At 34.3% G+C, this 115,343-nt stretch carries 92 protein-coding genes and 1 tRNA gene (2 of these 93 only partly in view); 49 read left to right on the forward strand and 44 right to left on the reverse strand.

Translation table 11 applies throughout. The features are described from left to right. The 3 genes from ACYQ5R_RS05660 to ACYQ5R_RS05670 form a co-directional block, all read left to right on the forward strand. Positions 1-1,314 carry the end of a TonB-dependent receptor gene (locus ACYQ5R_RS05660; protein WP_460189948.1) on the forward strand. The gene continues 1,503 nt to the left of window position 1, outside the view, so 1,314 of the gene's 2,817 nt are visible here — the last part of the coding sequence; its start codon lies off the left edge, out of view; its stop codon occupies positions 1,312-1,314. Positions 1,315-1,495: 181 nt separating this feature from the next. Beyond that, positions 1,496-3,004 carry a F0F1 ATP synthase subunit beta gene (gene atpD, locus ACYQ5R_RS05665; protein WP_460189949.1) on the forward strand — a complete coding sequence of 503 codons (1,509 nt, stop codon included), beginning with the start codon at positions 1,496-1,498 and terminating at the stop codon, positions 3,002-3,004. Positions 3,005-3,045: 41 nt separating this feature from the next. Beyond that, positions 3,046-3,324, forward strand: coding sequence for a hypothetical protein (locus tag ACYQ5R_RS05670; protein ID WP_460189950.1), 279 nt, complete (start codon positions 3,046-3,048; stop codon positions 3,322-3,324). A 278-nt stretch (positions 3,325-3,602) separates the two neighbouring features. Here the strand turns inward: ACYQ5R_RS05670 and ACYQ5R_RS05675 are convergent, their stop codons facing one another. Next, on the reverse strand, positions 3,603-4,445 hold the full coding sequence (locus ACYQ5R_RS05675; RefSeq protein WP_460189951.1) for an OmpA/MotB family protein: 843 nt from the start codon (positions 4,443-4,445) through the stop codon (positions 3,603-3,605). Positions 4,446-4,568: 123 nt separating this feature from the next. Here ACYQ5R_RS05675 and ACYQ5R_RS05680 point away from each other — a divergent pair, with 123 nt between their 5' ends. Beyond that, a complete protein-coding gene (locus ACYQ5R_RS05680) occupies positions 4,569-5,570 on the forward strand; it encodes an FAD:protein FMN transferase (protein WP_460189952.1) in 1,002 nt (333 codons plus the stop codon). A 1-nt stretch (position 5,571) separates the two neighbouring features. On the opposite strand, the gene ACYQ5R_RS05685 is transcribed toward ACYQ5R_RS05680, so the two are convergent. From ACYQ5R_RS05685 to gpmI, 6 genes are all read right to left on the reverse strand, one after another. Further along, the gene (locus ACYQ5R_RS05685; RefSeq protein ID WP_460189953.1) at positions 5,572-5,781 is read right to left on the reverse strand and encodes a hypothetical protein; all 210 of its coding nucleotides are present in this window, start codon (positions 5,779-5,781) and stop codon (positions 5,572-5,574) included. A gap of 306 nt (positions 5,782-6,087) precedes the next feature. Continuing rightward, complete coding sequence (locus ACYQ5R_RS05690; protein WP_460189954.1) at positions 6,088-6,456, reverse strand: DUF423 domain-containing protein; 369 nt, start codon at positions 6,454-6,456, stop codon at positions 6,088-6,090. A 7-nt stretch (positions 6,457-6,463) separates the two neighbouring features. Then, complete coding sequence (locus ACYQ5R_RS05695) at positions 6,464-7,228, reverse strand: class I SAM-dependent methyltransferase (RefSeq protein WP_460189955.1); 765 nt, start codon at positions 7,226-7,228, stop codon at positions 6,464-6,466. 4 nt (positions 7,229-7,232) lie between these two features. Beyond that, the gene (locus ACYQ5R_RS05700) at positions 7,233-7,544 is read right to left on the reverse strand and encodes a cupin domain-containing protein (RefSeq protein WP_460189956.1); all 312 of its coding nucleotides are present in this window, start codon (positions 7,542-7,544) and stop codon (positions 7,233-7,235) included. Continuing rightward, a complete protein-coding gene (gene map, locus ACYQ5R_RS05705) occupies positions 7,545-8,354 on the reverse strand; it encodes a type I methionyl aminopeptidase (RefSeq protein ID WP_460189957.1) in 810 nt (269 codons plus the stop codon). Between the two features lie 3 nt (positions 8,355-8,357). Further along, entirely contained in the window at positions 8,358-9,875 is a 1,518-nt protein-coding gene (gpmI, locus tag ACYQ5R_RS05710; protein ID WP_460189958.1) for a 2,3-bisphosphoglycerate-independent phosphoglycerate mutase, read from the reverse strand. Between the two features lie 254 nt (positions 9,876-10,129). On the opposite strand from gpmI, the gene ACYQ5R_RS05715 reads away from it, so the two are divergent. After that, positions 10,130-10,582: an ankyrin repeat domain-containing protein gene (locus tag ACYQ5R_RS05715; protein ID WP_460189959.1), complete on the forward strand. Its 453-nt coding sequence runs from the start codon at positions 10,130-10,132 to the stop codon at positions 10,580-10,582. A 159-nt stretch (positions 10,583-10,741) separates the two neighbouring features. Next, positions 10,742-11,017: a rhodanese-like domain-containing protein gene (locus ACYQ5R_RS05720; protein WP_460189960.1), complete on the forward strand. Its 276-nt coding sequence runs from the start codon at positions 10,742-10,744 to the stop codon at positions 11,015-11,017. Positions 11,018-11,072: 55 nt separating this feature from the next. Here ACYQ5R_RS05720 and ACYQ5R_RS05725 read toward each other — a convergent pair whose 3' ends face one another. Both ACYQ5R_RS05725 and alaS read right to left on the reverse strand, forming a co-directional pair. After that, positions 11,073-12,014, reverse strand: coding sequence for a GSCFA domain-containing protein (locus ACYQ5R_RS05725; protein WP_460189961.1), 942 nt, complete (start codon positions 12,012-12,014; stop codon positions 11,073-11,075). Positions 12,015-12,180: 166 nt separating this feature from the next. Further along, positions 12,181-14,793: an alanine--tRNA ligase gene (alaS, locus tag ACYQ5R_RS05730; RefSeq protein ID WP_460189962.1), complete on the reverse strand. Its 2,613-nt coding sequence runs from the start codon at positions 14,791-14,793 to the stop codon at positions 12,181-12,183. A 135-nt stretch (positions 14,794-14,928) separates the two neighbouring features. Between alaS and ACYQ5R_RS05735 the strand changes: the two genes are divergently transcribed. The 3 genes from ACYQ5R_RS05735 (at position 14,929) to ACYQ5R_RS05745 (ending at position 17,267) form a co-directional block, all read left to right on the forward strand. Then, complete coding sequence (locus ACYQ5R_RS05735) at positions 14,929-15,900, forward strand: M23 family metallopeptidase (protein WP_460189963.1); 972 nt, start codon at positions 14,929-14,931, stop codon at positions 15,898-15,900. Positions 15,901-15,999: 99 nt separating this feature from the next. Continuing rightward, on the forward strand, positions 16,000-16,335 hold the full coding sequence (locus ACYQ5R_RS05740) for a MerR family transcriptional regulator (RefSeq protein ID WP_460189964.1): 336 nt from the start codon (positions 16,000-16,002) through the stop codon (positions 16,333-16,335). Next, positions 16,335-17,267: an MBL fold metallo-hydrolase gene (locus ACYQ5R_RS05745; RefSeq protein WP_460189965.1), complete on the forward strand. Its 933-nt coding sequence runs from the start codon at positions 16,335-16,337 to the stop codon at positions 17,265-17,267. The genes ACYQ5R_RS05740 and ACYQ5R_RS05745 overlap by 1 nt, the downstream gene beginning before the upstream one ends. On the opposite strand, the gene der is transcribed toward ACYQ5R_RS05745, so the two are convergent. From der to ACYQ5R_RS05760, 3 genes are all read right to left on the reverse strand, one after another. After that, a complete protein-coding gene (der, locus tag ACYQ5R_RS05750; RefSeq protein ID WP_460189966.1) occupies positions 17,268-18,578 on the reverse strand; it encodes a ribosome biogenesis GTPase Der in 1,311 nt (436 codons plus the stop codon). It abuts the gene before it with no gap. 292 nt (positions 18,579-18,870) lie between these two features. Beyond that, on the reverse strand, positions 18,871-19,572 hold the full coding sequence (locus ACYQ5R_RS05755; protein WP_460189967.1) for a LytR/AlgR family response regulator transcription factor: 702 nt from the start codon (positions 19,570-19,572) through the stop codon (positions 18,871-18,873). A gap of 4 nt (positions 19,573-19,576) precedes the next feature. Next, positions 19,577-20,590 (reverse strand): sensor histidine kinase, encoded by a 1,014-nt coding sequence (locus ACYQ5R_RS05760; protein WP_460189968.1) that lies wholly within the window; start codon positions 20,588-20,590, stop codon positions 19,577-19,579. Between the two features lie 183 nt (positions 20,591-20,773). On the opposite strand from ACYQ5R_RS05760, the gene ACYQ5R_RS05765 reads away from it, so the two are divergent. After that, on the forward strand, positions 20,774-23,143 hold the full coding sequence (locus ACYQ5R_RS05765; RefSeq protein ID WP_460189969.1) for a TonB-dependent receptor: 2,370 nt from the start codon (positions 20,774-20,776) through the stop codon (positions 23,141-23,143). Position 23,144: 1 nt separating this feature from the next. Here the strand turns inward: ACYQ5R_RS05765 and era are convergent, their stop codons facing one another. Beyond that, positions 23,145-24,026, reverse strand: a complete 882-nt coding sequence (gene era / locus ACYQ5R_RS05770; RefSeq protein WP_460189970.1) for a GTPase Era — start codon at positions 24,024-24,026, stop codon at positions 23,145-23,147. Positions 24,027-24,112: 86 nt separating this feature from the next. Between era and ACYQ5R_RS05775 the strand changes: the two genes are divergently transcribed. Both ACYQ5R_RS05775 and ACYQ5R_RS05780 read left to right on the forward strand, forming a co-directional pair. Then, positions 24,113-24,185, forward strand: a tRNA-Met gene (locus tag ACYQ5R_RS05775). 181 nt (positions 24,186-24,366) lie between these two features. Next, positions 24,367-25,428 (forward strand): serine hydrolase domain-containing protein, encoded by a 1,062-nt coding sequence (locus ACYQ5R_RS05780; RefSeq protein ID WP_460189971.1) that lies wholly within the window; start codon positions 24,367-24,369, stop codon positions 25,426-25,428. Between the two features lie 16 nt (positions 25,429-25,444). On the opposite strand, the gene ACYQ5R_RS05785 is transcribed toward ACYQ5R_RS05780, so the two are convergent. Further along, positions 25,445-26,122 (reverse strand): TetR/AcrR family transcriptional regulator, encoded by a 678-nt coding sequence (locus ACYQ5R_RS05785; protein ID WP_460189972.1) that lies wholly within the window; start codon positions 26,120-26,122, stop codon positions 25,445-25,447. A 140-nt stretch (positions 26,123-26,262) separates the two neighbouring features. Here ACYQ5R_RS05785 and ACYQ5R_RS05790 point away from each other — a divergent pair, with 140 nt between their 5' ends. Further along, on the forward strand, positions 26,263-27,882 hold the full coding sequence (locus ACYQ5R_RS05790; RefSeq protein WP_460189973.1) for a SulP family inorganic anion transporter: 1,620 nt from the start codon (positions 26,263-26,265) through the stop codon (positions 27,880-27,882). A 225-nt stretch (positions 27,883-28,107) separates the two neighbouring features. On the opposite strand, the gene ACYQ5R_RS05795 is transcribed toward ACYQ5R_RS05790, so the two are convergent. After that, on the reverse strand, positions 28,108-29,094 hold the full coding sequence (locus tag ACYQ5R_RS05795; RefSeq protein WP_460189974.1) for a DUF6624 domain-containing protein: 987 nt from the start codon (positions 29,092-29,094) through the stop codon (positions 28,108-28,110). Positions 29,095-29,244: 150 nt separating this feature from the next. Between ACYQ5R_RS05795 and ACYQ5R_RS05800 the strand changes: the two genes are divergently transcribed. Further along, positions 29,245-30,267, forward strand: a complete 1,023-nt coding sequence (locus ACYQ5R_RS05800; protein WP_460189975.1) for a PfkB family carbohydrate kinase — start codon at positions 29,245-29,247, stop codon at positions 30,265-30,267. Here ACYQ5R_RS05800 and ACYQ5R_RS05805 read toward each other — a convergent pair whose 3' ends face one another. Further along, a complete protein-coding gene (locus tag ACYQ5R_RS05805) occupies positions 30,268-31,482 on the reverse strand; it encodes a class I SAM-dependent rRNA methyltransferase (protein WP_460189976.1) in 1,215 nt (404 codons plus the stop codon). A gap of 501 nt (positions 31,483-31,983) precedes the next feature. On the opposite strand from ACYQ5R_RS05805, the gene ACYQ5R_RS05810 reads away from it, so the two are divergent. The 4 genes from ACYQ5R_RS05810 to ACYQ5R_RS05825 all read left to right on the forward strand — a co-directional run bounded on the left by ACYQ5R_RS05810 (position 31,984) and on the right by ACYQ5R_RS05825 (position 36,437). Next, a complete protein-coding gene (locus tag ACYQ5R_RS05810; RefSeq protein ID WP_460189977.1) occupies positions 31,984-33,426 on the forward strand; it encodes a pyridoxal phosphate-dependent decarboxylase family protein in 1,443 nt (480 codons plus the stop codon). A gap of 251 nt (positions 33,427-33,677) precedes the next feature. Continuing rightward, on the forward strand, positions 33,678-33,854 hold the full coding sequence (locus ACYQ5R_RS05815) for a hypothetical protein (protein WP_460189978.1): 177 nt from the start codon (positions 33,678-33,680) through the stop codon (positions 33,852-33,854). Between the two features lie 125 nt (positions 33,855-33,979). Beyond that, positions 33,980-34,432, forward strand: coding sequence for a protein-disulfide reductase DsbD domain-containing protein (locus tag ACYQ5R_RS05820; protein WP_460189979.1), 453 nt, complete (start codon positions 33,980-33,982; stop codon positions 34,430-34,432). Positions 34,433-34,448: 16 nt separating this feature from the next. Next, a complete protein-coding gene (locus ACYQ5R_RS05825) occupies positions 34,449-36,437 on the forward strand; it encodes a protein-disulfide reductase DsbD family protein (protein WP_460189980.1) in 1,989 nt (662 codons plus the stop codon). Between the two features lie 56 nt (positions 36,438-36,493). On the opposite strand, the gene ACYQ5R_RS05830 is transcribed toward ACYQ5R_RS05825, so the two are convergent. From ACYQ5R_RS05830 to ACYQ5R_RS05850, 5 genes are all read right to left on the reverse strand, one after another. Continuing rightward, a complete protein-coding gene (locus ACYQ5R_RS05830; RefSeq protein WP_460189981.1) occupies positions 36,494-37,171 on the reverse strand; it encodes a T9SS type A sorting domain-containing protein in 678 nt (225 codons plus the stop codon). A 14-nt stretch (positions 37,172-37,185) separates the two neighbouring features. Then, the gene (locus tag ACYQ5R_RS05835) at positions 37,186-40,014 is read right to left on the reverse strand and encodes an alpha-amylase family glycosyl hydrolase (protein WP_460189982.1); all 2,829 of its coding nucleotides are present in this window, start codon (positions 40,012-40,014) and stop codon (positions 37,186-37,188) included. A gap of 62 nt (positions 40,015-40,076) precedes the next feature. Beyond that, positions 40,077-41,396 carry a SusE domain-containing protein gene (locus tag ACYQ5R_RS05840; protein ID WP_460189983.1) on the reverse strand — a complete coding sequence of 440 codons (1,320 nt, stop codon included), beginning with the start codon at positions 41,394-41,396 and terminating at the stop codon, positions 40,077-40,079. A gap of 15 nt (positions 41,397-41,411) precedes the next feature. Next, positions 41,412-43,298 (reverse strand): RagB/SusD family nutrient uptake outer membrane protein, encoded by a 1,887-nt coding sequence (locus ACYQ5R_RS05845; RefSeq protein WP_460189984.1) that lies wholly within the window; start codon positions 43,296-43,298, stop codon positions 41,412-41,414. A 5-nt stretch (positions 43,299-43,303) separates the two neighbouring features. Next, positions 43,304-46,252 (reverse strand): SusC/RagA family TonB-linked outer membrane protein, encoded by a 2,949-nt coding sequence (locus tag ACYQ5R_RS05850; protein ID WP_460189985.1) that lies wholly within the window; start codon positions 46,250-46,252, stop codon positions 43,304-43,306. Positions 46,253-46,566: 314 nt separating this feature from the next. On the opposite strand from ACYQ5R_RS05850, the gene ACYQ5R_RS05855 reads away from it, so the two are divergent. The 9 genes from ACYQ5R_RS05855 to ACYQ5R_RS05895 all read left to right on the forward strand — a co-directional run bounded on the left by ACYQ5R_RS05855 (position 46,567) and on the right by ACYQ5R_RS05895 (position 60,873). Continuing rightward, positions 46,567-47,586: a LacI family DNA-binding transcriptional regulator gene (locus ACYQ5R_RS05855; protein WP_460189986.1), complete on the forward strand. Its 1,020-nt coding sequence runs from the start codon at positions 46,567-46,569 to the stop codon at positions 47,584-47,586. Positions 47,587-47,722: 136 nt separating this feature from the next. Continuing rightward, positions 47,723-49,099: an MFS transporter gene (locus ACYQ5R_RS05860; RefSeq protein WP_460189987.1), complete on the forward strand. Its 1,377-nt coding sequence runs from the start codon at positions 47,723-47,725 to the stop codon at positions 49,097-49,099. Then, positions 49,092-49,751 carry a beta-phosphoglucomutase gene (gene pgmB, locus ACYQ5R_RS05865; RefSeq protein WP_460189988.1) on the forward strand — a complete coding sequence of 220 codons (660 nt, stop codon included), beginning with the start codon at positions 49,092-49,094 and terminating at the stop codon, positions 49,749-49,751. Before ACYQ5R_RS05860 ends, pgmB begins: the two co-directional genes overlap by 8 nt. 2 nt (positions 49,752-49,753) lie before the next feature. Continuing rightward, a complete protein-coding gene (locus ACYQ5R_RS05870) occupies positions 49,754-52,057 on the forward strand; it encodes a glycoside hydrolase family 65 protein (RefSeq protein ID WP_460189989.1) in 2,304 nt (767 codons plus the stop codon). 49 nt (positions 52,058-52,106) lie between these two features. Continuing rightward, on the forward strand, positions 52,107-53,996 hold the full coding sequence (locus ACYQ5R_RS05875) for a glycoside hydrolase family 13 protein (protein WP_460189990.1): 1,890 nt from the start codon (positions 52,107-52,109) through the stop codon (positions 53,994-53,996). Positions 53,997-54,002: 6 nt separating this feature from the next. After that, complete coding sequence (locus tag ACYQ5R_RS05880) at positions 54,003-54,944, forward strand: alpha/beta hydrolase (RefSeq protein ID WP_460189991.1); 942 nt, start codon at positions 54,003-54,005, stop codon at positions 54,942-54,944. Beyond that, the gene (locus ACYQ5R_RS05885; protein WP_460189992.1) at positions 54,945-57,329 is read left to right on the forward strand and encodes a TIM-barrel domain-containing protein; all 2,385 of its coding nucleotides are present in this window, start codon (positions 54,945-54,947) and stop codon (positions 57,327-57,329) included. Between the two features lie 42 nt (positions 57,330-57,371). Next, positions 57,372-58,994 (forward strand): alpha-amylase family glycosyl hydrolase, encoded by a 1,623-nt coding sequence (locus ACYQ5R_RS05890; protein WP_460190499.1) that lies wholly within the window; start codon positions 57,372-57,374, stop codon positions 58,992-58,994. 13 nt (positions 58,995-59,007) lie between these two features. Beyond that, entirely contained in the window at positions 59,008-60,873 is a 1,866-nt protein-coding gene (locus tag ACYQ5R_RS05895; RefSeq protein ID WP_460189993.1) for an alpha-amylase family glycosyl hydrolase, read from the forward strand. A gap of 43 nt (positions 60,874-60,916) precedes the next feature. Here ACYQ5R_RS05895 and ACYQ5R_RS05900 read toward each other — a convergent pair whose 3' ends face one another. Both ACYQ5R_RS05900 and hutH read right to left on the reverse strand, forming a co-directional pair. After that, the gene (locus tag ACYQ5R_RS05900) at positions 60,917-62,923 is read right to left on the reverse strand and encodes a urocanate hydratase (RefSeq protein ID WP_460189994.1); all 2,007 of its coding nucleotides are present in this window, start codon (positions 62,921-62,923) and stop codon (positions 60,917-60,919) included. Between the two features lie 11 nt (positions 62,924-62,934). After that, positions 62,935-64,479, reverse strand: a complete 1,545-nt coding sequence (gene hutH / locus ACYQ5R_RS05905) for a histidine ammonia-lyase (protein ID WP_460189995.1) — start codon at positions 64,477-64,479, stop codon at positions 62,935-62,937. A 94-nt stretch (positions 64,480-64,573) separates the two neighbouring features. Between hutH and ACYQ5R_RS05910 the strand changes: the two genes are divergently transcribed. The 4 genes from ACYQ5R_RS05910 (at position 64,574) to ACYQ5R_RS05925 (ending at position 72,488) form a co-directional block, all read left to right on the forward strand. Continuing rightward, a complete protein-coding gene (locus ACYQ5R_RS05910) occupies positions 64,574-65,449 on the forward strand; it encodes a LysR family transcriptional regulator (RefSeq protein WP_460189996.1) in 876 nt (291 codons plus the stop codon). Positions 65,450-65,584: 135 nt separating this feature from the next. Beyond that, positions 65,585-66,460, forward strand: a complete 876-nt coding sequence (locus ACYQ5R_RS05915; RefSeq protein WP_460189997.1) for a hydroxypyruvate isomerase family protein — start codon at positions 65,585-65,587, stop codon at positions 66,458-66,460. A gap of 389 nt (positions 66,461-66,849) precedes the next feature. Next, positions 66,850-71,439 carry a T9SS type B sorting domain-containing protein gene (locus tag ACYQ5R_RS05920; protein WP_460189998.1) on the forward strand — a complete coding sequence of 1,530 codons (4,590 nt, stop codon included), beginning with the start codon at positions 66,850-66,852 and terminating at the stop codon, positions 71,437-71,439. Between the two features lie 77 nt (positions 71,440-71,516). Next, positions 71,517-72,488, forward strand: a complete 972-nt coding sequence (locus tag ACYQ5R_RS05925) for a PorP/SprF family type IX secretion system membrane protein (RefSeq protein WP_460189999.1) — start codon at positions 71,517-71,519, stop codon at positions 72,486-72,488. A gap of 68 nt (positions 72,489-72,556) precedes the next feature. On the opposite strand, the gene ACYQ5R_RS05930 is transcribed toward ACYQ5R_RS05925, so the two are convergent. Continuing rightward, entirely contained in the window at positions 72,557-73,735 is a 1,179-nt protein-coding gene (locus ACYQ5R_RS05930; protein ID WP_460190000.1) for a vWA domain-containing protein, read from the reverse strand. Between the two features lie 237 nt (positions 73,736-73,972). On the opposite strand from ACYQ5R_RS05930, the gene ACYQ5R_RS05935 reads away from it, so the two are divergent. The 3 genes from ACYQ5R_RS05935 to ACYQ5R_RS05945 are packed head-to-tail and all read left to right on the forward strand — an operon-like array spanning position 73,973 to position 77,488. After that, positions 73,973-76,165 carry a tetratricopeptide repeat-containing sensor histidine kinase gene (locus tag ACYQ5R_RS05935; RefSeq protein ID WP_460190001.1) on the forward strand — a complete coding sequence of 731 codons (2,193 nt, stop codon included), beginning with the start codon at positions 73,973-73,975 and terminating at the stop codon, positions 76,163-76,165. A gap of 10 nt (positions 76,166-76,175) precedes the next feature. Then, entirely contained in the window at positions 76,176-76,751 is a 576-nt protein-coding gene (locus tag ACYQ5R_RS05940) for a hypothetical protein (RefSeq protein ID WP_460190002.1), read from the forward strand. A 2-nt stretch (positions 76,752-76,753) separates the two neighbouring features. Further along, positions 76,754-77,488, forward strand: a complete 735-nt coding sequence (locus ACYQ5R_RS05945; protein ID WP_460190003.1) for a LytR/AlgR family response regulator transcription factor — start codon at positions 76,754-76,756, stop codon at positions 77,486-77,488. On the opposite strand, the gene murI is transcribed toward ACYQ5R_RS05945, so the two are convergent. The 8 genes from murI to ACYQ5R_RS05985 all read right to left on the reverse strand — a co-directional run bounded on the left by murI (position 77,485) and on the right by ACYQ5R_RS05985 (position 85,472). After that, a complete protein-coding gene (gene murI / locus ACYQ5R_RS05950) occupies positions 77,485-78,270 on the reverse strand; it encodes a glutamate racemase (protein ID WP_460190004.1) in 786 nt (261 codons plus the stop codon). The genes ACYQ5R_RS05945 and murI overlap by 4 nt on opposite strands. A 68-nt stretch (positions 78,271-78,338) precedes the next feature. Beyond that, complete coding sequence (locus ACYQ5R_RS05955; RefSeq protein WP_460190005.1) at positions 78,339-78,845, reverse strand: OmpH/Skp family outer membrane protein; 507 nt, start codon at positions 78,843-78,845, stop codon at positions 78,339-78,341. 16 nt (positions 78,846-78,861) lie between these two features. Then, positions 78,862-79,698, reverse strand: a complete 837-nt coding sequence (locus tag ACYQ5R_RS05960; protein ID WP_460190006.1) for an OmpH/Skp family outer membrane protein — start codon at positions 79,696-79,698, stop codon at positions 78,862-78,864. Between the two features lie 68 nt (positions 79,699-79,766). Further along, a complete protein-coding gene (gene bamA, locus ACYQ5R_RS05965; RefSeq protein ID WP_460190007.1) occupies positions 79,767-82,328 on the reverse strand; it encodes an outer membrane protein assembly factor BamA in 2,562 nt (853 codons plus the stop codon). After that, positions 82,325-83,077, reverse strand: coding sequence for an isoprenyl transferase (locus ACYQ5R_RS05970; protein WP_460190008.1), 753 nt, complete (start codon positions 83,075-83,077; stop codon positions 82,325-82,327). The genes bamA and ACYQ5R_RS05970 overlap by 4 nt, the downstream gene beginning before the upstream one ends. 11 nt (positions 83,078-83,088) lie before the next feature. Beyond that, positions 83,089-83,763 carry a type IX secretion system protein PorG gene (gene porG / locus ACYQ5R_RS05975; protein ID WP_460190009.1) on the reverse strand — a complete coding sequence of 225 codons (675 nt, stop codon included), beginning with the start codon at positions 83,761-83,763 and terminating at the stop codon, positions 83,089-83,091. 153 nt (positions 83,764-83,916) lie between these two features. Continuing rightward, positions 83,917-84,804 (reverse strand): NAD kinase, encoded by an 888-nt coding sequence (locus tag ACYQ5R_RS05980; protein ID WP_460190010.1) that lies wholly within the window; start codon positions 84,802-84,804, stop codon positions 83,917-83,919. A 2-nt stretch (positions 84,805-84,806) separates the two neighbouring features. Beyond that, on the reverse strand, positions 84,807-85,472 hold the full coding sequence (locus ACYQ5R_RS05985; protein ID WP_460190011.1) for a CBS domain-containing protein: 666 nt from the start codon (positions 85,470-85,472) through the stop codon (positions 84,807-84,809). A 109-nt stretch (positions 85,473-85,581) separates the two neighbouring features. On the opposite strand from ACYQ5R_RS05985, the gene ACYQ5R_RS05990 reads away from it, so the two are divergent. From ACYQ5R_RS05990 to tig, 4 genes are all read left to right on the forward strand, one after another. Beyond that, positions 85,582-86,298 (forward strand): pyridoxine 5'-phosphate synthase, encoded by a 717-nt coding sequence (locus tag ACYQ5R_RS05990; RefSeq protein WP_460190012.1) that lies wholly within the window; start codon positions 85,582-85,584, stop codon positions 86,296-86,298. Continuing rightward, complete coding sequence (locus ACYQ5R_RS05995; protein ID WP_460190013.1) at positions 86,298-87,065, forward strand: alpha/beta fold hydrolase; 768 nt, start codon at positions 86,298-86,300, stop codon at positions 87,063-87,065. The genes ACYQ5R_RS05990 and ACYQ5R_RS05995 overlap by 1 nt, the downstream gene beginning before the upstream one ends. A 46-nt stretch (positions 87,066-87,111) precedes the next feature. Next, positions 87,112-87,459, forward strand: coding sequence for a phage holin family protein (locus ACYQ5R_RS06000; protein ID WP_460190014.1), 348 nt, complete (start codon positions 87,112-87,114; stop codon positions 87,457-87,459). A 116-nt stretch (positions 87,460-87,575) separates the two neighbouring features. After that, entirely contained in the window at positions 87,576-88,898 is a 1,323-nt protein-coding gene (gene tig, locus ACYQ5R_RS06005) for a trigger factor (RefSeq protein ID WP_460190015.1), read from the forward strand. Positions 88,899-88,950: 52 nt separating this feature from the next. On the opposite strand, the gene ACYQ5R_RS06010 is transcribed toward tig, so the two are convergent. Next, positions 88,951-89,439, reverse strand: coding sequence for a hypothetical protein (locus ACYQ5R_RS06010; protein ID WP_460190016.1), 489 nt, complete (start codon positions 89,437-89,439; stop codon positions 88,951-88,953). Between the two features lie 131 nt (positions 89,440-89,570). Between ACYQ5R_RS06010 and clpP the strand changes: the two genes are divergently transcribed. From clpP to dnaG, 3 genes are all read left to right on the forward strand, one after another. Next, positions 89,571-90,233: an ATP-dependent Clp endopeptidase proteolytic subunit ClpP gene (gene clpP, locus ACYQ5R_RS06015; RefSeq protein ID WP_460190017.1), complete on the forward strand. Its 663-nt coding sequence runs from the start codon at positions 89,571-89,573 to the stop codon at positions 90,231-90,233. A gap of 25 nt (positions 90,234-90,258) precedes the next feature. After that, complete coding sequence (gene clpX / locus ACYQ5R_RS06020; protein WP_460190018.1) at positions 90,259-91,500, forward strand: ATP-dependent Clp protease ATP-binding subunit ClpX; 1,242 nt, start codon at positions 90,259-90,261, stop codon at positions 91,498-91,500. A gap of 87 nt (positions 91,501-91,587) precedes the next feature. Further along, positions 91,588-93,531 carry a DNA primase gene (gene dnaG, locus ACYQ5R_RS06025; protein WP_460190019.1) on the forward strand — a complete coding sequence of 648 codons (1,944 nt, stop codon included), beginning with the start codon at positions 91,588-91,590 and terminating at the stop codon, positions 93,529-93,531. Positions 93,532-93,947: 416 nt separating this feature from the next. Here dnaG and nadE read toward each other — a convergent pair whose 3' ends face one another. After that, positions 93,948-94,739, reverse strand: coding sequence for an NAD(+) synthase (gene nadE / locus ACYQ5R_RS06030; RefSeq protein ID WP_460190020.1), 792 nt, complete (start codon positions 94,737-94,739; stop codon positions 93,948-93,950). A 59-nt stretch (positions 94,740-94,798) separates the two neighbouring features. On the opposite strand from nadE, the gene gldB reads away from it, so the two are divergent. Continuing rightward, positions 94,799-95,758 (forward strand): gliding motility lipoprotein GldB, encoded by a 960-nt coding sequence (gene gldB, locus ACYQ5R_RS06035; RefSeq protein WP_460190021.1) that lies wholly within the window; start codon positions 94,799-94,801, stop codon positions 95,756-95,758. A 12-nt stretch (positions 95,759-95,770) separates the two neighbouring features. Then, positions 95,771-96,106, forward strand: a complete 336-nt coding sequence (gene gldC / locus ACYQ5R_RS06040) for a gliding motility protein GldC (protein ID WP_460190022.1) — start codon at positions 95,771-95,773, stop codon at positions 96,104-96,106. Between the two features lie 4 nt (positions 96,107-96,110). Here gldC and folK read toward each other — a convergent pair whose 3' ends face one another. After that, a complete protein-coding gene (gene folK, locus ACYQ5R_RS06045; protein ID WP_460190023.1) occupies positions 96,111-97,241 on the reverse strand; it encodes a 2-amino-4-hydroxy-6-hydroxymethyldihydropteridine diphosphokinase in 1,131 nt (376 codons plus the stop codon). A 75-nt stretch (positions 97,242-97,316) separates the two neighbouring features. Between folK and sppA the strand changes: the two genes are divergently transcribed. Continuing rightward, positions 97,317-99,065 (forward strand): signal peptide peptidase SppA, encoded by a 1,749-nt coding sequence (sppA, locus tag ACYQ5R_RS06050; protein ID WP_460190024.1) that lies wholly within the window; start codon positions 97,317-97,319, stop codon positions 99,063-99,065. A gap of 325 nt (positions 99,066-99,390) precedes the next feature. On the opposite strand, the gene ACYQ5R_RS06055 is transcribed toward sppA, so the two are convergent. Next, positions 99,391-100,269: an AraC family transcriptional regulator gene (locus tag ACYQ5R_RS06055; protein ID WP_460190025.1), complete on the reverse strand. Its 879-nt coding sequence runs from the start codon at positions 100,267-100,269 to the stop codon at positions 99,391-99,393. 612 nt (positions 100,270-100,881) lie between these two features. Between ACYQ5R_RS06055 and ACYQ5R_RS06060 the strand changes: the two genes are divergently transcribed. Continuing rightward, a complete protein-coding gene (locus tag ACYQ5R_RS06060) occupies positions 100,882-101,469 on the forward strand; it encodes a hypothetical protein (protein WP_460190026.1) in 588 nt (195 codons plus the stop codon). 46 nt (positions 101,470-101,515) lie between these two features. On the opposite strand, the gene ACYQ5R_RS06065 is transcribed toward ACYQ5R_RS06060, so the two are convergent. The 6 genes from ACYQ5R_RS06065 to ACYQ5R_RS06090 form a co-directional block, all read right to left on the reverse strand. Beyond that, positions 101,516-102,010 carry a dihydrofolate reductase gene (locus ACYQ5R_RS06065; protein ID WP_460190027.1) on the reverse strand — a complete coding sequence of 165 codons (495 nt, stop codon included), beginning with the start codon at positions 102,008-102,010 and terminating at the stop codon, positions 101,516-101,518. Between the two features lie 17 nt (positions 102,011-102,027). After that, positions 102,028-102,852, reverse strand: a complete 825-nt coding sequence (locus tag ACYQ5R_RS06070; RefSeq protein ID WP_460190028.1) for a thymidylate synthase — start codon at positions 102,850-102,852, stop codon at positions 102,028-102,030. A 143-nt stretch (positions 102,853-102,995) separates the two neighbouring features. Then, complete coding sequence (locus tag ACYQ5R_RS06075) at positions 102,996-104,357, reverse strand: NupC/NupG family nucleoside CNT transporter (protein ID WP_460190500.1); 1,362 nt, start codon at positions 104,355-104,357, stop codon at positions 102,996-102,998. A gap of 39 nt (positions 104,358-104,396) precedes the next feature. Further along, on the reverse strand, positions 104,397-104,996 hold the full coding sequence (locus ACYQ5R_RS06080; protein ID WP_460190029.1) for a bifunctional nuclease family protein: 600 nt from the start codon (positions 104,994-104,996) through the stop codon (positions 104,397-104,399). 126 nt (positions 104,997-105,122) lie between these two features. Further along, positions 105,123-106,079: an electron transfer flavoprotein subunit alpha/FixB family protein gene (locus ACYQ5R_RS06085; protein ID WP_460190030.1), complete on the reverse strand. Its 957-nt coding sequence runs from the start codon at positions 106,077-106,079 to the stop codon at positions 105,123-105,125. 29 nt (positions 106,080-106,108) lie between these two features. Further along, entirely contained in the window at positions 106,109-106,855 is a 747-nt protein-coding gene (locus ACYQ5R_RS06090; protein ID WP_460190031.1) for an electron transfer flavoprotein subunit beta/FixA family protein, read from the reverse strand. Between the two features lie 303 nt (positions 106,856-107,158). On the opposite strand from ACYQ5R_RS06090, the gene ACYQ5R_RS06095 reads away from it, so the two are divergent. The 4 genes from ACYQ5R_RS06095 to ACYQ5R_RS06110 all read left to right on the forward strand — a co-directional run bounded on the left by ACYQ5R_RS06095 (position 107,159) and on the right by ACYQ5R_RS06110 (position 113,776). After that, entirely contained in the window at positions 107,159-108,139 is a 981-nt protein-coding gene (locus ACYQ5R_RS06095; protein ID WP_460190032.1) for a pyruvate dehydrogenase complex E1 component subunit beta, read from the forward strand. A gap of 61 nt (positions 108,140-108,200) precedes the next feature. Continuing rightward, a complete protein-coding gene (locus tag ACYQ5R_RS06100; protein WP_460190033.1) occupies positions 108,201-110,672 on the forward strand; it encodes a DUF5686 and carboxypeptidase-like regulatory domain-containing protein in 2,472 nt (823 codons plus the stop codon). Positions 110,673-110,732: 60 nt separating this feature from the next. Beyond that, entirely contained in the window at positions 110,733-111,260 is a 528-nt protein-coding gene (locus ACYQ5R_RS06105) for an inorganic diphosphatase (protein ID WP_460190034.1), read from the forward strand. Between the two features lie 116 nt (positions 111,261-111,376). Beyond that, on the forward strand, positions 111,377-113,776 hold the full coding sequence (locus ACYQ5R_RS06110) for a sodium-translocating pyrophosphatase (RefSeq protein WP_460190035.1): 2,400 nt from the start codon (positions 111,377-111,379) through the stop codon (positions 113,774-113,776). Between the two features lie 122 nt (positions 113,777-113,898). Here the strand turns inward: ACYQ5R_RS06110 and ACYQ5R_RS06115 are convergent, their stop codons facing one another. Beyond that, positions 113,899-114,939, reverse strand: coding sequence for a prolyl oligopeptidase family serine peptidase (locus ACYQ5R_RS06115; RefSeq protein ID WP_460190036.1), 1,041 nt, complete (start codon positions 114,937-114,939; stop codon positions 113,899-113,901). Between the two features lie 191 nt (positions 114,940-115,130). After that, positions 115,131-115,343, reverse strand: the final stretch of a protein-coding gene (locus tag ACYQ5R_RS06120) for an alpha/beta fold hydrolase (RefSeq protein WP_460190037.1). It continues 762 nt past the right edge of the window; only the last 213 of its 975 coding nucleotides appear in the window; its start codon lies beyond the right edge, outside the window; its stop codon occupies positions 115,131-115,133.

Raw genomic sequence — 115,343 nt, forward strand, 5'->3', positions numbered from 1 at the left:
GAATTATTTGATAGGATTACTCAGGATCCTGATTTGCAGACTGGATCTAAATTTCAAGATAATACAAAATTGTATCACGTAGATGGTAATTATAATTTTGCACATCTATGGGATTGGGCTGATGTAATGGTTGGTGGTTCTTGGAGACAGTATTCATTAAACTCGAATGGAACTATTTTTACTGATTATGACGGACCTATTAACTACGATGAATACGGTGCTTATGCGCAAATTCAGAAAAAATTCTTAGACGATAGATTTAAGTTTACTGGATCTATTCGTTATGATAAAGCTCAAAATTTTGATGGTAATTTTTCACCAAGAGTTTCTTTTGCATATAGTGCAGGTCAAACAAGAAATCACAATTTTAGAGCATCATTCCAAACAGGATTTAGAAATCCAACTACACAAGATCAATATATTGGTTTAGATGCAGGTCAAGCTATCTTGGTTGGTTCTGCACCAGACAACTTAGATCGTTATATTTCTAGACCAATTAACGTAAGTCCATTAGGTCAATTAATAACTGGTTCGCCAACAGTTCAATTGTCTGGTAGAGCTGCTTATGAAAATTCGTTTACTTTAGAATCAGTTTTAGCAGGGGCTCCTGTAGTTGCAGATTTTGATTATGTGAAACCTGAAAAAGTAACAGCATTTGAAGTTGGTTACCGTGGATTATTAGGTAAGGTAACCGTAGATTTTAGTGCATACTATAACACATATGAGGACTTTATTGGAAATAAAACAGTTGTGTCTCCTTTATATGGTAATGTAGACTTATCAGATATTATTCCTTCACCACCATTACCAGCTCCAACACCTGCAGCTTTAGTAGCATTAAGTCAAGGAGACTTTCAACCATTCCAAGTTTATACAAATTCGGAAGCTGATATTTCTTCTTATGGAGCAGGTTTAGGATTGAGTACAAAAGTATTTGGTGATTATAATTTAGGATTTAACTATACTTGGGCCAAGTTTGATTTTGATCAGTCTTCTGACCCAGATTATGAGGCTGGATTTAATACGCCAGAGCATCAAGTTAAAGCTTCTTTTGGAAATGCGAATGCATTTAAAAACTTTGGATTTAACGTTAACGTTCGTTGGAATGATGAGTACTTATGGGAGTCTACTTTTGCAGATGCGCTTATTGAAGACCGTTTCTTATTAGATGCTCAGGTGAGTTATGCAATACCTTCAATTAAATCATTGATAAAAGTTGGAGGGGCCAACCTAGGAGGTAAGGAGTATTTTAGTGCTCCTGGTAACGGATTGATCGGTTCTCAATACTTTGTTTCTTGGACATTGAATCCGTAACAGATTAAATATAAAATTAAAGATTAAGCACTGCTATATTTTTAAAATTTAGCGGTGTTTTTTTATCTAAAAAAATAACTGCTTTTACTTTAATATTTCCATTGAAATAAAGTATCTTTGCACCTTGAAAATAGAGGGTAAGTCCTCTATCTTAAAAAGTTAACAATAAAGAGTTAAAATAATGGCTAATATTTCAGGTAAAGTAGCACAAATTATCGGCCCTGTAATCGATGTTGAATTTGCATCAGGATCAGAGCTTCCTAAAATTTACGATTCATTAGAGATTAAAAGAGAAGATGGGTCAACGTTGGTATTAGAGGTGCAGTCTCATATTGGTGAAAACACCGTAAGAGCAATCTCTATGGATTCAACTGATGGTTTAAGTAGAGGTGTTGAAGCAGTTGCAACAGGTGCAGCAATTCAAGTGCCAGTAGGTGAAGATATCTACGGACGTTTATTTAATGTGACGGGTGATGCAATTGATGGATTAGGTAACTTACCTAAAACTGGAGATAACGGATTACCAATTCACCGTCAAGCTCCTAAGTTTGATGAATTATCAACTGCTACGGAAGTATTATTTACAGGTATTAAAGTAATTGACTTAATTGAGCCTTACGCAAAAGGAGGTAAAATTGGATTATTTGGAGGAGCCGGTGTAGGTAAAACCGTATTGATTCAGGAGTTAATTAACAATATTGCTAAAGGTCACGGTGGTTTATCAGTATTTGCTGGTGTAGGAGAGAGAACTCGTGAAGGAAATGACTTGATGAGAGAGATGTTAGAGTCTGGTATTATTAAGTATGGTGACGACTTTATGCACTCTATGGAAAATGGAGGATGGGATTTAACAAAAGTTGACAAAGAATTAATGAAAGAGTCTAAAGCTACTTTCGTATTCGGTCAGATGAATGAGCCTCCAGGAGCACGTGCTCGTGTTGCATTATCTGGATTAACAATTGCGGAGTATTTCCGTGATGGTGCTGGTGATGGTCAAGGTAAAGATGTATTATTCTTCGTAGATAACATTTTCCGTTTTACACAAGCTGGTTCTGAGGTATCTGCACTTTTAGGTCGTATGCCATCAGCAGTGGGTTACCAACCAACTTTAGCAACAGAAATGGGTGCGATGCAAGAGCGTATTACTTCAACTAAAAAAGGTTCTATTACATCTGTACAGGCGGTTTACGTACCTGCGGATGATTTAACGGATCCTGCTCCTGCAACAACCTTTGCTCACTTAGATGCACAGACAGTATTGTCTCGTAAGATTGCTTCTTTAGGTATTTACCCAGCGGTAGATCCGTTAGATTCATCTTCAAGAATCTTAACTCCAGAAATTATTGGAGAAGATCATTATAACTGTGCTCAAAGAGTAATCATGTTATTACAACGTTATACAGAGCTTCAAGATATTATCGCCATCTTAGGTATGGAAGAATTATCAGAAGACGATAAATTAGTAGTACACCGCGCACGTAGAGTACAACGTTTCTTATCACAACCTTTCCACGTTGCTGAGCAGTTTACAGGTATACCAGGTGTATTAGTAGATATTAAAGATACCATCAAAGGATTTAACATGATAATGGATGGTGAATTAGATAAATATCCTGAAGCAGCGTTTAACTTACGTGGCTCAATTGATGATGCAATTGAAGCTGGTGAGAAAATGTTAGCTGAAGCGTAATCAATTGACAATTGTCAATTAAATAATTATCAATTGAAATTATGAAGTTAGAAATTGTAACACCAGAAGCAACACTTTTAAACTCTGAAGTAAATTCTGTATCAGTACCTGGAGTGAACGGAGAATTTCAGATGTTAAACAATCACGCACCTATTGTTTCTTTATTAGGAAAAGGTAGTGTGAAGTTTAAAGGTGGAGCAGTTCAAATTGATGAAGCATTTCAAGATAAGTTTACCAAAGTTGATGGCGAGTATGTTTTAGCCATCAATAGTGGTACTATTGAAATGAAAGACAATAAAGTAATTATTTTAGCTGATTAAGTAGAAGTAATTATTACAAATATGAAATGCCCTGTATAGTTTTATACAGGGTTTTTTTAGTGCAGTATTTGGTCGATTTAAAATGATTTTAACAGTAAGTAATAGGTTTGAATAAAAAGAGACTCGTAGAGCCTAGATAGAACTGGTAAAGAAAAATTGCAACATGAATTACTTCACATCTATGCAATTATTAAACAACATAACTTATTCTTTAGAAACAACCATAAAAAAACCCATGCATTGCATGGGTTTTGATTTTATGTCAAGCTTAATATGTATTAAGGCTTTTGTTCTAGAATTTCGAAAAACTCTTCTAATTTAGGTAAGATTACAATACGAGTTCTTCTGTTTGCAGCTCTACCAGCAGCAGTATCATTTGTTGCAATCGGTAGGTATTCAGATCTACCAGCCGCAACCAATCGTGCCGGCTCAACTCCATGCTCATCTTGTAAAACTCTAACAACCGCTGTTGCACGTTTAACACTCAAATCCCAGTTGTCAACCATACCGTTTCTATTGATTGGCACATCATCAGTATATCCTTCAACCATTACTTCCATTCCTGGTTTCGTTTCGATTACCGTAGCTACTTTTCCTAAAATTTCTTTAGCTCTGTCTGAAACTGTAGAACTACCACTGTTAAATAATAACTTATCAGCAATAGTGATGTAAACTACTGTTTTTTCAACATCAACAGTAATATCTTCATCTTGAATACCATCTGCTAATTCTTTCGTTAACTGATATTTAATAGCTAAGTTAATTGAATCTTTACGAGTCATTGCATCGCGAATGCCATTAATATATTTATCTTTTTCACTCAATTGCGCAATCACTTCTTTAATACTTTCAGAAGAAGTTGTTGTTAACACCGTTAAGTTATCAACTTGTTGCAGAGCGTTACGCTTATCTTCTTGTAAATCTGAAACTTGCTTCTCTAATGAAGTTACTTGATTAGCATTTCTATCTTTTTCAATTAAACACTCTTGTAAACCAGCTTTTGCATCTACTAATTCTTGTTTTGTAGAAGCATGCGCTGCTTCAAGGTCAGCATATTTTTTTTGAGGTACACAGGATGCTAATAGAACCGTGCTAAGGGCTAGGAAAAATATTTTTTTCATTGATTTAAAATTTGAATTGCACAAAGTTATGAAAAAACACTTGTTCTTCACACTTTTGTATGGTAAATAGATTATTTTAACAAACAATTAACCGTACCTTTGAGGTTTAATTAATCCTAAAGCATGAAGCAAAAAGCATACCTTTTTTTATTTTTAGTCATTTTTTTCTCGTGTCAATCAGAACCTATAGAATATCAGTCTGTTAGAGGAGTAGCTTTTGGTACTACATATAGTATTACGTATGAAAATATACCAAATAAGGATTACACCATTGCTATAGATAGTCTTATAAACGTTATGAATCAATCCCTTTCAACTTATGTCCCCGATTCACAAATATCAAAAATAAACGATGGGGCGAGCACTTTTAAAGTAGATTCATATTTTGAAGAGGTTTTCATTAAATCAAACCGAATTTACGAAGAGACTGAAGGAATTTTTGATCCGACTATTGGCACGCTTGTTAATGCTTGGGGATTTGGTCCAGAAAAAGCACTTAATAATATTTCTGATACCCAAGTTGATTCTATGATGCAATATGTAGGTTTTGATAAAGTAACCCTAAATAATGGCGTAATTGTAAAAAGCAATCCAAATATATATTTTGATTTTAATGCCATTGCCAAAGGTTTTGGTATAGATATAATTGGTAGATTTTTAGAGCGTGAAGGAATTTCTAATTACTTGATCGAATTAGGAGGTGAAATTAGGGCTAAAGGAACCAATGAAAAAGGTGAATTTTGGCGAGTAGCGATTGAAGACCCAAATACAGATGGTTCTCGTTCTTATTCAAAAATTGTGACTTTGGAGAATGTTGCCATGGCTACTTCTGGAAATTATAGAAAATTTAATATTGACAATAATGGAAGGAAGTTTGTACATACTGTAAATGCACTAACTGGTTATGCTGAGGAGAGTGATTTGTTAAGCGCAACTGTGGTTGCACCATTAGATTGTGCAGATGTAGATGGTTATGCTACTGCATTTATGGCTATGGGATTGACCAAAACAAAAGATTTTCTGGGGAATCACCCAACAATAGAAGCTCACTTAATATATGCAAATGAGGCTGGAGAATTGCAATCTTTTACCACATCAAGACTTAAAGTAATGGCAGTAGATTAGTTTATCTTAAACCCAAAGCTTTTGTAATTTGTGCAGATAAATCCTCTACAACCATTATTACCACAATAATATCGATTAGGGTAACTACGACGTGAAATGCACCTTTAAATTGCATTTCAGCTCTAAAAGCAAACTCAAGTACCTCTAGAATTAAAAATTTAGAACCAAATAGTACAAGACATGCAGAGAAAAGAAGCAGAAATTTAGCCATAAACCCCTTTTTCTTTTTGAAGTAGTCACCAATCTTGTGTTCTATTTTAATAGTAATCACTAGTAATACCTGAAGAACGATTGCGGCAAATAACGAGATTGTAAAAGAGTCAATTTATACTAAATCCCAGTACTTATCAAACAAATTTAAAACCTTAAGATCTATAAGAATTGCTGTAAAGTAACCAATTTATAAACGTTGCTTGTTATTAATAGAACCAGTTAATTTTGATTGATCTTTTTCTTGCGTCATGATTGTTGATTTAACAATCAAATATAAATTTTAAAATCTTGAATTTTAGAATAACTATAGAAATTCTAAAAGTATTGAAATCCAACCTGCAACAAAAAGTAATCCACCAAGGGGCGTTATTGGACCTAAGAATTTAAGTTTTTTACCTTTTGAATCACTAAATACTAATCCATAAATGCTAAAACTAAATAAAATGATTCCGAAAGTAAAACACCAATACATGAAGGCTGGTGAATTTTCAAAGTTTAAACCAATAACCAATAATACCAGAGCATGGTACATTTGATATCGAACCCCAACTTCAAAACTTTTTAATTGATTTTCATTCAACACTTTTTTTAGTGCATGGGCACCAAATGCACCAAAAATTACAGAAAGTATTCCAAATACAGCACCAGTCATTATTACAATTTGTGAAGTCATATTAGTTTTATTTAGTTACTATAGGTAGTAATTCTCCTTGAGTGAGTGCAAAGGTTTCAATTTCTTGAGCTGTAAATTTTGATGTGTAATCAAGGGCATTTACTTTAAATCCAACTGATGCAAGTATGTCAAAATAATCCATACCATAAACACGTACATGATCGTATTGTCCAAAAATCTTAGTGCGCTCTTTTTTATCCGTAATAGAATCATCTTCAAAAGTAACCTCGCGATTCATGTCTAAGGGAATTTGGAAAATACCCATACCATTAGGTTTCATGATTCGATATAATTCTTGCATCGCTTTTTTATGATCTGGAATATGTTCTAAAACATGATTGCATAAAACAACATCAAAACTATTGTCTTCAAATGGTAAGTTACAAATATCAGCCTTTACATCTGCCAATGGAGAATATAAATCGGTTGTGGTATAATCTAAATTAGATTGCTTTCGAAATCTTTTATAGAAGGCTTGTTCAGGGGCTACATGCAGAACTTTTTTTGATACGTTAAAAAAGTCGGTTTCATTTTTTAAATATAACCATAATAGGCGATGTCTTTCAAGAGAAAGTGTACCAGGGGCCAATACATTTGCTCTTTGACTTGCATAACCGTATGGTAAAAATTTACGATAACTTTTACCATCAATAGGATCTTTATACGTATTGCCTTTTAAATACCAAGCTACAAATGGACGAACCCAATAACTCAATTTAATTAACAGAGGTCTAGGTATAAGGTTTAAAAAGAATTTAAATAATGCTGCCAAAGTTCTATTTATAATCTTCTCTTGCAGGAGAGAATACATCAGTTATTTTACAATCCGTTAATGCTTTTCCACCATGTTCAACATTCGACGGAATTGTAAGTATCATTCCTGGTTTCCAAATTTTGGTTTCACCATTACAAGTCATTTCAAATTCACCTTCAATAATATGAGTGCTTTGTTCATGTATATGCTGGTGCATAGGTAATTCAGCACCCGCTTTTACTTCCCAAAAGGCAATGGTAAAATTTTCAAGATGCACAAAACGCCCAAAAAATCCTGGAATAATCTCTTTTACAGGTACATCTTTAATTTTCATCTATAGATTTTGTCTAAACTCGTCTTCTTCGTTGCTTTCAATACCTAAAGCATCATAAATATATTTAAAGGTAGAAAGTAATTCTGGTTTACCATTCACTATGGCTACATCGTGTTCAAAATGCGCACTCATTTTTTTATCCTGAGTGGTTATCGTCCAACCATCACTATGGTGCTTGATCTTATGAGTACCAGCATTTATCATTGGCTCAATAGCAACCACCATGCCTTCTTTAAATTTCTTACCACGACCTCTTCTACCGTAATTTGGCATTTCAGGATCTTCATGCATTTTCTTGCCCAATCCATGACCTACCAATTCACGCACAACACCGTACCCGTGAGCTTCGCAGTAATTCTGAATAGCAAATCCAACGTCACCAACGCGGTTGCCAGCTTTAAATTCTCTAATTCCTACATAAAGACTTTCTTTGGTAACTTGTAATAGTTTTTTGATTTCAGGGGCTACCTCACCAACTTCAAAGGTGTAGGCGTGATCTCCATAGAATCCATTTTTTAACGCCCCACAATCAATGGATATAATATCACCTTCTTTTAAAAAGTCGTTGTTCGGGAATCCGTGAACAACTTGCTCATTCGGACTCATGCAAAGCGTATTAGGAAATCCGTAAAGGCCAAGAAACCCAGGATCTGCCCCATGGTCTCTAATAAAGGCTTCGGCTAATTTATCTAATTGCAAGGTTGTTACTCCTGGTTTTACTTCACTAGCAAGCATACCTAATGTTTTCGATACAATTAGGGCGCTTTCACGCATTAATTCAATTTCTTCTCTCGTCTTTATTTTAATCATAGCTTAAACTAATGAATGACGTGTCATAGCTTCTGGTTGTGCTACACCCATCAATTTTAAAATGGTAGGTGCCATATCTCCTAAAATACCATCTTTAATTTCTTCTAATTCGTTATCTATTAAAATAACTGGTACCGGATTTGTTGTATGTGCGGTATGAGGCGACCCATCTGGGTTAATCATAGTTTCACAATTACCATGATCTGCAATTAACAAGGTTGTATAGCCATGAGCCAAACCAGTTTCTATTACATCTTTTGCACAAATATCTACAGCTTCACAAGCTTTGATAGCCGCTTCCATTACTCCTGTGTGACCCACCATATCTCCATTTGCAAAATTCAAACAAACAAAATCAGTTGTTTCATTTTCTAATTCTGTAACAAGCGCATCTCTTAATTCATAGGCACTCATTTCTGGTTTTAAATCGTAAGTAGCAACTTTAGGTGAATTTCTTAAGATACGATTTTCTCCTTCAAAAGGCTCTTCTTGACCTCCTGAAAAGAAAAACGTAACATGCGGATATTTTTCTGTTTCTGCAATTCTAATTTGTCTTTTACCAGCCTTAGCTAAAACCTCTCCTAAGGTATCGCTTAAGTTTTCTTTGTTAAAGATTACTTTGATGCCTTTAAAAGTCTCATCATAATTTGTCATTGTCACAAAATACAAGTTTAACTTTTGCATGTTGTGCTCTTCAAAATTATTTTGACTTAACGCATTTGTTAACTCTCTACCTCTATCAGTTCTAAAGTTGAAGAAAATTACAACATCATCTTCCTTTAATGTAGCTTTTGGATTACCATCAGTATCGGTTAAAATAATTGGTTCTAAAAACTCATCAGTAATGTGGTTGTCATAATTCTTCTGAATTTCTGCAACAGCATCAGTTGTTTGAGAACCTACACCATTAACAATAGCATCATAAGCTAATTTAACACGTTCCCACCTATTATCTCTATCCATAGCATAATACCTACCAGTAACACTTGCTAATTCTGTATTTGTATTTGCACTATGTTCAACAATATCTTGAATAAAATCTTTTCCAGATTTTGGATCAACATCTCTACCATCAGTAAAAGCATGAATATATGAGTTTTCAACTCCTGCATTTTCAGCAGCATCTATTAATCCTTTAAGGTGATTGATATGAGAGTGCACTCCACCGTTACTAACTAATCCCAAAAAGTGAATTGGCTTATTGTTTGCTTTGGCGTGCGAAAAAGCTTCTTTTAAAACAACTTCATCTGCCAATGTGTTATTTTCAACAGCCATATTAATCTTAGCTAAATCTTGATATACAATTCTACCGGCACCTAGATTCATGTGGCCAACTTCACTGTTTCCCATTTGCCCTTCAGGTAAACCTACATGTAATCCATCTGTTCTCAAGGCAGCATTTGGATACTTTGTATACAAAGCATCTATATAAGGAGTTTGTGCGTTGTCTATAGCTGAAACTTTTGGATCTGGTGAAGTTCCCCATCCATCCAAAATCATCAAAATAACTTTTTTATTCATTGGTTTTATGTTCTAGTTGTTTTTAACGATTTGCAAAGATACGAAATGACGGTCTAAATGAAGTGTAAAGCTATTCCGAAATGGTTTTAGAAGATTAGGAAACAGCATAAAACTTAAAACGTGTTAAAAATTAATTATAAAAGAGGTGTTTTTTCTAATTATCGTTAAACAATGTTAAACAGTGTTAAACGCTGTAACACAAAGTTCAAATGTGGCGTCTTTTAGATAAATACTAATTTAAAAAAAATAATACCATGAAAAATGTACTATTAACTTCACTATTTATTGTTGCACTGAGCTTTGGTGCTTTTGCAACTGACACAAACTTAAATTCTGAAACTGAAACAAAAACTGAAAAGAAGAAAAAGAAAAAAGGAGAAGCTGTAGATTATCAAGCTACTACTTCAAACTATTACAATGTAATTAAGAGTAAAAATGTAAATACTTTTGTAAAGTTAATTCAATTAAACGATTACAATGCAGTTAAAAATTTGATTAATGCAGGAACAAACATTAATCAAAAAACTATGGGAATGACTCCATTAATGTATGCTGCGCGTCAGAATAAAACTCAGATTGTAGAGTTATTAATTCAAAATGGGGCACGATTAAAAACCAAATCTCAGAAAGGATTAACAGCATTAGATTATGCAAAAATGAGCGGAGCTCAAGAAAGTTACGATTTTATAAAAACAGCCTTAGATTAAGAGGAATGTAAGTTGAGTTGAGATGTTTGAAAAGTGTTCACATTTGTGAGCACTTTTTTTATTGTAACAGATGTTGCAAAGTATGTCAAAAAAACTTAGTTAATTTGCACTGTATTAACGATGATAAAATTTTTAAACATATTTAAACGCAAGCGCAACATGGATGAAATTCAAGAATATTTAGACAATGGAGCCGTAGTAATTGATGTACGAACAGTAGAAGAATATGCAGACGGACATGTACCAGGATCTACCAACATTGTTTTAGATACAATACCTGAAAGAGTGGAAGAAATTAAAGCTTTAGGATCTCAATTTATTGCAGTGTGCCGAAGTGGAGCAAGAAGTGGGAAAGCTACAGAATTTTTAAGCGAGGAGGGCTTAGATATTATAAATGGAGGCCCTTGGCAAATTGTTGATCAGTTTGTAGATTAATTCAAGCTTTATAAAACATAAAACCTCGCAAATTGCGGGGTTTTTTAATTTAGGTTTAAAATCGAATATTTATTTCTTCCAGCGTTGCAATTTTATTTTCTAGATTTTTAAGAAAAGTTTGATGCGCCTCAGAATTTGGATTAAATGGTTTATGATTTAAACCTCGTTGAATTTCTGCTACTTGCTGCATTGTGGGTTGGGCATTTTCTGAAATCCAAGATTGGCTAAAATGATCCCAGATATAATCTATAGCCATGGCTGAGGGGTGAATTAAATCCTCCTTATAAAAGCGATAGTCTCTTAAATCATCCATCATTATTTCAAAAGAAGGGTAATAGTAAACCTGATTTCTCTTATCTGTAATTTGGGCAATTGCAGAACGTAAATATGCTTTGCTAACACTGTTTTCTTCCACACCATCTTTAATATGCCTAATAGGAGAAAGGGTAAAAACAATATGAACATCTTTGTTGATGTTTTTGATTAGACAAATTATATTCTGAAGACTTGCTTCTATTTCGTCAACAGTCATTAACTCCTTAAGAAACTTTTTTTGTGGAACTTTATGACAATTTGCAACAACAGTATCTGATGCAATATGACGATATACCCAAGCTGTTCCTAAAGTAATTATGATGTGAGATGCTGAATTGATGGAGCTAAAACCAGTTCTAATTCCGGTGTTTAGGTTATTTAAAAGTAAGTTTTTGTTGATTGAACTTAAAGTAGAATGGGCTTCAAAACAGTGCCATTGCTCATTAAGATCAAAAATATCAGCTTCAGAATAAGTTCGCTCATTGGCAACATTAGTGACATAGGATTCAATCGCCTTAGGATGAAACATTATACCAAACGGATTTAGCGAAGTATTGAATTTAAAATATTCAAGTTTACTACCAATATTTTCAGAAAAGCAAGAACCTAATAACAAGACCTCTGAGTTGTAATCTATTTGATTGCGTTCTTTGTAAAGAGGAATCTGTGTTCTAAAGTTCATGCTGTAACAATTTTTAGATTAGGTATACTAATATATTGAATCTATAATATTCAAATCATGAGAGATTATATAATTATAAAAATAAAAGCTTTTAAAACAAGATTTATTAAGTTCTATTTCTTCCAAGTAAGAACCTTTAACCGCATGCTTGGAATCAACTAAAAGATTAATTTAAAAATTCTTTTACTTGTTCTAGAGCCTCAGGAATTCCTGAAGGATTCTTACCTCCTGCAGTAGCAAAAAATGGTTGGCCACCGCCACCACCTTGAATTAACTTTCCAAGTTCTCTAACTATTTGCCCTGCATTTAAATCCTTATCTGCGACAAGATTTTTAGCAATATAACAGGTTAACATAGCTTTGCCATTGTTTTCTGTTCCAGCAAAGAAGAATAAGTTTTCTACTTCGCCTCCTAATTCAAATGCCAAATCTTTAATAGCACCCTGATCTAGGTCTAATTTTTCAGCAATAAAATTAACACCATTTACAGATTGAATGTTAGCCTTTAAACTCGATTTTAAATTCTTTGCTTTGTCTTTTAGTAAAGCTTCAATTTGCTTTTTTAATGCGGCATTTTCGTCTTGTATTTGTTCGACGTATTTTACAGGGTTCTGAGAATTTTTCATTACCTGCTTAACAGCAGTATAATCTTTTTCTTGGTTTAAGTAATACTCAGAAACGCCATCAAGAGTTAAGGCTTCAATCCGTCTAATCCCTGAAGCAACAGCACTTTCAGATGAAATTTTAAACCACCAAATATCACCAGTGTTTTTTACGTGTGTTCCACCACATAATTCACGAGATTGCCCGAATTGAATCATACGAACAGTATCACCGTATTTCTCGCCGAATAAGGCTAAAGCCCCATTGTTAATTGCTTCATCCATCGGGATGTTTCTAAACTCTTGTAAAGGCAGTTTGCCACGTATACGAGCGTTCACAAAATCTTGAACATCTTGCAATTCTTTATCAGTAACTTTTGAAAAATGTGAAAAATCAAAACGCAGATACTTAGAGTGCACCGCAGATCCTTTTTGTTCAACATGGTCTCCTAGAACTTCCCTAAGTGCTTGGTGCAATAAGTGTGTAGCTGTATGGTTACAAGCTGTGCGATAACGTTGTTTTTCATCAACTTTTACTTTAAAACGCTCTGTTGGATCTTTAGGGAGGTCTTTTGCATAATGTACAATCAAATTATTTTCACGTTTGGTGTCAATAATATAAATTGTATCCCCATTACTTTTTTCGAGATACCCTTTATCCCCAACTTGTCCACCGCCTTCTGGATAAAAAGGAGTCATGTTAAAAACCAATTGATACATGTCTCCATCTTTCTTGGTTGCTATTTTTCTATAGCGTGCAATTTTAATGGTAGCTTCTAAAGTATCGTAACCAATAAAATCTTCAGTATCATCTTCAAAAAGAATTTGCCAATCATCTGTTTCAATTGCAGTTGCTTTTCTCGCACGTTCCTTTTGCTTATTTAATTCTTCCTGAAACTCAACAGTGTTATATGTTAAGTTATTCTCTCTAAGAATAAGGTCTGTTAAGTCTTCAGGAAAACCAAAAGTGTCTTTTAATTCAAACACTTTTTTACCAGATATTTTATCAGCAGTATTATTTGCAATTACAGCATCTAGTAGATTTAACCCTTGATCTAACGTTTTTAAGAAAGAATTTTCTTCTTCTTTTATAACGTTTTCTATTAATTGTTTTTGAACTTTTAACTCAGGAAATTGCTTGCTCATTTGTTTACTCAAAACAAACATCAACCTATAAATAAAAGCCTCTTTTTGATTCAAGAAGGTAAATCCGTAACGAATCGCTCGTCTTAAAATACGTCTAATTACATAACCAGCACCATTGTTACCAGGTAACTGACCATCAGCAATGGCAAAGGCAACAGCTCGAACGTGATCTGCAATTACACGAATAGCGATATCAATTTTTTCTTCTTTACCGTATTCAGTATTTGTAATAGTTTCAATTTCGCGAATTAACGGTGTAAATACATCAGTATCGTAATTAGACTGCACGCCTTGAATTACCATACACAAACGTTCAAACCCCATCCCTGTGTCAACATGTTTGTTTGGTAATTTTTCCAAAGATCCGTTAGCCAATCTGTTGAACTCCATAAATACTAAGTTCCAAATTTCAATAACCAAAGGATGGTCTTGATTGACTAAATCTTTACCTGGAATTTGTGCTTTCTCTTCGGCAGATCTTATGTCAACATGAATTTCAGAACATGGTCCGCATGGACCTTGAGCGCCCATTTCCCAAAAATTATCTTTTTTATTACCATTTAAAATGCGGTCTTCTGGTATAATTTCTTTCCAAAAATCATAAGCTTCTTGGTCAAATGGAATGCCATCTTCCTTATCTCCTTCAAAAACGGTAACATAAAGGCTGTCTTTGTCAATTTTGTATACGTCAGTTAGTAATTCCCAAGCCCAAGCAATAGCTTCTTTTTTAAAGTAATCTCCAAAACTCCAATTCCCCAACATTTCAAACATAGTGTGATGGTAGGTGTCCATTCCTACTTCTTCAAGGTCATTGTGTTTTCCAGATACACGCAAGCATTTCTGTGTGTCAGACACTCGAGCATCAACCACTTTTTTCTGCCCTAAAAAGTATTCTTTAAATGGCACCATACCTGCATTGGTAAACATCAATGTAGGGTCATTTTTTAATACCATTGGAGAAGATGGTACTATTTTGTGCGATTTTTCTTTAAAAAAATCTAAAAAGTGTTGTCTTATTTCTTGCGACCTCATACCGTATTTTTTAAAAGCTTGAGTATGTGTTAAAAGGCAGTACTCAAACATTTTGTAAATTTGCCTCAAATGTACCACAATATCTATAGTTGTGGCTCCGTTTTTAAAAGTGCAAATTTAAGATTTTTTACCCGTATGGCGAAAGTTAAATACTATTACGATTCAGAAACATTGTCTTATAAAAAGATTGAAACAAGAAAGCGTTCTGTGTTTACTAAAATCTTTGCAGGTCTATTGGCTGTAGCTATATCTATGGTGTTAGGGTTTATGGTGTTAACTAATTTTTGGGAAACACCTAATGAAAAGGCTATGATGCGCGAATTGGAGTATTTAAAGTTAAACGAATCTCTACATGCAAAACGGATAGAAAATTTTGAAGAAGTCTTACAAGACCTGCAAGAGCGTGATAATACCATTTATCGCACTTTTTTTGAATTAAACCCTATTCCAGACGAGCAGCGTACCGCTGGTTTTGGAGGGGTAAATAGATACTCTTCTTTAGAGAATTTTGAAAATTCTGAAATGGTAATAGACATTACCCAAAATTTAGATGTACTGTCTAAGCAATTAAAAATTCAATCTGAATCTTTGGATGAGATTGTTCGAAATGCAAAGAACAAAGAAGATTTGTTGGCAGCTATTCCTGCAATTCAACCTATTAAAAATGACGATTTAACTCGAATGGCTTCGGGATATGGTTGGAGAATTGATCCATTTACAAAAGCGCGAAAAAGACATTACGGAATGGATTTTACTGCACCTAGGGGAACTCCGGTTTTTGCCACAGGACCTGGTCGAATTACAAGAGCTGATTCTAGAGCTTCTGGTTTTGGTAAGCATATTCGTATTGATCATGGGTTCGGATATGAGACATTATATGCGCATTTAAGTAAGTATAATGTTCGTGTGGGCCAACGTGTAAAACGTGGAGATTTAATTGGATTTGTTGGAAATACTGGTAGGTCGCAAGCGCCGCATTTGCATTATGAAGTTAGAAAGAATAAGGAGCGAATCAATCCAATTAATTTTTACTACGGAAATTTATCCCCAATAGAGTTTGAGCGTATGCAAAAAGCCGCTCAAGTAGAGGGTCAGTCTTTAGATTAGAGTTCAACAACTGCATTTTTAACTCGGATTTGTCGGTTATTGAATAGTTAAGATTAGCACTTAATTTTCCTATCTTCGTATTCTTAATGTTACATAAGTATGCACATAGATCTTCCAGAAAAACGATATTATAAAATTGGTGAGGTTGCCAAAGCATTTGGTGTAAATAATTCTTTAATTCGCTTTTGGGAAAAGGAATTTGATGTTTTAAAGCCTAAAAAAAACAATAAAGGTAACCGCTTGTTTACGGCTCAAGATGTGCAAAATTTAAAGGTGATTTATGATTTGGTGAAAGAAAAAGGGTATACCCTTGAAGGCGCTAAAAAGAAAATGAAGAACCAAAACAAAAAATCACTTTCAAATCAGGAAATTGTAGCTCAGTTAGAGCACATCAAACAAGAATTAATCACAATAAAAAACCAACTTGGTGACTAATGAGGTCTTTGCTATTATATCTTGTATGTTTTGGCTTATTAATAAGCTGTAGCTCAAATGCCAAAAAGCCTGAATCCCCTTATATTTTAGTATTGGGTATTGCTCAAGATGCAGGCTATCCTCAAATAAACTGTGAAAAAAAATGTTGCAAAAGCGTTTATAAATTTCCCTCTCATAAACGCATGGTGTCTTCACTTGCGTTGGTAGATCCAATTTCTAATAAAGAATGGGTTTTTGATGCTACTCCAGATTTTTCAGAACAACTCAAATTATTGAACAATGCTACAGGAAAATCTGCCGATTTACCGGAAGGGATCTTTTTAACCCATGCACATATGGGGCATTATACGGGGTTGATGTATGTGGGTAGAGAGGCCATGTCATCAGAAAGTTTAGATGTTTATGCAATGCCAAGGCTTAAGAATTACTTAGAGACAAATGGACCGTGGAGTCAGTTGGTAACACTCGACAATATTGAACTTAAAGAGCTTCAACAAATGAGGCCTGTGAAATTGGCGGATGGTATAACGGTTACTCCAATTGAAGTGCCGCATCGCGATGAGTTTTCTGAAACTGTGGGATATTTAATCGCTGCTAATTCTAAACAAGTGCTGTTTATTCCGGATATTGATAAATGGCATTTATGGGAGCACAGCTTAGTTGATTTAGTGCAACAAGTAGATTACGCATTTCTAGATGCCACATTTTATAAAGATGGAGAAATTAATCGACCAATGAGCGAGGTGCCTCACCCTTTTGTAGAAGAGTCAATGGACTTGCTCAAAAATTTGAGTGACGAGCATAAGAACAAAGTTCACTTTACTCACATGAATCATTCTAACCCTCTATTGTTAAAAGGAAGTGCAGCTCAAAAAGAGGTGAAATCTCAAGGGTTTCAAATTGCTCGAGAAGGCGTTAAGTATGCCCTTTAGTTACTTTTTTCTAAAGTAAATAGTAATTGGCACTCCTTGAAAATCGTACAGTTCTCTTAGCTTATTTTCAATGAATCGCTTATAGGGGTCTTTTACATACTGCGGTAAATTGGCAAAAAACACAAACTGTGGCGTAGGAGTAGGTAACTGCATACAATATTTAATTTTAATGTATTTACCCTTTGTTGCTGGAGGCGGATTTTGCTGAATAATTTCCAGCATTGTCTCATTTAATTTACTAGTTGCAATGCGCTTTTTACGATTTTCATAAACCTGAACAGCCGTTTCTATTGCTTTAAAAATACGCTGCTTTGTCAGGGCTGAGATAAAAATCATTGGAACATCAGTAAATGGAGCCATTTGTCTCTTTACCATTTCGGCATAATCTCTTACCGTATTGGTTTCTTTCTCCATTAAATCCCATTTGTTGATCAATACAACAATTCCTTTTTTATTCTTTTCTGCTAACCAAAAAATGTTTTGATCTTGACCTTCAAATCCACGAGTTGCATCAATTACTAAAACAGCTACATCACAATACTCAATAGCTCTTACTGCACGCATTACAGAATAAAATTCAAGGTCTTCTTTTACCTTTGATTTTTTTCTGATTCCTGCAGTATCTACTAAATTAAATTCAAATCCAAAACGGTTGTATTTAGTGTCAATCGTATCGCGAGTGGTACCAGCAATGTTTGTAACTATATTTCTCTCTTCACCAATTAGGGCATTGATAAAAGACGACTTGCCAGCATTTGGTCTACCAACCACAGCAAAACGTGGTAGTTCATCTACAGTTGGTTCATCTTCATCCTCTTCAGGAATTATCTCTGCAATGGCATCTAACAAATCTCCTGTACCTCCACCGTTTATTGAAGATATTGTATGGTATTCACCCAACCCAAGATTGTAGAATTCATAGGCATCATCAACTCGGTTAGCACTGTCCACTTTGTTAACAGCCATAAATACAGGCTTCTTCACCTTTCTCAAAATATCTGCAACTTCTGAATCCATAGGTGTGATACCTTCTGTTACATCAACCACAAAAACAATAATATCAGCTTCTTCAATGGCCAACTGCACTTGTTTTCTGATTTCTTCTTCAAAAATATCATCTGAACCAACAGCATACCCGCCCGTATCAATTAAAGAAAAGTTCTTGCCATTCCAGTCTGTTTTACCATAATGGCGGTCACGTGTAACACCGCTCACAGAATCAACAATAGCTTCTCTACGCTGAATCAAACGGTTAAATAGTGTTGATTTTCCAACATTTGGTCTTCCTACAATAGCCACAATGGTATTCATTCCTGAAAAATTTTTTGCAAATATACGTAAACAAAAAAGTGTGAGATTAAATATTTAAAAAATAGTATCTTACACTGATTTTTATTCTGTATGGTCGACTCGATTAACTAAGATTTTCATGTAAGACCTCGATTTTCAATTCCTCATTCTGCAACTCAAGATGTATTAGTTTTATTAATTGAAATAAAACTATCTGAAATCGAACATCCTTGTAACGTGAAGAAATTAGATACGCACTTCTTTTTTCATATTCCAACGAAAGATCAACATTTTGAAATAGCAAATCCTTAAATTAATTAAGAAATTCTTTTATTTTCTGTTGCACTTCAGGTTTGTAGGTTCTACCAACAGGAACTTTAATTTCGTCCGTTAAAAACAAAAATTTAGCAGTGGTTTTTATAACATGATTCAGGTTAACGATGTATGATTTATGAATTCTCATAAACTGAGTGCTGATCAATTTTTCTTCCCAGTGCTTTAGAGATTCTGATGTGATGTATTTTTTTTCGTGTGTATAAATATCAGTGTAATCAGCATCAGAATTAATATATCGAATGGTATCTATTTCGATTTTATAATACTCATGACCCGATTTTATATAAAGTCGTTTTTGAATTGGTTTTCGCGTATTTTCTGTCCAATGCATACGCTCTATTACTTTTGCCACAGCCTTGTTAAAGCGTTGTTGAGAAAATGGTTTGAGCAAATAGTCAATAACATTTAGTTCATAACTTTCTAATGCATATTCTGAAAAGGCTGTAGTTAAAACAACATGAGGCGGATTATCTGTTGTTTTAAGAAATTCGATACCCGACATTTTTGGTAAATGAATGTCTAAAAACAAAAGGTCAATAGGTTTCTTATGTAATACTTCTTTAGCTTGAAAAACATTTGAATAAATTCCCTCAATCTGCAATTCTGGATGGTCTTGAATGTATCTATTTAAAATACGTTGAGCAGGTAACTGATCTTCTATAATAATGCAGCTAATCATATATTTAATCTTGCAATTGAAGTTTTAAATCAACACAATATAAATCATTCTCATTTGATATAATTAATTCATGAGAATTGGGATAAATTAACTCTAGTCTTTTCTTCACATTCTCAAGCCCAATGCCTTTAGATAAACTTTCTGTATTACTATCTTTTTGATACGTGTTTTTACAAATAAAATTTAAAGTGCCATTGGTTTCTGTAGAAAGGTATATGTCTATCAGGATATTCTCAGCAATGCTAGAAGTGCTGTGTTTAAATGCATTTTCTATAAATACCGATAGTATGAGTGGCGCAATAATATATGAATTGGAATCAATAGCAGTTTTAAAAATTACAGTGCCTCTACCCTCAATTTGCAATTTGCCTAAATGCATAAAATTCTGAAGTTGCTCTACCTCTTCTTTAAGAGATACATAGGTAGATTGGCATTCATAAAGCATGTATCGTAATAAAGAGGACAATGCCAAAATAATCTCCGGTGTTTTTGAAGATTGTTCAACAGCGCAGGCATATAAATTGTTTAGGTTATTAAATAAGAAATGTGGATTGATCTGTGTTTTCAAAAATTGTAATTCACTTTCTTTTACCATCAATTTTAACTCATCTAACTCGCGTTGCCTTGAAACGGCATCCCAAGTTAATTTAAAACCAGCAATAATAATAATTGGAGGAAGTATGTCTATTAGTGTAATTAACACATTAGAAAACCTACTACCTCTTGTGTCTGGGTAAAAAATTTGTTCTATTACAAGTTCTTCAATCAAAATTACAGCAACAATGAGCAAAATGAGCAAAATGGTAAACTGGCGGTATTTTTTTGTGTAAAAGAACTTTGGAAACAATAAGAAGTTGATAATATATGCCGCAAAAGCATAGTTTAGAAAAAACACAATTTCAGTTAATTCTATAAAAGGATTGTTTCTGTCAAAAGAATAGAACAGAAAAATAATAATGATAAACAGCACGTTGAAAAACAATTCAACAGCAAAAGAATTTTTTGTGTTTAGCCGCATAAAACAAATATAAAGAAACAGTTAAACAGTAGGTGTTTAAATCTGTAAGCGACCAAATTAATCGGTCCAATGTCATGGCAAGATGCAATTCAACAGAATGAAATGGTCGTTGGTGGAATGGTGTTTTTAAAACAATAAAACTTGAATTTTCTTTGTATTGAAATACTGAATTAAAGAAGAAGTATGAAAACTAGATTTTGGCAATTAACACTGTTGTTGATGTTATTCTCAACAGCTCTTCAAGCACAAAATAATCAATATAAAATTACAGGAACAATTGTAGAGGAAGCGAGTAGTAACCCTATTGCATTTGCAACAGTATTGGCTTTAGATACTGCAACAAATGAATCTATTACAGGAGTAACAACCGATATGGATGGTGCATTTGAATTGACAGTAGCTACAGAAACTGTTCGAATTGAAATTAGCTTTATTGGTTTTGAATCGAAACAAATTACTTCTATAGACTTTAGTTCAGCAGATATTAATTTGGGCACCATAACTTTAAGTGAGGGTGAAACATTAGAAGAAGTTACGGTACGTGCAGAGAAATCTACTACTGAGTTTAAATTAGATAAACGTGTTTTTAATGTTGGTAAAGACATCAGTTCTACAGGAATGGGGGCGCTAGAATTATTAAACAATGTACCATCGGTTAATGTAAGTATTGAAGGGCAAGTGAGTTTAAGAGGTAGTGCTGGAGTTCAAATTTTAATTGATGGAAAACCATCAATTTTAGCTGATGACCCAAGTAATACGTTGAGTTCTATCACTGCAGAAATGATTGAAAAAGTTGAGGTTATTACCAATCCTTCAGCTAAATATGACGCCGAAGGAACTTCAGGAATTATCAATATAGTGCTAAAGAAAGAAGAAAAAGAAGGTCTTAACGGATCAATTACTTTAAATACTGGTATTCCAGATAACCATAGCGTTGGGGTTAGTTTAAGTAGAAGAACAGAACGTTTTAATTTGTTTACCCAACTTGGGGGAGGTTATCGCTCGTTGCCAAACAACAATGAGAATAGCAATAGAGATTTGTTGAGTGGCACAGTTGTAAATAGTGTTGGTACACAGTATAGAAATGAGCAGTTTTACAATATCATTTTAGGTACGGATTATTATATCAACGATTTTAATATTTTGACACTTTCCGGAAACTTTGCTTACGAAATAGAAGACCAACCATCGGAAACTTTTTTCGAATATTACGATGGAATGGGTGATTTAACTGAGGCTTGGACTCGATCTGAAACAACCGATGCCAATAACCCGAAATACCAATTTGAGTTTCAATACAAAAAGCAGTTTGAAGATTTTGATGATCACCAACTATTGTTTAGCGCGCAAGGTCGTTTTTTTGGAAAAGATCAGGAGTCAGAATTTAATATTAATACTACTGTTGGTAACGATGATAGGAATGACCAACAAACCGAAACAGCCTTTCAGCAAGCGGACTATACATTTAAGTTAGATTATACACGCCCTTATAATGAGAAGTTAATTGTAGAAACTGGAGCTCAATATGTTATTAACGATGTTGGTAATGATTTTACGGTGCGAAATTGGGATGGCAATGATTGGATAACAGATCCTGATCTTACGAATAATTTTACCTATAATCAACGTGTATTGGCAGGTTATGGAACCATTGGCTATGAAATCAATAAATGGGGATTAAAAGGAGGTTTGCGTGTTGAGAATACCATACTAAATACAGAGCTTGTTACAACCGACGAGCAAAATGAACAAAAGTATACAGACCTTTTTCCATCTGCGCATATTTCATATAAGTTTAATGATGCAATTTCTTTGCAATCAGGGTATTCAAGAAGAATATTTAGACCGCGTTTATGGGATTTGAATCCATTTTTTAATATTAGAAACGATTTTAATGTGCGTGTGGGTAATCCGGATTTACAACCAGAATACACTGATTCGTATGAGGTAACTAGTATTTTCTTGATTAATAAATTATCGTTAAACGCAGGTGTGTATTACCGTTATACGACGGATGTAGTAGAACGTGTTACCTTTTTTGAAGACAATGTAAGTATTACCAGACCAGAAAATATCGGCACGAATAACACCGTTGGTTTTGAGTTGAACGCTAAATACAGTCCATTGCAGTGGTTTTCGGTAACAGGAGATTTTAATTATAATTACTTTGATAGACAAGGTACCTTTGAAGATCAAGTTTTTGATTACGATGGTAAACGTTGGACATCAAGAATGACAGGTAAGTTTAAGTTACCTGCTGATTTTGAAACAGAATTAACTGGAAACTTTGAATCTGGATATGAAACTTTACAAGGAGAAATAAAACAAAATGCTTTTATGGATATTGGTGTTCGTAAAAAGATTGCCAAAGGTAAAATTGTTTTGAATCTTGCTGTTCGCGATGTTTTTGAATCACGTATTAGAGAGAGTTTTGTTTCAGAACCTACCTATGAAATTTATAGCAGAGGTTTACGTGGCCGATTCTTTACATTTGGTGCAAGTTTTGGTATCGGAAAAGGAGAAGCGATGACCTTCTCAGGAGGTAGAAGATAACCTAATCTTGATAACCGAAACGACGTAACTGACCTTTATTGCTTCGCCAATCTTTGTTGACTTTAACGTATAACTCTAGGTGAATTTTCTTTTGAAAGAATTTTTCTAAGTCCTTGCGTGCTTCTGAACCAACACGTTTTAAGGCCGAACCTTTATGGCCAATTAAAATACCTTTTTGAGTATTGCGTTCTACCATGATAACCGAACGAATTCTAATGATTTTTTCATCTTCTTTAAATTCTTCAGTCTCGATTTCAACAGCGTAAGGCACTTCTTTTTTATAGTGCATTAAGATTTTTTCACGAATTGTTTCATTCACAAAAAAACGTTCTGATTTATCTGTTAATTGATCTTTTGGATAGTATGGAGGTGAAGCAGGTAGTTTTTCAATAATTACTTCAAGAACCTTATCAATATTAAAATTTTCTAAAGCAGAAATAGGGTAAATCTCAGCATTCGGAACCTTCTCCTGCCAATAGGCAATTTTTTCCATTACCGCCTCTTGTTCGGCATTGTCAATCTTATTAAGCAATAATAACACAGGCGTTTTAGAATTGGTAATCTTTTTGAAAAAGGCTTCGTCTTTCAATTCTTTTTCACCCATTTCTACCATATAAATCAATACGTCAGCATCTTCAAAAGCAGATTTTACAAAATCCATCATAGACGCTTGTAATTCATACGCAGGTTTAATAATACCCGGGGTGTCAGAAAATACAATTTGGTACTCATCGCCATTTACAATGCCTAAAATACGATGACGCGTGGTTTGTGCTTTTTTGGTAATGATAGATAAACGCTCTCCAACAAGTGCGTTCATTAGGGTAGATTTACCAACGTTAGGATTTCCAATAATATTTACAAAACCAGCTTTATGTGTCATTTACAAGTATTTGGCTGCAAAGGTACATTTAAATGTAAAAAAAAGCTTTTAAATTCAAGAATTAGTTCTATATTTGCAGTCCAAATCGCGGGATAGAGCAGTAGGTAGCTCGTCGGGCTCATAACCCGAAGGTCACAGGTTCGAGTCCTGTTCCCGCTACTAAAAAAGCTTCACAGAAATGTGAAGCTTTTTTTATGGAATAAAAACAGGATGAGAAGTTTAACCTGAGCATTGCGACAATGCTCAACACAGGCTTTCATAAAGAAAGCACTGTGCTAAATATTAGTTAAATAAAACGATTATACTTTAAAGAGTACATCCGTTTTTTTATTTTTAGCATATGAGAAAATTACTTTTGCTGTTCGTCTTTGTTTCATTTTCACTTAATGGTCAAACTTTAAAGTTTGAAAAAATTGATTCTATTATAGATGCTGCAATTAAGGAGAATCACCCTGGATTGGCTGTAGGGATTGTAAAAAATGGAGAAGTAGTTTACGAACGTTACAGAGGGCTTTCAAATCTTCAACATCAAATTTCTTTTGATCAACATACGCGGTCAAACATTGCTTCTACAGCTAAACAGTTTACAGCTTTAATGGTGTTGGATTTGTCGTTGAAACAAAAACTTAATCTAGAGGATGATGTTAGAAAGCATGTACCAAGTCTATACCCGAATGTTCCGGATGAAATAAAAATAAGGCACTTAATAAATCACACTAGTGGAGTTCAAGAATATGTTGATTTGCTCAGTGAAGAAGGACCAGTTTGGTGGAAACGTGTGGGCCTAGACAATAATGATGTTATTGAATTATTAGAAAAACAAAAGAGTTTGGCTTTTAAACCAGGTTCTAAGTACGCGTATAGTAATTCTAATTATAACATTCTTGCTACAATTGTTGAGAGGGTTACAGGAATCTCATTTGTTGACTATTCAAGCGATTTTTTCGAAAACCTAGGAATGAAAGAAACCTCGTTTGTTAAACGTTACATGGGTGTAATCCCAAATAGAGCAAACCCATACTCTGATTGGGGAAGGGGTGAATGGTGGGAAACCCCAACAGTAACCAAAACAAGTGGAGAGGGATTTTTATTTACCACGTTAAAAGATCAACTAATCTTTGAGCAAATGATTCAAGCTTCAATTGATACCAATAATTTGCTAAAAATAAGTCAAGATCCGATTCCGAATAGCGAAATTAAAACCTATGGATTTGGATTAAAATTAAATGATAGATTGAACAGAAAAGCGGTTCATCATGATGGTGTTACCTATGGATTTCATTCGCAAATCATCCGTTTTCCAGAAGAAAAATTAGCAATCTTTATTATGAGTAATAATGGTAATATTAGAAGTGATTTGATGGCTGATGAAATTGCAAGCTTTTTGCTGTCAAAAAAATAAAATGCATCAATTGTGACTACACCCCCAACATTTTACACTTGTAAAATTTCAATAGCTTATTTACTGCTTGGTAGTTTTCTTTTTTAACTTCAATATCTGTTAATCTCGGTAAGTGTTCAGCAAAAAAGATTTCGTTGTTGGCCATTTCAAACAAATTGCTCGCAAAAGAATGCGGATAAGGAAACGTTGGATCTATCTCAAGAATAACGTCGGCAACTTTTTGAATAAGTGATTTGTAGCTGTTGTAAAACCCTTGCTTGTTGTCTTCGTCTATGTTTTTAGTGTGGTATGATTTGGCTGATTCTGCAATAATAATGCGGTGCAATATTTTTTCATTTACAAATTCTACCGAAGGATTTTCTCTAGCAGCATCAACAAAATTAGCTATGATAATGTCTAATTTTTTATCTGGGTCAGTAATGTTCTTGGTATTGTAATCCACCAAATAGCTCACCCAGTTCCAGTACCAAACAACCAAATACAATAACAAGTAGTGCTTGTTTTCAAAATACCTGTAAATTGAGGTCTCGTTTGAGTCCATTTTTACAGCTAATTTCTTGAAGGTAAACGACTCAAAGCCAATTTCGTCCATTAAAATAATACCGTGCGTTATGATGCCTCTTCCAAGTTTACTTTGAAGCGGATCTCTTAGTGAAAGACCTTCAGGAATTGAAAAACCAGCCATTATAATCATAGGGAAAAGATATTGATAAAGCGATGATACATGAGCTAAAGTAAAGCATAAAAATTATCTATACTCATGATTGTTAAATTAATACAAATATAGATATAAGTATTACTTACATTTCTTATGTTTGCACAAAATCTTTCATTATGAGTAATTATTTTAAATATTTAAAAAATGACTTACCAGCAAGTATAGTGGTATTCTTTGTAGCAATACCGTTGTGTTTGGGTATTGCACTTGCTAGTGGAGCGCCACTTTTCTCAGGTTTAATCGCAGGAATTATTGGCGGTGTAGTTGTAGGGTCTATTAGTGGATCTCAGGTTGGAGTAAGTGGACCAGCAGCAGGACTTGCGGCAATTGTTTTAGCAGCTATATCAAGTTTAGGAGGATTCGAAAACTTTCTTTTAGCTGTTGTTTTAGGAGGTGCTATTCAATTGCTTTTTGGTGTATTGAGAGCAGGTATTATTGGGTACTACTTTCCTTCGTCTGTTATTAAGGGTATGTTAACGGGTATTGGTATTATTATTATCCTAAAACAAATACCACACTTTTTTGGATATGATGCTGACCCTGAAGGAGATTTTGCATTTTTTCAAGTAGATGGGCAGAATACGTTTTCAGAAATAATCAACGCTGTAAATCATATTAGCCTTGGGCCTACAATTATTGCTTTAATTGCAATGGCTATCTTAATTTTATGGAACAATGTACTTTCTAAAAAAGCAAAAATTTTCCAATTAATTCAAGGGCCTTTGGTGGCGGTTGTTGTTGGTATTATATTTTTTGCAATTAATGAGGGTAGTGCAACATTAGGATTTGGAGCAGACCAATTGGTAAGTGTGCCAGTTCCTGAAGATGCCGCTTCTTTTATGGCACAGTTTAGTTTTCCAAACTTTGGGGCAATTACAAACCCAGAAATTTGGGTAGTTGCATTTACCATTGCGCTTGTAGCGAGTTTAGAAACTTTATTGTGTGTTGAGGCAACAGATAAGATTGACCCAGATAAAAGAGTAACACCTACAAACCGAGAGTTATTTGCGCAAGGTATTGGTAATATGCTTTCTGGATTCATTGGGGGATTACCAATTACACAGGTAATTGTTCGTAGTTCTGCAAACATTCAGTCTGGTGTAAAAACTAAAATGTCGGCAATTATTCACGGTATATTATTATTGATCTCTGTTATTCTTATACCGCGTTTATTAAACATGATTCCGTTATCTGTATTGGCTGCAATACTATTTATTGTAGGGTATAAATTAGCAAAACCAGCATTGTTTAAAACAATGTATCAATTAGGGTGGAAACAATTTGTGCCGTTTATTGTAACTGTAGCTGGTATTATTTTTATTGACTTATTAATTGGTCTTGGTTTAGGTTTATTGGTAGGTATAGTAGTGGTATTGATTAAGAGTTATCAGAATTCACACTTCCTACATATTGAAGGAGAAGATGTAGATGATGGTAAAATTAAAATGACTTTAGCAGAGCAAGTTACTTTCTTCCATAAGGGAGCGATTCTTAAAGAGCTAGACAATTTACCAGAGAATTCGTTCTTAGAGCTAGATGTTAGAAAAACACGTTATCTAGATAATGATATTATTGAGATTTTAGATGATTTTTCATACAAGGCAAACTTGAGAAATATTACGATTAAGTTAGTTTCTGAAAGAGGTACTGTTGAGAATCCGCCGAGTTACTTAGAGTTCTTTAAACTGATGCCTAAGACGGAGTTGTATAAAACATTAGGAGACGTGTCGAAATAAATAGTTAAAATTAGGAATCCTTTAAAATTCTTTGATAATGAATAAAGAAAAAAGATCATTTGACATTTTCAGATTGTTAAAAGAGAAGATTAAACAACATAAGGTTTCTAAGAAATAAAAGTCGACATACACTCCAAGTTGGATGGACAGAAATGAGTAAGTACAATGTATAAATAAAAAACCAGTTTCAATCGAAACTGGTTTTTTTATAATTTACAAACAGAGTTAATTCTTTTTGTTCAACGCCTTCTCTTTGGCTTCTAATTCTGGGAGCATTTTAAGGTAGGCTTCAATATCCCAAGTAAGATTCCATCTATTTAAATTTTCTTGCATAGAGTTAAGTCCCATTTCGGCCCTTCTTTTATCTACATTTTTTGGGTCTTCTAAAGGTAAAACATAAGGTTGTTTGCGCTCTTTACTCATTGCTAATTGCGTACCGTATATCTGACGCTCACCTCGCCTTAACAATAGTCGATCATAAAAGATGGCATATTGTCTTTTTGGGAGATTGTTACTTTCTAAAGCTGCAGTAATCATTGGTAGGTATTTCTCTTGTGTATCTTGATTTGCATGTTGAATAACTAAGAATAAAGTTGAGGTGCCGCGTTCACCTATTAATTTTTTATCAGGCCACCCTTTTTCACTGAGAATTTTTTCAACTTTCGCCAGATTGATGGAGTCTTTCTTCATTATTTCTTGCCATAATGCATCCATTTCTTTTGAGTCTCTTCCATACTTTTCTTCGGTTGAACGAATACTATTTCTAGTGCTTTGGTCGTCAAAATATATTTGATCTAATACGGTTACCAAAGCTTTGTCAAAATGTGCTTCTTCTGCTTCCTTATTTTTAATGATTAAAATGCAGAGTTCATTCCATCGATCATCTGTATGCAAACTGGTTAAGTCTGAATCATTTTTTAAATGATCAATTCCAGTCCATTTTAAATCGTTTGCAATAACAAATAAATGTTTGAAAGCCATGTCTGAATTTTCCGCGAATGCATAGATACAAGATGCATTATAGCGATCTCTTAGCGGGACTTTTTCATTTAACTGAAAGGCTTTTTCATAGAGTTCAGCGGATTGTTTGTATTCTTTGGCGAGACATAATTTCCATCCTTCAGAAATTAGCTGTGCGTAATCAGGGTTGTTTTGAGAAAATATATTGGCTGTTATTAAACAAGCCAATAAGATCATTTTTAAAGGTTTCATAGTTTGATATCGTTAATTTATTCAGGGTTGCTAAATATCAATTTTTGTACCAAGGATACAATTAAATAGAAATATGTATTATTAAATTTAAATGATTCACCGCAAAACAGTTGAAATTGAATAGATTTGTATAAATCAGTAATAAAATTCATGAATAATAAACTTGTTTGCTTTGGCGAAATTATGATGCGTTTATCGGCAAAAGACCATCAAAGATTGTTACAAACCAATGTATTAGATATAAGTTTTGGTGGTGCAGAATTTAATGTGGCTGTTTCTGCCGTAAATTTTGGAATATCAGCTGAGTTTGTTACTCGGTTACCAGAAAATGATTTTGGACAAAGAGCTATTCAAGAAATTAGAAAACATAATGTAGCATGTAATAATCTAGCTATTGGTGGAGAGCGATTGGGAGTTTATTTTTTAGAAATGGGTATTGCGGGTAGAAGTAGTAAAGTGGTATACGATAGATCAAATAGTGCTATTGCGACAATTCCTGTTGGCACAATAGAATGGGATCAGGTTCTTAAAGATGCCTCTTGGTTTCATTGGAGCGGCGTTACACCTGCAATCTCTCAAAATGCAGCTGATGAATGTTTGAGAGCGATTAAAAAAGCGAATGAAATGGGAATTACGATTTCTTGTGATTTAAATTACAGGTCTAAACTTTGGAAATATGGTAAGGCACCTCACGAAATTATGCCAGAGCTATTGCAGTATAGCAATGTAATTTTAGGAGATATAGATACAGCACTCTTTATGTTAGGTAAAAATAAAGTAGCGCCTGATTATCAAAAACCAGAAGAGCTTATTATTTATTACAACGACCTATTTTCGGAGATAAAACATTTGAAATTTATAGCGACTTCGTTACGCTACTCAGAGAGTGTATCGCATCAAAGAATAGGTGGTTTGTTGTATGATGGATCTTCATTATTCACATCTTCTATTAAAGAAATAAATCCTGTATTAGATAGAGTCGGAAGTGGAGATGCGTTTATGGGAGGTCTAATTTATGGCCTTACAGAACATGCTAATAACCTGCAATACTCTGTGGATTTTGCAACTTCAGCCTGTTGTATAAAGCATACCATTTTAGGTGATTTCAATCTAACTTCTGTAACGGAGGTTGAACGTCTAATGAAGGATAATTCTGGTTTGGTTTCTAGGTGATTATTTAATTCCGATATACATGCTTTTTAAATAAGCTCCTTCTTTAAATCCAATAGGGTGATCGCTATCGTGCTGAGTAGTTTCTAGGATTGTATAACGTACTTTATTTCTCGTCAAGACATCCTCATTCAATTCAAAAAATTGCTCAGCAGAAACACGAGAGCTGCATGAAGCCAATACAAGTATACCGTTTTTTTTTACCAATTGTAAACCCAATTTAGCAAGTGCTTTATAGCTATTAAGTGCCTTTGGAATCTCGTTGGCACTTTTAGCAAAAGACGGAGGGTCTATTACCACAATGTCAAACTTTTTATGATTTTTTGCTAGTTTTTCTAATTCCTCAAAAGCATCACCTACAATGGTCAGATGTTTCCCAGGATAGCTATTTAGTTTAGCGTTACTTTTGGCAATCTCTAAAGCTGGTTTGCTAATATCTAAACTTGTTACTTCTTCAGCCCCACCTGCCAAAGCATGTACAGAAAACCCTCCAGCGTAAGAAAAGACATCTAATACTGTTTTTCCTTTAGACAATGCACCAACCTTTTTTCTATTGGCTCTGTGGTCTAAGAAATATCCTGTTTTATGTCCGTGAATAACATTGGCCGAAAAATTTATACCATGTTCTTTAAATATTACTAATTCATTTTGGAGAATCCCATCTAGAATTTGACCATCATATAAGCCAAATGTGTTTTCTTCTTTTTGCACATTTCTACTAAGTCGAAGTACAGTAGTTTTTGCTTTGCTTGTAGCAATCAAACAAGGTAAGATATCTTTTAAATGAGCAAACCAAAAAGAGGCATAAAGTTTTACCACAAGCACATGGTCATAAACATCTGCAATAAGAGATGGTAATTGGTCATTCTCACCAAACACTAAACGATAACTATTGGTGTCTGATTTTAAAAGCTGCTCTCGTTTTTTAAAAGCCTCTTGAACTTTGGTTTCAAACCAGTTCTTAGTGATATTAGCTTGTCTATTGGCTTGTAATATTTTAATCCGAATTGGCGAATTTGGATCGTAAAAACCACATGCAAGAAACTTATTTTTTTTACTGTCAAATAGTACAGCTATGTCTCCCGATCTACCCTCCTTATTTTGTTTTATAATACTGTTTTCAAACACCCATGGGTGTCCTTTTTTAACCAAAGTTTCAGCTTTTGATTTAAGCTTTATAGCAATTTTTTGAATGGGTATTTCTGGTAGGTTTTTCATTCCTGTAAATATAGTTTACTGTTGATTAAAAATGTATTTGTACAACAATAAAAGTTCTCACTGTAAAAGGAGTTATCTTCTTTAAATCTTTAGAAATATGATTTTAGTAATCAATGAAATATTTGATTAACCTAGAAATAGAGGCGCAAAAGGGTTTTGTAATTTTCCATTTATTCTCATTTAAAATTAAATCAGCCCTCTGTATTCTATAAAAGTAAATGAGTATGAAGTTATTGGAATTCATTTTTTCAGTACACAAACACAAACCAATTTAACAAATGAAGCCATAGGAAAATCTCAAATTGGAAATTTTAAACCTCAGGACAACCCCATTTTAGAAGTTTTTTAAAAAGCTTATCAAACAAACGGAAACCTATTACGATGATATCAAAATACTGGTAAACAGCAAGAAGAGCTCTCTTCCTTTAAAAGAAATGATTTTAATAAATTGTTTTTTTTAAATTTAAGTTAGCCGTAAATTTGCAGCCTAATTGAGAACCAATGAAGGAGAATAAGAATTTAGAGCTTTCTAAAGAAGATATGAAGAAATACGGGTATCAAGTTATTGATACCATTGTTGAGCATTTTGATCAAATGAATGATAAAAAACCGTTTTCTACTGCTACTAGAGCAGAGATGGATGCGGTGTTTTTAGAGGAGGCTCCAGAAGATGGAATGGATGCGCACCAAGTGTTAGATTTTGTAAAAGAAAAAGTGCTTTCTGAAATCAATATTGCATCACACCCAAAATTCTTTTCATTTGTTCCTGGTCCGAGTAACTATATAAGCGCAATGGCCGATAGTTTAGCAACTGGGTTTAATGTATTCTCCGGGGGATGGGTAGCTTCTGCGGCAGCAGCAGAATTGGAAATTGTTACGATTAATTGGTTGCTCAAACTTTTTAAATTCCCTGTAAAAAAAGGTGGTGGTATTTTTACCAGTGGAGGTTCTATGGCCAATTTAACCGCTTTGGTTACGGCACGTAGACAGCGTTGTGGAGACGATTTCTCTAAGGCAGTTATTTACATGTCAGACCAAACGCACTCATCAAACATAAAGGCAATTCGCACGATTGGATTTAGAAAAGATCAAGTTCGAATTATTCCTACAGACATGGAGTTTAAGATATCTTTAAACAAATTAAAAAACGCCATTGCTAAAGATAAATTGGCAGGTAGACAGCCTTTGTGTATGATTGCAAATGCAGGAACTACCAATACAGGAACGGTTGATGATTTAAAAGAGATATCTAAAATTTGTAAAGCAGAGAATATTTGGATGCATGTTGATGCTGCCTATGGTGGTGGGGCCATTTTGTCTGAACAAGGTAGAAAGGCACTAAAAGGTATTGAAAAAGCAGACTCAGTTACTATCGACCCTCATAAATGGTTTTACCAACCTTATGAAATGGGTTGTTTATTGGTGCGTAATCACAAATGGTTGAGTGCAACTTTTAGTGAACGCCCGGAATATTTGAGAGATATAGAAGGGAACGAATCTGAGATTAATTTTTATGATCACGGAATTCAATTGACTCGTAGATTTAGAGCATTAAAGTTCTATATGTCTGTTAAAACTTTTGGATTAAAATCGTTTAGAGCTGCAGTTACCTATAATATTGAATTGGCTGAGCAAACTGAAGACTTGATAAGAAATAGTAAGAATTGGGAAGTAATATCTCCAGCTACCTTGGCTGTCATTAATTTTAGATTTAATCCAATTGACAAAGACTTCTCTGAAGAAGAACTAGATAAAATAAATCAAGCTGTTTCACAGCGTATCACTACAGAAGGTAATGCTGTTTTGGTAACAACAGTATTACAAAAGCAAGTGGTATTGCGTATGTGTTTAATCAACCCAAGAACAACATTAAAAGATGTGAAAGACACTTTGAACTTGTGCTCTGAATACGCTAAAAAGTATCGAGCAAAACTTGAGAAATAGATTAATTCTGTAAAAGTACTTTTAGGTTTTTAGTTGGTGATTTTGAATCATGATTGAATTCAATTGAAAATTTCTTCCCATCCTGTATTCATATTCCACTATTTTAGCCATAAAATCTATTAAAATCTCGCACATCGCGGATTGAGGTTTCTATTCTGGTTTATTTTTTATATTATACCTACTTTGCCGGATCTTTGGGCGATAGCCAATCATTGATATCCAAGTTAATTTAAAGGTTTAGCAGCAAATTGATGTTCGCCTACTATATTCAGCTTAATGATACAGCAACACAAGTATCTGTAGAATTTTCAATCCCGTACCAATTGGCAGTAACAGATAATCCATCTTTTGAAGGAAACCTAACTGTTTCTTGGACTATAGAAGTAATCCCAATAAATGATATTAAGAGTATGCCTATAGGTTTTTAAATATCTATTCAATAGTTGTAATTAAGAATACAACCAATTATTTTTTAATTAGATTTGTTGGATTTTAACATCTATTTAAGGAAGCATTTTATAAGGTATCTGCATTTTTGCGAACTCAGTGTCATATGAAACTAAAACAACTATTTATAGCAATTCTCCTTCTTTTTCCGTTAGGAGTTAGCAGTCAGATATTAGATCCGATAAGTTGGACTACCGCCACAGAAATTACTGGAGAATCAGAAGTAACGTTAATCGCTACGGCAACTATTGACGAAGGATGGCATTTATATGCACAACAAATTCCTGAGGATGGACCTATACCAACAAGTTTTGTCTTTAAAAGTTCCTCGGAGTATTTAAAGAAGGGCAATACCAAAGAAGAGACGGGAATTGAATTGGATGATCCTGTTTTTAAAATGCGATTAAAATATTTTGAGAATCAAGCAACGTTTAAACAACGTATAAAAAGAAAATTGAAAACTGCTTTTAAGGTAAATGCTATTGTAGAGTTTATGGTATGTAATGAAACGCAGTGTTTGCCGCCTAAAGAGATGGATTTGATTTTTGAGATAAACTAATTACAAGATTTCTTTTATGAAACGATTTTTAACAGTGCTATTAGCACTTATAAGTATTCAATTATCTGCACAATTATTAGAGCCCGTAAAATGGCAAACTAGTGTTGAGCAGTTAAATGAGACAGAATACCAATTTATTACGAAAGCTACTATAGACGAAAGTTGGCATTTGTATTCACAAGATGTTCCAGATGGCGGACCAATACCTACCTCTTTTACTTATGACGATGCAGGTAAAATCACTCTTTTAGGAAATACCCTAGAAGATGCGGGTCATGAAGTAGATGATGCGGTTTTTAAAATGAAGATTAAATTCTTTGAGAATAAAGCTACTTTTATTCAAAAGATAAAGGTTGATCAAGCAGTAGAGGTCATTGAAGGGTTTGTCGAATTTATGGTATGTGATGACAGACAGTGTCTAACGCCAACAGAAATAGAGTTGTACTTTGATTTGAGTACTGCTCAGAAAGTTACAAAAGAAGAGGCAACCAAAGTATTGGCTCCTAAAAAAGAAGTTAAAGAGACTAAAAAAGCTGCAAGTAGTAGCAAAGAAAAGAAGGAAAAACGAAGTTATTTAGGGACCTTCTTTTTAGCATTTATTTTTGGTTTTGCGGCCTTATTAACGCCATGTGTATTTCCTATGATACCTATGACGGTTAGCTTCTTTACAAAGCAAAGTAAGACCAAAGCTGCTGGTATACGCAATGCGCTTATTTATGGAGTTTCGATTATCGTTATTTATGTATTGTTAGGAGTTTTGGTGTCTTTGGCTTTTGGTCCATCGGCATTAAATGCTCTCTCAACTAATGTATGGTTTAATCTTATATTCTTTGTACTCTTAATTGTATTTGCAGCTTCTTTTTTAGGTGCCTTTGAAATAGTATTACCAAGTTCTTGGGGAACCAAGGTAGATGCGCAAGCTGATAGAGGAGGTATGATTGGTATTTTCTTTATGGCATTGGCATTAGCAATTGTATCATTTTCTTGCACAGGTCCAATTGTTGGAACTATTTTAGTTGAGGCCGCTGCTGGAGGTGATCAAACAGGGCCTATAATTGGAATGCTAGGATTTTCTATGGCTATTGCTTTGCCATTTACTTTATTCGCCGCCTTTCCTGGTTGGATGAATTCTTTGCCAAAATCGGGAGGTTGGTTAAATACAGTAAAGGTTGTTTTAGGATTTTTAGAGCTGGCATTTGCTTTTAAATTCTTATCGAATGCTGATTTAGTATACCAATTACATTGGTTAGAACGCGAAGTGTTCTTGGCTATATGGATTGCAATTTTTGGAGCTTTAAGTCTTTATTTATTTGGTAAGATCAGACTGCCTCATGATTCCCCTATTACACATATATCTGTTGGTAGATTGTGTCTAGGATTGTTGTCTTTATCCTTTACATTATATATGCTACCAGGTCTTTGGGGGGCGCCATTAAATTTGATTAGTGCATTTCCTCCTGCACAGCATTATGCAGAATCTCCTTACGGGGTTGGTTTTACAAAATTAGGAGAAGGTGTTGGCGGAGCTAGTCATGCAGAAGTGCCAGAAGGAGCACATTTAATGGCACCTCATAATATTCTTGCATTTAATGATTACGATCTTGGATTAGCTTATGCTAAAAAAATTGGTAAACCTGTAATGATTGACTTTACAGGACACGCTTGTGTTAACTGTCGTAAAATGGAACAGAATGTTTGGGCAAAAAGTAAGGTTTTAAACGTTCTAAAGAATGATGTTGTTTTAATCTCTTTGTATGTAGACGATAAAAGACAGTTACCAGAAGATGAAGTCGTGGATTCTAAATTGAGACCAGGTAAAAAATTAAAATATATAGGTCAGAAATGGAGTGAATTGCAAGCAGTAAAATACAAGACGAATTCACAGCCATATTATGTGCTTATGGATCATAACGAAGAAAACTTAATCGATCCGGTTGCGTATACCCCAGATGTAGATGAATATTACAATTGGCTCAAACAAGGAATAGCCAATTTTAAACCATAAGAAAAGCCTCGCATATGCGAGGCTTTTATGTTATTTAGGGAACAACTAAATTTTTGTTATTGCTTCAGAATTTTCTTTTTTACAAGGCCTCCTTCGGCAGATTCTAAAGCTACAAAATATAAACCATTTTGCAAACTTGAAATATCTAATTGGTTTTCGTTGCTTTTAACTTGTTTAACTGTGCGCCCCATTGTATCAAAAATGGTTAAATCGTAGGATGTGTTTGATAATCCCGTAACAAACAAACTATTTTGATAACTGAAAATATTTGTACTGACAAGTGTTTGTTCTTCAACAGGTAAAACAGCAGAAGTAAACAAATAATCAGATGCTGTTAAATTTGCGCTTTGGTTACTTCCTATTGAATTTCTCATTATAAACATAAAATTAGTAATAGTGGTCCCAGTTGGAATTATACCTCCAGTAGCGAAATTATAATTATTTAAATTGATGCTCACTTCATGTTTTGACGTTACCGGATTCCATGGAAACTCAGTAAGAGTGCCGCTCCAGTCATCGCCATAAAAAGTATTTTCATCATTCATAAAAGTTTCTATCCAAATGTATAAATAGATCGACTCACCATAGGAATCATAAATTCGAGGGTCGACTTCTAATGATGGGTCATAGGAAATATCAATGGTTCCAAAACCGTCTCCATTTATTGAAAGGATTTGAGAATACCCTTCAAAAGATATTATCAAAAAGGTAAAAAGTAATATAATATTTTTCATAGTTTTAAGTTTATTTAGTTAATAATTAATTGTTTGGTACCAACGCCTTCTGGAGTTATAATTCTAACAAAATAGATTCCTTTAGATAGTTGATTTACAGGAATACTGGTATTTTGTTGACGATCTTTAAAGTGTATAATACTTCTTCCTGAAACATCAAATAATTCTACAGATGTTGCATAGGTATTTAAACTGAAAAACTGATTTGCTGGATTTGGGTATAAACGTATAGCATCAGAAATATCGTTGTCTTCTAAACTTAAGCTACTTGCTGCCTGATTACCGTAAATTTTAAATGTACCAGGTGCCATATTAATAGGATTTGAAGTATTTGTAACATTTATTGATGTGCTCCCTGTTTCATCCATTAAATCATACCAAACACCGGTATATGGAAAATCTGGAATCATATTTTGCGATATAACATCAAAATTTGCAAGTATTACGACATTTTTAAGCTCCGAAGGATCAATTGCATCATCCCAAACATAGATGCGTGGTTGTAATGTATTGGTGTTAATTGAATAGTTTCCTTCAAAAACATCTTCATTCACTTTTAGCGCATTTAAGCGTGCCCAATCATCATAAATTTGCCGTCTATTTATATCGTTCATCCAGTCTCCCGTCCATTGAGGTTGAGGTTTAGTATCCAATTTACAACCGTCGTCATCAAAAGAACCATCTGAGCATGTGTAGATAGAATTATGCATGCCTAATGCACCGAAATGCCAAATCATTTTTGGTCCAGGTACTGTTAAAGAAACAGCTCCTAGAGCAGACATTCTACTTAAAGCTACATTAAGATTCTTTGCATCATGACCTGCATTACTTGAATTACCGAATTGCACATTTTTGTACATCAATCGTTCTTCATCATGACTTTCAGGATATCCCATAACACGAGGTCCTGAAAATCCGTGAGCAGTATGTCCAATTCTCGAGATATCATTACTTGAATTATACCCCATGGTCAACTGATTGTATTGATCAGTCATTTTACCCCACATCATAATACCTTTTCCTTCTCCTAATCTGTAATCTGCCCATACTTTTTCTTCCGTGTCGCCGCCGAGGTGCTCAAATATCACGTAATGGTCGTTATCTAAACTCCAAGAAAAATCTGCATAGTCTTTTAATACAGCCACACGGTCTGCTTGATAAGAATTCGTGCATCCTTCATCCAAATCAGTACAGTTTTGAGTGAATCCTTTTGTAAGATCCCAACGGAATCCATCAATTTTATACTCTTCTATCCAATATTTAACTACTGCTTCAACATAATCCTGAGTAAGTGCTGATTGATGATTGAAATCTGAACCTACATTATAGCTGTGTCTTGGTGATTCATTAAAATAAGGGTTTTCAGAGCTAGGTTCGCCATAATCGTTTTGGTCGTCATCATTCATCCACATACGTACCATTGGGTTTCTGCCAAAAGCGTGGTTTAAAGCAATATCCAAAATAACTGCAATGCCATTTTGGTGACATAAATCAACAAACTCTTTGAATTTATCACTCGTTCCATAAAATTTGTCTAATGCCAAATGAAATGAGGTGTTGTAACCCCAACTTTCATTTCCTTCAAACTCCATAATGGGCATTAATTGAATGGCATTGACATTTAAATTTTTAAAATAGTCGATGCGATCAATTAAATCTTGAAAGTTTCTGTTTTCATCGAAATCTCTTATTAATACTTCGTATACAACTAAGTCTTCTTTTTTTGGTTTAGCAAAATTTGTTACTTGCCAATTATAGGTAGTTTGCCCCGTTTGTAATACTGTAACCTCATGTCTTTGTCCTGCTGGATACGACGGAATATCCGGGTAAGATTCAGAAGGTATATAAGAATCGTCGTATGGAGATAAAACTAAAGTAGAATAGGGGTCTGCAACTTTAACATAAGCTGGTGAGTTTGTTATTGGAGTTTGCTCACCAACCCAGTATTGATAGGTTTCTATTTGCCCTGGAGTTAATCCTGTTATCTGTAACCAAAATTTGCCTGTACCGGGATCTTTTTTCATTACATGTATACTTGTAGGATTGTAATTATTAAAGCTCCCAGCAACATATACAAATTCTTTTAATGGCGCATCTAAAACTAAAGTTGCAATAGTGTCATCTGCATCGTCATAATTAATACCATTAGTCAAACCAACGGGCATAGATTCTGAAGGAGCTCCAGGGTTGACAATTGCAGAAAAAAATCTTGAAATTGTACTACCTCCTTGTTCTACTCGAAGTTCATAATTTTGATCAGCTGTAACGTTGGTATGTGTATAGGCATAAAAATTAGTACCTGGCCAAGAGTTTAATAAACCACCGTTTGCATATAGACTATAGTTTGCACTGCCATTTGTATTTTGAGCTACAATATTAAAATTACTACCTGGACTAATAACTGTAACATCTCTTGAAGGATCATTAAGAGTAACTTGAAAAGCTCCAACTGACAAAGATAAATCAGAAGTTTGAGTACCTCCATCAGCACTTCGTATTACAATGTTTATTGCGGTAATAGTACCCGTAGGGTTGCTATAAAAATCATCAATCGTTGGAGTAAGAGTTAAATGGTAAATGTTTCCTGACATTAGTGTTAATGCAGGTTGAGTAGCGTTATTTCCCCAATTACCTATTACATTTTGCCAATCGTTGGTGTCATTAACTGTTACTCCAGTATGTGCATAAAGTGTTCCTGCAGTATTTTCCAGCGGTGTTCCCGTTGCATCAAATACAATGGTTGCCAAGTCTGTTTCTTCAGGTGTGCCAGATTGCCAAGATATTTGGGATTGAACAATAAGAGTGGTTAGGATACTAACAAAAAAGAGTAGATTTTTTTTCATAGGTATTATAAAGTAAAAGGCTATTCGCCTGAGCAAATAGCCTTTTGAAATTAACTAAATATTTATTCTATTGTATAGGTTGGAGTATCTGGATTCGCAAAGTTTAGGCGAATTGTATATGTGCCAGCCGTAGCCATAATATTGGCACCTCCAACTTCCATTGTACCATCAGCGCCATCGTCTCCATAATTTACAACCCAGTCGTTATTGCCTCTAATTTTCCATTCCCCGTCAAGAAGTGTTACATTTCTTAGAATCCAAGCTTCATCATTGGTACTCCAATCACGTGTAAATGCAGCATCTGGTCCAGCATTACCCCAATCGTTGTAGGCAGAACCAACAACACCCCAGATATAATCTATTTCTTCAATGGTATATGTCAATTCTTCAAAATTTGCAGTAATAATGTAAATTCCAGCAGTAACAACAATGTTATCTCCACCCAAATCTAAAGTGCCATCTGCTCCTGAATCACCGTAGTTTAAGGTCCAGTCGTTATTTTGTCTGATTTTCATTTCACCATCCATTAATTCAACAACCGCTCTCCATTGATCTGAATAAGGATCGTATTCAAAAGCAAAGTCTGGCCCTGCATTCCCCCAATCGTTATAGGCAGAGCCTACTATTCCCCAAGTGTAAGGCTCGATTGTATAGGTTAATGTATTTAAGTTCATTTCTATTTTATACATACCTGCAGTAACGGCAATATTTGTCCCTCCTTCATCAAGAGTACCATCGTTACCATCATCGCCATAGTTTAAAGTCCAATCATTATTTTCTCTAAACTTAATTTCACCATCTACAAGCGTTACATACGAAACAATAACCCCTACTTCGGCTGTTTGATAAAACGGAGCATCAGGACCAGCATTCCCCCAATCATTATAACCAGAACCAACAATACCCCATGGTGTAGAAAGGTCTAGTAAATCTTCATAAGCAGTCGCGTTTAATGTTACAGTTGAAGAACTGATTCCGTGAAAATCACCTAGTTCTGCAATTACCATAATATCTACATCACCTGGCATGTCTTGTTCAAAACCTAAGTTTAATAAATAGCTATTTAAGCGACTCACAGTTAAAGATTGCTCTAAAGCAGAACCCACATTAATAGAAACACCTTCGCTAAAATCTCCACCAGAATTATCCATCATAATGGTATAATTAGGTGCTGCAGCAAAACCAAAATCAGGTTGTGGCCAAGTGATAACTAATGCCTCTGCATCAGGCATACTTGGATCTAGTACAACCGAAGAGTTAGATAAACTAACTTCTATAGTTGTATTTGGATTTAATGTTGTAAGATCGCGATCATCTTCACAAGAGAAGAAGAATACTGGAGTAACCGCAAACAACAATAATTTATATATGAAATTTTTCATGTTTATTAAGTTTTATTAATTGTAACCTTCGTTTTGGTTAAGGTTTGGATTCGCATTAATATCTGAAGACGGAATTGGATATAAATCTAAATGTGCAGGTGTAGAAACACCGTCTGTCACTCCACCTTTCCAAGGCCATAAATACGCTCCTCCTGAGAATCTTCCAAAACGAATTAAATCTGTTCTTCTGTGACCTTCCCAATATAACTCACGAGCTCTTTCATCTAAGATTAAGTCTAAATCTAACATAGAAATAGCTTCAGGGTTTCCAGCTCTAGTTCTTAGTTCATTTAAATATCCAATGGCCATAGACTCGCTCCCGCCGCCACCTCTAACAACAGCTTCTGCATACATAAGGTATACGTCTCCCAACCGCATTAATGGGAAATCGGTATCTGTAAAATCTCCCGTTGGGTCGCTTCCAGCGTTCCCCGCTTGATCAACATTTTTGAATTTAGTAATCGCATATCCATCAGTAAATGTTGGTATATTTTCAATTTCTTTATTCTGACCATCTGTATAGAACATTGCTCTTGCATCTCCAACAGGCTGAATACTATAAACTAAATTGGCTAAATCGAATGTTATTTTATAAGATCCAGCTTCAACAATAATATTTGCACCACCTAGTTCTAAAGTACCATCGGCATCATTGTCTCCGTAGTTCACAGTCCATTGATTATCTTGTCTAAATTTCATTTGACCATCAGCTAATGTTACATATGTTTCGTAAACATCAGTTACACCTGTTTCATGCAGAGTTAAATCAGGACCACCCCAACCATTTGGAGTTGCATCTCCTACAATACCCCAAGATGAAACAGGACCTAAACCATCTTGTAAATCACCTAAATTAACTTCAAATAAGTTCACTAAAGCGCTAGTTGTTCGGGTACCACCCCAACCACCATTTACTCCAAAATCAGAGGCATTCATTGAGCCGCCAATTGCAGCATGAATTAAGAATGTTGTACCTCCATAAGATTGCGTGCGCAGTCCATCAAAGGCAATAGGAAAAATTACACCATTAGAAAGATGATTATCTGCTAAGAATAAATTAGCATATTCTGGTTCTAATGTGTATCCCGCATTAATTACTTTGTCTGTATATGTAACAACATCTGCATAACGACTTTGTCCTGTATAAACTTCGGCATTTAAATAGATTTTAGCCAATAATGTCCATGCACCAGCTTTATCTACTCGAGCATACTCATTAGAACGCGGCTCCATTAAGGTATTTTCGATTGCTAATAATTCGCTTTCAATAAAAGTAAATAGGTCTGTTCTATTAATCTGTTCTGGTAAAAAGAATCCAACTTCATCTTCTTCTGTTACAAACGGAACATTCCCAAATAAGTCTAAGGCATGAGTATAACTCAAAGCACGTAAAAATCGGGCTTCTTCTCTGTATAATTCTACCTCATCTCTAAGAGTACCTTCTACACCTCTTTCATCTAAAAGAGTTGGTGTAGTTTGTCTTAAAAAGGCATTACATGCTGTGATCTGATAGTATAATCTGTTGTAAAGGGCACGAATAAACTCGTTTCCTGAATTCCAATCATGTTCGTGATAATCAGGTAAACTACCATCAGCCCATCCAATTACGGCCTCATCTGTAGTCACCTCTTGGGCTAACCAATACTGTCTCAAATACTGGCTAAAACCTTCATCTATTCCAGAAATATCTGGTAAACCTGCAGGGCCTTGTTGTCCACTAATTGCCAAACCTGCATAAAGTTTAGCAAGAATTTGTTTGTACGCAGATGGATCTTTAAAGATGTCTTCAGCAAGCACTAAATCATCGGTTTGTGGCACAGTATCTAAGTCATCAAAACATGCTGTTAGTGATAACAAAGCAACCAAGGCGCCAAGAATAATTTTATTAAAGTATGTTTTCATCGTCATTAAAAATTAAGGTTAACTCCAAGGGTATAAATTCTTGGTCTTGGATAAATATTATAATCGATACCACTGAAAACTTCAGGGTCTATTCCGTCGTAATCTGATATAATTAGTAGATTCTGTCCAGTTAGGCTTACTCTTAAATTAGCCTCTCCTTTAAACACTTCTCCAAAATTATAACCAACGCCAATATTGTCTAGTTTTACGAATGAAGCATTTTGAACATAGTAGTCTGATAAGTAACGTTCTGTACCACCATTAATAAATCCAGTGTCTAATACATTTTCAACTCCATTTGAAATAACTAATGGGAAAGCAGCATTTAATAATTGGTTTTGAAAACCTAAATTAGAATATACATTATTGTAAACATAGTTTCCGAAGCTTCCTCTCCAGTACATATTAAAATCCCAATTTTTGTACGTAAAATTGGTGTTAAACCCAAGAGTTACGTCGGCATTAGGGCTTTTAAATCTATATCTATCTTCTGGAGTAATTTCTCCATCGCCATTTCTGTCTACATAAACATCTTCTAAAGGATTTCCGTTGTTATCGTATACTTGCTCATAAACAAAGAATGAACGTGGTTGGTAACCTACAGAATGAATTTGAACTGTATTACCAACACCCCCTGATATACCACCTGTTTCTACTCCTGCATAATTTGGATCATCACCCGTGGTAAGTTTTGTAATTTCAAAGTCTTGCCAAGAAATGTTAAATCCTAAATCTAATTGCATATCCTCTTTTTGAATAGCAGTTCCGTTTAATGCTAATTCAATCCCAATGTTTTCCATAGTTCCAATATTGGCATTATCTGCATTAGATAATGAAGAGCCAGCAGGGAAAGGAATGAAGTTTAATAAATCTTTTGTTTCTCTTAAATAGCCATCTAAACTACCGTTCAAACGTCCTTTAAAAAAACCGAAATCTACACCAATGTTATAGGTAGTAGTTTCTTCCCATTTTAAAGTTGTATTAAAAGGTTCTGCTCTATATGTATTATAGAACATATTGCCAAACTGATATTGAGCAGTATCTGTACTCAAACGGTACAATGGAATTGAAGGATAGAAAGATCCAATATCTTGCTGACCTGTAACACCCCAACCTAATCTCAATTTCAAGTTAGAAAAAGCACTATCAGCCATAAAATCTTCATCAATAACTTTCCAAGCAAAGGCAGCAGAAGGGAAATTACCCCAACGATTTTCTTCACTAAATCTTGAAGACCCATCACGTCTGTAAGTTACCGTTAAAAGGTATTTATCTTTAAAACTGTAGTTCAATCTACCAAAGAATGACTGTAAATTGTTTTCATTATAGTATTCTGTAGTTAGCCTTCTTGTTGCATCTTGAATATTTGTGGTTGAATTACCTTTATAAACAAAGTTTTGATACGAATATCCTGCAGTAAAGTCAATTTTACTTTCAATAGACTCAATATATTTAGCATAGTTCAAATAAATATCCATTAACTCGTTCTCTTGCTCATTTGTGTATTCAGAAATCTCACCTAATTGAGCAAGTTCTATTGTATTTGATAATGCAGAATCATAAATTTCATTAGATCCTTTTCCTTTTGAATTGTCAATTGCTAAATTAACGTTAGCCCTTAATTCAGGTAAGAAATGAAATTTATAATCAAATTGAATATTTCCAATAAAACGGTTTACATTAGAAGTATTATCTCTTAATTCTAACATTGCAACCGGGTTTTTTGGAGCTCCAACAGCTATTGGGTTTCCATTGTTTTCTAACCATTCAAAATAACCTCCGTATGGAGATGAAGGATCTCTAACTGGTTTTGTAGGATCAAATGCAATAGCATTTCCGATGGCACCAGTATCAGCAAATTGATTGTTGATAGATGCAGCTTTTAAATTTAATTTAATATCAAGATGGTCATCCAATAATTTAGATCCTAAATTCAACGAAAATGTTCCTCTTTCCATATCAGATGTTTTTAATGTACCACCTAATTTGGTAAAACTAACAGAACCTCTTGCATTTAGTTTATTTCCTCCACCAGAAACACTTACATTATGTTCAGTACCAAAAGCCGTATCAAAAATTTCATCTTGCCAGTTGGTATTTTTATCTGTTAATAAATCTATATCTGAAGGTGTTCCATTTGCAGTTACATAATCTCTAAACTGATTTGCAGATAAAGCGTCAATAAATTCTGCTGTTTCATGTACAGAGAAATTACCGCTATAATCTACTTTCAATTCACCGGATTTTCCTTTTTTGGTAGTAATAATAATGACACCGTTAGACGCTCTTGATCCATAAATTGCCGTTGCAGATGCATCTTTTAGAATAGAGAAAGACTCTATGTCATTTGGATTTAATAAATCCAATGGACTTCTAGATCCTCCAACTCCACCACTAGACACTGGTAATCCATCAATTACTATTAAAGGGTCGTTGTTTGCATTTAAAGATGCTCCATTACGAATTCTAATTGTACTTCCTGTGCCAGGTGCACCACCACCAGTAGTTACTTGAACACCGGCAACTTGCCCAACTAATAATTGTTCTGCACTTGCAGCTGCACCTCTATTAACTTCATCAGCTTTTATTGAGGCAACTGAACCCGTAGCATCTCTTGCGGTAGTTGTACCATAACCAATTACGACTACTTCATCTAAGGCCTCAGAACCTTTTTCTAATGCTACATTAATTGTTGTAGAACTTTCTACAGTTATTTCTTGAGGTTGATATCCTAAATAAGAAAACACTAAAATATCACCAGTGTTTACATTATTTAATGAATAATTCCCATCAAAATCTGTAGATGTTCCTCTTGCAGTACCTTTTAAGATTACATCTACTCCAGGTAGCGGAGAATCTGTTGCTTTTTCAGTAACAGTTCCACTCACCAATAGTTGTGCAAATGTGCACAATGGGAGTAGTAAAAGAACCACAAATATTCTTAAGTTTTTCATGTAAAGTTAAATTAATTAAACGTTGTTTTTTGATTGAACAATAGTTACTAAATCTCGAATTTCACACGGTGAAGCTATTTATAAAGCCATTTTTTAACAATTTTTTCACGTTAAAAAAAAATACGAAAACGTTTTAGTATTCATAACTTTTTTACGCAAACGTTTGAGTTTGGAGGCTAAAAATGTCAATTTTGATAAAAATTCAGATAATTGAGCATATTATTAGGCTCGATTTTATGAAAATAAGGGTTGAACTGGGGGTCGTATTTTCGTTTTTTAAATGTATATTTGATGTATTAGTTGGCCTTAAAACTATGCGTCCAAAAATTACCTTAAAAAAAATAGCAAAAGAGTTTGAAGTTTCGATTTCTACCGTTTCAAAAGCTTTAAAAAATAGCTCAGAAATTAGTGTAGATCTAAGAGAGAAAATTCAAGCCTTCGCAAAACTCTATCATTACAAACCAAATAGTTTAGCAGTTAGACTGCAAAATCAGCAGACAAAAATGATTGGTGTAGTTGTACCCGATATTGTGCATCATTTCTTTACAACGGTAATTCAAGGGATAGAAGAAGTTACAAATAGACGGGGCTATAATGTATTGATTTGTTTGTCTAATGAATCTTTTGATAAAGAAGTAATGAACATAGATATGTTTACAAATGGTACAGTAGACGGTCTTATAATATCTATGTCCAAAGAAACTCAGCGTAAAGACGATTACAAACATTTTAATAATTTAATGGAAGATGATTTTCCGTTTGTCATGTTTGATCGTATAAATGAAGACTTTAAATGTGATAAGGTTGTTATTGATGATGTTGGAGGGGCTATGAATGCAACAAATCATTTGATTGATATTGGTTGTAAAAGAATAGCGCATATAACTACTCCTAGTCATGTAACAGTTGGAAAGTTAAGAAGGGAGGGATATATAAAGGCATTAGAATCTAATGGTATGTCTATTGACGAATCGATTATTCTAGAAATTGATGAAACCCAAGATATTTCTGAACAAATATCAGTACTGTTCGAAAACAATTCACCAGATGGAATTTTTGCAGTGAATGAAGTGTATGCCGTAAGCGCAATGAACGCTGCTAAGCAAAATGGATTTACAGTGCCAGATGATGTGAGTGTTATTGGGTTTACAGATGGCCCAATTTCTAAACTGGCTTTACCACCTTTAACTACTGTTGTTCAGCACGGTTTTACAATGGGAAAACAAGCTGCGGAATTGCTTATAAATCGTATCGAAAGTAAGGAGGATTTAGACCCTCAAAAAATAGTCTTATCCACTAATTTAAAGGTGCGTAAGTCTACAAAAAGCATTTAAACTTGCACGATTAAAAATTTTGTTCCTATCTTTGTAACTTACAAAGTAATTTCACAATTTACTAAATTTCGACTTCACATAATTGAATTATAGGTGTTTAACCTGTAGTTCAACATCAATCATTATACATTTTATCATGAAAAAACGGAAACTAAGTTTCTGGGAAATCTGGAACATGAGTTTTGGGTTTCTTGGAATTCAATTCGGATTTGCGCTGCAAGGCGGATTTATGTCGAGAATATTCCAAACACTAGGTGCAAGTAAAGATGATATTCCTATGCTTTGGATAGCCGCGCCATTAACAGGTCTTATAGTTCAACCAATTATTGGTTATCTAAGTGATAAAACTTGGCATCCAAGATGGGGTAGACGAAGACCTTATTTTTTAATTGGAGCTGTTTTAAGCTCCATAGCATTATTTATTGTACCTCATTCACCGGTATTATGGGTAGCCGTTGGTTTGCTCTGGGTGATGGATGCGTCAATAAACATTTCTATGGAGCCATTTAGAGCCCTTGTTGCAGATAAGCTTGATGAATCCCAAAGATCTTATGGCTTTGTAATGCAAACATTAATTATTGGAATTGGTACATGGGTAGCTAGTAACTTGCCTTGGTTGATTACTCAATTAGGTGCAAGTAACGAAGCAGGTCCTGGTATTGTGCCAATGTCAGTAAAGGTTGCATTTTCAACTGGTGCTATAGTTTTCTTGATAAGCATTCTATATACGGTATTTACTACTGATGAATATCCGCCTGAAGACTTGGAAGCTTTTGAAAGAGAAAAGCGCGAATCTAAAAACAGATTCATACGAGATATTATAGAGAATATTGGATCAATGCCCAAAACAATGAAGCGTTTGGGGTTAATTCAATTCTTTTCATGGTTTGCTTTTTTTACAATGTGGAGTATGGCTACACCAGCACTAACAGAGCATGTTTTTGATGCGCCAGTGCCTATTGAGGCTAATTATAATATGGATATTTCTACAGAAGCTGCAAGCTTTAAAGAGGACAACTTAAATTATCAGAATGCTGCTGATTTAGTAGGTTCGTATATGGGTGTCTATGGATTATCTTCAATGGCATTTGCATTGTTACTTGTAATGTTCACTTCTAAGCGTAGAATTAATAGAAAGTTTGTGCATATGGCATCTTTAATCATTGGTGGTTTTGGATTTATAATGATGTACTATATACCATCTCCTGAATATTTAATTGTCTCTTTTATAGCAATTGGAATTTCATGGGGAAGTATTTTATCTATGCCTTACGCTATGTTATCAAGTTCTGTAGACCCGAAAAAAATGGGTGTTATTATGGGACTATTCAATATGTTCATTGTAATTCCTCAAATAGTTGCGGCAGTTGGAGGAATAAACTTTGCGTATAAACTTTTAGGAGATGAGACAATTTATGCTATGACTGTAGCAGGTATTAGTTTAATAGTAGCTGGTCTACTTAATTTTTTAATCACAAACAAAAACGCAATTTCATACCAAAGTAATGAATAAAGAAAAAGCATTCATATTTGATTTAGATGGTGTAATAGTAGATACGGCTAAGTATCACTATAAAGCATGGAAAAAATTGGCAAACGATTTAGGGTTTGATTTTACAGAAGAGCAAAACGAGTTGTTAAAAGGTGTGAGTAGAGCACGTTCTCTAGAAATACTTTTAAATATAGGTAGTATGACATTACCTGATGATGAAAAAGTGAGAGTAATGCAATCAAAAAATGAACATTATTTAAGCTATATCAAACAAATGGAACAAGATGAAATACTAGAAGGTATGCAACAAGTACTGTTGCATTTAAAAGAGAATAATATTCCGTTCTCTTTAGGTTCTGCTAGTAAGAATGCTCGTTTAATACTCGAACAGCTTGAATTAATTGAATTGTTTGATGCCATTGTAGATGGCAACGATGTGTCTAAAGCAAAACCAGATCCAGAAGTGTTTTTAATTGCCTCAAACAAATTAGGTGTAGCGCCTGAAAACTGTGTGGTAGTAGAAGATGCAATTGCGGGTATAGAAGCTGCAAATTTGGCGGGAATGATAAGTATAGGTATTGGAGATACCAAAACATTAAAAGAGGCATCATTGGTTTTTCCTTCTACAAAAGGATTGACAATTGATGTAATAAACAAATTGATAAGCAACTAAAAATGAATTTAGATTATATAATTCCAGATGAGTGGTCGATAATTGAAGAAGGATTTGACAAGACACATGCCACAGCATCTGAAAGTATCTTTAGTATTGGTAACGGTGCCATGGGGCAACGTGCCAATTTTGAAGAGCACTATTCAGGAGAAACCTTTCAAGGTAGTTATATCGGGGGAATTTATTACCCAGATAAGACCAGAGTTGGATGGTGGAAAAATGGATATCCAGAATATTTTGCAAAAGTTTTAAATGCTCCAAATTGGATTGGAATCAATCTTGCTATTAATGGCGAGCAATTAGATTTAAATACTTGTTCAATTACAAAGTTTAAGCGAGAGCTTAATATGAAAGAGGGGTATTTAAAAAGAACTTTTATAGCAACTATGAATAATGGAAATGAGGTGCAAATAGAGAGTATCCGTTTTTGCTCATTGGTGTTAAATGAAGTGGGAGCTATTAAATATAGCGTAACGCCATTAAACTTTACCGGAGAGATTCAATTTAGCCCTTATTTAGATGGGGGGATTAAAAATGAAGATACCAATTACGACGAACTATTTTGGAAAGTACTAGATATTGAAGATCGCGATAATGATGCGGTTATTCTCTCTCGTACCCTAAAAACAAAGTTCTATGTTGCAACAGGTATGCACATTTCTTTTGAATTGAATGGTGAGAAAGTACATTTACCAAAAACTGTGCATGAAGTAGAAAAACGAATTGATTATACTTCTAAAACCAGTGTTTCAAAAGGAGATACCATTTCAATTATAAAATTTGGTGGCTACTGTCAGTCAATGAATCATGACGAAGAAAATTTAATCGCTGAATCTCAAAAGGTATTGTCTGAAGCTGCTGCAATTGGATTTACAGCTTTATTAGAAAAGCAAAAAGAAGCTTGGGCTAATATTTGGGAAACTGCGGATATTATAATAGAAGGAGACGTAAAGGCACAGCAAGCTATTCGTTTTAATATTTTCCATTTGAACCAAACCTATTCTGGTGAAGATTCAAGATTAAATATAGGCCCTAAAGGATTTACAGGAGAGAAATACGGAGGCAGTACTTATTGGGATACAGAAGCCTATTGTATTCCTTTTTATATGAGTACAAAAGATAAAGATGTTGCTAGAAACTTATTAAAATACAGACACAACCAGCTTGATAAAGCAATTGAAAATGCCGAGAAACTTGGGTTTTGTGGTGGAGCAGCACTCTATCCAATGGTTACAATGAATGGTGAAGAATGTCATAATGAGTGGGAAATTACTTTTGAAGAAATTCATAGAAATGGGGCCATGATTTATGCCATTTACAACTACGTAAATTACACAAACGACTATAGCTATATTCCAGAATTTGGATTAGAGGTTATGATTGGTGTATCTCGTTTTTGGCATCAAAGAGCATCGTTCTCAAATGCAAAAAACAAATATGTAATTCTAGGGGTAACGGGTCCGAATGAGTACGAAAATAATATCAACAATAACTTCTATACAAATTACATTGCAAAATGGTGTATAGAGTATACCGTTGAACAAATTAAAAAAGTAAAAGCTGAATATGCGAACGATCATGATCGTGTTATGCAGCTTACTAAATTATCAGAATTAGAAATTGAAGCTTGGTTAAAAGTAGCGAAAGATATGTATTTTCCTTATTCAGAAGAACATCAAGTATACTTGCAGCAAGATGGTTTCTTAGATAAAGAATTGATTCCTACATCAGATTTACCAAAATCAGAAAGGCCAATCAATCAAAAATGGTCTTGGGATCGTATTTTACGTTCATGCTATATCAAACAAGCTGATACGTTGCAGGGTATGTACATGTTTGAAGATCAATTTACACGAGATGAAATTGAAAGACATTTTGATTTTTACGAACCTTTTACGGTGCACGAATCTTCACTATCTCCTTGTATACATTCAATTTTGGCTGCTTCAATAGATAGAATGCCAAAAGCTTATGAACAATACCTGCGTACTTCTAGATTAGATTTAGATGATTACAATCACGAAGTGCATGAAGGATTGCATATTACAAGTATGGCCGGAACATGGTTGGCAATTGTGCAAGGGTTTGGAGGAATGAGAAATTTTGATGGTAAGCTTTCATTTAACCCTCAGATTCCTGATGAGTGGAAATCATATTCTTTTAAAATTAATTTTAGAGGAAGTACTTTAAAAGTATACAAAAGTCATACGGAATGTCAGTTTATTAATGAATCTGACACACCTGTTGAGGTTTTTGTAAATGGCACATCAAAAACCATTGAGAAGAATGAGTTAATGACGATTTAATCAATAACTCATTTTGTTATTAGTTAAAGAAATTTTTAATACAATCACCATGAAAAAAATACAGGTAATTTTTTATTTTTTTTTGTTGGTTGGTATAGCTACCACGCAAGCACAAAACATTGATAGAGTTGAGCCACCACATTGGTGGGAAGGCATGAAAAACGCCCAATTACAATTATTAATTTATGGTGAAAATATAGCTGATTTAGAACCGAAGATTGAAGATGCGGCTATAGGTTTACTTAAAACACATAAAGCTACTAAGAGTGATAACTATCTTTTTTTAGATTTAGATATTTCTAAAGCCAAAAAAGGCACCTATAAAATAGATTTTTTTAAAGGAAAGAAGATAAAATTGAGTCACTCGTACCAGATAAAAGAACGTGATCAGACAGCAGAAGAGCATGTTGGGTTTGACAGTTCAGATGCAATTTTTTTAATTACTCCAGATAGATTTGCGAATGCAAATCCAGACAATGATATTGTTTCTGGTTTGAATGAATCTACAATAGATAGGTCAGATGATTATAAAAGACATGGCGGAGATATTCAAGGTATAACAGAGCATCTTGATTACATTCACGATTTGGGGTATACCTCAATTTGGCCTTGCCCTTTATTAACAAACGATATGTCTGAAGGTTCTTACCATGGGTATGCAGTTACAGATTTATATCAAATTGACCCTCGTTTTGGAACGATTGAAGAGTACAAAACGCTCTCTGCAGAGATGACCAAAAGAGAAATGAAGTTAGTAATGGATCAGGTTGCAAATCACTGTGGATTGGAGCATTGGTGGATGAAAGATTTGCCCTTTGAAGATTGGTTGAATTACCAAGAACATTACGAAAATAATGTTGAGAATTGGAGTAGCGATGTGGTGATTCGATCGAATCACAGAAGAACGAGCAATCAAGACAATTACGCATCTGAAATTGATAAAAAAGGGATGACTGATGGCTGGTTTGTTAAGGGAATGCCTGATTTAAATCAGCGTAATCCTTTTATGGCTACATATATTATTCAAAACAGTATTTGGTGGATAGAAGAAGCAAATCTAAGTGGTATTAGACAAGATACATATCCGTATCCAGATAAGAATTTTATGTCAGACTGGGCTGGGGAAATCATGAATGAGTACCCTAATTTTTCCATAGTTGGCGAAGAGTGGAGTTACAATCCTTTGTTAATTGCTTATTGGCAAGATGGAAATAAAAACCACGACGGGTATGATTCAAATTTAAAATCTTCTATGGACTTTGCTATGCAGCGCACAGTTGTTGAGGCGATTAGAGAAGATGAACGTTGGGATACAGGTCTAATTAAAATTTATGAAGGTTTGGCTAATGATTTTGGTTATTATAGTCCTAAAGATATTTTGGTTTTTCCAGACAACCACGATATGAGTAGAATTCATACGCAAATGGATTTAGATATCACTAACACCAAAATGGCTTTGAGTTATTACGCTGTTATACCTCGTGTATTGCAAATGTTTTATGGTACTGAAATTTTGATGGATGATTTGGATAAACCTGGAGACCATGGACTAATACGAACCGATTTTCCTGGAGGATGGGCTAGTGATAAAGTAAATGCATTTACTGGTGAAGGATTGACAACAGACCAAAAAGAAATGCAGCAATATGTTTCTAAATTGCTCAATTTCAGAAAATCGAGTAATGCAATTCATAATGGCAAAACATTGCATTTCGCTCCAGAAAATGGTGTATATGTATTGTTTAGAATTTCTGATGACGAAACCGTAGTTCATGTGATTAATAAGAATGACAAACCGTATAGTTTAGACCTATCTAGGTTTAATGAAGTTGGTTTAGTTGGCAAGCAATTGAGAAACATCCAAACGGATGCATCAATTATGTGGGATACAACTATAGAGTTATCTGAAAAAGGGTCTTATCTGTTCACTACAAAATAAATTCGTATGCGCATCATTTCGTATTGTATTGTTTTAGTAACACTTATTTCTTGTGCTAAATCTCAAAAAGAAACGGCACAAGCTTATTATACTCCAGAAGTAAATTTATCAAGTGGTATTCTGCAGAGAATTGATTCATTTCCAACTGTAAATGTATCGCCAAGAACTTTAGATGTATGGTTGCCAGAAGGCTATGATGATTCAAAAAAATATGCTGTAGTATACATGCATGATGGACAAATGTTGTTTGATGAAACAACCACATGGAATAAGCAAGAATGGAAGGTAGATGAGGTAGCTTCTCAATTAATGAAATATGGCTCGGTTAAAGACTTTATTGTAGTGGCCATTTGGAATATTTCTGAAATTAGGTGGCAAGATTATTTCCCAGAAAAGGCATTTGATTTACTCTCCGAGGAGGCTAAAAATGCAATGCTGGAGAAAGCTAAAGAAAACAATTTTGACGTTTCTTTTAATGCTGATGCCTACCTAAAATTTATTACACAAGAAGTAAAACCGTATATAGATCAAACGTATGCTGTGTATACAGATGCTACAAATACATTTGTTGCAGGGTCTAGTATGGGAGGTCTTATTTCTATGTATGCCATGTTCGAATACCCTGAGGTTTTTGGTGGGGCTGCTTGTATTTCTACCTATTGGCCTGGAGCAACACCTATGGAAAATAATCCTATACCACCTGCATTTTTTGAATATATGAAATCTAATGAGGTGAAACCTGAAAATCAAAACTTTTACTTTGATTATGGGACTGAAACCCTAGATGCTTACTATCCTCAATATGCTGATAAAGTAAACAAAGTCTATAAAGAAAAAGGATTTGATGATTCAAACTTTCAAAATTTAAAGTTTGACGGAGCAGCTCACGACGAGATTTCTTGGGCGAAGCGTTTAGATATTCCTCTTACATTTTTATTAAAAAAGTAAATGAAAAAATTAGTTCTACTAATTCTTGCAATTGCAAGTCTACAATTAACGGCACAAAATAGTAATAGGAAGTTCATTGAGGGGCATATGACTTCTCATGGAATTGTGAATATAAAAGTGAGTGATGGTGTGTATACAATTACTCCGTATTCAGATCAAATAATTGAAACTACCTTCGTGCCAGAAGGGCAAGAATTACACAAGCATTCGCATGCTGTTGTGATGCGACCAAAATATTCAAAACCTGAGTTTAAAGAGTCAACAGATAAAGTTGTATTCAAGACCTCAGGAATGGAAGTGCATATACAAAAAAGTCCTTTTAAAATAGCTTATTACTATAAAGGTAAATTAATAACATCTGAAAAAAACGGGTATTCAAAACACGAGAATTCAGAACATATCCAGTTTAATTTAAATGATACTGAGGTGCTATATGGAGCTGGTGCTAGAGCTTTGCCAATGAACCGAAGAGGGTATCGTTTGGAGTTGTATAATAGAGCGCATTATGGTTACGAAACCCATTCAGAGTTGATGAATTACACAATGCCTTTGGTGCTTTCATCTGAATTGTATGCTATTCATTTTGATAATGCTCCTATTGGTTTTTTAGATTTAGATAGTAAGAAAGATAATACCTTAACCTATGAAACCATTTCGGGTAGAAAGACCTACCAAATTGTTGTGGGAGATAGTTGGTTAGATCTTATTGCCAATTACACCGATTTAACTGGTAAGCAACCGCTATTACCACGTTGGGCACTCGGTAATTTTTCAAGCAGATTTGGCTATCATACAGAAACTGAAACAAGAAATACTGTAGAAAAATTCCAAGAAGAAGAAATTCCATTAGATGCCGTAATCTTAGATATCTTTTGGTTCGGAAAAGACATTCAAGGCCATATGGGAAATTTGGAGTTTTTGAAAGACTCATTTCCTACTCCTCAAAAAATGATTGATGATTTTCAAGCCAAAGGGGTGCAAACCGTTTTGATTTCGGAACCATTTATTTTAACAACCTCAAACCGGTGGTATGAAGCAGTCTTAAAAGACGTACTTGCAAAAGATTCTTTAGGGAACCCATTTACCTACGATTTTTATTTTGGCAACACTGGTTTAGTTGATATTTATAAACCAGAAGGTGAGCGATGGTTTTGGAATATCTATAAAAAGATTGCCAATATGGGGGTAACTGGTGTTTGGGGAGATTTAGGAGAACCTGAAGTTCACCCAAAAGAATTGTTGCACGCCACGGGAACAGCAGATGAAGTTCACAATATTTACGGACACGATTGGGCTCGATTGGTATATGAGGGCTATCAGAGAGATTTTCCCGAGCAACGACCGTTTATTCTTATGAGAGCAGGTTATTCTGGTTCTCAGCGATATGGCATGATTCCTTGGAGTGGCGATGTAAATAGAACTTGGGGAGGTTTGCAAGCGCAACCTAAAATTGCATTACAAATGGCAATGCAAGGTATGGGCTATATGCATTCTGATTTGGGCGGATTTGCAGGGCCAAATTTAGATGACGAATTGTATGTGCGTTGGTTACAGTATGGTGTTTTTCAGCCAATTTATAGACCTCATGCCCAACAAGAAGTGCCATCTGAACCCGTATTTCGATTAGAAAAAGCAAAGTTGTTGGCAAAAGAAGCGATTAAATTGAGGTATCAATTATTGCCATATATCTATACATTGGCATGGGAAAATAATCAAACAGGAGCGCCATTAATGCGATCAATATTCTTTGAAGAATCTGATAATCTAGTATTATATGATTATTCAAAAACGTATTTATGGGGAAATGATTTTTTAGTTGCTCCAATTCTAGAACAAGGTCAAGAATCTCAAGAGGTGTATTTCCCAAAGTCAGGTCCTTGGTTTGATTTTTATTCCGATCAAATATATGATGGAGGCCAAACCAAAACTTTTAAAACGGGAGAAACTTCCATTCCAACATTTGTAAGAGCAGGTGCCTTTATACCTATGGCAAAACCTATGCTAACAACAAAGGATTATAATGCTAATGAATTAGATATTCATTACTACCATCACGCTGAAGTTTCCAATTCAGAACGAGTATGGTATAATGACGATGGTTTGTTGCAAGAAGCTTTTGAAAAAGGTGCTTTTGAAATTGTAAAAGCTTCAAGTAAAGCATCAAATAAAAAGCTAAATATTTCTCTTGAGGCTGAATTAGGGAAACTTCAAGATGCTCAGGATAAGAACTATACGTTGATTATTCATAATGTTTCTAAGACGCCTAAATTTGTAAAGATCAATAAAGAAAAAGTAGATTATTCATATAACAATTCCAATCAAACCTTAGAATTAAAGGTGTCTTGGAATTCTTCTAAAGAAGTAGCAATTAATTTAAAATTTTAACCATTGAATAAGTTTTTTATCACTCTAATTGGCCTTTTGGCCATGGTTTCTTGTAAAGAGCCAACCGTAATTAATTACCAACAAGAAAATGATTTTGTTTGGGAGAATGCAAACATCTATTTTCTGTTAACAGATCGTTTTAATAATGGCGATGTTACCAACGATTTAAATTTTGATCGTTCTAAAGAAACCGCGGTACTAAGAGGTTTTGAAGGAGGAGATTTAAAAGGGATTACTCAAAAAATTAAAGAAGGATATTTTACGGATCTTGGTATTTCTGCTATTTGGATGACTCCTATTGTAGAGCAAATTCATGGAGGAACCGATGAAGGTACAGGGGTTACTTATGGTTTTCACGGCTATTGGGCAAAGGATTGGACAGCTATTGACCCTAATTTCGGAACTAAAGAAGATTTACATGAGTTGGTTGCAGAAGCACATTCAAAAGGCATCCGAATTATCTTAGATGCGGTTATCAATCATACGGGTCCGGTTACTGAGAACGATCCAGTTTGGCCAAGTGATTGGATACGCACAGAGCCTCAATGTACTTATGATAACTATGAAAACACGGTAACTTGTACTTTGGTTAAAAACCTGCCAGATATTAGAACAGATAGCAACGAAGAAGTTGCATTGCCTCCGCAGTTAGTTGAGAAATGGAAATCAGAAGGTAGATATGAGCAGGAAGTTGCAGAGCTTGATGCCTTTTTTGAGGCAACTGGTTATCCAAGAGCTCCAAGATTTTATATCATGAAATGGTTGTCAGATTATATTACAGACTTCGGAATTGATGGTTACCGTTGCGATACAGTTAAACATACCGAAGAATATGTTTGGCAAGAATTTAAGAAGGTATGTGATTTAGCTTTTGCTAAATTTAAAAAAGACAATCCAGAGAAAGTAGTTGACGAAACTGATTTTTATTTAGTTTCAGAAGTTTATAACTATGGTATTAGTGGAGGTCGTTATTTTGACTTTGGCAATAAAAAAGTAGATTATTATGACAATGCTTTTCAAGGTCAAATCAATTTTGAATTTAAGTGGAATGCAGCGCAAATGTCTACTGAAGACTTATTTGTAAAATATGATAATGCATTACAAAACGAGTTGAAAGGCTGCAGTGTGTTGAACTATTTAAGTTCTCATGACGATGGTAGTCCTTTTGATCCAAAACGCGAAAAACCGTTTGAAACTGCTACAAAGTTATTACTATCTCCTGGGGCTTCTCAGGTGTACTACGGAGATGAGGTTGCCAGAGAATTAATAGTTGAAGGGGCGAATGGAGATGCCAATCTGCGTTCTGCTATGGATTGGACGCAATACAGGATTAATGAAGATCGTATAATAGTTTTGGAACATTGGCAGCGATTAGGGAAATTCAGACATAATCATCCTGCAGTAGGTGCAGGTAAGCATCAGATGATTTCTGAATCACCTTATGTATTCAAAAGAACGTATGTATCTGATAAAACTACTGACCAAGTTGTTGTTGCGCTAGATGTTGCAAAAGGTAAAAAGACCATTCCTGTTGGAGATGTTTTCTCTGAAGGAGATGTATTGAGAGATGCCTATTCAAATTTAACTTTTAAAGTGGTAAATGGCACTGTTGAGGTTGATACTTCCTATGATATAGTATTGCTTGAAAAACACTTAAAATATTAAGACGGCTTATTCTATGAAAAATTTAAATCTATTAAAATTAAGTTTAGTTGTCCTTTTTATGGCGAGTTGTTCTCAGAATAAAATGAAGGAAGAAGTAGTCGTAAAGAAAGAAGGTAAGCAAGTGGTGTATCAGGTGTTTACCCGATTGTTTGGAAATACAAATACAACAAATAAACCTTGGGGCACAATAGAAGAAAATGGCATAGGTAAGTTTAATGATTTTTCTGATAAAGCGCTTCAAGAAATAAAAGCATTAGGTGTAACGCATGTTTGGTTTGCAGGTGTACCACATCACGATGTAATAACAGATTATACAGCTTATGGCATTTCTAATGACGACCCAGATGTGGTAAAAGGTAGAGCAGGTTCGCCATATGCAGTAAAAGATTATTACAATGTAAATCCTGATTTAGCCGAAAATCCTGAAAATAGATTGGCTGAATTTGAAGCGCTTATTGAACGTACACATCAAGCGGGATTAAAAGTAGTTATTGACATTGTGCCCAATCATGTTGCTAGAAACTACCAAAGTTTATCAAACCCAGAAGGAACAGTAGATTTTGGAGCAAATGATGATACCTCTGTTCAGTACGCTGTCAATAATAATTTTTATTACAATCCTGGAGAGGCCTTTGAAGTGCCTGATTTTTTAAATGGTTATCTTCCTTTAGGTGGTGAAAATCATCCTCTTTCTGATGGAATGTTCGATGAAAATCCGGCAAAGTGGACAGGAAATGGTTCAAGAGCTTCTAAACCTAGTTTCTACGATTGGTATGAAACAGTAAAAGTGAATTATGGAGTTCGTCCTGATGGTTCTTATGATTTTGAAACACTACCAGAGGGGTATGATATGAAAGATTGTAAAGCCCATTTTGATTTTTGGAAAGATAAAACTATTCCAGATTCTTGGTTGAAATTTAGAGATATTGCTTTGTATTGGTTGGCAAAAGGAGTTGACGGATTTAGGTATGATATGGCAGAAATGGTTCCTGTAGAATTTTGGAGTTATATGAATTCGTCTATTAAAGTGGACTACCCTGATGCATTTTTATTGGCAGAAGTTTACAATCCTAGTCTTTATAGAGATTATATCTATAAAGGAAAAATGGATTACCTGTATGATAAAGTGGCAATGTATGACACTATCAAACACATTATGAAAGGTCATGGATTAACGGACAACCTACCTAAATTACAATCAGATGTTAAAGATATTGAGCATCAAATGTTACACTTTTTAGAAAATCATGATGAGCAGCGAATTGCGAGTCCTGATTTTGCAGGAGATGCTAAAAAGGGTAAGCCAGCAATGGTGGTAAGTACAACAATTAGCACATCGCCAACATTGATTTATTTTGGTCAGGAAGTAGGAGAACCAGGAGCAGAAGAGGCTGGTTTTGGTGCGCCAACACGTACCTCTATTTTTGATTATATCGGTGTGCCACATCACCAAAGATGGATGAATAACAAGCAATTTGATGGTGGCCAATCTAGCCAAGAAGAAAGAGAATTGCGTGATTTCTATCAACGTTTATTAAACTTTTCTATTAATAGTGAAGCCTTAATGGGCGATTATGCCGAAATCCATCACTATAATAGAGAGCACACAGAAAATTACAATCATCGTGTATTTTCATTTGCACGTTGGTCTGAAAATGAACAGCTTTTAATTTTATCTAATTTTGATGCAATAGACAGCTATACTTTTGCGTTAAAATTACCAGAAGAGCTTTTAAAAGCTTGGAATGTATTAGATGGTTCTTATCAACTGAAAGACCAGTTGTACGGAACAGATACTTTTAATTTAACTGTTCATAACGGACTAGGTACCATTGAAATAACAATTGACCCCTTAGAGTCTTTTATATTACAATTGTAATTAGTTTCCTAAAAAATTAAAGCCCTGCATTGCAGGGCTTTTTTTATAGTAAATTGTTTAATAAATCTTCTGAAACTTTATTAGGTAATGTAACTTTTAATGTTGGAGTTCGTTCCATCTCACGTTGAATTGCAAATAAGGCTTCATCGTTTCTTGCCCAACTTCTACGAGCAATTCCATTATTTACATCGTAAAACAACATGCTTTCTAGTCTTTTGTTTGCACTTTCTGTACCGTCTAAAACCATTCCGAAACCACCATTAATCACTTCTCCCCAGCCAACGCCGCCACCGTTGTGTATAGATACCCAAGAGGCACCTCTAAAACTATCGCCAATCACATTGTGTATAGCCATGTCTGCTGTGAACTTGCTTCCGTCATAAATATTGCTCGTTTCTCTATAAGGAGAATCGGTACCACTAACATCGTGATGATCACGACCTAAAACTACAGGCGCACTCAAAGTACGATTGGCCACAGCCTTGTTAAATGCTCTTGCTATTTTAATACGACCTTCTGCATCTGCATATAGTATTCGAGCTTGTGACCCTACAACTAATTTATTTCTTTTTGCATTGTCAATCCATGTGATGTTGTCTTGCATTTGCAATTTTATTTCGTCTGGAGCTGTTTGCATCATTTCTTCTAAAACTTCCATTGCAAGATTATCTGAAATATCTAAATCATCTGGATTTCCAGAAGTACATACCCATCTAAAAGGTCCAAAACCATAATCAAAACACATTGGCCCTAAAATGTCTTGAACATAACTCGAGTATTTAAACTCTTCTTTGTTTTTCATGATATCTGCTCCGGCTCGAGATGCTTCTAATAAAAATGCATTTCCATAATCAAAAAAGTAGGTGCCTTTAGCAGTATGTTTATTAATAGCTGCAGCATGACGTACTAATGAATCTTGAACATATTTTTTAAAGAGCGACGGATTTTCTTTTATCAAGAAATTGGCTTCTTCAAAACTTATCCCTACAGGATAATACCCTCCAGACCAAGGGTTGTGTAATGATGTTTGATCAGATCCTACATGTACATATACTCCTTCTTTATATAAGTGTTCCCAAACATCAACTACATTACCTATAAAGGCTATAGCTACAGTTTCATTATTTTTCTGAGCTTCTTTGATTCTTACGACCAAATGTTTGACATTGTCAATTAAAACATCGGCCCATCCTTGTTCGTATCTTTTTTGGGCTGCTTTTGGATTTACCTCGGCACAAACAGTTATACAACCAACAATATTTCCAGCTTTAGGCTGAGCGCCGCTCATTCCACCTAAACCGGAAGTTACAAATACCTTCCCTTTTGGAGTTTCATTTTTAGGAAGTATCTTTCTAAAAGCATTCATAACAGTAATAGTGGTGCCATGTACAATTCCTTGAGGACCAATGTACATGTAAGAGCCTGCCGTCATTTGTCCGTACTGCGTTACTCCTAAAGCATTGAATTTTTCTAAATCATCTGGTTGTGAATAATTAGGAATCATCATACCATTGGTAACAACCACTCTAGGGGCATCAGTAGATGAAGGGAATAAGCCCATTGGATGACCAGAATACATATGCAATGTTTGTTCATTTGTTATTTCAGACAAGTATTGCATTGTTAAAAGATATTGTGCCCAATTTTGAAATACAGCTCCGTTACCACCATAGGTAATAAGCTCTTCAGGATGCTGTGCTACGGCTGGATCAAGATTGTTTTGAATCATCAACATGATTGCAGCTGCTTCTGTTGTTTTTGTAGGATAGTCATCAATTGGTCTAGCATAAATATCGTATTCGGGTTTGAATCTGTGCATATAGATTCTTCCTAAATCATTGAGTTCTTCAGCAAATTCAATTGCTAACTCTTGATGCCAATTTACAGGGAAATAGCGCAATGCATTTTTTATAGCAAGCTTCTTTTCTTCAGAGTTAAGTATGTCTTTTCGCTTTGGAGCGCGATTGGCATCTTTTGGATATGACTTTCTTGCAGGAAGCTCAGAAGGGATTCCTTGTTGAATATGTTGTTGAAATTCTTGTACTGTCATTTTAATTGTGTTTAATAGGTTTCGAATAACGTATCAAATTCACTAAATGCAACTTGCATTTTTGTTAAGTTTAAAAGGCTTCCGTTTTGTATAAGGTCAGTTGCCTTAGCAATGTCGTATGAGAAAATACGATCTTCTTCAGCAAAACTCACATGTTTTCTAATCTCGTCATGAACTTCATCTAAAATTTTAGACGATTTAAGAGGTTTTCTAAATTCAAATGCTTGGGCAGCACTAAGTAGCTCTATTGCAAGTATCTTTTCTAAATTATTGATAACTCTAAGCGCTTTGCGACCACCAATAGATCCCATGCTCACATGGTCTTCTTGCCCTAAAGAAGTTGGTATGCTATCTGCACTTGCAGGAAAACATAACCCTTTATTCTCACTAACCAATGCTGCTGCAGTGTATTGAAGAATCATAAACCCAGAATTCAATCCTGTGTCTTCCATCAAAAGTCGAGGGGTGCCTTTGTATTTGCCTTCTAAGGCTAAATAGGTTCTTCTGTCTGATATAGACCCAAGTTCAGCAGCTGCTAAACAGACATAATCTAAAGGAAGGGCTAAAGGCTGTCCGTGAAAAGAACCACCGCTAATAATTAGTTCTTCAGAAATTATAATTGGGTTGTCGGTAGCAGAATTCATTTCAACTTCAACCAATTCTTTTAAATGTACCCATGCATTTCTAGAGGTACCATGTACTTGAGGCATGCACCTCAAAGAATAAGGGTCTTGCACTTTATCGCAATCTACATGTGATTTGCCAATTTCTGAGTCTTTAAGAAAAGAAGAAATACGTGCCGCAACATGAATGTTTCCTTTGTAGGGTCTTGTTGCATGTAGTTCTTTGTGAAATGGAGATTGAGATCCCATCAAACCTTCTATCATTAAAGCGCCAATAACATCTGCATGGGCTAAACAATTGTATAATTTATCTACAACAAGAACAGCATGCGCAAGAATAAATTGAGTGCCGTTAATTAAAGCCAAACCAGCTTTCGGGTGTAATTTCACCGGTGATAAATGATGCGCCTGTAGAACTTTATTACTAGGAAGGCGTTCTCCATTATAGAATACTTCTCCCTCTCCAATCAGTGGCAAAAACAAATGAGATAGCGGACATAAATCTCCTGAAGCTCCCACTGAACCTTGTTCTGGCACCACCGGAATTATATTATTATCTATATGCCATAGTATGCGATCAATAATTTCTCTAGAGATACCTGAGTGTCCTTGACTTAGTGATTGTACTTTTAATATCAACATTAATTTTGATAATTCTTCTGAAATAGGGTCTCCAACTCCCACACTGTGACTTAACAAAATTTTACGTTGTAACTCGCTTGTATCTTTAGGTGATATTTTAGTGTCACATAAAGGTCCAAAACCAGTATTGATACCGTAAACAGCTTGTTCTTTTTGTGCTGTATTTAGTACAATTTGATGCGCTTTTTCAATTTTGTTTGAAGTATTAGGCCCTATTGAAGTTTTTAAATCACCGCGCAAAATAGCCAATGCTTTTCCAACCGTTAAATGCTCTTCACCATATAAAAACATCTGATTCTTCTTTTTTAAAGTTCCTCAAAATTAATAGTATATTTGATGCTTAACAATATCAATATTGTCAATTATTAATAAATAATAGTTATCAATGGAATTACGTCATATCAACTACTTTTTAGCCGTTGCTGAAGATTTACACTTTAGAAAAGCTGCAGAACGTTTATACATTTCTCAACCAGGATTGAGTAGACAAATCAAACAACTAGAAGAAGAGTTAGGGTTTGATTTATTTGAGAGAAATAATAAGAAAGTCGCATTAACTAAGGCTGGAGAATATCTTAGAGATGAGTTTATTTTTGTAAATAAACATTTAGAAAAGGCGTTAGCTCATGCTCAATTAGTTGATGCTGGTAAGGAGGGTGAATTACATATGGGTTATTTAGGATCAGCCATGCAAAATGTAATACCAAATTTGTTATTGTCTCTTAAAAGAAATTATCCGAACATCCATTTCACATTGAAAGAAATGGAAAATCCTGATCAAATTTCGGCGCTGTTGCAACAAGAAATCGATTTAGGTTTTGTGCGTTTAAACAGGGTGCCAAGAGGATTGAAAATGATTCCTGTTTTTGAAGATACATTTTCTTTAGTACTGCCTGAAAATCACCCTTTAACCACCGACCTATTTAAAAGTCTTAAGCAATTAAAAGATGAAGAGTTTATTTTGTTTGAACAATCGTATAGTCCATTTTATTTTGAACAAGTGATGCAATTATTTGATAAAGCCGGATTCGATCCGAAAATATCTCACAATTCCGTTCATGCTGGAACCATTTTTAAATTGGTTGAAAATAACTTGGGAATTTCAATTGTACCTACGGCATTACAAAAAGGATATACAGGTGCCATTAAATTTATTGAATTGCGGAAATTAAAGTTACGCACAACGCTTTCTGCTGTTTGGAATTCTGAAAATCGAAACCCCTTACTAAAGAATATAATTGATAGTTTAAACGAGAAATAGTTGGAGCAATATTATTTTGATAATAAACAATTAATCCATAAATAGTTGTTTTAATTCAAGAGGTATTTTTGATAAATGTTAATGCAAGTAATAAATCAAATTTGCTACATTTAAACATTATAAATTTATCTAACCATGAAAAGAAGAGACGTACTCAAAAATATATCATTAGGAGCAGGTGCATTAGCAGTTAGTAATATAAATACATTTGCCCAATCAACTCTTGATACAAATACTCCTTTTAGTTTAAAAGGCAACATCAATCATTCAGTATGTCGGTGGTGTTTTAGTAAAACTCCTTTAGAGGAATTGGCTGAAAAATCGGCTGATATGGGTATTAAAGCTATTGATTTATTGAAACCTGAAGAATGGGCTATAGTAAGTAAGTATGGTTTAAAGTGTTCACTTGGTACTGATACCTTTGCCAATATTAAACATGGTTTTAATGCGGTAAAGAATCATAAACCATTGCAGGAGCAATATTCAGGATTGATAGATAAAGCGGCTGACGCAGGTGTAAAACAGGTGATTGTATTTTCGGGCAATCGATTTGGTATGGATGATGAAATAGGATTAGAGAATTGTGCTGTAGGATTAGATCCATTAATTAAACAGGCTGAGAAAAGAGGTGTAACAGTTATTATGGAATTATTGAATAGTAAAGTGAACCATAAAGATTATATGTGCGATAATTCACCTTGGGGAATTAAATTAGTAGATAAAATAGGTTCTGAAAACTTTAAATTATTATACGATATTTACCATATGCAGGTAATGGAAGGAGATATTATTGCTACCATACGCCAAAATGCTAATTATTATGGACACTACCATACAGCAGGAGTACCTGGTAGAAATGAGATTGGCGACACACAAGAATTGTATTATCCTGCAATTATGAAAGCAATAGTTGAGACAGGATTTAAAGGATATGTGGCACAGGAATTTATTCCGGTATCAGAAGATAAACTCGCAGCTTTAAGGCAAGCCATTCAAATTTGTGATGTTTGAGCTACCTATAGACTTACTTCGTAAAAAGTGATTTTCGATAGTCTTTTTTTAATATTTAAACTTAACATTAAATTAGAACCATTGTATGAAAGAAGTAATACTTCTTATGGCGTCTTTTCTTATACTTTTTAATGCCTTATTCATAAGGCGGATATCTTATTAAGATCTAAAGACTCTGTCTATAATAAAACGGAATTCAAGTTGCGTTTAGTAGCTAATAATTCAATACACATAGTTTTATTAATAATACACTTATCAATCAAAGAAAATATAGAGATCCTATCCAGATTAGCTTTGGTTTAGTATTTTATTTTTAGGTAAATACCTTTACTTTATTTTCAAGTTTAAGCTTGAAAAATACGTATATTAGCACTCCTTAAAAAATTACTATGCCTATTACCTTGATAAAAAGAGGATTGTTGCTCATTTTTATTTTAAATTTGAGTTTAGCAACCGCTCAAAATTTAGTTCCTGGAGGAATTTATGCCGGTTCGAACCGGACTTTAAATTGTACATCAGGATCTTGCACTACCTTATCTGCAGACTTTCATGAATCAACAGAGACAAATGCACGTTATAATGTAATGTCTTTACCTATGGATCCTGTGGTTGTAACATTACCTAGTAGTATTTCTTTGGATGATTCGTACTCACCAATTATTGATTTGGGATTTACATTTTGTTATTTTGGTGAAGAGAAAACTCAAATTGTTATTGGAGATAATGGCTTGATTTCATTTAACCTAGATTATTCGAATGTTGCACCCGGTGGAGCGCAATGGCAAATTAATCAGAATTGGGATGTTCCGAGTAGTAATTTACCTGAAGATGCTGTTTTTGGTGCATTTCATGATTTGTATATAGAAGAAGGAGGTGAAATTACTTATGGTGTTACTGGTATTGCACCATTTAGAGCTTTTGTTATTAACTATAGAAGTGTAGCTCAATACAATGCCACAAATGGTTGTGTAGAACCAACAACTCAACAGATTGTATTACACGAAACATCAAATTTTATAGATGTATACATTACTGATAAACCTGCTTGTACTGGCTGGAATGGCGGGATAGCAGTAATAGGTATTCAAAATGGTTCAGAAGGGTATACCGCTCCTGGAAGGAATACTTCAGACTCTCCTTGGTCTGCCAGAGACGAAGCATGGAGATTCGCTCCTCAGGAAGATGGAGCTATTACTTATACTTTAGATTGGATTAATAATACTACAGGTTTAGTAGAAAGTAATGATATAGATTATGATATCTGTCCAACTGAAACCACAACATATACAGCCTCTGTCACTTGGATAAGTTGTACGGGATCTACAGTTTCTGCTGCAGATGATGTAACAATCACAGTAGATTTACCTTTTTCAATTGATATTGATGGAGGTGATCGAGATTTTTGTGTGGGCGACCCTCCTTATACTATAACAACCACTGCAGTAACAACTGGAGGTGTTACAGTAGATTCTTATAACTGGTATGAAATTGGAGACCCAAGCACATCCTTAGGAACTTCAGATATTTTAACCGTTGGTGTGTCGGGTACCTATGTAGTTGAGGCTACTGATTCAGGTGGGTGTACATTGTCTCAAGAAGTCGTTATTAACTATAATCCAGTTCCTGATGCAGGAACAGATGGTTCAATTGATGTTTGTTCTACAGACGGTACTGTTGATCTTTTTACGTTATTAGGAGGAACACCAGATACAGGTGGATCTTGGACACCGGCTTTAGCAAGTGGGACCGGAGTGTTTGACCCATCTGTTGATCCAGGAGGAATTTACACTTATACACTTACCGCAGGCACATGCCCTGATGTTTCATCAGAGGTAAATATAACGCTTAGCGTTGCTCCAAATGCAGGAGGTTCTGTGATAGAAGAATTTTGCAGTACGGATTCAGCAGTAGATTTATTATCCCTTTTGACAGGTGCACCGGATACAGGAGGAACGTGGTCGCCATCTTTAACAAGTGGTACTGGAGTTTTTGATCCTTCGTTAGATGGAAGTGGAATATATACATATACCGTTGCAGGTACAGGAAATTGTGCAGATGCAATGGCAACAGTAGATGTAACTGTTAACATCGCTCCAGATGCAGGATTAGATGGAACTGCTGATTTTTGTAGTACAGATGCTTCTGTTGATTTATTTACCTTTTTAGGAGGTACACCAGATTCCGGTGGAACTTGGTCTCCAGCTTTAGCAAGTGGAACAGGTGTTTTTAACCCATTAGTTGATGCTGCTGGAGATTACACTTATATTGTTGCTGGTGGCGGTTGTGCAGATGCGACCGCATTTGTGAGAGTGACATTAGATGTAGCACCAAATGCAGGTATAGATGATGTTCTTGATATTTGTAGTACGGATGCTTCTGTTGATTTATTTTCGGTATTAGGAGGCACACCAGATACAGGTGGAACCTGGTCACCTGCTCTAACAAGTGGTACAGGTGTTTTTGATCCTTCTCTTGATGGTGGAGGTATTTATACCTATATGGTCGCCGCAACAGGAAACTGTGCTGTTGATGACACCGCTAATATTACTGTTAATGTAAGTGTTTCACCTTATGCAGGAACAGACGGAAATATAAACTTTTGTAGTACAGATGCTGCCACTGATTTGTTCGCATCTTTAGGTGGCACTCCCGATGCAGGTGGTATATGGAGTCCAACCTTAACAAGTGGAACAGGAGTTTTTGACCCTGCTGTTGATTTGGCAGGAACTTATACGTATACAGTTACAGGTGCTGGTGCTTGTTTAGATGCTACAGCCTCGGTAGTTGTAGGTATAGATGCAGCTCCAGATGCAGGTTTAGATGGAACAGCAGACTTATGTACAAATAATACTTCCGTTGATTTATTTACTTATTTAGGAGGTACTCCAGATACGGGAGGAACTTGGAGTCCTGCATTAACTAGTGGATCAGGTGTATTTGATCCTGCATTAGATTTGGGAGGAATTTATACTTATACTGTAACTGCTTCTGGAATGTGTGCTTTAGATGATTTCGCCACAATAACAGTAAACTTAAGTACTGTACCAAACGCAGGTACTGATGATTCCATAACACTTTGCAGTACAGATGCCGCTGTAGACTTATTTACAATTTTAGGAGGAACTCCGGATGTTGGAGGAACTTGGAATCCTACATTAACTAGTGGAACGGGAGTTTTTGACCCAGCCGTTGATATTGCTGGAAATTATACATATACCGTGTCTGGAACTGGGGTTTGCGCAGATGCAATTGCAATAATTAGTGTAGGTGTTGATTTAGCGCCAGATGCTGGAACAGATGGTTCTATAGAAGTTTGTACCAGCGATGCTATGGTTGATTTATTCACAATTCTCGGTGGTACACCAGATACAGGAGGAACTTGGTCGCCAGCTTTAACAAGTGGTACTGGAATATTTGATCCTGCTGTTGATGGCGGTGGAATTTACACATATATAGTTAGTAATGGTGTTTGTACAGATGCCATTGCTCAGGTGACAGTTAATTCGTATACTGCGTCAAATGCTGGTGTAGATGCTACCACTACATTGTGCAGTACCGATGCCACTTTAGATTTGTTTACCGTTTTAGGAGGTACACCAGATATTGGAGGAACTTGGAGTCCTGCACTTACAAGTGGAACAAGTGTATTTGATCCTGCAATTGATGCAGCTGGAGATTACACCTACACCATTGCAGGAGTTGGGGTTTGTTCAGATATTAGTGCAATTGTAACAGTTAATGTTGACATTGCTCCGAATGCAGGAACAGATAGTATGACAGAAGTTTGCTCAACAGACGCATCAATAGATTTATTTACCTTGTTAGGAGGTACACCAGATACGGGAGGAACTTGGAGTCCTGTATTGGCAAGTGGAACAGGTATATTTGATCCGGCTATAGATCCTGGAGGGAACTATACTTACACAGTTAGCAATGGTGTTTGTATAGATGCAACTGCTACAATAGATGTAACGAAATATGAAGCTCCAAATGCTGGAGAAGATGCTAATACCGCTTTTTGTAGTACTGATGCCGCTTTAGATTTATTTACTGTATTAGGAGGAACACCAGATACTGGTGGTACTTGGAGTCCAGCCTTGACTAGTGGAACAGGTGTTTTTGATCCATCAGTTGATACGGCTGGAGTATATACTTATAAAGTTTTAGGTACTGGAACTTGTGCAGACAACACTGCAACAGTAACAGTTGATTTAGGTATTGCACCAGATGCTGGTGAAGATGCATTGACGTTATTATGCATGACTGATGGACCCATAGATTTATTTGGTTTGTTAGGAGGAACACCTGATATAGGAGGAACATGGAGTCCTGCTTTGACAAGTGGTAATGGAATATTCGATCCAGCAATAGATGCAGCTGGGGTTTATACATATACGGTTGCTGGAAATGGATCTTGTAGCGATGTTTTTTCTCAAGTAACTGTTCAATTATCAGAAGCACCGTTTATAACCAATATTACCATTCAAGATTTCTCATCAAATAATATTATTACGGTTGAGGTTGTTGGTTTGGTAAGTGGTACGTCTTTTGGTATTGGTGCATTTGAATACTCCCTAGATGGAGTTGATTATCAGTCGGAGCCTGAGTTTGAAAATGTTGCTCCGGGAAATTATATTTTAAGAGTACGAGATGCAAACGGATGTGGCCCTGATGAAGCTAGAGCTATTTCGATAATAGGAGCCCCAAACTTTTTTACACCAAACAATGATTCCTATAACGATACATGGAATGTAATTAATCTAAGATCTGCGAGCCTTGTGAATCCATCAGATGGTGTTCAAATTTTTGATCGATTCGGAAAACTTTTGGCTGTAATTCTGCCTGAGTCTAACGGATGGGATGGATTTTATAATGGCGATCCGTTACCATCTGGAGATTATTGGTATCATGTTCAAATTAAGGACGCCAATGACAATCCTGTATTAAAGAGAGGACATTTTAGTTTAATTAGAAGGTAGTATAATAAATATGTTAATTAACGGTTTTAATGAAGCCAAAGCCTTATATTTGATACCGTTTTATTTTTTCGAAATAAATGAAGTTTAAAAAATTAAGTTTTCTTTTTGCATTTTTTATAGCTATTGTGGGGGCTAATGCACAAGAAACCCTTCCCATTTATTCTGATTATTTATCAGATAATGTTTATCTAGTTCATCCCGCCGCAGCAGGTATTGGAAATTGTGGAAAAATTAGATTAACCGCCAGAAATCAATGGGCTGGTGTGTCTGATGCTCCATCTTTACAAACATTAAGTTTTCATACTAGAGTTGGAGAAAAATCAGGTGTAGGAGCAGTTATATTTAATGATAAAAATGGTTTTCATTCACAAAAGGGAATCATGGGTACCTATGCATATCATATTGAATTGGGTAGGATTGATGATGTGAATTTATTGTCGTTTGGTATAAATTTGATGCTAGTTGAGAATAGTGTTGACGAAACATCTTTTGTGATTCCTGACCCAGTAATTACGCAAATAGTGCAAGCTCGTAATTATTTTAATGCCGATTTTGGTATGGCATATCACAATCAAGGGTTTTCATCTTATTTTACGGTAAAGAACCTTTTATTATCGGCTAGAAATTTATATGACGACGATTATGAGTCGTTAAATTTAAGAAGGTATTTAATTGGCGCGGGATATTATTTTAATCAAGATAAATCGGTACAATTTGAACCTTCTATTTTATTTCAATTAGTGGAGCGTACTGGTGAAAAGTTTATAGATTTTAACTTTAAGGCTTATAAAAATTTCGATAATGCACAGGTTTGGGCAGGTTTATCTTACCGTCAAGGTTTTGATGGGAATAATGTTGAAGAATTACGTTATATCTCTCCAATTATTGGTATTAATTACAAGAAGTTTATGGTAGGTTATACTTATACAAAGCAAACAGGAGACTTCTTGTTTGACGATGCTGGTTATCACCAAATTTCTTTAGGGTTTAACCTATTATGTAAAGAACCAAGAGGTGCAGGATGCCCTAATATTAATGCGGCATTCTAAAGTTTAAAAATATTATAGTAAAACGCCCGCGATAATCGCGGGCGTTTTCAGTTTAACTACCACCGGTATTATTCCCATGAATAATTTTTTTCTGACGCTTGCTTTTTAATAGCTTTAATCATAGCGCTGTCTAAAGTTTCATTCTGATTGGTATTTCGTTTTTCTATTGCGATATACTCCAACCTTTTTTTGTTTAATTCTTGTATTTCTTTTGTTATTCTATCTCTTTCAATTCGTTTAGTTGCAACATAAGCCTTAATTTCTTCGGTCGATTTATTTTTAAGACTATCTGGTAAACTACTTTTATCTAAAGATTCGTAGCTAAAGTCTGAGTCATCTTCAGCATCTACTAAATCCCAGCTTTTGTTACTGTACATTTTAGAACTTTTGCTCACTGCTCGATTTACCATAACCTTTTCTTCCATTTTCATAGCATTGGCATCTTGCATCATTTGTTTTTCCTTTTTACTTCTTCCGTGATTGCCATATCCTATATAGGTGTTGTTTAGTTGCTTGTTTAAAATAATAATTTGTTGGTCGTATGGTGTGGCAATATGAATTACTTCTTTATTATGGTCTATGGTCATAAATTCTCCACCTGCTAAAGTGGCTCCTTCCAACCATTTGCCTGAAACGCCATTGGAATAGCTACCACAGAATATCGTGTTTACAATAACATCATTTTCTTTTGCATTTAGAGCTGCATTGGTGTATTTTACTGGGCCTTGAGTAAATGGTTCGTTGCCGGCAATAAACATGAGATTTAAATCATTTGAAGTGTTTTTCCAATCTAATTGGTTTAAGGCTGTTTGAATTACTTGCCCACAATGTTCACTGCCTCCATTTGTTTTTAAAGCAAAAAGCTGTTCAGAAATATCATCTAAATCACTTGTAAAACCAAGTACTTGACGAATGTATCCTTCGGCAGAAGGCAACCCATCGTTTCCATATTCATACAAGGCAATTTCTAAATTAGGTTGTTGACTATTGCATTTTGCATACGAAAGCTCATTTACAATTTCCCAGAGCTGTGCTTTCGCTTGGTCAATCAAACCATCCATAGAATTACTAGTGTCTAATAAAAGTGCCACTTTTACTGTTGGCTCTTTCTTAATTTCGACAGGTTGCTTTACTACCAAAACGTCTTTGGTGTTTAGAGACATTGGTTGTTTTTTGTTGGTGTTTCCTTGGCAACTAATACAAATAGCAATTGAGGCTATTGCAGTTACAATTTTTAAATTTTTCATGGTACTAGATATTAAATTAATTGAGTTAGTAGAAGATTGTTGATTTTACCGTAAAACTATTATGAAGCTTTTAAAAGAAAAACTCCTAATGAGTAATCAGGGTGTTTGATTGCGTGAAGTAGGTCAATATTTTAGGGAACAATTCTTTATTCATTTAAAAGTAACGCGATTCATCATTAATTGAGCATATGCTATTTTTTCAATTGAATATTAGTGTGTAGATTTACCCTCAACAGTATGAAAAAAGTTATCCTTCTTATAGCGTTTGTAATAAGTGTAAGTTTAAATGCGCAAGTAAAGCGTAGTTATACTTCTACAATTATGTCAGAAGATGGTGCTCCTATGCAAAATGTGATGGTTCGTGTTAGAGGTACAGGGCAAACCGTATACACAAATGTACAAGGGGAGTTCACTGTTAATGCAAACCCTGGAGATGTTTTAATTATTTCTAAAGATGGTAAGAGAATAAATACTTTAACTTTAGATAATAGTAATTTTTATGAGATAGAAGACACCTCTGAGAGCTTACAAACAAAACAGGCACCAGTTTCGGCTCCATCAAAATCTAGGTATGGTAAAGTAGCTACTCAAAACAATTTTAAAGTAGCATTAGATTCTGCGCAATACTACAGTAAAATCAAACCTGAGGGTAGTATCTCTTTAATTGAAGGGGTTTTGCAGTCGCAATCAAAAACAAGAGGAAACCCTGAAACTTTAGCGAGAGCTTACAGTATTTTAGGAGATGTCTATATGCATTTAAAGCAGTTTGATTTAGCAGTTACAAATTTTGAAAGTGCCTTAAATTTTAAACCAGATAATGTGACTAAATTCAAACTCGCTAAAGCATATACTTTAGATGGGAATTTTGTTGAAAGTTCAGAAATGTATAACGAACTACTACAAGAGAAAAACCTAAATATACACCAACAAATTTCTATTTATGAAGGTTTGGGAGATAATTCGTCTCAACGGCTTGATGAATTAGATGAAGCTGTGAATCATTATAAAAAAGGGTTGCAACTTGCTGAAGCAAATGATGTAGAAGAAAAAATCACGGATTTAAATGATAAAATTGGATATTCTTTCTCATCACAAGGAGAGACAGAGGTTGCGGAAAGCTTTTATTCAAATTCTTTAAAATCAACCGATAGCATTGAAACTATAGAACAGGCCCGTTCAAGAAATTCTGTTGCGGACTTCTATGCTGATCAGAGAGCATATGATAAGGAGATAGAACTAAGAAAGCAAACGCTTTCTGCAGTTGAAGGTATTCAGTTGGAAGAAGCGGCAAAGGAGCCACCAGTCGAAATTTCAGCTCAAAAATTAAATTTGGATATTGGAAATGCTTATTTAAATAAAGGTGATTTGGCAGAGGCAGAGCCCTATTTAGAAAAAAGTATTGAAGAGGCGAGTAAGGCAAATGATTTAGAAACTCAGAAAGATGCGCTTCAAAAATTATCTGAACTTAATAGAGCAGCTGGTAAATCTGATGAAGCTCTAGAAAAGTATCAAGAGTATGCCAAATTGGTAGATGTATTATACCAACAAAAAGAGCAAGAAATTAAAGAGGCGGTCTCTTTAGGAATAGAATTAACAAACAAGCAAAACAGGATTAATAGTCTTGAAAAAGACAGGGAGTTATCTGAAACCAGATATAATTTCTTTCAATCTCAGCGAGATTTAACGGTAGAATCTTACCGAAGACAACAGGTAATTATTTATGCTTTATTGAGTGGTGTTTTACTCTTGATATTTTCTTTGTTCTGGATGTATAAAAGTAATAAGCAGCGCAGATTCGCAAATAATTTGTTAGCCTTAAAATCACTGAGATCACAAATGAATCCACATTTTATTTTTAATGCTTTGAATTCTGTTAATAGTTTTGTTGCTCAGAATGACGAAAGAGCAGCAAATCGATTTCTTACAGACTTTTCGAGATTAATGCGGAGTGTTTTAGATAACTCTGAAGAGGATTTTATTCCATTATCTAAAGAAATTGAGTTATTGAGCTTGTATTTAAAATTAGAACACTCAAGATTTGCCGATAAGTTTGACTATACATTGGATATTGATAAGCAAATAGAAATTGATGCATTTGAGATTCCACCAATGTTATTGCAGCCTTATGTAGAAAATGCTGTTTGGCATGGATTGCGATATAAAAAAGAAGTTGGATATTTGCGAGTAGTATTTAAGCAACAAGATATTCATACAGTTGAGATTGTTATAGAAGATAACGGGATCGGTAGAAATCAATCTAAATTACTTAAAACCCAACATCAGAAAAATCAACAAAGCAAAGGAATGGGTAATATTAAAAAGCGAATAGCTATCTTAAATACAATGTACGGGAACAAAGTAGCTGTTCGCATTGAAGACTTATTAAAAGACAATACAGGAACTAAGGTAATATTAACTCTAAAAAGATAATCGTTGAATAATGAAAAATCTCACCTTGATAGTAACTGTAATAATATTCATTGGTTGTGCAAAGAAAGAAGTAGAAGAAACCGAATTTAAACTTCCTTCTTGGGCTGTAGAAGTAGATAGTGTAATATCTAATTATAATAAGAATGCTAAAGTTATTAACGTAGCTGCGGATACATTACCCAATGGTTTGGAATATTTAGAGTTATATGCAACGGAGAATGGTATTGAAAAAATTTATGTTAAGACCTCTTTTAAAGGATATCATTTTGAAAGTATTTTATATGTTAAAAATGATCAACCTTATTTTTCTGAAGTAATTGGCATGCAGCCTCTAGTTAAACAAAGAAATCAGAATATGCAAAGTGGAGTTGCCACCTTGTTTAAAGAACGTTATTATTTTGACAAAGAAGAAATGCAGCTAAAGTTAAAGAAACTTATAGAGCTAGCAACTTTTGAAGATTACGAAGTAGGGAGAAAACAAATTGACACCATGTTTTATGCCTTAGACTCTGTAGATGATGTCAAGCGGTCATTCTTTCAAGTTGGGCAAATGTATGGTGAGATTAAAAAACGTATAATTAAGTAGAAATGAAACTTCGTACATATATAGTTGAAGACGAGCAGACGAGTAGAGATATTCTAAAAAGTTACTTGCAAAAGTATTGTCCGAATATTGAAATTCTTGGAGAAGCATCTAATATAGAAGATGCCCTAATTTTTATAAGAAATCACGAATTAGATGTGGTGTTTTTAGATGTAGAAATGCCTTACGGCTCTGGTTTTGATTTGTTAGATAAATTGCCTGATGTGCCGTTTGAAACAATTTTTGTTACAGCTTATGATCATTACGCCATTGAGGCGTTAAATAATCATGCATCATATTATTTGTTAAAACCAATATCTATTGACGATTTGATTAAGGCAGTAGATTACGTTTCATCAATAAAGGAAAAAGAGCAATCATTAGAAGCTTCTATTTTAAAACCAGCTTTACATATTCAAGTAGATAAAATTACAATACCAACTCAAGAAGGTTTTGAGGTAATTGAAACCAACCAAATTTTATATTGTAAAGCAGATGATAACTATACCCATATTAATCTTTTGAACGGTAAAAGTAAATTGGTAAGTAAAACCCTAAAACATTTTGAAACTATACTAGGAGATAGTGGCTTTGTTAGAATACATAAGTCGTATTTGGTAAATGTGAAAAGTATCGTTAGTTATAAAAAAGGGAAAGGAGGGACTATTGCATTGGAAAACGGAAAAGAGCTTTCTGTTGCTCCTTCTAGAAAAGCACAACTACTTTCTTTTTTTAGTTAAAAATCTTTTGATTTGACGGTGTAATTACTAGTCTCTGTAGCAAGTAGATTATTTAAAACAGCCTTGTTGTTATTGGTGTAAAAAATATGAGATCCTTCTAAAGTGTTAGAGTTAAGAAGATTGTTAAGTTCTAATATACTTTTAGTTTGTTTAGCCACCGCATATCCCGAATCTATAATTGTAACCTTAGGGCCAACAATGTCTTTTATTTGAGGTATTAAATATGGGTAATGCGTGCATCCTAGTACTAAATGGTCTATGTTTGCTTTTAACATAGGATTTAAATAGGTAATTAGAAGAGCTGTCATTTCTTTAGAATGCAACTTGCCAGTTTCAATAAGTTCAACAATTCCGGTTCCTATTTGTTCAACTACTTGAATGTTTGACGCAAAAGTTTGAGATGTTTTAGAAAATAATGAACTACTCAAAGTTCCTTTTGTTGCTAAAATACCAATATTATTAGTTGTCGTTTTTAGAGCTGCTGGCTTTATGGCTGGTTCAATACCAATAAATGGAACATCAAAATTAGATCTTAAAAAAGAAATAGAATTTGTGGTTGCAGTATTACATGCTACTACTATTAGTTTACAATTTTTCCTTAAAAGGATATTGACATTTTTAATGGAGAGATCAATTATTGCCTCTTTACTTTTTGCACCATAAGGAGCATTTTTACTATCTGCCAAATATATGGTGCTCTCGTTGGGTAGCAATTTTTGTATCTCTTTCCAAATAGAAGTACCTCCTATGCCAGAATCAAAAATTCCAATGGGTTTTTGCATACTACAAAAATAAAAAATCCCGAGTTTTATTTAACTCGGGATTTTAATATAATAAGTTCTGCACTTAATTATTGTGCTGTAATTCCCAATTTAGCCTTTACATTCTCTGTGATGTCTTTACCTTGAGCAACGATTAAAGAATTTACATCTAATACGTAATCATATCCTAATTCTTTAGCAACAGCATCAACAGCATTACGAGCTTTTTCAAAAATTGGCTTGCTCATTTCATTACCTTTATTAGCAATGTCGCGCTCAGCAAATTGCAATCCTTGTTGAATTTTTAAGTCTTCTTGCTGAACCTCTTTTACTCTTTTTTGATTTTCTTGTTGAGTTTGTTGAGGAGCTTCAGCATCATATTTTTTTACCTTTGCGTCTAATTCTTCACCTTTAGCCTTTAAATCGTCTTCATAGGTCTTCTTCAACTTTTCCAAATCATCATTCATTGCTTTAGTTTCTGGCATAGATTTAATGATTTCACCTAAATCTACATGAGCAACTTTAGATTGTGCTTGAACCATGTTAAAACCAAAAGCCACTACAGCGACTAATAAAAGGGTTTTTAAATTTCTCATTTTAGTTTGTTTTAATTTAACTGTTATTATTTTCTTCCTCTTTCGAATCTTTTTCTTGCTCTTTTTTCTCTTTATTTTCTCTAAGCTTAGCTCTAGCGTCTTCTTGTTTCTTAAGACGTTCTTGACGTTTCTTTTCTATTTCCGCTTTTTGAGCTTCTCTTTTTTTAGCACGGTCAGTTTTTGCTTGTTCTGCTTTATCAAGAGCAGCTTGTCTTTTTGCTTCTCTTTCTGCCAATGCTGCTTTTTCTTCTTCTGTTAATTCTCTAGTTATTTCAGGAGAATCATTATTCTTTGCTTTTGTTTTAGCATTGCGTTCTTTCGTTTTTTCAGCTCTCACGATGCTTTTCAAAACGAGGTCGCTAATATCTGCTTTTTTATTGGTATATAGCATAATAATATCAGAAGATTTATCAAAAATGATATCGAATCCTCTTCCTTTACCAATTTCTTGCACTGCGCTATATACTTGATCCTGAATTGGCTTAACTAATAATTTTCTGTAAAAGAATAAATCTCCATCTGAAGAGAAATAAGCCATTTCTGTTTTTTTCAATTCTTCTTCAACTATCGCAATATCCTCTAAACGTTCTTCAATTAAAACATCAGTCAATAAGGCGCGTTCATTAGCTAAATTGATTTTCATCGTTTCAATCTCACTTTTCAACTTATTAAGTTTACCCTGCCAAACAATAACTTTTTGATCTAATTGATTTTGAGCTTGTTGATATTCCGGAATATTCTCTAAAATATACGCTAAATCAACATAACCTATGCGTTGTTGATTGCGTTGACCAACTAGATTAAATATTATAAATAGTGCAAGTACATATGTCAAAAGAACTTTTTTAGTCATGATCGTGTGATTAGAGTTTAGAAAAAATCGTGCCATTTAAGATACATAACGTAAAAGTACTCAAATTATTAAAATTGCTGACCTATTATAAAGTGTGTCTGCCAACCAGAAACTGGTAATCCATCTCTAACAGGATCGAAACCATACGCAAAGTCAATACCTAATAACCCAAATGCTGGCATAAAGATTCTAACACCTGCTCCAGCAGATCTTTTTAAGTTGAATGATGTGAAATCGTCGAATCCATCATAAGAGTTACCGGCTTCTAAGAATCCAAGAACATAAATGGATGCTGAAGGTTTTAAAGTTACAGGATATCTCAGTTCCATTTGGAATTTGTTATATATAACACCTCCATCAACAGAAGAGATACTAGAGTTTTCGTAACCCCTTAAACCAATCGTTTCTCTACCATCTAATTGGAAAGTTGCTAAACCGTCTCCACCCACAAAATATCTTTCAAAAGGAGAGTAACCAATATCCTTATTATAATAGCCTAAGAAGCCCATTTCGGCATTAGACATTAATACAAATTTATCAATCAACGCGGTATACCAACGCCCTTTAAAACTCAATTTATAGTATTCTAACCACTTGTATTTTTCTTGGTCAGAAATTTCATTATAATCTTTACCATTTACTAATGAATATGGAAAAGTTAATTTTGCTCCGATATTAAATTCAGACCCATAAGTTGGGAAAATTGGGTTAGCCCCTGCTGAATTTCTCGATAAGTTAATTGCATATGCCAAGTTGTTTGAAACACCAGTTGAGAAAGAGAATGTAGCAATCGGGTAATTCTTTAAATCATAATGCTGTAAACTAACTGTTTGAGATAACTGGAAATAATCATCTGGCCATGTCAAACGTCTACCCAAACCAACTGAAGCACCAATAATATTTAAACGTTGATCTTTATCTACATCCCTTGTAATAAAATCATATCTAAACTGTTTAGATAAATAGAAAGAGAAAGACAACGACTGAGGCTTTTTACCACCTAACCAAGGTTCTGTAAAAGAGAAACTTGAGGTTGTATAATACCTACTCTTTTGTAAACGCAAAGATAGTGCTTGACCATCACCCATTGGTAAAGGTTTGTATGCATCTGCATTAAATATATTTCGAATAGAGAAATTATTAAATGATAGACCCAATGTCCCTATAAAAGAACCACCACCATAACCACCTTGTAGTTCAATTTGAGAAGCTCCTTTTTCTACAACTGTATAATCTATATCAACTGTTTTATCGTAATAGTTTGGTTGTAAATCTGGCGTAATACTCTCAGGGTCAAAAAATCCTAATTGCCCCAACTCACGTATGGTTCTAATAATATCCTCTTTTCGGTATAAGTATCCAGGGCGCGTTCTAATTTGTCTATAAATAACGTGATCGTTCGTTCTATCATTACCATTAACTGTAACACTTCTTAAAGTTGCTGGTTCATCTTCAAAAATTCTAATCTCTACAAAAATAGAATCATTTCTAACCATGGTTTCAACTGGAGTAACCTGTGAGAATAAGTAACCACTGTTTTGGTATAAAGAAGAAATATCGTCAGATTCTGGTGTGCCATCACCTAAAACACGCTCTTTTAAAACTTTAGCATTGTATACTTGACCTCTATCAATGCGCAATACACGCTGTAAAGCATCATCTGAATAAACGGTATTGCCTAAGTAGTCTATACTACCAAAGTAGTATTTTTTACCTTCTTCTAATGCGATATGAACATTAATAGTACCATCATCATTCCAAGATATAGAATCATTCAAAATTCGAGCATCACGATGTCCCTTCTCACTATATTTGTCTAACAAAGCTTGTTTATCGGCATCGAAATCTTCTTGAATAAATTTTGAGGTTTTCCAAAAACGACCGGGAAATTTCTCCTTTGTGTTTTTCAAAGCGCTTTTTAAGGTTTTATCACTCACCTTGTCATTACCATCTATGATAATATCTTTTATTTTTACTTTTTTACCTTTATCAACATGAACAAGCATGTTTTGCGCATTAATTAGAGTCGTATCTACTTTGGTATCTATTGTCACTTTAGTATTTAAGTACCCCTTTTCTTGGTATTTTTTACGAATATAATTTTCTGAGGTAACTAATAAGTTGTCGGTTAGGTTTGCACCCATTTTTAACTCAGTATCGTCTTGAAGCTCTTTAGCCTTGTTTTTCTTGACACCAGTAAATGTAATCTCATTTAATTGGGGCAACTCAGTTACATCAATTTCTAAATATACTACATTACCATCAACTTTAGATACATAAACATCTACATTGCTAAATTGTTTTTGTTCATATAGTTTTTTAATGGCACTAGACAATTTATCTCCAGGTAGTCTTATTTCTTGTCCTACTTTTAACCCTGAAAAGGTTTTTACTGCGTTTTCACTAAATTTTTGTAAACCTGTTACAGAAATTCCTCCAAGTTCATAAGTTTTGTTTCGCTCAAATCTTACAGGTGCAGTTGGTATTGCAACTGTATCTTTAGCAATATCTTTAATAGAATCTAAAGGTTGAATATTAACATTTCCGCTAACATTAGAAGTCGTTTCTTGAGCAAAAGTTTGGGTTAGTATAAAAAGTAAGGTAATGAATACGGGTATTTTATATCTCATCTGCTTGTTTCAATTTGTTCGCCTGTTTTACCGTAGCGTCTTTCCCTATTTTGATATTCGATAATTGCATTGTAAAAATCTTGTTTCGAAAAATCGGGCCAAAGCACATCAGTAAAATGCAGTTCAGCATAAGCAATTTGCCATAATAAGAAATTACTTATCCTTTTTTCACCACTCGTTCTTATCATTAAATCAACATCCGGCAAAGTAAACGTATATAAATGATTATTTATAATATTTTCATCAATTTCTTCGATGCTTAATTTGTTATTAACAACTTTTTTAGAAATATTTCTAAAGGCATTAACAATTTCTTCTCTAGACCCATAACTCAATGCAATAGTTAGGGTAAGAGCAGTATTATTTTTGGTTAATTCAATTACTTTATCAAGTCCTTTTAAAACTGAAGATGGAAGGTTTTTTCTATTGCCAATAACCTGGAGCCTAATATTATTTTTATGTAATTCTGCTGCTTCGCTTTTTAAAGAAGTTAATAGCAACGTCATTAAAGTTTTTACTTCAGCTTTGGGCCGATTCCAATTTTCCGTAGAGAAGGCAAAAAGTGTTAAGGCCTTTACTCCTAAATTACCTGCAGCATCTATTGTAGAGCGCACTGCTTTAACGCCATTTTTATGACCAAACACACGAGGCTTTCCTTGTTTTTTAGCCCAACGACCATTACCATCCATAATAACAGCTACATGGTTTGGTATTTTTTTTGGATTAATTTGTGTTGTTTTTGTGGTCATTTAATTTTTGATTATTCAGCATAGCACGGTGGCCTACCAAAGGTGTACACCAAATTAATACCGGTAAACATATACCAATCATTATTATTTGGATTTCCAAAAGTTAACTCAGGGATATATGGGTTATTATAATCTATATTATCTTTTATTGTGTATCGTGCTCCAACTTCAACCGCCATTGCCAACGGTCCTGCTAATTTGAATTTATAACCAAAACCAAAAGGTATTGCAACTGTTGTTATAGATGAATACTCATAGGTGTCAGGTCCGGTTCTTAAATTTGTGTGTTTGTAGTTTACCGCAGCTATTTCTGCCAATATATAAGGTGTATGCGTTTTGTCTTGAGTATCTAAATTGTATTCGAAAAAAGAAAATTCTACACCAGCCCCAAATTCATACAAAGAATTGTTGAAACTCAATCCTCGATCTGCCCTTCCAGGGTGGTTTGAGTCTGCATCATTTGAAGAGATTCCAAAATATGTAAAGTTTCCTCTCAAAGCAATTCTTGGATTTAAGTTGTATTTATACAGTATTCCCAATGCCAAATCATTTGGTCTTATATAATTAGTAGGGCCAATATCGCCAATGTAATTGCTTCCACCAACCTGAATACCAACTTCGTGTATTTGAGCTGAGGTTGAAATGGATGCCAACAATATGACGGTAAATAAAAACTGTTTTATCATAATAAATTAGCGTGCAAATATAGTTAATTCAATTCGTTTTGAATAAGGACTTAAACACTTTTTTGATAACACAAAAAGCATTGAATTATTGTGAATTACGCTGCTAATTTTTTTGTGAAAAAATTGAAATAAAAATGACCTGTTAGATAAGGATTATTGATTTCTAGTGTCTTCACCCCACAGCATTTTTTCTCGTAAGGTTTTAATGAATGTTTGATCGTTTAAATGGATCATTTTTATGGAGAATGAGGCCTTTTCGATATGAATTTTAGTACCCTTAGGAATAGTTGCAATTCTCGAATCTAATGATAGAGAGAAATCGTCTTCCCTACCAGTTATATCCATATCTATTTTTGTGTCTTCAGGAATAACCAATGGCCTTGCATTTAAATTATGTGGAGCAATTGGTGTTAAAACAAAGCTCTTAGCTTGTGGAGTTATAACTGGCCCTCCACAACTAAGTGAATACCCTGTTGATCCTGTTGGAGTAGCGGTTATTAAACCATCTGCCCAATAAGATGTTAGGTATTCTCCATCCAAATAGGTGTCTACTGTAATCATAGAGGCTGTATCTTTTCTGCTGACAGTTACTTCATTTAAAGCAAGATTGAATGAGGCTAAATTTTCTTGAGGAGGCTCTGTTTGTACTTGAAGTAATGAGCGCTCTCTTATTTGATAATCCTTCTTGTATAATGCAGCAACTGCTTCAGTAATTACTTCTTTTTTAACAGTTGCCAAAAAACCCAATCTACCTATGTTAACGCCAATAACAGGAATATTTGAATCTCTTATAAAGGTAATGCAACGCAACATTGTACCATCTCCACCTACAGTAAAAAACAAGTCGAATGAATCATCTAAATCTGAATAACTAGAAAATGTGGGATACGATTTTTCTAAATTTAAATGCTCTTTTACCAATTTTTCAAATCCAATTTCAAGATAAATTTCAGCGTTTCTTTGATTTAGAGCAGCTAATAATTCCTCAACAAAAGGCTTGGTGTCACTATTAAAATAATGTCCGTAGATAGCTATTTTCATACTTATATATTCAAGTATTTTTGAAGATAATTAGAGCGGTCTTTTAATTGTTCTAAAAATATGTCTTCTTTGTGTTTGGTTAAAACATTATAAGAGAATCTTCTAAAAGATTGTATTACCTCATTAATATCATTACTGGCAATTTTTAAAGTGATTCTAATAAAATTATCACGTTCTCCCGAAACAAAAACTCCTATTAGTTTCGCTTGACTTGATTCTACAATCTGAACAATTTCACTAAAAGAATAATTCTTTTCTTCTTTTTCAATCACTAAAAAGAAACCATCATTTCTCAATAATGGTGTATCATTAAAAAAGTGTAAAACGTCGGTTAATTCGTAATAACCGATATATTCGTTATTTTCAGATAGAACAGGTAAGATATTACTTTCACTTGCAGCAAAAATCTTTAAAATTTCTATCCAATTATTGGTTGCAGCAATATGAAATTCTTGATATAAATATTGATAATCTTTAAGACTTGCCGCTACATTATCAATAGTTCTAATATCATCCGCATTAATAGATCCAAGTAAAATATTATTCTTTACTACAGGTAAGTGCGAGTAAGCAAGCTCATTAAATAGTTGTCCAACCTCTGCAATTGATTGGGTTTCTTTTAGAGCAGCAATATCGTTTGATATGTATTCTGATATTTTCATATTCATTCATAGCAAAAGTACAAACATTAGACCAAAAAGTGTTCCTGTAATTATGTTTAAATCTATAGGCTTGTCTTTATTTATGCTGTATTTTTGTACGGTAAAAATTTGAGTCATGACAAAGCTTAGTGTTAATATTAATAAAATAGCAACTCTTAGAAATGCAAGAGGAGGTAATACACCTAATGTTGCAGAGGCTTCTATAAAGATCCAGTCTTTTGGTGCAGAGGGGATTACAATACATCCAAGACCAGATGAGCGTCATATAAGATATCAAGATGCTCGTGATTTGGTACCAACAATTAAAACTGAATACAATATAGAAGGTAACCCAATTAGAAAGTTTATCGATTTGGTGTTAGAAGTTAAACCTACACAAGTGACGCTTGTGCCGGATGCGGTTGATGCTATAACCTCTAATGCTGGATGGGATACTATTAATAATCAGGAGTTTTTGCAAGAAGTAATTGCAGAGTTTAAACGTAACAAGATTAGAACTTCAATATTTATTGATCCCGTGGCTGAGAATATTGAATATGCCGCTAAAACGGGTACAGATAGAATTGAATTATATACCGAAGGGTATGCAGTCGCTTATAGTAAAGGAGATAGAGATGCTATTAAACCATATGCCGAAAGTGCAAAATTAGCCCATGAATTGGGATTAGGTATTAATGCAGGGCACGATTTAAGCCTTGATAATATTCAATTTTTTGCGCAAAATATTCCTTTTTTAGATGAAGTTTCAATAGGTCATGCACTGATAGCAGAATCTTTATATTTGGGGTTAGAGAATGTTGTAAATATGTATTTACACAAATTACGAGGTTAATGGAGCTGTTGCACTCAAGAATTTTTGGAGAAGGAGAACCGCTTTTAATTTTACATGGTTTTTTAGGTTCTGGAGATAATTGGAAAACGTTAGGGAATCAATTTGCTCAAGACTTTCGGGTGCATTTAATAGATCAAAGAAATCATGGGAGAAGTTTTCATTCCGATGATTTTGATTATGAATTATTAGTAGAAGATTTAATCTCCTACATGCAACACCATCAAATAGAGAAAGCAAATTTTTTAGGTCACTCAATGGGAGGTAAAACAGCTATGTTGATGGCCGTTAATCACGAAGAATTAGTAGATAGATTAATTGTTGCAGATATCGCTCCAAGATATTACCCACCCCATCATCATGATATTTTAGAGGCATTGAGTTCTGTTGATTTTGATGTGCAAAAAAGTAGAGAAGAAGTTGAAAATGTTCTAAAATCATATATTCCAGAAATTGGTGTGCGTATGTTTTTAATGAAAAATGTGATGCGCACTAAAGAGGGCTTTGCTTTTAGAATGAACTTGCCAATTCTAACAGAGTATTATGAAGAAATAACAGTTGCTTTGCCATCTTTTACGCAATTTGAAGGACCAACCTTATTTTTGAGAGGTGAACATTCGGGTTATATAAGTAAAGAAGACGAAGGTTTAATTTCGGCTCATTTTCCAGAAGCTCAGATTAAAACAATAGCGAGAGGAAGTCATTGGTTACATGCAGATAATCCTCAAGATTTCTACAAAGAAGCAATCGGTTTTTTGAAACAGCAATAGCTTGTATAATTTTCATACCTTGTAGTTGTAATTTAAACAACTACCTATGAAAACAATTCTTAAGATTTTATTGACCGCAGTAGCAGTTCTTATTTTAGAACACATTTTACCAGGTATATCGGTACCTGATTTTATGGCAGCTGTTATAGTTGCTGCTGTTTTAGGACTATTGAGAATAACAGTTAAACCGCTGTTGATCTTTTTTACTTTACCCGCAACCATTGTTACTTTAGGTCTTTTCTTATTTGTAATTAATGCGATAATTATTCTTATTGCAGACTATTTAATTGGTGATGGATTTCAAGTTGCAGGTTTCTGGTATGCATTACTTTTTAGTGTCCTTTTATCTTTTTTACAATCTGTTTTATTTTCTTTTGTTGAAAATCGTAATTAACTCCTAAAATAGAAACACTTATACCTTGTGAGATTGTATAAAAAGGCGTAATTTTGCACCCGCATTTATCGAGAGATAAGCGCATAAATTTAAAAAGATTTATAAAAGAATATCAAATGAATATTACCAAAGAAAGTATAGATGCCTTAAATGCAGTTGTAAAAATTGAAATTTCAGAGGCTGATTATCAAGACAAGGTAACTAAAATCTTAAAAGATTATAGTAAGAAAGCAGACGTTCCAGGTTTTAGAAAAGGGCATGTGCCTTTTGGTATGGTGAAAAAGCAATACGGTAAATCTGTTATGATTGATGAGGTGAATAAATTAATTCAAGATTCTTTGAATAAATTTTTAACAGAAGAAAAGTTAGATATTTTAGGAAATCCATTACCAAAAGTTCAAAACGATTTTTCTTGGGATGAAAAAGATTATTCTTTCGAGTTTGAATTAGGTTTAGCACCTCAATTTGATGTAAACTTAAATGCAAAAAAGAAGATTACTCAATATCAAATTGTTGCTGACGAAGAATTAATAGATAAAGAAGTAGAAAACTTACAACAACGTTTTGGTAAGTTGATAACAAAAGAAGAGGTTGAAGAAGGTGTTAAAATTGCTGGAACTTTTATAAACGAAGAGAAAGAGATTGAGAAAAAATACACTTTTGATTTAGCAGATATTAAAGGAAAAGTAAATCTTAAAAAATTCTTAGGTAAGAAAGTGGGCGATGTAGTTGCTTTAAAAACGAAAGGATTGTTTGTAGATGAGCACAAATTAATGGGTGCTACTGGTTTAGGTCATGATGAAGTTCATGGTTTAGAAATTCCTTTATCTTTAACTATCGAAGAAATTAACTATACTGAGTTAGCAGATTTAGATCAAGAATTATTTGATAAAATCTTTGGAGAAGGTGTGGTTAAAACTGTTACTGAATTAAGAGATCGTATCAAAGAAGATGCAGAAAAGCAATTTGAGTCTCAAGCAGATCAACAATTGCTAAATGCAATTACTGAGTATTTAATTGATAATACTAAGTTTGACTTACCTGCGGATTTCCTTAAAAAGTGGTTGGCAGTTGCAGGAGAGCAACCGTTAAGCGAGGAACAAGCAGCTGAAGAGTACAGCAAGTCAGAAAAAGGATTGCGCTACCAGTTGATAGAAGGAAACATTATTAGAGATAACGAATTAAACGTAACTTTTGAAGAATTAAAAGATTACGCAAAAGGATTTATCAAAGCGCAAATGGCACAGTATGGTAATATGAATCCAGAAGAGAAAGAATTGGATGATATTGCAGCAAGAGTATTAGGTAACCAAGACGAGGCTAAGCGTTTGCAAGAGCAATTAATTAGCTCTAAGTTATTGAAATTCTATAAAGAGAAAATGACTTTCAAAACAAAAGAAGTGAATTACGAAACGTTTGTTAAAGAAGTTTACAAATAAAAAGTAGAACAATTATAAAATAAGAACCGCCTCGAGTAATCAAGGCGGTTTTTTAATATCTCATTATATCTTCAATTCCTTCAGGAGTTACAAAAAATCCCGGACCTTCTTTCTGACAAAAGCCTTGAGTTATGTTTTGATTTAATTGATGACTTGGATTCGTAATTTTTAATTGACGAGCCATTTTTAATGCATCTGTCACATCCTTTGTTTTAACTCGTTCTTTTCCGTTGAGTTGCAACCAAACGGCCGCTCCTAAAAATCGTCGGCGTTGCTTCTCAACAGCATTCTTTTTTCTGAGAAAAGTAGATAGATTTTCAGGTATTACTTTTGGTTTCCTTTCTGTTATAGCAAATAAATCTGATGGATAACTACTGGGTTCTTGTGTTGGTGTTGGGTTTTTTATTTGTTCAGAAATTTCAGCTTGAATGTTTGGTGCTAGATCTAGAAATTCCGACAGTTTGTTGTCTACCCAAACTTGCTCTCCTGCGCATTTAAATTCAAATGAACCAATTTTCAACTCTATTTTTGATTGTGCCATAACCCAAGTATAACGTTTAGTTAGATCAAAAATAATAAAAATATAATGTCGGTTATAAAAAATTATGGGGTATGTATGACACTCAAAAAATTCGTATTTTTACACCCTATTTCATTTTTAAAATATATTCAATGAACTACGGAAAAGAGTTTAAAAAGTTTGCGATAAAACATCACGGAATTAATAGTATGTATTACGACAAACTTATAAGCAATGTAACTCCTTATATTATGGAAGAGCGTCAATTGAACATCACTCAAATGGACGTTTTTTCACGTTTAATGATGGACCGAATTATATTTTTAGGTTCAGCTGTCGACGATTATGTTGCAAATATTATTCAAGCACAATTGTTATTTTTAGAGAGTACAGATAACGCTAAAGATATATCTATTTATGTAAATTCACCAGGAGGTAGTGTGTATGCTGGTTTGGGTATTTATGATACCATGCAATTTATTAAACCAGATGTAGCTACAATTTGTACAGGTATGGCTGCTTCAATGGCTGCTGTATTAACATGTGCTGGTGCTAAAGGTAAGCGCTCTGCATTGCCGCATTCACGAATAATGATTCATCAACCATTAGGTGGTGCTCAGGGGCAAGCAAGTGATATTGAAATTACAGCTCGTGAGATTTTGAAATTAAAAGATGAATTGTATCAAATCATTGCAAATCATTCTGGTCAAACAGTTGAAAAGGTACATGAAGATTCAGATCGTGATTATTGGATGAAAGCCGCAGAAGCGAAGGCTTATGGTATGATTGATGAAGTGTTAGAGCGTAATAGCTAAGAAGAAAATAATTAGAAGTTGAAGTATGGCAAAAGAGGAAGCATTAGAGTGTTCGTTTTGTGGGCGTAAAAAAGCAGAAACCGATTTATTAATCGCAGGTTTAGATGCACACATTTGCGACAAGTGTATCGAGCAAGCGCATGGTATTGTGCTAGAGGAAGTAGCAGAAGGGAAAGCCAATAGCCTTTCATCTGAAATTGTTTTAAAAAAACCTGTTGAAATCAAAGCCTTTTTAGATCAATATATGATTGGTCAAACAGATGCCAAACGTGTAATGGCTGTTGCAGTTTACAACCATTACAAGCGTTTGTTGCAACAGAAAGGTAAAGATGATGACGATATTGAAATCGAAAAAAGTAATATTGTAATAGTTGGAGAAACAGGTACTGGTAAAACATTAATTGCAAGAACAATTGCACGCATGCTAAATGTGCCTTTTGCAATTGTTGATGCTACTGTACTTACTGAGGCAGGTTATGTTGGAGAAGATGTTGAAACAATTTTAACACGATTACTTCAAGCAGCAGACTACAATGTTGATAAAGCAGAAAGAGGTATTGTTTTTATAGACGAGATCGATAAGATTGCTCGTAAGGGTGACAATCCTTCTATAACGAGAGATGTTTCTGGTGAAGGTGTGCAGCAAGCCCTATTAAAATTATTGGAAGGTACTGTTGTTAACGTGCCGCCAAAAGGAGGTAGAAAACACCCAGATCAAAAGTTTGTAGAAGTAAATACAAAGAATATTTTATTTGTTGCTGGTGGTGCTTTTTCCGGTATCGATAAAGTTATCAGTAAACGCATGAATCAACAGGCAGTTGGTTACAGTGCCTCTATTGATGTAGATAAAGTAGAGACTGAAAACATGTTGCAATATGTATTGCCATCTGATTTGAAATCTTTTGGATTAATTCCCGAGATAATAGGTAGGTTACCTGTGCTTACGCATATGAATCCGTTGGATGAAGAAACACTAAGAGCAATTCTTACGGAACCGAAAAATTCAATTGTTAAGCAGTATATTAAACTATTTGAAATGGATGGTATTGCATTGACTTTTGATGAAAAGGCATTAAATTATATTGTTACCAAAGCTGTTGAATATAAGCTTGGAGCGAGAGGTTTAAGGTCTTTGTGCGAGGCAGTTCTTACAGATGATATGTTTGAATTACCAGGTACACATACAAAAGAATTACACATCACTAAAAAGTATGCTGAAACTAAAATTTCTAAAGCAAAACTTAAGAAGCTAAAAGCAGTTTCTTAACTTGAATACAGATAACTTTTAGGAGGCGTTTTTTAATTAAAACGTCTCTTTTTTTATGTATCTTTCATCCTCAATTTTCAATAGTTAATGATTTCAAGAAATACCATAGACCGCGTTTTTGAAGCAGCTCGAGTAGAAGAAGTTATCGGCGAGTTTGTTCAACTTAAAAAAGCGGGAAGTAACTTTAAAGGATTAAGTCCGTTTTCAGAAGAACGCACTCCTTCTTTTATGGTATCTCCGGTAAAGCAAATCTGGAAAGATTTTTCTACAGGTAAGGGTGGTAATGCTATTTCTTTTTTAATGGAGCATGAGCATTATTCATACCCTGAAGCTATTAGATACCTAGCTAAGAAATACAATATTGAAATTGAGGAAACAGAGCAAACTGATGAGCAAAAAGAGCAAGCCAACGAACGTGAGAGTATGTTTTTGGTTTCTGAGTTTGCGCGTGATTACTTTCATTCGAATCTATTAGAATCAGAAAAAGGCAAAGCCATCGGAAAAACCTATTTTGAAGAACGTGGGTATGATAATGAAATTATTAAGAAATTCGAATTAGGATATAGTTTAGACGAGTGGTCAGCATTTACTGATGCAGCGCAAAAAAAAGGGTATGATTTAAAATACCTAGAAAAAACAGGACTCACCATTGTAAATGAAACCAAAAAGTTTGACCGTTTCAAGGGCCGCGTAATGTTCCCAATTCACAGTATGAGCGGTCGTGTGCTTGGTTTTGGAGGTCGTATTCTTACAAGTGATAAAAAGGCAGCTAAATATTTAAATTCTCCAGAGAGCGATATTTATCATAAGAGTAAAGTTTTGTACGGTATTTACTATGCAAAACAATCTATTGCGAAAGAAGATAATTGTTATTTGGTAGAAGGTTATACAGATGTTATTTCTTTTCATCAAGCAGGTATAGAAAATGTGGTTTCTTCTTCAGGGACTGCTTTAACTCCTGATCAAATCAGATTAATCAGAAGATTGACTCCAAATATTACTATGTTATTTGATGGTGATGCAGCAGGGGTAAGAGCTTCTTTAAGGGGTATTGATTTGATTTTGGAACAAGGGATGAACGTACGAGTTGTTACATTTCCAGAAGGTGAAGACCCTGACAGTTTTTCAAAGCATCTTTCCACAGCTGAGCTAAAAGAATATTTAGATAAAAACAGTCAAGATTTTATAAACTTTAAGGTTTCATTATTAATGCAAGATGCGCAAAATGACCCAGTAAAGAAGGCAGGACTGATTCGTGATATTGTGGTGAGTATATCAAAGATACCAGATAGAATTAAACAGGAAGTCTATTTGCAGGAGTGTGCTCGTATAATGGAAATTTCTGAAAAGGTGTTATTTGACGAGTTAGCACAAATATTTAAAAAAGAAGTTCGCGAAGCATCTAAGAGACCTACCGCTCAAAAAATGCCGACAGCTCCGGTAATGAAAAAAGCAACTCCCCATGAAGAAGTGAATGAGTTGTTAAAGTACGAGCGAGAGATTATTAGAATATTATTGCTTTATGGGAATGAGCAAGCAGATTTTGAGGGCGAAATAGAGAAAAAAGATGGAACTTTTGAACGCGCTATTTATACAACGGATATTGCAAGAGAAATCTATTTGGATTTACAAGAAGATGAGACAAGTTTTACAAATGAGCTTTTTCAACAAGTTTATTTTGAAATGATTCATCAATTAAATCAAGATGAGAAATTGGTTGTAGAATCTTTTATCAATCACCCCGACCAACATGTGGCAGAAATGGTGACCCATATTTTAATGGAAGATGAGAAGTATAGTTTGAGCGATTGGGAAAAGAAAGAAATATATGTAAAAGGTAAAGATACCAATCTAGCTAAACTGGTAAAAGATGCGGTTTATAATTTGCGAAGAATTGCCATTGATTTAAAAATTAATTCTTGGAAAAGCCAGATGACACCTGCTGGCAATAACGGTCAACTATTAGATGAAATAGTACAACATACCGAACTAAAACGATTACTCTTTCAACAATTACACCGCGTAATTTGATAATTAGTGTCATAACGATTTGAATTGAACTTCTTATATTTGAATCAAAAAGAAAAAGACTACACTGCGGATTCTTTAAATTGCTATGTTATGAAATCAATAATCAATTACTTAAAAGTTTTGATTGTATTGATAAATGTGCCGTTTGCATTTACCAATGGATCAAAACAACGTTTAATAAAAAAAGCACGACTGCTTTTAAGAAATTAATACTATTTATTCTATTAAATCTTGTTATGTAAAGGTAGGGATTTTATGCCTTGAATTGTTCTATAGACGAATAAACACCTCCAAATAATGATTTTTATTAAAAAGCGAATTACATTATTAAAGCTATATATTAGTATTCCTTTTGCATTTACAAATGCGGGTAAACAGCGATTAAAAAAACGAATGCGAATAATGTTAAATACATTCTAACTTTTTAAATTATTTGGAATTTCACAAACTGGAATAGGCTCCATTTTATGTTTATTTGCAGTATTGAATCTTTTGTATATTACAAATACTTCCTGTTCCCTTCCATTAAAATCATCAGCAGTTTTTCCAGCATCATCCATAGCCATAGCCCATTCTAATTCTGGGTAAGAAGCTCCAATTTGATCTTCATCGGTTCTGTCATCCCCCCATAACCCATCGGTAGGAGGAGCATCTTGAATTTCTTGATGCACACCTAAATGGTTTGCTAACGCATATACTTCGGTTTTAACCAAGTCAGCAATTGGGCTTAAATCTACACCGCCATCTCCATATTTAGTGTAAAAACCAACACCAAAATCTTCAACTTTGTTACCAGTACCGGCAACTAGATAACCATGTAAAGCAGCAAAATAGTATAAAGAGGTCATACGTAAACGAGCTCTTGTATTTGCCAAACTCATAAATCGTTCTTCCTCATTTTCCACTTGAGGGAAAGCAGCAACTAAACTATCAAATACAGGAGTTAACTGCACTTGTTTCATGTGAACATTGCTAAAATTTTCTTGTAACCAGTTAATATGATTTAAAGCCCTACTTACCTGATTTGGGGCTTGGTGTATTGGCATTTCTAAGCATAAAACTTCCAGCCCTGTTTTTGCACAAAGTGTTGAAGTAAGAGCAGAATCAATTCCTCCAGAAACACCTATAACAAAGCCATTTACTCCAGCATTTTCAGCGTAAGATTTTAACCAATTAACAATATGATTTATAATTTTTTCAGCATCCATTTTAAACTATTTAGTATTTTTGCACGTTGTTATTTTTGATGTGTAAAGATACTAATTATATGAAAAGAGTATTGGTAGTTTTTCTTGTTTTATGCGGGCTCTATGCTTGTCAACCTGAAATGAAGAAAATTGTTGATGTGTCTGGTGTTGAGGTAGCTTTAAAGGTAAATAGATTCGATAAAGCTTTTTACGAAATGGATACTGCAAACTACAATCAAGTAAAAGCTGATTTTCCATATATGTTTCCTAAACAGATTGCAGATACAATACTAATGGCAAAAGTTTTTAATGAAGAAGAGCAGTATCTATATAAAGATGCTCAAATTGTTTTTAGTGATTTTAATGAAACCGAAAGTCAGTTAGAACAACTTTTTAAACACATCAAATATTACAGCCCAAATTTCAAAGAGCCCAGTGTAATTACGCATATTTCAAATTTAGATTATCAATTTCCGATTGTGTATGCAGATAGTTTATTGTTTTTGGCATTAGATATGTATTTGGGTTCAGATAATGAAGTGTATAGAGACTTTCCAGAATACTTAACAAACAACTATACAAAAGAGCGTTTGCAAGTAGATGTAGCGAGCGCTATTATTGATGCTAATTATGTTAAGAACACGGATAGACTTTTTCTGAATAGAATGGTATATGAAGGTAAGCGTATGTATTTGCTGCATCAGTATTTGCCAGAGGTTTCTGAGGCTGTTTTAATGGGCTGGACAGATATTAAATGGAATTGGGCAAAAGACAACGAAATTAATGTTTGGAAATACTTTATAGAAAAAGAGTATTTGTACAGTAATGATACCAATCTTAATGCACGCTTTATTTATACGGCACCTTTTTCAAAGTTTTATCAAGAGGCAGATTTAGACTCACCTGGACAAATTGGTATTTGGATGGGGTGGCAAATTGTGCGTGCATTTATGCAAAATAACGAGGTTAGTTTGGAGCATATGCTGGCTTTAAAACCAGAAGTAATATATAAAGAATCAAAATACAAGCCTGCAAAATAGGCAGAAGGAATTATGGCAATAAAGAAGAAATCAAAAATAGAATTTACTGTAGGTTTAGACGAGAATAATATACCAGAGGCATTGTCTTGGAGTGCAGAAGATGGTAATATAACTCATGCAGAGGCAAAAGCCTTATTAATTTCGGTTTGGGACTCTCAAAAAAAAGATACTTTAAAAGTAGACCTTTGGACAAAGGATATGCCTGTAGATGAAATGAAACAATTTTTCCACCAAACATTAGTGTCTATGGCTAATACATTTGAGACTGCAACTCAAGATGAAAAAATGAGTGCTACCATGCGCGACTTTTGTGATTATTTTGCTGAAAAACTAGAGTTGCATAAGTAGAAAACTAGCCTTTAAATTCAGAGATTTTATTAATAATGTTTTTGTAATCTTCTGGTTTATTTACAAAATCGAGATCCGATACATCTATAATTAATACATTTAAATCTTCTTGCGATTTAATAAACGTAGAATAACCTGCATGAATTTTTTCTAGATAAGTAGACTCAATATTTTGTTCGTAATCTCTACCGCGTTTTTTAATGTTTTCTAATAGTCGTTTGGTGTTTTGGTACAAATAAACATACACATCTGGCTTAGAAATTTCTTTGTACATTACATCAAATATTTTTCGATACAAGGCATATTCGTCTGCGTGAAGAGAAACTTGCGCAAAAATTAATGATTTAAAGATGTAATAATCTGAAACAATAAAGTTTTTGAATAAATCAAATTGAGCAAGATCATCTGAAAGCTGATTGTACCTATCTGCTAAAAAACTCATCTCTAATGGAAATGCATACCGCTCCATGTCTTTGTAGTACTTCGGTAAAAATGGATTATCCGCAAATCGTTCTAAAACTAGTTTCGCATTGTAATCATCTCCAATCATTTTAGAAAGAGATGTTTTACCAGCACCTATATTACCCTCTATAGCGATGTAATTATACTTTTCAAAAAGCGGAATTGGTCTTGTGAGTTGTTCTTCAATTTTTTCGATGTCAGAATGATCGTCACATTTTTGCAAACACATTAAAATAGTTTGCTTTTCAATAGGATGCTTTAAATTTGGAGCAATTTCTGTTAAAGGTACTAACACAAATTTTCTCTCTAACATTCTAGGGTGAGGTACTTTTAAATCGGGTGAAAAAATTATTTCATCATCAAAAAGTAATACGTCTAAGTCAATAGTACGAGATTTATATTCATCAGAATTATTGCGTTGTCTCCCTAATTTTTGTTCAATTTGAAGTAATTGTAGTAATAATTCTTCAGGATTTAAATTGGTTGATATCGCAATGCAACAATTCAAAAAATCATCAGCATTAAAACCCCAAGCCGCAGTCTTGTAAACTGACGAAATGCGTTTAACTGCACCTACTGAATCACTAAGAAAATTAATAGCTTGTTGTAAGTTTTGGAGCTTATCTCCCTGATTGCTTCCTAACGAGATGTATGTGTTTCTAACAATTTTCATTGAGTGATGCAAAGGAAATAAATGTACCTCATAAAAACGTATATTTGACAGTCAATTTATAAACAATTTTAATCAGTGAAATTTTTAAGAAATCTTTTAGCGAGCTGTTTAGGCACGGGTATAGCTTTTGTAGTTGTAATACTCTTATTTATTGGGTTTGTTTCTTTAGTTGGTAATGCAGAAAAAGTGGTGGTTAAATCAAATTCTGTTTTAAAGATTAATTTAAAAAAACGTGTACAAGATTATGCTCCTGCAAACAACCATCCTATGAGTGGATTAATTGAAGATGATAGGTTGCAAATGAGCCATATTTTAAATGCAATTGAAAATGCTAAAACAGATCCGAAAATTAAAGGTATTAGCATTGAGAATTTAGTTGTAAATGCTGGAGTTGCGCAATTGCAGAGTATTCGTAAAAAGCTTAAAGAGTTTAAAGAGTCTGGAAAATTTGTAACTGCTTATGCCGATTTGTATACCCAAAAAAATTACTATTTAAGTTCTGTTGCAGATGAAGTATATGTATTACCTTTTGGTAGTGTAGACTTTAGAGGCTTATCTACAGAGCGTATGTTCTATAAAGACTTTCAAGAAAAATTTGGTGTAAAGATGGAAGTCGTGAGACATGGTAAATACAAGAGTGCGGTAGAAGGCTATTTAGAAAACGAGATGAGTGAAGCGAATCGCGAACAGATTACATCTTTTTTAAATTCAATTTGGGCTACTTTTCTGAAAGATATTGGTGAAAGCAGAGAACTTTCTGAAGAGAATTTAAATCAAATTGCTGATGAACTTCTTGGTAGAAGTTCTGATTTGGCAATAGAGAATAAATTGATTGATGGAGGGATTTATAAAGATGATTATAATACCAAATTAAAAGAACTGGCAGGAGTAGATAAAATAAATACTGTTTCCATAGAGGATTATATATCATCTGGAAAAGGAGTAATGGAGGTAAAAGGGTTTAAGAATACTATTGCAGTAATTTATGCTCAAGGTGAAATGCTTTATGGTAAAGGAAATGAGCAATACATTGGGCAAGAAAGTATGGTAAAAGCCATTAAGAGCCTGCGAAAGAATAAAGGCGTAAAAGCTGTGGTGCTCAGAGTTAATTCTCCTGGTGGCGTAGCACTTACAGGTGATATTATTTTACAAGAATTAAATCTATTAAAAGAAGAAAAACCACTTGTTGTTTCTATGGGTGATGTAGCTGCTTCTGGGGGATATTGGATTTCTGCTAAGGCAGACAAAATATTTGCAGAACCTACAACTATTACAGGGTCTATTGGTGTATTTGGTACAATACCTAATATGAGTGGATTGGCAAGTGATTTGGGTATAAATGCAGAACAAGTTGCTACAAACAAACAGTCTATTTCATACAGTTTTTATGAACCAATGTCAGAGGCTTTTTACGAAGAGCAAAAAGAAGGGGTAGAAAGAGTGTATCAACAATTTTTAGAAATTGTGGCTGAAGGTCGAGATATATCTATTGAAGAAGCAGATCGTATTGCCCAAGGCAGAGTTTGGACTGGTAAAGAAGCTTTAGAGAATGGTCTAGTAGATGAATTAGGAGGCCTTGAAGATGCTATTAAAGCTGCTGCACTGCAGGCCGAAATAGAGGGTGATTATCGCATTTCTGAATATCCGAGGTACACCCAAACTATCAACGACGTCTTAGACGGATTTTTACTTGTTAAAACAAAAGAAGAAATTTTAAAAGAGGAGTTGGGCGTTCAAAATTACGAAATATACAATGAAGTTTTGAAAATGAGTCGATTAGAAGGAGTTCAAGCCTTGATGCCTTATGAAATTGTTATTAGATAGTTGTTTTTGTTAAAAAAACGTTAATCATCACTTGTTTTATTTTACCTTAGAACTATTTTAAATTAACCTTATAGTAACAAAGCAATTTTAATGGTGTTAAAATAGCATATAAAATTGAAAAATAACTTGTATTATAAAATATGTTTCCAACATATATTTGTAGTGTCAATAAGTAAGAATTGAATCTGATTCAATCACTACTACTTCAACACGTTCTTTATACATAGTTAGTTAAGTTAATTAAAAAAAGAGGCTATATTTATATGACCTCTTTTTTTGTTTTAGGCACTGCCTATACTATGTGTGAAAGAATACTTTGGTTACTTTATTTTTGAATAACCAATTGTTTCATTTCGTTTCTATACTTTAATGGACTCTTACCTGTAAATTTTTTGAATAATTTGTTAAAATGTGAGAAATTGTTAAATCCACTTTCAAAACAAACATCTGTAATGCTAGAATGACTTTCCGCTAATAATTTGGTTGCATGTACTACCCTAAATTCATTTACAAACTGTGTAAAGGTTTTTCCAGTTACCTTTTTATAGTATCGGCAAAATGCTGGAATTGTCATACTAACCTTGTCAGCAATTTCTTCTAATGGAATTGGCCTTTGAAAATTTTCGCGCACATAACTAAATACTACCTCAATCTTTAAATTATCTTGAGGTTTAATTTCAAAAGCATAACCATCTGCATTTAATAAGGTGTAATCCTCTGTATTTGCTAATTCGTTAAGTATTTTAAGGAATAATAAGATACGTTCAAAATTTGAAGTCTCATTTAGAGCAACTATTTTATCACCCAATCGACGCTTCGTCTCAATTCCAAACAAAATTCCTTTCTTCGCGCGTTCAAACAAGGTATGAATAGCAATCATTTCTGGTTTTTTGAAAAAGTCATCGCCTAAAAACTCTTTTTCAAATTGAACGATTGTTTCAGTACCACTTGTAGTGAATCTATCTGTAAATCCGCTATGTGGCAGATTTTCTCCAATTAAAATCAATTGACTATTGTTAAAATACGAAAGGTGGCTACCAATATGGCGCTTTCCTTTTGCTTTATTTACATATACCAATTCTAATTCTGGGTGAAAGTGCCAAAAAGGTAAATTATTTTCTACCTGCTCACTGTGCTGCTTTACAAGTAAAGAACTACCAAATTCTGGACTTATTTTTTCAAATGCTGGTTTTGGCGTTTTCATAGGGTTTGCCTTTTAAAATGCAAAATTACATAAAACACGTAACACTTCATATTGAATATTCACTTTTTAGTATATTATATTAACATATAGTTTAAGTAAAAGGTGTTTTAAGTGGCAATATTGTATATAAAAACCAATCTATAAATTTAGCTAATACGGCTTTTAGATTCAACTCTTGAGGTGCGAAAAAAATGTGAAAGCTAGATAATGAGTGTATATATTGAAGAGTTATTTTTTTGGAGTCATGTTCGTTTTGTGTAATAGTCAATTGATTTCTCAAAATTAGAAGAGGGTACGAATAGTATGATTTCTAAACACAGTAGCGAAACTTTTGAAAACTGAAAATCATAAACTTTCTTAAGAAATAATTAATAGGCCTAGAAAAGCTCTTTTTTTGTATCTACACTATAGCAACCTTTTTCTGTATTAAATTAACTATTAGTACATAATTATGTAGATTTTTGCCAAAAAAATACTCTATATTAACATTTATCATTCTTTTAAAATACAAACAGTGTTAAAAAAGCATAAAAATTTGAAAAAAATACTGTGTTTTAAATTTTAAACTCACCATAATTTTGTCTCAGAAATAATTGTTAAATCGAATTTATTATGAAAAGAGTATTTAAAATTTCAACAGTAGTAATTGCGTTAATTGTATCGTTACAAGTTAATGCAAAAAGTTTTGGGACATTAGTAGAAATTTCTAAAATCGAGAACACTCTAGTTAACTTTAAAGTTACTAATTTTAATGACAAAGTTTCTATTATTATTACCAACAATTATGGTGAAGTAGTTTATTCAGATGTTGCTCATGATGGTGTTTATTCAAAAAATTTCAATTTTGAATATCTAGCAGAAGGAGCCTATGAAATTACTTTTAAAGGAGATGTTAAAAGAGATATAACTGCGTTTTCAATTGTAGATCAAGAAGTTTTTTTAGGAGAATCTAAAGTGGTTTATAACCCAGCTGTAAATCAGATTGATAATATAATTACAATCAACAAGTTGTTAAATAGCGAAACAGATAATTTTGAAATTGCTTTATTTGATACTGCAGATAACTTATTATATAAAGAGAGTATTTCTGGAGAGCTAAGCGTAGGGAGAATGTATGATATTTCTCAATTAGAAACCGGAACTTATGGATTAGTAATGAGACATAACGGAGAAGTATTCTATCAAACAATTGTAAAATAATTTATAACAATACTTAATTTAATACATAAACAATTAGAGGAGCATTTTATAATGCTCCTCTTTTTTTGTATTGTACAAAACTATAATGGTGTTTGTTCTTTTCATCAGGTTCAAATTTGATTCTTGATACTTCTTCCCATTCAGTATCTCTAATTTCGGGGAAGAAAGCATCCGCTTCAAAAGTCTCATGTACTTCAGTAATATCTAATCTATCTGCCAAATCAAGAGCTTGCTTATATATCTGAGCGCCTCCAATTATAAACGGACTTTCATCTGCTTTTGCCACGTCTAAAGCAGCTTCTAAAGAATTTACAATTACACAGCCCTCTGCCGTATAATTTTTATTTCTAGTGATGATTACTGTTGTTCTATTAGGCAAAGGTTTGCCAATAGATTCATAGGTGTTTCTACCCATAATAATATGATGTCCTGTAGTTGTTTTTTTAAAACGAATTAAATCAGCAGGTAAATGCCAAATTAAATCATTGTCTTTACCCAATGCATTGTTTTCTGCTATTGCTGCAATTATTGTAATTACCATACTAACTTATTGCGAAATTAAACGGAAACGGCTCCTTTGATATGTGGATGTGGATTGTAGTTTACCAACTCAAAATCATCATAGGTAAAATCAAAAATACTTTTAATTTCAGAGTTCAATTTCATTTGAGGTAATGGTCTCGGATCTCTTGATAGTTGTAGGTTAATCTGTTCGAGATGATTGTTGTATATATGAGCGTCTCCAAAAGTATGTACAAAATCACCTGGTTCTAAATTGCATACCTGAGCCATCATTAAAACTAATAAGGCATAAGAGGCAATATTGAAAGGTACGCCTAAAAAGATATCTGCACTACGTTGGTACAGCTGACAAGATAATTTGCCATCGGCAACATAAAATTGAAAGAATGCATGACAAGGAGGTAAAGCAGCTTTGTTATTGGCTACATTTTCTGCAAAAGAAACCGATGTATCTGGCAATACGCTAGGATTCCATGCAGAAACAATAAGTCTTCTACTGTCTGGGTTGTTTTTTATTTGCTCTATAACACCAGCAATTTGATCAATTCCATCGCTATTCCAATTACGCCATTGGTGCCCATACACCGGACCTAAATCACCATTTTTATCGGCCCATGCATCCCAAATTTTAACCTTGTGCTCCTGTAAATAAGCGATATTAGTTTCGCCTTTTAAAAACCATAACAACTCATGAATTATAGATTTTAAATGCAATTTTTTAGTGGTTACCATAGGGAACCCCTCAGATAAATCAAATCGCATTTGATAGCCAAAAACACTGCGTGTACCAGTACCTGTTCTGTCTGTTTTTTCAAACCCGTTTTCTTTTACGTGTTTGATTAAATCTAAATATTGTTTCATGTAATTGGATTAAATTTTGAACACACTTCTGCAATCTAAAAAGGTGCTCTGTAAAAATAAAAAAGCTTCGATTATTTCAATCGAAGCTTTTCTTATTTATATAAAAAGTTATCAACTAATTGGTCATAACTTTAGTTGAGAATTTACCCAATAATCATTCCTGCAATAGTTGCCGAAATTAAAGAAGCAATAGTACCTCCAATCAAGGCTTTCATACCAAATTCTGATAACGTTTTGCGTTGTCCCGGAGCTAATGATCCTATTCCACCAATTTGAATGCCAATAGAAGCAAAGTTTGCAAAACCACACAGCATATAGGTAGCCATAATTATTGACTTATTGTATTTTAAATGAGTAACATTGGAAACGTCTTTTAGCTCTGCTAATTGTATGTATCCTATAAACTCACTTGCTGCTAATTTGATACCTAATAGTTGTCCCATCATCATCATATCCTCTTTTGCAACACCTATTAACCACATTAACGGAGCGAAAATAGTACCTAGAATTGCTTCTAAAGACAATTCTGGATATGATGTGTTTGTAGCCATCCAGTTATTGAAGGTTGTGATGTCGCCAATCCAACCAAGTATACCGTTTATCATAGCTATAAAAGCAACAAACACCAATAACATAGCACCAACATTAACCGCTAATTTTAATCCTTCGGTTGTTCCGTTAGAAATAGCATCTAAAATATTTGTTCCGATTTTATCCGAAGAAACATTTACATCGGTATTAACTTCTTCTGTTTGTGGATATAGAATTTTTGAAATGACTATAGCGCCTGGTGCTGCCATTACAGAGGCTGCTAGCAGGTGTTTTGCGTAAAGTATTCTAAGTGCTTCGTCTTCGCCTCCTAAAAAGCCAATATAAGCAGCCAAAACTGCTCCAGCTACGGTTGCCATACCACCTATCATAACCAATAGCATCTCTGAGCGATTCATCTTTTCTAAATATGCTTTTATCAATAAAGGAGCTTCTGTTTGTCCCAAGAAAATATTACCTGCAACACTTAAACTCTCCGCACCAGATATTTTTAAAATTTTAGAAAGCCCCATTGCCATGAGTTTTACTACTTTTTGAATTACACCTAGGTAGTATAAAACAGATGTTAAGGCAGAAAAGAATAGAATGGTCGGCAATACTTGAAAGGCAAATATGTAACCAAAAGTATCCATGTCATCTACCAATCCTTCAAAAAGAAATTTACTACCAGTTCTAGTAAATTCTAAAACACTTACAAATATTTTTCCAACCCCTTCAAAGGCACTTTGAATGAAAGGTATTTTTAATACACCTATAGCAATAGTTAATTGTAATGCTAAGCCTATAACAGTAGTTTTCCAATTGATTGCTTTTTTATTGGCGCTAAATAAATAAGCTATGGCTATTAAAACAATCATTCCTAAACCGCCTCTTAAAATCGAGCTTAAACTTGCTCCTTGACTTGGTATAATGCTCCCCGCTTCTTGAGCTTGGGTCAAACCATAGCTAAAAAGCATACCCAAAGAGAGTAACAATTTCTTATTCATAGTGAAAGGTTATTTGTTTCGTTTGTTTATTTCATCTCTTAAACGAGCTGCTAATTCGTAGTCTTCGTTAGCAATGGCATCGTCGAGTTGTTTGAGAAGATTTTCAACAGTTTCAGATGAGTAAGAAGATTCTTCAACAGGTTCAGTAATTAAATCACCCAGAACAATATTTTCGTCTTCAATTTCTTCATCTTTTAATTTTAAGTAAACTCCGGCCTTGTCTAAAATATTTTCATAGGTGAAAATAGGTGCGTTGAATCTGGTAGCTAAGGCAATTCCATCTGAAGTTCGAGTATCAATAATTTCTTCAATACCATCTCGCTCACAAATTAAACTTGAATAAAAAACACCATCCACTAATTTATGAATGATCACTTGCTTTATAACAATGTGAAATCTATCAGCAAAACTTTTAAATAAGTCATGCGTTAAGGGTCTTGGTGGTTTGATTTCTTTTTCAAGCGCTATGGCAATACTTTGGGCTTCAAAAGCTCCAATAACTATAGGAAGTGTTCTTGAACCATCAACTTCACTCAATACTAAGGCATACGCACCACTTTGGGTTTGACTGTATGAAATGCCCTTTATATCTAATCTTACTAAGCTCAATCTAAAGTTGTTTACAGTTTAAAGTTATAAAAAAAAGCTGTCTAATTCAAGACTTTTAAGAAGTCCATAATTAGACAGCTTTTCGCGGCACAAGTTACTAAAATTTGTGTACTTGGTTACACAGAATTATTGTGCAGCTTTAAAACTTTTTAACTTATCTATTAATGCAGGCACAACTTCAAAAGCATCACCAACAATACCGTAATCTGCAGCTTTAAAGAATGGAGCCTCAGCATCTGTGTTGATAACTACTTTTACTTTAGAGGCGTTAATTCCCGCTAAATGTTGAATGGCACCAGAAATTCCAATTGCAATGTACAGGTTAGAAGAAACAGGCTTTCCTGTTTGTCCTACGTGCTCACTATGTGGTCTCCAACCCAAATCACTTACGGGTTTAGAACAAGCGGTAGCGGCTCCTAAAACATCTGCTAAGTCTTCTACCATTCCCCAGTTTTCGGGTCCTTTTAACCCTCTACCTGCAGAAACCACAATTTCTGCATCAGCAATGGCAACTTTACCAGAAGCTTGATCTACAGAAACAGAGCTAATGCTACTATTGTTTGCTGGAGCATCAAATGAACTTATATTGGCTGTGGCAGCGTTTTCATGAACGCCAAAAGAGTTTTTAGCCAAACCAATTACTTTAATAGCAGAGTTTATAGTCGTATGATTAAAAGCTTTGCTTGAAAAAGCCTTACGCTTTACAGTAAACGGAGCTGTGCTGCTTGGGGCTTCTACTACGTTAGAAGCTAAACCAGCGTCTAATTGTACAGCTACCATAGGTGCAATACTCAAACCATTTGCACTTGAATCGATTACAACAACTTCTGCGTTTTGAGCTTTTGCAGCAGCGCTAACAGCACCTGCAATTCCCTTTGCATCGTTGCCTAATTCACCGTTTGATACAGTAATAATTTCTGCAGCGCCATACGCTTGTAATTCACTACTATCAATTGCATTAATGGTAAGCACTACGAGATTTGTATTTAATTGTTCAGCTACTTTTTTACCATAAGATGTAGCTTCGAATGCTGCTTTTTTGAAAGCACCATTTACAGATTCGGCATATACTAGAACTGACATATTTTTTGAATTTAAATTTAAAATTAGGATTAAATTACTTTTGCTTCGTTGTGCAGTAAATTAACAAGCTCGTCAATATTTGCAGCATCTACCATTTTACAAGCAGCTTTTGGGGCTGGTTTTTCAAATTTTGAAGCAGCAGTGGGATTGTCAAAAGCAACTGCCGTTGCAACCTGCAGAGGTTTTTTACGTGCCATCATAATACCACGCATGTTTGGTATTTTAAGATCTTTCTCTTCTACCAAACCTTTCTGACCACCAATTACCAAAGGTAGGTTAGAAGTCAAAGTTTCTTTACCTCCATCAATTTCTCTAACGCCCGTAGCGCTATTACCATCTATATCTAAACCAACACAAGCGTTGATAAAATTCCAATCTAATAAAGTAGCCAGCATTCCTGGTACCATGCCACCATTATAATCTATCGATTCTTTACCGCACATTACAAGGTCGTAACCTCCTTCTTGCACTACATTGGCCAATTGTTTAGCTACAAAAAAACCATCAGATGGTGCAGCATCTACTCGCACTGCATTGTCTGCACCTATAGCTAATGCTTTTCGTAAAGTAGGTTCAACAGAGGCATCTCCAACAGTTGCTACAGTTACATTTGCACCTTGTTGCTCTTTAAACCACATGGCTCTTGTAAGGGCAAATTCATCGTACGGATTGATCACAAATTGAACACCATTCGTATCAAATTTGGTGTCGCCATCAGTAAAATTAATCTTAGATGTCGTGTCTGGAACATGACTAATACATACTAATATTTTCATATTTCTATCTTTTAAAAAATTGAGAGTTATAAGCTCGTGACGAAGTTAGTACTTTTTTTCTAAAATACTATGCATGCATAATAAAATATTTGTTAAATTTTTATTTCTTCAACAAAAAAGAGCCTCTTTTAAGAAGCTACAAATTTCGCTATTTATTATTTGAATACAATGTGTTAAATGGCTGAAATAATTATGAATATGGATTCATAGGCTACATATTAGTTCTGCACCATTTATTGTAAAAAAAGCACATATATTTTGAGGTAATTTTTTTATTTTTGCGTACTCAAAATTAGACACTACATGAAGACAATACAATTTAGAGAAGCTATTTGCGAAGCAATGAGTGAAGAAATGCGTCGCGACGAGTCGATTTACTTAGTTGGAGAAGAGGTTGCAGAATATAACGGAGCGTATAAAGCTTCTAAAGGAATGTTAGACGAGTTTGGTGCAAAAAGAGTTATTGATGCTCCTATTGCTGAACTTGGTTTTGGTGGTATTGCGGTAGGTTCTGCCATGAATGGTAATAGACCAATTGTAGAGTACATGACTTTTAACTTCTCTTTAGTAGGTATTGATCAGATTATTAATAATGCTGCTAAAATTCGTCAGATGAGTGGTGGTCAATTTAACTGCCCTATCGTATTTAGAGGTCCTACAGCTTCTGCGGGACAGTTAGGAGCTACGCACTCGCAAGCGTTTGAAAACTGGTTTGCAAACACACCAGGTTTAAAAGTTATTGTTCCTTCTACACCTTATGATGCTAAAGGATTATTAAAAGCAGCTATTAGAGATGATGATCCAGTTATATTTATGGAGTCTGAGCAAATGTATGGTGATAAAGGTGAAGTGCCAGAAGGTGAATATGTATTGCCAATTGGTGTTGCTGATATTAAAAGAAAAGGTACGGATGTAACGGTAGTTTCTTTTGGTAAAATTATTAAAGAGGCACACAAAGCAGCAGAGGCTCTCGAAAAAGAAGGTATTTCAATTGAAATTATCGATTTAAGAACGGTACGTCCTATGGATCACGATGCCATTTTTGAATCTGTAAAGAAAACAAATAGATTAGTAATTTTAGAAGAAGCGTGGCCATTTGGTAGTGTATCTTCGGAAATTACGTATCAAGTACAAGAAAATATATTCGATCATTTAGATGCACCTATTAAAAGAATAACAACAGCTGACACACCAGCACCGTACTCTCCTGTATTGTTAGAGGAGTGGTTGCCGAATGCTAACGATGTTATTAAAGCTGTTAAAGAGGCGATGTACGTAAAATAAACCTCTATCTCAAAGCGTTTAAAACCTTTCAGATACTCTATTTGAAAGGTTTTTTATTTATATGAAATATCTAACCCTTACCATAGCACTCCTATTTACAACTCTTTTGTTTTCTCAAACAAGAGTGGGTGGCGTAGTGGTAGACTCTAAGGATGAACCGATACCTTTTGCCACAGTAGTATTTTTAAACTCTACCGTAGGAACCGTATCTGACGAAAATGGAAGGTTTTATTTAGAACACGATGGTAATTATACCACCATAGAAGTTTCATTTTTAGGATATGAAACGAAGCAGCTAAAGATTAAATCTCGTGATTTAGATTTAAGGATTATTTTAAACGAAGCAGCAAGCGAGCTGAAGGAAGTAGTTGTATATTCTGGTAAAGTAAAAAATAAAGGGAATCCTGCGATTGCTATTCTCGAAAAGATTTGGGCTCGTAAGAGGCAAAATGGCACCTATCTTTTTGATCAATATCAATACGAAAAATACGAAAAACTCCAGTTTGATTTGAACAATGTGGATAGTGTTACTAAGAGTCGAAAGCTGTTTAGAGGCATGGAGTTTATTTTTGAGAATGTAGATACTTCTCGAATTACAGGTAAAGCCTATTTACCAATATTTATAAATGAAGCAATTTATAATACCTTTGGTAATAATGTTACAAATAAAAAACGCGAAGATCTAGTAGCGAATAAAAATTCTGGTTTCGAAACCAATCAGCATGTCATTGCATATGTAAAAGACTTGTATGTAGATTACAATATTTACAATAACTACATCAAGATTTTTGACAAGAGTTTTGTGAGTCCACTTTCTAAAACCGGTCCGATTAGCTACAATTATGTGTTGGCAGATAGCGCTTATATAGAAGATAAATGGTGCTATAATATTGTGTACTATCCTCGTAGAAAGAACGAATTGACCTTTAAAGGAGATTTCTGGGTGAACGATAAAACCTTTGCCATTAAAGAAATAAACATGCATGCTAGTAAGAGTGCAAACATCAATTGGATTAAAGATATTTATATTGAACAAGAGTTTGAAGTATTAAACGATTCTGTGTTTTTATTAAAGCGTGATTATATGCTCTCTGATTTTAGCTTTGGTAAAAAGGAAAAGAACAAAGGTATGTATGGGCATAGAACAACTATGTACCAGAATTACCAGTTTAATATTGATAAAGGTGAAGAGTTTTACAAAGAAGAGTCCAATAAATACGAAGAAGCAATTTATGTAAAGCCCGACGAATATTGGGAAGAAAATCGGCAAGAAAAACTGTCTGAAGATCAAGAGGGAATTTATGAGATGTTAGATACCTTGGCTACTGTTCCTAAATTTAAACGCTTGACAAATTTGGTCACTATTTTAGGTTCTGGTTATATAGAGGTAAATAACTTTGATTTAGGTTCAATATATTCTATAATAGGAACGAATGATGTAGAAGGCTTGCGATTTAGAGTAGGTGGACGAACGTATTTGGGTGGTAACGAACCTTGGCGTGTTCAAGCTTATGGAGCTTATGGTACTAAAGACAATCAGTTTAAATATGGGGTTTCGGCTAAGTGGATGGTAGAGCCTAAGAAACGAGTCATTTTGAGTGTTGGTACCAAACGAGATATCGAACAAATTGGTGTGAGTCTTACATCTACCAATGATGTGTTGGGTAGAAGCTTTGCTTCGTCTGCCTTCTTTACTACGGGGGTTACAGACCAATTATCATCTATTAATTTGACCAACGGATTCGTATCTATGGAGCCCAAAAAGAATGTTGCCTTTAGAGTAGGATCATCTTATAGAACATTAAAATCGGCATCGCCAAACTTTAATCTAGATTTTATAAATGATGATGGCGAGATACAATCTGAGTTAACTCAATATACTTTAGATTTTACGTTGCGTTTAACACCTAAACGCCAAACAATTGGGTATGGTGTAGAACGCAATGATGTTAATCAAGATTACGCTACTATTTTCTTGAATTACCAACGTGGTATTAAGGGGCCTTTTGATAGCGATTTTGATTACAATAGAGTGCAATTGTATTATCGTCAGCCATTTTTAGTAGGCGGATTTGGTCGCACCTTTGTAACTTTTGAAGCAGGAAAAATATTTGATCCTGTTTCACTTGGTTTATTGAGCGTGGTACCTGGTAACCAAACCTATTTCTTGGCAGACAACACCTACTCATTGTTAAATTATTATGAATTTGTAACAGACACGCACGCTTCTTTACATTTAGAACATCACTTTAATGGTCGTTTTTTATCTAGAGTGCCGCTTTTAAGAAAATTGAATTTACGAGAGATTGTTGGTATAAAAGGAGTATGGGGTCAAATTTCAGATGATAATAAAGCTATTAATGCCTCAGATGTAGAATACCTCGCTCCAGAAGATATTTACTACGAATACAGTGCTGGTATCGGCAATATTTTTAAAGTATTTAGACTTGATTTTATATGGCGTGGTAGTTACCGCACCTTACCCGATGCACGAAACTTTGGAATTAGAGGTTCTTTTGGGTTTTATTTTTAGAAAACACTTGTCATAACAAGTGATTATCACTACTTTTGCCCACCTAATTTTTAGATGATTATGACGATTAGTAAGAACAAGACCGTTGATGTGTTGATAGAAATTCCTAAGGGAAGTAGAAATAAATATGAGTACGATTTCGATTTAAAGAAAATTCGTTTTGACCGTATGTTGTTTTCTTCAATGATGTATCCTGGAGATTACGGGTTTATTCCTGAAACCTTGGCCTTAGATGGAGATCCATTAGATGTATTGGTATTAATGCATGAGCCAACATTTCCAATGTGTGTTATGGAAGTAAGACCAATTGGCGTGTTTCATATGACAGATGAGAAAGGTCCAGATGAAAAACTAGTATGTGTTCCAGTATCAGACCCAATTTGGAGCAAGAAAAACGACATTTCTGAATTAAATCCACACAGATTAAAAGAGATTGAGCACTTCTTTCAAGTGTATAAAGATCTAGAAGAGAAGAAAGTAGATGTAGGTGGATGGGGAGACGTTCAAGAAGCTTTAGATATCTTAGAAAAATGTATCAAACGTTACGAAGATAGCGACCATAAAACAAAAGGTAATTTTACCATTTAAGCGCCTTTATTTTACATAAAATTAAACCTCCTAAGAACCATGTTTTTAGGAGGTTTTTTATTCTCGGCTATTTTGCTACATTTGTTGGTCAAATAATTTAACTAATAGAATAACATATGGAATCTAACATTATTTATGTACCAATTGCATTGTCAATTTTGGGGCTCATTTTTATGTTCGCTAAAATGGCATGGGTAAAAAAACAGGCAGCCGGAAACGAGCGCATGCAAACCATCTCTAAAAGTATTAAAGATGGAGCCTTAGCGTTCTTAAATGCAGAATACAGATTATTACTCATTTTTGCCATTATAGCCGCTGTGTTATTATATGTGGTTTCTTCTATTGTAGAAACTACAAGCTGGATGATTGTACCAGCATTTATATTTGGAGCAGTGTTCTCTGCCTCAGCGGGTAATATTGGTATGCGTATTGCAACCGATGCAAATGCAAGAACAGCAGAAGCTGCTAAAACAAGCTTGCCACAAGCTTTAAAAGTTTCTTTTGGAGGTGGTACTGTAATGGGACTTGGAGTTGCAGGTTTAGCAGTTTTAGGATTAAGTTTAATCTTCTTATTTTTTGTTGGTCAGTTTGTGACCGACGGAGGTAATTTTTATAATGATATGACTGTAGTGCTAGAGGCCTTAGCTGGTTTCTCTTTAGGTGCTGAGTCTATTGCTTTGTTCGCTCGTGTTGGTGGTGGTATCTATACCAAAGCGGCCGATGTAGGTGCGGATTTAGTAGGTAAGGTAGAAGCAGGTATTCCTGAAGACGATCCACGTAACCCTGCAACAATTGCAGATAACGTTGGAGATAACGTAGGAGATGTTGCTGGTATGGGAGCCGATTTATTTGGTTCATACGTAGCAACTGTATTGGCAGCTATGGTATTGGGTAACTACGTGATTAAAGATATGACAGACGTTGCTGGTTCGTACAGCGATGCGTTTAATAACATGGGTCCAATCTTATTGCCATTGGTAATTGCAGGGGTTGGAATCTTAGCGTCTATTATTGGTACCTTCTTGGTGAAAATTAAAAACAACGATGCTAAAGAAGCACAAGTACAATCTGCATTAGATTTAGGGAACTGGGTGTCTATTGGTATTACTTTAGCAGCGAGTTATTTCTTAATCACTTGGATGTTACCAGAAACGATGAATATGAAATTCTTTGGAGAAGGTTATATTGAAGTTTCTTCTATGAATGTGTTTTATTCGGCTTGTATTGGTTTAGCGGTTGGAGCATTAATTTCTATGGTAACAGCTTACTATACATCACTAGGTAAAAAACCAGTATTAGATATAGTACAAAATTCAAGTACGGGTGCTGCAACCAACATTATTGCAGGTTTAGCTGTGGGTATGAACTCTACGTTCTTATCTGTAATCTTATTTGCTGCGGCCATTTTTGGTTCGTATGAATTAGCAGGATTCTACGGAGTTGCATTGGCAGCTTCTGCTATGATGGCTACAACAGCAATGCAGTTGGCTATTGATGCTTTCGGTCCAATTGCCGATAACGCTGGTGGTGTTGCAGAAATGAGTGAGTTAGAAAGTCACGTAAGAGAGCGTACAGATATTTTAGATTCTGTTGGTAATACAACAGCAGCAGTAGGTAAAGGATTTGCCATTGCCTCTGCAGCATTAACAGCTTTAGCTTTATTTGCAGCTTATGTAACCTTTACAGGTATTGACGGGATTAACATCTTTAAAGCCGATGTATTGGCCATGTTATTTGTAGGTGGTATGATTCCGGTTGTTTTCTCTGCATTGGCTATGAAGTCTGTTGGGAAAGCAGCAATGGAAATGGTGCAAGAAGTGCGTCGTCAGTTTAAAGAGATTCCTGGTATTATGGAAGGAACGGGTACTCCAGAATATGCAAAATGTGTAGATATTTCTACCAAAGCAGCCTTAAAAGAAATGTTGATTCCCGGATTGATTACTATTATCACACCAATTATTATTGGGTTGGCATTTGGTGCAGAGCCTTTAGGAGGTTATATGGCAGGTGTATGTGTTAGTGGTGTAATGTGGGCGATTTTCCAGAACAATGCTGGTGGTGCTTGGGACAACGCTAAAAAGTCTTTTGAAGCAGGTGTAGAGATTGATGGAGAAATGACTTTTAAAGGATCTGAAGCGCACAAAGCTGCGGTAACTGGTGATACCGTTGGTGATCCTTTTAAAGATACTTCTGGGCCATCTATGAACATTTTAATTAAGTTAACCTGTTTGGTAGGTTTGGTAATAGCACCAATTTTAGGTGGACATTCTATGGAAGAGCATACAGCTCATGAAGTTGAAAAAGAAGTTAAAGTTGAGGTACATGCAGACCAAAATGAGGTATTAAAAGGAACGATTACTATTATCTCTGAAAAAGATGGTGAAACTATTGAAGTTTCTACAGATATTGAAGGAACTCAAGAAGAAATAGATGCACAAATAGATGCTTTAGAAGGCGAAGTTAAAGATGGCGATAAAGTAGAAGTGCACATTGAAAAGAAAGTGGTTAAAGAATAATTAATTCTATAACTATAGAAATTAAAAAGCCAGCTTTAAGCTGGCTTTTTTGATTTTTAAAAGGTGCATTGTGGACTTTTGTTTTTGACTCAATTTGTAAGTCATGTTTTTTGGAGTAGATTTTATTCTAGCAGCAATTGCTGTCTCTCAACTAGAAAATCAAAAGATAATTCAAAAAGGCCTTTTCCTTCTACTGTTGCATTCCAAGCTCCATGGCCATAACCTTCTAATGTTACTAGGTTGCTATATATGTCTAAAGAGTTATAGATATTCTGTAATTCTAGTGCTTCTTCATATGGTGTTACAGGATCAAATTGATCTCCATGTGCCATAAATAATTCTGGATCATTGCTATCGTACCTATTTAACTCATACACTGCCTCAAATACATCTAATTTTATGTTTGATCCCCAAAAATAAACCATACTTTTAACTGTGTAAGTTTCGTTTAGGTTTGTTGTTTCTAGTGTTGGGTCTTCTGACAAAGCAATTTCATCTCTAAAATCTTCCTGATTAGATATTCCTAAAGCAATGGTTGTTATTGCTCCTGCTGAGGCACCTCCTACAGTAATATAGGCGTCGTTAATATTGTACATGGTTTTATTTGCCATAAGATAACGCAGTGCTGCTTTTGTATCTCTTTGCGCTAGATACATGGCAATGGCCTGTTTCAATTGATCTATTGATTGTACTTCTTGTAAGGCATTCTCAATCCATTCTTGTGGAGCTATACCTTTGTAGTATGCTAATACTTGCGCTTCTGTAAAACCTTGTATATTTCCCAATTCTTCTGAGGTTCTATAATCTACAGAAACAAACACCCATCCTCTCGAAGCATAGTAATGTGCCATTTCAACAATTTCTGGTTTTGTCTTTGTTCCTCCATTAAATCCGCCACCATGTATAAACATAAAGACTGGTCTGTTTGCCACCATATTGTCTGGGTAGTATACATCTAATAATAAAGAGATAGGAGAAGAATTTACACTTGAATTAGTGTGGCTAAGTCCTTCTGCATAGGTAATATTTTCATCTACTAAAACATCATATGAAGGTGCTGCCTTCACGATTGGAGTATCATTTTCTGGGGTCACAGGTTCATCTTCACTACAAGCTGTAAAAAATAGAACTGCGAAAACGGTGAAATAAGCTATTTTATTCAAATTACAATTATTTAAGTTTATTTGAATGTTGGACTTAGATTTGACAGAAAGGTTTAATTACAATCTAGAAACGTTGAAAATAATCAGGTTAATTGAGGTCCTGTCGAGTTTTGCTTTGTTTTACAAAATGTTTTTTCACTTCTTAATATTGTTTTTTACATAAAGTTGAGTTCTTATTATCTTAAAAGAGTTTAATCATATTTTTCAACCCAAGTTTTAATTAACTTAATGAATCTTGGATAGTCATCTTGATAGACAAAATGCCCACAATTTTCAAATATTTCTAATTCACTGTTGGGCATTTTATTATTGAGATTAATACCGTTTTGTTTATCTAAGATGGCTTCGTGTTCACCCCAAAAAATCTTAGTAGGGATGTATATATTTTCTAAGTTTTTATCTAT

This window comes from Urechidicola sp. KH5, from assembly GCF_054661455.1.

Bases quoted from the DNA above. Each gene is read 5' to 3' on its own strand.
- atpD (WP_460189949.1), top strand. From the start codon at position 1,496: ATGGCTAATATTTCAGGTAAAGTAGCACAAATTATCGGCCCTGTAATC.
- ACYQ5R_RS05670 (WP_460189950.1), top strand. From the start codon at position 3,046: ATGAAGTTAGAAATTGTAACACCAGAAGCAACACTTTTAAACTCTGAA.
- ACYQ5R_RS05675 (WP_460189951.1), bottom strand. From the start codon at position 4,445: ATGAAAAAAATATTTTTCCTAGCCCTTAGCACGGTTCTATTAGCATCC.
- ACYQ5R_RS05680 (WP_460189952.1), top strand. From the start codon at position 4,569: ATGAAGCAAAAAGCATACCTTTTTTTATTTTTAGTCATTTTTTTCTCG.
- ACYQ5R_RS05685 (WP_460189953.1), bottom strand. From the start codon at position 5,781: ATGGCTAAATTTCTGCTTCTTTTCTCTGCATGTCTTGTACTATTTGGT.
- ACYQ5R_RS05690 (WP_460189954.1), bottom strand. From the start codon at position 6,456: ATGACTTCACAAATTGTAATAATGACTGGTGCTGTATTTGGAATACTT.
- ACYQ5R_RS05700 (WP_460189956.1), bottom strand. From the start codon at position 7,544: ATGAAAATTAAAGATGTACCTGTAAAAGAGATTATTCCAGGATTTTTT.
- map (WP_460189957.1), bottom strand. From the start codon at position 8,354: ATGATTAAAATAAAGACGAGAGAAGAAATTGAATTAATGCGTGAAAGC.
- gpmI (WP_460189958.1), bottom strand. From the start codon at position 9,875: ATGAATAAAAAAGTTATTTTGATGATTTTGGATGGATGGGGAACTTCA.
- ACYQ5R_RS05715 (WP_460189959.1), top strand. From the start codon at position 10,130: ATGAAAAATGTACTATTAACTTCACTATTTATTGTTGCACTGAGCTTT.
- ACYQ5R_RS05720 (WP_460189960.1), top strand. From the start codon at position 10,742: ATGGATGAAATTCAAGAATATTTAGACAATGGAGCCGTAGTAATTGAT.
- ACYQ5R_RS05725 (WP_460189961.1), bottom strand. From the start codon at position 12,014: ATGAACTTTAGAACACAGATTCCTCTTTACAAAGAACGCAATCAAATA.
- alaS (WP_460189962.1), bottom strand. From the start codon at position 14,793: ATGAGGTCGCAAGAAATAAGACAACACTTTTTAGATTTTTTTAAAGAA.
- ACYQ5R_RS05735 (WP_460189963.1), top strand. From the start codon at position 14,929: ATGGCGAAAGTTAAATACTATTACGATTCAGAAACATTGTCTTATAAA.
- ACYQ5R_RS05740 (WP_460189964.1), top strand. From the start codon at position 16,000: ATGCACATAGATCTTCCAGAAAAACGATATTATAAAATTGGTGAGGTT.
- ACYQ5R_RS05745 (WP_460189965.1), top strand. From the start codon at position 16,335: ATGAGGTCTTTGCTATTATATCTTGTATGTTTTGGCTTATTAATAAGC.
- der (WP_460189966.1), bottom strand. From the start codon at position 18,578: ATGAATACCATTGTGGCTATTGTAGGAAGACCAAATGTTGGAAAATCA.
- ACYQ5R_RS05755 (WP_460189967.1), bottom strand. From the start codon at position 19,572: ATGATTAGCTGCATTATTATAGAAGATCAGTTACCTGCTCAACGTATT.
- ACYQ5R_RS05760 (WP_460189968.1), bottom strand. From the start codon at position 20,590: ATGCGGCTAAACACAAAAAATTCTTTTGCTGTTGAATTGTTTTTCAAC.
- ACYQ5R_RS05765 (WP_460189969.1), top strand. From the start codon at position 20,774: ATGAAAACTAGATTTTGGCAATTAACACTGTTGTTGATGTTATTCTCA.
- era (WP_460189970.1), bottom strand. From the start codon at position 24,026: ATGACACATAAAGCTGGTTTTGTAAATATTATTGGAAATCCTAACGTT.
- ACYQ5R_RS05780 (WP_460189971.1), top strand. From the start codon at position 24,367: ATGAGAAAATTACTTTTGCTGTTCGTCTTTGTTTCATTTTCACTTAAT.
- ACYQ5R_RS05785 (WP_460189972.1), bottom strand. From the start codon at position 26,122: ATGATTATAATGGCTGGTTTTTCAATTCCTGAAGGTCTTTCACTAAGA.
- ACYQ5R_RS05790 (WP_460189973.1), top strand. From the start codon at position 26,263: ATGAGTAATTATTTTAAATATTTAAAAAATGACTTACCAGCAAGTATA.
- ACYQ5R_RS05795 (WP_460189974.1), bottom strand. From the start codon at position 29,094: ATGAAACCTTTAAAAATGATCTTATTGGCTTGTTTAATAACAGCCAAT.
- ACYQ5R_RS05800 (WP_460189975.1), top strand. From the start codon at position 29,245: ATGAATAATAAACTTGTTTGCTTTGGCGAAATTATGATGCGTTTATCG.
- ACYQ5R_RS05805 (WP_460189976.1), bottom strand. From the start codon at position 31,482: ATGAAAAACCTACCAGAAATACCCATTCAAAAAATTGCTATAAAGCTT.
- ACYQ5R_RS05810 (WP_460189977.1), top strand. From the start codon at position 31,984: ATGAAGGAGAATAAGAATTTAGAGCTTTCTAAAGAAGATATGAAGAAA.
- ACYQ5R_RS05815 (WP_460189978.1), top strand. From the start codon at position 33,678: ATGTTCGCCTACTATATTCAGCTTAATGATACAGCAACACAAGTATCT.
- ACYQ5R_RS05820 (WP_460189979.1), top strand. From the start codon at position 33,980: ATGAAACTAAAACAACTATTTATAGCAATTCTCCTTCTTTTTCCGTTA.
- ACYQ5R_RS05825 (WP_460189980.1), top strand. From the start codon at position 34,449: ATGAAACGATTTTTAACAGTGCTATTAGCACTTATAAGTATTCAATTA.
- ACYQ5R_RS05830 (WP_460189981.1), bottom strand. From the start codon at position 37,171: ATGAAAAATATTATATTACTTTTTACCTTTTTGATAATATCTTTTGAA.
- ACYQ5R_RS05835 (WP_460189982.1), bottom strand. From the start codon at position 40,014: ATGAAAAAAAATCTACTCTTTTTTGTTAGTATCCTAACCACTCTTATT.
- ACYQ5R_RS05840 (WP_460189983.1), bottom strand. From the start codon at position 41,396: ATGAAAAATTTCATATATAAATTATTGTTGTTTGCGGTTACTCCAGTA.
- ACYQ5R_RS05845 (WP_460189984.1), bottom strand. From the start codon at position 43,298: ATGAAAACATACTTTAATAAAATTATTCTTGGCGCCTTGGTTGCTTTG.
- ACYQ5R_RS05850 (WP_460189985.1), bottom strand. From the start codon at position 46,252: ATGAAAAACTTAAGAATATTTGTGGTTCTTTTACTACTCCCATTGTGC.
- ACYQ5R_RS05855 (WP_460189986.1), top strand. From the start codon at position 46,567: ATGCGTCCAAAAATTACCTTAAAAAAAATAGCAAAAGAGTTTGAAGTT.
- ACYQ5R_RS05860 (WP_460189987.1), top strand. From the start codon at position 47,723: ATGAAAAAACGGAAACTAAGTTTCTGGGAAATCTGGAACATGAGTTTT.
- pgmB (WP_460189988.1), top strand. From the start codon at position 49,092: ATGAATAAAGAAAAAGCATTCATATTTGATTTAGATGGTGTAATAGTA.
- ACYQ5R_RS05870 (WP_460189989.1), top strand. From the start codon at position 49,754: ATGAATTTAGATTATATAATTCCAGATGAGTGGTCGATAATTGAAGAA.
- ACYQ5R_RS05875 (WP_460189990.1), top strand. From the start codon at position 52,107: ATGAAAAAAATACAGGTAATTTTTTATTTTTTTTTGTTGGTTGGTATA.
- ACYQ5R_RS05880 (WP_460189991.1), top strand. From the start codon at position 54,003: ATGCGCATCATTTCGTATTGTATTGTTTTAGTAACACTTATTTCTTGT.
- ACYQ5R_RS05885 (WP_460189992.1), top strand. From the start codon at position 54,945: ATGAAAAAATTAGTTCTACTAATTCTTGCAATTGCAAGTCTACAATTA.
- ACYQ5R_RS05890 (WP_460190499.1), top strand. From the start codon at position 57,372: ATGGTTTCTTGTAAAGAGCCAACCGTAATTAATTACCAACAAGAAAAT.
- ACYQ5R_RS05895 (WP_460189993.1), top strand. From the start codon at position 59,008: ATGAAAAATTTAAATCTATTAAAATTAAGTTTAGTTGTCCTTTTTATG.
- ACYQ5R_RS05900 (WP_460189994.1), bottom strand. From the start codon at position 62,923: ATGACAGTACAAGAATTTCAACAACATATTCAACAAGGAATCCCTTCT.
- hutH (WP_460189995.1), bottom strand. From the start codon at position 64,479: ATGTTTTTATATGGTGAAGAGCATTTAACGGTTGGAAAAGCATTGGCT.
- ACYQ5R_RS05910 (WP_460189996.1), top strand. From the start codon at position 64,574: ATGGAATTACGTCATATCAACTACTTTTTAGCCGTTGCTGAAGATTTA.
- ACYQ5R_RS05915 (WP_460189997.1), top strand. From the start codon at position 65,585: ATGAAAAGAAGAGACGTACTCAAAAATATATCATTAGGAGCAGGTGCA.
- ACYQ5R_RS05920 (WP_460189998.1), top strand. From the start codon at position 66,850: ATGCCTATTACCTTGATAAAAAGAGGATTGTTGCTCATTTTTATTTTA.
- ACYQ5R_RS05925 (WP_460189999.1), top strand. From the start codon at position 71,517: ATGAAGTTTAAAAAATTAAGTTTTCTTTTTGCATTTTTTATAGCTATT.
- ACYQ5R_RS05930 (WP_460190000.1), bottom strand. From the start codon at position 73,735: ATGAAAAATTTAAAAATTGTAACTGCAATAGCCTCAATTGCTATTTGT.
- ACYQ5R_RS05935 (WP_460190001.1), top strand. From the start codon at position 73,973: ATGAAAAAAGTTATCCTTCTTATAGCGTTTGTAATAAGTGTAAGTTTA.
- ACYQ5R_RS05940 (WP_460190002.1), top strand. From the start codon at position 76,176: ATGAAAAATCTCACCTTGATAGTAACTGTAATAATATTCATTGGTTGT.
- ACYQ5R_RS05945 (WP_460190003.1), top strand. From the start codon at position 76,754: ATGAAACTTCGTACATATATAGTTGAAGACGAGCAGACGAGTAGAGAT.
- murI (WP_460190004.1), bottom strand. From the start codon at position 78,270: ATGCAAAAACCCATTGGAATTTTTGATTCTGGCATAGGAGGTACTTCT.
- ACYQ5R_RS05955 (WP_460190005.1), bottom strand. From the start codon at position 78,845: ATGAGAAATTTAAAAACCCTTTTATTAGTCGCTGTAGTGGCTTTTGGT.
- ACYQ5R_RS05960 (WP_460190006.1), bottom strand. From the start codon at position 79,698: ATGACTAAAAAAGTTCTTTTGACATATGTACTTGCACTATTTATAATA.
- bamA (WP_460190007.1), bottom strand. From the start codon at position 82,328: ATGAGATATAAAATACCCGTATTCATTACCTTACTTTTTATACTAACC.
- ACYQ5R_RS05970 (WP_460190008.1), bottom strand. From the start codon at position 83,077: ATGACCACAAAAACAACACAAATTAATCCAAAAAAAATACCAAACCAT.
- porG (WP_460190009.1), bottom strand. From the start codon at position 83,763: ATGATAAAACAGTTTTTATTTACCGTCATATTGTTGGCATCCATTTCA.
- ACYQ5R_RS05980 (WP_460190010.1), bottom strand. From the start codon at position 84,804: ATGAAAATAGCTATCTACGGACATTATTTTAATAGTGACACCAAGCCT.
- ACYQ5R_RS05985 (WP_460190011.1), bottom strand. From the start codon at position 85,472: ATGAATATGAAAATATCAGAATACATATCAAACGATATTGCTGCTCTA.
- ACYQ5R_RS05990 (WP_460190012.1), top strand. From the start codon at position 85,582: ATGACAAAGCTTAGTGTTAATATTAATAAAATAGCAACTCTTAGAAAT.
- ACYQ5R_RS05995 (WP_460190013.1), top strand. From the start codon at position 86,298: ATGGAGCTGTTGCACTCAAGAATTTTTGGAGAAGGAGAACCGCTTTTA.
- ACYQ5R_RS06000 (WP_460190014.1), top strand. From the start codon at position 87,112: ATGAAAACAATTCTTAAGATTTTATTGACCGCAGTAGCAGTTCTTATT.
- tig (WP_460190015.1), top strand. From the start codon at position 87,576: ATGAATATTACCAAAGAAAGTATAGATGCCTTAAATGCAGTTGTAAAA.
- ACYQ5R_RS06010 (WP_460190016.1), bottom strand. From the start codon at position 89,439: ATGGCACAATCAAAAATAGAGTTGAAAATTGGTTCATTTGAATTTAAA.
- clpP (WP_460190017.1), top strand. From the start codon at position 89,571: ATGAACTACGGAAAAGAGTTTAAAAAGTTTGCGATAAAACATCACGGA.
- clpX (WP_460190018.1), top strand. From the start codon at position 90,259: ATGGCAAAAGAGGAAGCATTAGAGTGTTCGTTTTGTGGGCGTAAAAAA.
- dnaG (WP_460190019.1), top strand. From the start codon at position 91,588: ATGATTTCAAGAAATACCATAGACCGCGTTTTTGAAGCAGCTCGAGTA.
- nadE (WP_460190020.1), bottom strand. From the start codon at position 94,739: ATGGATGCTGAAAAAATTATAAATCATATTGTTAATTGGTTAAAATCT.
- gldB (WP_460190021.1), top strand. From the start codon at position 94,799: ATGAAAAGAGTATTGGTAGTTTTTCTTGTTTTATGCGGGCTCTATGCT.
- gldC (WP_460190022.1), top strand. From the start codon at position 95,771: ATGGCAATAAAGAAGAAATCAAAAATAGAATTTACTGTAGGTTTAGAC.
- folK (WP_460190023.1), bottom strand. From the start codon at position 97,241: ATGAAAATTGTTAGAAACACATACATCTCGTTAGGAAGCAATCAGGGA.
- ACYQ5R_RS06055 (WP_460190025.1), bottom strand. From the start codon at position 100,269: ATGAAAACGCCAAAACCAGCATTTGAAAAAATAAGTCCAGAATTTGGT.
- ACYQ5R_RS06060 (WP_460190026.1), top strand. From the start codon at position 100,882: ATGAAAAGAGTATTTAAAATTTCAACAGTAGTAATTGCGTTAATTGTA.
- ACYQ5R_RS06065 (WP_460190027.1), bottom strand. From the start codon at position 102,010: ATGGTAATTACAATAATTGCAGCAATAGCAGAAAACAATGCATTGGGT.
- ACYQ5R_RS06070 (WP_460190028.1), bottom strand. From the start codon at position 102,852: ATGAAACAATATTTAGATTTAATCAAACACGTAAAAGAAAACGGGTTT.
- ACYQ5R_RS06075 (WP_460190500.1), bottom strand. From the start codon at position 104,357: ATGCTTTTTAGCTATGGTTTGACCCAAGCTCAAGAAGCGGGGAGCATT.
- ACYQ5R_RS06085 (WP_460190030.1), bottom strand. From the start codon at position 106,079: ATGTCAGTTCTAGTATATGCCGAATCTGTAAATGGTGCTTTCAAAAAA.
- ACYQ5R_RS06090 (WP_460190031.1), bottom strand. From the start codon at position 106,855: ATGAAAATATTAGTATGTATTAGTCATGTTCCAGACACGACATCTAAG.
- ACYQ5R_RS06095 (WP_460190032.1), top strand. From the start codon at position 107,159: ATGAAGACAATACAATTTAGAGAAGCTATTTGCGAAGCAATGAGTGAA.
- ACYQ5R_RS06100 (WP_460190033.1), top strand. From the start codon at position 108,201: ATGAAATATCTAACCCTTACCATAGCACTCCTATTTACAACTCTTTTG.
- ACYQ5R_RS06105 (WP_460190034.1), top strand. From the start codon at position 110,733: ATGACGATTAGTAAGAACAAGACCGTTGATGTGTTGATAGAAATTCCT.
- ACYQ5R_RS06110 (WP_460190035.1), top strand. From the start codon at position 111,377: ATGGAATCTAACATTATTTATGTACCAATTGCATTGTCAATTTTGGGG.